This window comes from Arthrobacter sp. Soil763 (assembly GCF_001428365.1).
Taxonomy (GTDB): domain Bacteria; phylum Actinomycetota; class Actinomycetes; order Actinomycetales; family Micrococcaceae; genus Arthrobacter.
In genome coordinates this window covers 334,009-446,231 of the sequence record NZ_LMSH01000002.1, presented here as the reverse complement: position 1 = coordinate 446,231, position 112,223 = coordinate 334,009, and the positions used below count along the sequence as shown (strand labels likewise).

General features: G+C 69.4%; 106 protein-coding genes (2 of these 106 only partly in view). 39 read left to right on the top strand and 67 right to left on the bottom strand.

What is annotated here, in order from left to right; translation table 11 throughout:
• Positions 1 to 233, top strand: the 3' portion of a protein-coding gene (gene rarD / locus ASG71_RS05660; protein WP_414826660.1) for an EamA family transporter RarD. Its footprint begins 763 nt before the window's first position; 233 of the gene's 996 nt are visible here — the last part of the coding sequence; its start codon lies off the left edge, out of view; it ends in the stop codon at positions 231 to 233.
• Between the two features lie 84 nt (positions 234 to 317).
• Here the strand turns inward: rarD and ASG71_RS05655 are convergent, their stop codons facing one another.
• A complete protein-coding gene (locus tag ASG71_RS05655; RefSeq protein WP_056737714.1) occupies positions 318 to 1,190 on the bottom strand; it encodes a universal stress protein in 873 nt (290 codons plus the stop codon).
• A 190-nt stretch (positions 1,191 to 1,380) separates the two neighbouring features.
• Between ASG71_RS05655 and ASG71_RS05650 the strand changes: the two genes are divergently transcribed.
• On the top strand, positions 1,381 to 2,238 hold the full coding sequence (locus ASG71_RS05650) for a hypothetical protein (RefSeq protein WP_157366237.1): 858 nt from the start codon (positions 1,381 to 1,383) through the stop codon (positions 2,236 to 2,238).
• A gap of 104 nt (positions 2,239 to 2,342) precedes the next feature.
• Here the strand turns inward: ASG71_RS05650 and gabT are convergent, their stop codons facing one another.
• Both gabT and ASG71_RS05640 read right to left on the bottom strand, forming a co-directional pair.
• Positions 2,343 to 3,707, bottom strand: coding sequence for a 4-aminobutyrate--2-oxoglutarate transaminase (gene gabT / locus ASG71_RS05645; RefSeq protein WP_056737712.1), 1,365 nt, complete (start codon positions 3,705 to 3,707; stop codon positions 2,343 to 2,345).
• A 75-nt stretch (positions 3,708 to 3,782) separates the two neighbouring features.
• Entirely contained in the window at positions 3,783 to 5,213 is a 1,431-nt protein-coding gene (locus ASG71_RS05640) for a gamma-aminobutyraldehyde dehydrogenase (RefSeq protein ID WP_056738557.1), read from the bottom strand.
• 159 nt (positions 5,214 to 5,372) lie between these two features.
• On the opposite strand from ASG71_RS05640, the gene ASG71_RS05635 reads away from it, so the two are divergent.
• Positions 5,373 to 6,815, top strand: a complete 1,443-nt coding sequence (locus ASG71_RS05635; RefSeq protein ID WP_056737711.1) for a PucR family transcriptional regulator — start codon at positions 5,373 to 5,375, stop codon at positions 6,813 to 6,815.
• Positions 6,816 to 6,903: 88 nt separating this feature from the next.
• Here ASG71_RS05635 and ASG71_RS05630 read toward each other — a convergent pair whose 3' ends face one another.
• Positions 6,904 to 7,440, bottom strand: a complete 537-nt coding sequence (locus ASG71_RS05630; RefSeq protein ID WP_056737710.1) for a hypothetical protein — start codon at positions 7,438 to 7,440, stop codon at positions 6,904 to 6,906.
• Positions 7,441 to 7,592: 152 nt separating this feature from the next.
• On the opposite strand from ASG71_RS05630, the gene ASG71_RS05625 reads away from it, so the two are divergent.
• On the top strand, positions 7,593 to 8,450 hold the full coding sequence (locus tag ASG71_RS05625; protein ID WP_056737709.1) for a DUF1206 domain-containing protein: 858 nt from the start codon (positions 7,593 to 7,595) through the stop codon (positions 8,448 to 8,450).
• A 29-nt stretch (positions 8,451 to 8,479) separates the two neighbouring features.
• Here ASG71_RS05625 and ASG71_RS05620 read toward each other — a convergent pair whose 3' ends face one another.
• From ASG71_RS05620 to ASG71_RS05585, 8 genes are all read right to left on the bottom strand, one after another.
• Positions 8,480 to 9,469 (bottom strand): DNA topoisomerase IB, encoded by a 990-nt coding sequence (locus tag ASG71_RS05620; RefSeq protein WP_056737708.1) that lies wholly within the window; start codon positions 9,467 to 9,469, stop codon positions 8,480 to 8,482.
• Positions 9,470 to 9,615: 146 nt separating this feature from the next.
• The gene (locus ASG71_RS05615; protein ID WP_056737707.1) at positions 9,616 to 11,070 is read right to left on the bottom strand and encodes an FAD-dependent oxidoreductase; all 1,455 of its coding nucleotides are present in this window, start codon (positions 11,068 to 11,070) and stop codon (positions 9,616 to 9,618) included.
• A gap of 112 nt (positions 11,071 to 11,182) precedes the next feature.
• Entirely contained in the window at positions 11,183 to 12,442 is a 1,260-nt protein-coding gene (cobA, locus tag ASG71_RS05610) for a uroporphyrinogen-III C-methyltransferase (RefSeq protein WP_056737706.1), read from the bottom strand.
• A 110-nt stretch (positions 12,443 to 12,552) separates the two neighbouring features.
• Positions 12,553 to 12,849: a putative quinol monooxygenase gene (locus ASG71_RS05605; RefSeq protein ID WP_056737705.1), complete on the bottom strand. Its 297-nt coding sequence runs from the start codon at positions 12,847 to 12,849 to the stop codon at positions 12,553 to 12,555.
• 131 nt (positions 12,850 to 12,980) lie between these two features.
• On the bottom strand, positions 12,981 to 13,919 hold the full coding sequence (locus ASG71_RS05600) for an ABC transporter permease (RefSeq protein ID WP_056737704.1): 939 nt from the start codon (positions 13,917 to 13,919) through the stop codon (positions 12,981 to 12,983).
• Entirely contained in the window at positions 13,909 to 14,634 is a 726-nt protein-coding gene (locus tag ASG71_RS05595) for an ABC transporter ATP-binding protein (protein ID WP_056737703.1), read from the bottom strand. Before ASG71_RS05595 ends, ASG71_RS05600 begins: the two co-directional genes overlap by 11 nt.
• Positions 14,635 to 14,678: 44 nt before the next feature.
• The gene (locus tag ASG71_RS05590; protein ID WP_056737702.1) at positions 14,679 to 15,842 is read right to left on the bottom strand and encodes an ABC transporter substrate-binding protein; all 1,164 of its coding nucleotides are present in this window, start codon (positions 15,840 to 15,842) and stop codon (positions 14,679 to 14,681) included.
• 227 nt (positions 15,843 to 16,069) lie between these two features.
• Positions 16,070 to 17,236, bottom strand: coding sequence for an RtcB family protein (locus ASG71_RS05585; RefSeq protein ID WP_056737701.1), 1,167 nt, complete (start codon positions 17,234 to 17,236; stop codon positions 16,070 to 16,072).
• A gap of 143 nt (positions 17,237 to 17,379) precedes the next feature.
• Here ASG71_RS05585 and ASG71_RS05580 point away from each other — a divergent pair, with 143 nt between their 5' ends.
• Positions 17,380 to 17,706, top strand: coding sequence for a GYD domain-containing protein (locus ASG71_RS05580; RefSeq protein ID WP_056737700.1), 327 nt, complete (start codon positions 17,380 to 17,382; stop codon positions 17,704 to 17,706).
• Here the strand turns inward: ASG71_RS05580 and ASG71_RS05575 are convergent.
• The 5 genes from ASG71_RS05575 to ASG71_RS05555 all read right to left on the bottom strand — a co-directional run bounded on the left by ASG71_RS05575 (position 17,703) and on the right by ASG71_RS05555 (position 23,530).
• Positions 17,703 to 19,133: a sulfate adenylyltransferase subunit 1 gene (locus tag ASG71_RS05575; protein WP_056737699.1), complete on the bottom strand. Its 1,431-nt coding sequence runs from the start codon at positions 19,131 to 19,133 to the stop codon at positions 17,703 to 17,705. The two genes, ASG71_RS05580 and ASG71_RS05575, sit on opposite strands and share 4 nt — an antisense overlap.
• Complete coding sequence (gene cysD / locus ASG71_RS05570) at positions 19,133 to 20,059, bottom strand: sulfate adenylyltransferase subunit CysD (protein WP_056738555.1); 927 nt, start codon at positions 20,057 to 20,059, stop codon at positions 19,133 to 19,135. Before cysD ends, ASG71_RS05575 begins: the two co-directional genes overlap by 1 nt.
• A 161-nt stretch (positions 20,060 to 20,220) precedes the next feature.
• Positions 20,221 to 20,919, bottom strand: coding sequence for a phosphoadenylyl-sulfate reductase (locus ASG71_RS05565; RefSeq protein WP_056738553.1), 699 nt, complete (start codon positions 20,917 to 20,919; stop codon positions 20,221 to 20,223).
• 62 nt (positions 20,920 to 20,981) lie between these two features.
• Positions 20,982 to 22,718, bottom strand: a complete 1,737-nt coding sequence (locus tag ASG71_RS05560; protein ID WP_056737698.1) for a nitrite/sulfite reductase — start codon at positions 22,716 to 22,718, stop codon at positions 20,982 to 20,984.
• A 74-nt stretch (positions 22,719 to 22,792) separates the two neighbouring features.
• A complete protein-coding gene (locus ASG71_RS05555) occupies positions 22,793 to 23,530 on the bottom strand; it encodes a sirohydrochlorin chelatase (RefSeq protein WP_056737697.1) in 738 nt (245 codons plus the stop codon).
• A gap of 61 nt (positions 23,531 to 23,591) precedes the next feature.
• Here ASG71_RS05555 and ASG71_RS05550 point away from each other — a divergent pair, with 61 nt between their 5' ends.
• Together ASG71_RS05550 and ASG71_RS05545 are read left to right on the top strand one after the other, a co-directional pair.
• A complete protein-coding gene (locus ASG71_RS05550) occupies positions 23,592 to 24,263 on the top strand; it encodes a trimeric intracellular cation channel family protein (RefSeq protein WP_056737696.1) in 672 nt (223 codons plus the stop codon).
• 14 nt (positions 24,264 to 24,277) lie between these two features.
• Entirely contained in the window at positions 24,278 to 24,706 is a 429-nt protein-coding gene (locus ASG71_RS05545) for a hypothetical protein (RefSeq protein ID WP_056737695.1), read from the top strand.
• Positions 24,707 to 24,838: 132 nt separating this feature from the next.
• On the opposite strand, the gene ASG71_RS05540 is transcribed toward ASG71_RS05545, so the two are convergent.
• The 4 genes from ASG71_RS05540 to ASG71_RS05525 form a co-directional block, all read right to left on the bottom strand.
• Complete coding sequence (locus tag ASG71_RS05540) at positions 24,839 to 25,660, bottom strand: endonuclease domain-containing protein (RefSeq protein WP_157366234.1); 822 nt, start codon at positions 25,658 to 25,660, stop codon at positions 24,839 to 24,841.
• A gap of 419 nt (positions 25,661 to 26,079) precedes the next feature.
• Positions 26,080 to 27,180 (bottom strand): polyprenyl synthetase family protein, encoded by a 1,101-nt coding sequence (locus ASG71_RS05535; protein WP_056737694.1) that lies wholly within the window; start codon positions 27,178 to 27,180, stop codon positions 26,080 to 26,082.
• Positions 27,177 to 28,535 carry a geranylgeranyl reductase family protein gene (locus ASG71_RS05530; protein WP_056737693.1) on the bottom strand — a complete coding sequence of 453 codons (1,359 nt, stop codon included), beginning with the start codon at positions 28,533 to 28,535 and terminating at the stop codon, positions 27,177 to 27,179. The genes ASG71_RS05535 and ASG71_RS05530 overlap by 4 nt, the downstream gene beginning before the upstream one ends.
• A gap of 12 nt (positions 28,536 to 28,547) precedes the next feature.
• Positions 28,548 to 29,339 (bottom strand): demethylmenaquinone methyltransferase, encoded by a 792-nt coding sequence (locus ASG71_RS05525; protein WP_082574902.1) that lies wholly within the window; start codon positions 29,337 to 29,339, stop codon positions 28,548 to 28,550.
• Positions 29,340 to 29,425: 86 nt separating this feature from the next.
• Between ASG71_RS05525 and ASG71_RS05520 the strand changes: the two genes are divergently transcribed.
• From ASG71_RS05520 to ASG71_RS05505, 4 genes are all read left to right on the top strand, one after another.
• The gene (locus tag ASG71_RS05520) at positions 29,426 to 30,769 is read left to right on the top strand and encodes an isochorismate synthase MenF (protein WP_056737691.1); all 1,344 of its coding nucleotides are present in this window, start codon (positions 29,426 to 29,428) and stop codon (positions 30,767 to 30,769) included.
• 238 nt (positions 30,770 to 31,007) lie between these two features.
• The gene (locus ASG71_RS05515; protein WP_056737690.1) at positions 31,008 to 31,814 is read left to right on the top strand and encodes an ABC transporter substrate-binding protein; all 807 of its coding nucleotides are present in this window, start codon (positions 31,008 to 31,010) and stop codon (positions 31,812 to 31,814) included.
• A gap of 104 nt (positions 31,815 to 31,918) precedes the next feature.
• Positions 31,919 to 32,710: an amino acid ABC transporter permease gene (locus tag ASG71_RS05510; protein ID WP_056737689.1), complete on the top strand. Its 792-nt coding sequence runs from the start codon at positions 31,919 to 31,921 to the stop codon at positions 32,708 to 32,710.
• An 8-nt stretch (positions 32,711 to 32,718) separates the two neighbouring features.
• Positions 32,719 to 33,516 carry an amino acid ABC transporter ATP-binding protein gene (locus tag ASG71_RS05505; protein WP_056737688.1) on the top strand — a complete coding sequence of 266 codons (798 nt, stop codon included), beginning with the start codon at positions 32,719 to 32,721 and terminating at the stop codon, positions 33,514 to 33,516.
• Positions 33,517 to 33,631: 115 nt separating this feature from the next.
• Here ASG71_RS05505 and ASG71_RS05500 read toward each other — a convergent pair whose 3' ends face one another.
• From ASG71_RS05500 to ASG71_RS05480, 5 genes are all read right to left on the bottom strand, one after another.
• Complete coding sequence (locus tag ASG71_RS05500) at positions 33,632 to 34,600, bottom strand: type IV toxin-antitoxin system AbiEi family antitoxin domain-containing protein (RefSeq protein WP_056737687.1); 969 nt, start codon at positions 34,598 to 34,600, stop codon at positions 33,632 to 33,634.
• Positions 34,601 to 34,804: 204 nt separating this feature from the next.
• Positions 34,805 to 36,541 carry a 2-succinyl-5-enolpyruvyl-6-hydroxy-3-cyclohexene-1-carboxylic-acid synthase gene (menD, locus tag ASG71_RS05495; RefSeq protein ID WP_056738550.1) on the bottom strand — a complete coding sequence of 579 codons (1,737 nt, stop codon included), beginning with the start codon at positions 36,539 to 36,541 and terminating at the stop codon, positions 34,805 to 34,807.
• A 47-nt stretch (positions 36,542 to 36,588) separates the two neighbouring features.
• Positions 36,589 to 38,337, bottom strand: coding sequence for an arginine--tRNA ligase (argS, locus tag ASG71_RS05490; protein ID WP_082574900.1), 1,749 nt, complete (start codon positions 38,335 to 38,337; stop codon positions 36,589 to 36,591).
• A 210-nt stretch (positions 38,338 to 38,547) separates the two neighbouring features.
• Positions 38,548 to 40,638: a PhoX family protein gene (locus ASG71_RS05485; RefSeq protein ID WP_056737685.1), complete on the bottom strand. Its 2,091-nt coding sequence runs from the start codon at positions 40,636 to 40,638 to the stop codon at positions 38,548 to 38,550.
• A 160-nt stretch (positions 40,639 to 40,798) separates the two neighbouring features.
• Positions 40,799 to 41,890: an o-succinylbenzoate synthase gene (locus ASG71_RS05480; RefSeq protein ID WP_082574898.1), complete on the bottom strand. Its 1,092-nt coding sequence runs from the start codon at positions 41,888 to 41,890 to the stop codon at positions 40,799 to 40,801.
• A gap of 69 nt (positions 41,891 to 41,959) precedes the next feature.
• On the opposite strand from ASG71_RS05480, the gene ASG71_RS05475 reads away from it, so the two are divergent.
• Entirely contained in the window at positions 41,960 to 42,922 is a 963-nt protein-coding gene (locus ASG71_RS05475) for a phosphatase PAP2 family protein (RefSeq protein ID WP_082574896.1), read from the top strand.
• On the opposite strand, the gene ASG71_RS05470 is transcribed toward ASG71_RS05475, so the two are convergent.
• Complete coding sequence (locus ASG71_RS05470; RefSeq protein WP_056737683.1) at positions 42,919 to 43,533, bottom strand: TetR/AcrR family transcriptional regulator; 615 nt, start codon at positions 43,531 to 43,533, stop codon at positions 42,919 to 42,921. The two genes, ASG71_RS05475 and ASG71_RS05470, sit on opposite strands and share 4 nt — an antisense overlap.
• A gap of 80 nt (positions 43,534 to 43,613) precedes the next feature.
• Between ASG71_RS05470 and ASG71_RS05465 the strand changes: the two genes are divergently transcribed.
• On the top strand, positions 43,614 to 44,717 hold the full coding sequence (locus ASG71_RS05465; RefSeq protein ID WP_056737682.1) for a flavin-containing monooxygenase: 1,104 nt from the start codon (positions 43,614 to 43,616) through the stop codon (positions 44,715 to 44,717).
• Positions 44,718 to 44,728: 11 nt separating this feature from the next.
• On the opposite strand, the gene ASG71_RS05460 is transcribed toward ASG71_RS05465, so the two are convergent.
• From ASG71_RS05460 to pdhA, 7 genes are all read right to left on the bottom strand, one after another.
• Positions 44,729 to 45,943 carry an MFS transporter gene (locus ASG71_RS05460; RefSeq protein WP_056737681.1) on the bottom strand — a complete coding sequence of 405 codons (1,215 nt, stop codon included), beginning with the start codon at positions 45,941 to 45,943 and terminating at the stop codon, positions 44,729 to 44,731.
• A 41-nt stretch (positions 45,944 to 45,984) separates the two neighbouring features.
• Positions 45,985 to 46,719: a GAF and ANTAR domain-containing protein gene (locus ASG71_RS05455; RefSeq protein ID WP_056737680.1), complete on the bottom strand. Its 735-nt coding sequence runs from the start codon at positions 46,717 to 46,719 to the stop codon at positions 45,985 to 45,987.
• Positions 46,720 to 46,735: 16 nt separating this feature from the next.
• Complete coding sequence (locus ASG71_RS05450; protein WP_235563938.1) at positions 46,736 to 48,043, bottom strand: MinD/ParA family protein; 1,308 nt, start codon at positions 48,041 to 48,043, stop codon at positions 46,736 to 46,738.
• A 313-nt stretch (positions 48,044 to 48,356) separates the two neighbouring features.
• Positions 48,357 to 49,172 (bottom strand): MBL fold metallo-hydrolase, encoded by an 816-nt coding sequence (locus ASG71_RS05445; protein ID WP_056737678.1) that lies wholly within the window; start codon positions 49,170 to 49,172, stop codon positions 48,357 to 48,359.
• A gap of 73 nt (positions 49,173 to 49,245) precedes the next feature.
• Positions 49,246 to 50,826, bottom strand: a complete 1,581-nt coding sequence (locus tag ASG71_RS05440; RefSeq protein ID WP_056737677.1) for a dihydrolipoamide acetyltransferase family protein — start codon at positions 50,824 to 50,826, stop codon at positions 49,246 to 49,248.
• 2 nt (positions 50,827 to 50,828) lie between these two features.
• Entirely contained in the window at positions 50,829 to 51,941 is a 1,113-nt protein-coding gene (locus ASG71_RS05435) for an alpha-ketoacid dehydrogenase subunit beta (RefSeq protein ID WP_056737676.1), read from the bottom strand.
• Entirely contained in the window at positions 51,938 to 53,188 is a 1,251-nt protein-coding gene (pdhA, locus tag ASG71_RS05430; protein ID WP_056737675.1) for a pyruvate dehydrogenase (acetyl-transferring) E1 component subunit alpha, read from the bottom strand. Before pdhA ends, ASG71_RS05435 begins: the two co-directional genes overlap by 4 nt.
• Positions 53,189 to 53,347: 159 nt before the next feature.
• Here pdhA and ASG71_RS05425 point away from each other — a divergent pair, with 159 nt between their 5' ends.
• Entirely contained in the window at positions 53,348 to 53,809 is a 462-nt protein-coding gene (locus ASG71_RS05425; protein ID WP_056737674.1) for an Lrp/AsnC family transcriptional regulator, read from the top strand.
• Positions 53,810 to 53,920: 111 nt separating this feature from the next.
• Here the strand turns inward: ASG71_RS05425 and galU are convergent, their stop codons facing one another.
• From galU to paaA, 7 genes are all read right to left on the bottom strand, one after another.
• Complete coding sequence (gene galU / locus ASG71_RS05420; protein WP_056737673.1) at positions 53,921 to 54,811, bottom strand: UTP--glucose-1-phosphate uridylyltransferase GalU; 891 nt, start codon at positions 54,809 to 54,811, stop codon at positions 53,921 to 53,923.
• Between the two features lie 75 nt (positions 54,812 to 54,886).
• Entirely contained in the window at positions 54,887 to 55,666 is a 780-nt protein-coding gene (locus ASG71_RS05415; RefSeq protein WP_056737672.1) for an enoyl-CoA hydratase/isomerase family protein, read from the bottom strand.
• 25 nt (positions 55,667 to 55,691) lie between these two features.
• Positions 55,692 to 56,918: a 1,2-phenylacetyl-CoA epoxidase subunit PaaE gene (gene paaE, locus ASG71_RS05410; protein ID WP_056737671.1), complete on the bottom strand. Its 1,227-nt coding sequence runs from the start codon at positions 56,916 to 56,918 to the stop codon at positions 55,692 to 55,694.
• A 15-nt stretch (positions 56,919 to 56,933) separates the two neighbouring features.
• On the bottom strand, positions 56,934 to 57,500 hold the full coding sequence (gene paaD / locus ASG71_RS05405) for a 1,2-phenylacetyl-CoA epoxidase subunit PaaD (protein ID WP_056738546.1): 567 nt from the start codon (positions 57,498 to 57,500) through the stop codon (positions 56,934 to 56,936).
• An 11-nt stretch (positions 57,501 to 57,511) separates the two neighbouring features.
• Positions 57,512 to 58,450, bottom strand: a complete 939-nt coding sequence (paaC, locus tag ASG71_RS05400) for a 1,2-phenylacetyl-CoA epoxidase subunit PaaC (RefSeq protein ID WP_056737670.1) — start codon at positions 58,448 to 58,450, stop codon at positions 57,512 to 57,514.
• The gene (paaB, locus tag ASG71_RS05395; protein WP_091251167.1) at positions 58,447 to 58,752 is read right to left on the bottom strand and encodes a 1,2-phenylacetyl-CoA epoxidase subunit PaaB; all 306 of its coding nucleotides are present in this window, start codon (positions 58,750 to 58,752) and stop codon (positions 58,447 to 58,449) included. Before paaB ends, paaC begins: the two co-directional genes overlap by 4 nt.
• Complete coding sequence (gene paaA / locus ASG71_RS05390; protein WP_056737669.1) at positions 58,749 to 59,780, bottom strand: 1,2-phenylacetyl-CoA epoxidase subunit PaaA; 1,032 nt, start codon at positions 59,778 to 59,780, stop codon at positions 58,749 to 58,751. The genes paaB and paaA overlap by 4 nt, the downstream gene beginning before the upstream one ends.
• A 237-nt stretch (positions 59,781 to 60,017) precedes the next feature.
• Between paaA and ASG71_RS05385 the strand changes: the two genes are divergently transcribed.
• Both ASG71_RS05385 and ASG71_RS05380 read left to right on the top strand, forming a co-directional pair.
• A complete protein-coding gene (locus tag ASG71_RS05385) occupies positions 60,018 to 61,082 on the top strand; it encodes an LCP family protein (RefSeq protein ID WP_082574892.1) in 1,065 nt (354 codons plus the stop codon).
• A 29-nt stretch (positions 61,083 to 61,111) separates the two neighbouring features.
• The gene (locus ASG71_RS05380) at positions 61,112 to 63,328 is read left to right on the top strand and encodes a S9 family peptidase (RefSeq protein WP_056737668.1); all 2,217 of its coding nucleotides are present in this window, start codon (positions 61,112 to 61,114) and stop codon (positions 63,326 to 63,328) included.
• A gap of 408 nt (positions 63,329 to 63,736) precedes the next feature.
• On the opposite strand, the gene ASG71_RS05375 is transcribed toward ASG71_RS05380, so the two are convergent.
• The 3 genes from ASG71_RS05375 to pta form a co-directional block, all read right to left on the bottom strand.
• Positions 63,737 to 64,297, bottom strand: coding sequence for a GNAT family N-acetyltransferase (locus ASG71_RS05375; RefSeq protein ID WP_056737667.1), 561 nt, complete (start codon positions 64,295 to 64,297; stop codon positions 63,737 to 63,739).
• A 126-nt stretch (positions 64,298 to 64,423) separates the two neighbouring features.
• A complete protein-coding gene (locus ASG71_RS05370) occupies positions 64,424 to 65,593 on the bottom strand; it encodes an acetate kinase (protein WP_056737666.1) in 1,170 nt (389 codons plus the stop codon).
• Between the two features lie 9 nt (positions 65,594 to 65,602).
• Complete coding sequence (gene pta, locus ASG71_RS05365; protein WP_082574890.1) at positions 65,603 to 67,765, bottom strand: phosphate acetyltransferase; 2,163 nt, start codon at positions 67,763 to 67,765, stop codon at positions 65,603 to 65,605.
• 91 nt (positions 67,766 to 67,856) lie between these two features.
• Between pta and ASG71_RS05360 the strand changes: the two genes are divergently transcribed.
• The 4 genes from ASG71_RS05360 to ASG71_RS05345 all read left to right on the top strand — a co-directional run bounded on the left by ASG71_RS05360 (position 67,857) and on the right by ASG71_RS05345 (position 70,873).
• Positions 67,857 to 68,363 (top strand): hotdog fold thioesterase, encoded by a 507-nt coding sequence (locus ASG71_RS05360; RefSeq protein ID WP_056737665.1) that lies wholly within the window; start codon positions 67,857 to 67,859, stop codon positions 68,361 to 68,363.
• Between the two features lie 13 nt (positions 68,364 to 68,376).
• Positions 68,377 to 69,726, top strand: a complete 1,350-nt coding sequence (gene paaK, locus ASG71_RS05355; protein WP_056737664.1) for a phenylacetate--CoA ligase PaaK — start codon at positions 68,377 to 68,379, stop codon at positions 69,724 to 69,726.
• A gap of 89 nt (positions 69,727 to 69,815) precedes the next feature.
• A complete protein-coding gene (locus ASG71_RS05350) occupies positions 69,816 to 70,427 on the top strand; it encodes a TetR/AcrR family transcriptional regulator (RefSeq protein WP_056737663.1) in 612 nt (203 codons plus the stop codon).
• 140 nt (positions 70,428 to 70,567) lie between these two features.
• On the top strand, positions 70,568 to 70,873 hold the full coding sequence (locus ASG71_RS05345; RefSeq protein WP_056737662.1) for a hypothetical protein: 306 nt from the start codon (positions 70,568 to 70,570) through the stop codon (positions 70,871 to 70,873).
• A gap of 93 nt (positions 70,874 to 70,966) precedes the next feature.
• On the opposite strand, the gene ASG71_RS05340 is transcribed toward ASG71_RS05345, so the two are convergent.
• Positions 70,967 to 71,374 (bottom strand): VOC family protein, encoded by a 408-nt coding sequence (locus ASG71_RS05340; RefSeq protein ID WP_056737661.1) that lies wholly within the window; start codon positions 71,372 to 71,374, stop codon positions 70,967 to 70,969.
• A 164-nt stretch (positions 71,375 to 71,538) separates the two neighbouring features.
• The gene (gene paaZ, locus ASG71_RS05335; RefSeq protein WP_056737660.1) at positions 71,539 to 73,650 is read right to left on the bottom strand and encodes a phenylacetic acid degradation bifunctional protein PaaZ; all 2,112 of its coding nucleotides are present in this window, start codon (positions 73,648 to 73,650) and stop codon (positions 71,539 to 71,541) included.
• A gap of 159 nt (positions 73,651 to 73,809) precedes the next feature.
• On the opposite strand from paaZ, the gene ASG71_RS05330 reads away from it, so the two are divergent.
• Positions 73,810 to 74,226, top strand: coding sequence for a PaaI family thioesterase (locus ASG71_RS05330; RefSeq protein WP_056737659.1), 417 nt, complete (start codon positions 73,810 to 73,812; stop codon positions 74,224 to 74,226).
• 111 nt (positions 74,227 to 74,337) lie between these two features.
• Complete coding sequence (locus tag ASG71_RS05325; protein ID WP_056737658.1) at positions 74,338 to 75,003, top strand: DUF4397 domain-containing protein; 666 nt, start codon at positions 74,338 to 74,340, stop codon at positions 75,001 to 75,003.
• 29 nt (positions 75,004 to 75,032) lie between these two features.
• Here the strand turns inward: ASG71_RS05325 and ASG71_RS05320 are convergent, their stop codons facing one another.
• From ASG71_RS05320 to ASG71_RS05300, 5 genes are read right to left on the bottom strand one after another with little or no spacing between them, the layout of a single operon-like run.
• Complete coding sequence (locus ASG71_RS05320; RefSeq protein ID WP_056737657.1) at positions 75,033 to 76,085, bottom strand: LacI family DNA-binding transcriptional regulator; 1,053 nt, start codon at positions 76,083 to 76,085, stop codon at positions 75,033 to 75,035.
• Positions 76,085 to 77,584 (bottom strand): glycoside hydrolase family 1 protein, encoded by a 1,500-nt coding sequence (locus tag ASG71_RS05315; protein ID WP_056737656.1) that lies wholly within the window; start codon positions 77,582 to 77,584, stop codon positions 76,085 to 76,087. The genes ASG71_RS05320 and ASG71_RS05315 overlap by 1 nt, the downstream gene beginning before the upstream one ends.
• Positions 77,581 to 78,516: a carbohydrate ABC transporter permease gene (locus ASG71_RS05310; RefSeq protein ID WP_056737655.1), complete on the bottom strand. Its 936-nt coding sequence runs from the start codon at positions 78,514 to 78,516 to the stop codon at positions 77,581 to 77,583. The genes ASG71_RS05315 and ASG71_RS05310 overlap by 4 nt, the downstream gene beginning before the upstream one ends.
• Positions 78,513 to 79,502 carry a carbohydrate ABC transporter permease gene (locus tag ASG71_RS05305; protein ID WP_056737654.1) on the bottom strand — a complete coding sequence of 330 codons (990 nt, stop codon included), beginning with the start codon at positions 79,500 to 79,502 and terminating at the stop codon, positions 78,513 to 78,515. Before ASG71_RS05305 ends, ASG71_RS05310 begins: the two co-directional genes overlap by 4 nt.
• Positions 79,503 to 79,505: 3 nt before the next feature.
• Complete coding sequence (locus ASG71_RS05300) at positions 79,506 to 80,798, bottom strand: extracellular solute-binding protein (protein WP_056737653.1); 1,293 nt, start codon at positions 80,796 to 80,798, stop codon at positions 79,506 to 79,508.
• Between the two features lie 317 nt (positions 80,799 to 81,115).
• Between ASG71_RS05300 and ASG71_RS05295 the strand changes: the two genes are divergently transcribed.
• Positions 81,116 to 83,038, top strand: a complete 1,923-nt coding sequence (locus ASG71_RS05295; RefSeq protein WP_056737652.1) for a hypothetical protein — start codon at positions 81,116 to 81,118, stop codon at positions 83,036 to 83,038.
• 152 nt (positions 83,039 to 83,190) lie between these two features.
• On the opposite strand, the gene ASG71_RS05290 is transcribed toward ASG71_RS05295, so the two are convergent.
• The 3 genes from ASG71_RS05290 to ASG71_RS05280 are packed head-to-tail and all read right to left on the bottom strand — an operon-like array spanning position 83,191 to position 86,740.
• Positions 83,191 to 85,323: a S1 family peptidase gene (locus tag ASG71_RS05290; protein ID WP_056737651.1), complete on the bottom strand. Its 2,133-nt coding sequence runs from the start codon at positions 85,321 to 85,323 to the stop codon at positions 83,191 to 83,193.
• Between the two features lie 9 nt (positions 85,324 to 85,332).
• A complete protein-coding gene (locus ASG71_RS05285) occupies positions 85,333 to 86,070 on the bottom strand; it encodes a tyrosine-protein phosphatase (protein WP_056737650.1) in 738 nt (245 codons plus the stop codon).
• A gap of 46 nt (positions 86,071 to 86,116) precedes the next feature.
• Entirely contained in the window at positions 86,117 to 86,740 is a 624-nt protein-coding gene (locus ASG71_RS05280; RefSeq protein ID WP_235563937.1) for a GNAT family N-acetyltransferase, read from the bottom strand.
• A gap of 82 nt (positions 86,741 to 86,822) precedes the next feature.
• On the opposite strand from ASG71_RS05280, the gene ASG71_RS05275 reads away from it, so the two are divergent.
• Positions 86,823 to 87,263, top strand: coding sequence for an SRPBCC family protein (locus ASG71_RS05275; protein ID WP_056737649.1), 441 nt, complete (start codon positions 86,823 to 86,825; stop codon positions 87,261 to 87,263).
• A 47-nt stretch (positions 87,264 to 87,310) separates the two neighbouring features.
• Here the strand turns inward: ASG71_RS05275 and ASG71_RS05270 are convergent, their stop codons facing one another.
• From ASG71_RS05270 to ASG71_RS05255, 4 genes are all read right to left on the bottom strand, one after another.
• Positions 87,311 to 88,183, bottom strand: a complete 873-nt coding sequence (locus ASG71_RS05270) for a 3-hydroxyacyl-CoA dehydrogenase family protein (RefSeq protein WP_056737648.1) — start codon at positions 88,181 to 88,183, stop codon at positions 87,311 to 87,313.
• A 2-nt stretch (positions 88,184 to 88,185) separates the two neighbouring features.
• Complete coding sequence (locus tag ASG71_RS05265) at positions 88,186 to 88,926, bottom strand: enoyl-CoA hydratase/isomerase family protein (RefSeq protein WP_056738538.1); 741 nt, start codon at positions 88,924 to 88,926, stop codon at positions 88,186 to 88,188.
• Between the two features lie 71 nt (positions 88,927 to 88,997).
• Positions 88,998 to 90,209: a thiolase family protein gene (locus tag ASG71_RS05260; RefSeq protein ID WP_056737647.1), complete on the bottom strand. Its 1,212-nt coding sequence runs from the start codon at positions 90,207 to 90,209 to the stop codon at positions 88,998 to 89,000.
• A gap of 122 nt (positions 90,210 to 90,331) precedes the next feature.
• Positions 90,332 to 90,994: a pentapeptide repeat-containing protein gene (locus ASG71_RS05255; RefSeq protein ID WP_056737646.1), complete on the bottom strand. Its 663-nt coding sequence runs from the start codon at positions 90,992 to 90,994 to the stop codon at positions 90,332 to 90,334.
• Positions 90,995 to 91,133: 139 nt separating this feature from the next.
• On the opposite strand from ASG71_RS05255, the gene ASG71_RS05250 reads away from it, so the two are divergent.
• Both ASG71_RS05250 and ASG71_RS05245 read left to right on the top strand, forming a co-directional pair.
• Positions 91,134 to 91,310 (top strand): CsbD family protein, encoded by a 177-nt coding sequence (locus ASG71_RS05250; protein WP_056737645.1) that lies wholly within the window; start codon positions 91,134 to 91,136, stop codon positions 91,308 to 91,310.
• A gap of 124 nt (positions 91,311 to 91,434) precedes the next feature.
• A complete protein-coding gene (locus ASG71_RS05245; RefSeq protein ID WP_056737644.1) occupies positions 91,435 to 92,205 on the top strand; it encodes a dienelactone hydrolase family protein in 771 nt (256 codons plus the stop codon).
• Between the two features lie 114 nt (positions 92,206 to 92,319).
• Here the strand turns inward: ASG71_RS05245 and ASG71_RS05240 are convergent, their stop codons facing one another.
• Positions 92,320 to 93,780, bottom strand: a complete 1,461-nt coding sequence (locus tag ASG71_RS05240) for an amino acid permease (RefSeq protein ID WP_056737643.1) — start codon at positions 93,778 to 93,780, stop codon at positions 92,320 to 92,322.
• Between the two features lie 395 nt (positions 93,781 to 94,175).
• On the opposite strand from ASG71_RS05240, the gene ASG71_RS05235 reads away from it, so the two are divergent.
• From ASG71_RS05235 to ASG71_RS05205, 7 genes are all read left to right on the top strand, one after another.
• A complete protein-coding gene (locus ASG71_RS05235; protein ID WP_157366232.1) occupies positions 94,176 to 94,610 on the top strand; it encodes a hypothetical protein in 435 nt (144 codons plus the stop codon).
• Positions 94,607 to 96,493, top strand: coding sequence for a hypothetical protein (locus tag ASG71_RS05230; RefSeq protein WP_056737641.1), 1,887 nt, complete (start codon positions 94,607 to 94,609; stop codon positions 96,491 to 96,493). Before ASG71_RS05235 ends, ASG71_RS05230 begins: the two co-directional genes overlap by 4 nt.
• Before the next feature lie 139 nt (positions 96,494 to 96,632).
• Positions 96,633 to 97,382, top strand: a complete 750-nt coding sequence (locus ASG71_RS05225) for a CPBP family intramembrane glutamic endopeptidase (protein WP_056737640.1) — start codon at positions 96,633 to 96,635, stop codon at positions 97,380 to 97,382.
• A gap of 71 nt (positions 97,383 to 97,453) precedes the next feature.
• Positions 97,454 to 97,894: a VOC family protein gene (locus tag ASG71_RS05220; RefSeq protein WP_056737639.1), complete on the top strand. Its 441-nt coding sequence runs from the start codon at positions 97,454 to 97,456 to the stop codon at positions 97,892 to 97,894.
• Positions 97,895 to 97,915: 21 nt separating this feature from the next.
• Positions 97,916 to 98,869 carry a 1,4-dihydroxy-2-naphthoyl-CoA synthase gene (locus ASG71_RS05215; protein WP_056737638.1) on the top strand — a complete coding sequence of 318 codons (954 nt, stop codon included), beginning with the start codon at positions 97,916 to 97,918 and terminating at the stop codon, positions 98,867 to 98,869.
• A gap of 7 nt (positions 98,870 to 98,876) precedes the next feature.
• Entirely contained in the window at positions 98,877 to 100,040 is a 1,164-nt protein-coding gene (locus tag ASG71_RS05210) for an AMP-binding protein (protein ID WP_056737637.1), read from the top strand.
• 52 nt (positions 100,041 to 100,092) lie between these two features.
• Positions 100,093 to 100,974 (top strand): 1,4-dihydroxy-2-naphthoate polyprenyltransferase, encoded by an 882-nt coding sequence (locus ASG71_RS05205; RefSeq protein ID WP_056737636.1) that lies wholly within the window; start codon positions 100,093 to 100,095, stop codon positions 100,972 to 100,974.
• A gap of 53 nt (positions 100,975 to 101,027) precedes the next feature.
• On the opposite strand, the gene ASG71_RS05200 is transcribed toward ASG71_RS05205, so the two are convergent.
• Positions 101,028 to 101,339 (bottom strand): DUF4229 domain-containing protein, encoded by a 312-nt coding sequence (locus ASG71_RS05200; RefSeq protein ID WP_056737635.1) that lies wholly within the window; start codon positions 101,337 to 101,339, stop codon positions 101,028 to 101,030.
• A gap of 129 nt (positions 101,340 to 101,468) precedes the next feature.
• On the opposite strand from ASG71_RS05200, the gene ASG71_RS05195 reads away from it, so the two are divergent.
• Both ASG71_RS05195 and ASG71_RS05190 read left to right on the top strand, forming a co-directional pair.
• Complete coding sequence (locus ASG71_RS05195; protein WP_056737634.1) at positions 101,469 to 101,894, top strand: PLD nuclease N-terminal domain-containing protein; 426 nt, start codon at positions 101,469 to 101,471, stop codon at positions 101,892 to 101,894.
• Between the two features lie 345 nt (positions 101,895 to 102,239).
• Positions 102,240 to 103,220 carry a hypothetical protein gene (locus ASG71_RS05190; RefSeq protein WP_056737633.1) on the top strand — a complete coding sequence of 327 codons (981 nt, stop codon included), beginning with the start codon at positions 102,240 to 102,242 and terminating at the stop codon, positions 103,218 to 103,220.
• A gap of 47 nt (positions 103,221 to 103,267) precedes the next feature.
• Here the strand turns inward: ASG71_RS05190 and ccsB are convergent, their stop codons facing one another.
• The 5 genes from ccsB to ASG71_RS05165 are packed head-to-tail and all read right to left on the bottom strand — an operon-like array spanning position 103,268 to position 108,241.
• Entirely contained in the window at positions 103,268 to 104,359 is a 1,092-nt protein-coding gene (ccsB, locus tag ASG71_RS05185; RefSeq protein ID WP_056737632.1) for a c-type cytochrome biogenesis protein CcsB, read from the bottom strand.
• On the bottom strand, positions 104,359 to 106,191 hold the full coding sequence (locus tag ASG71_RS05180; protein WP_056737631.1) for a cytochrome c biogenesis protein ResB: 1,833 nt from the start codon (positions 106,189 to 106,191) through the stop codon (positions 104,359 to 104,361). The genes ccsB and ASG71_RS05180 overlap by 1 nt, the downstream gene beginning before the upstream one ends.
• The gene (locus ASG71_RS05175) at positions 106,191 to 106,946 is read right to left on the bottom strand and encodes a cytochrome c biogenesis CcdA family protein (protein WP_056737630.1); all 756 of its coding nucleotides are present in this window, start codon (positions 106,944 to 106,946) and stop codon (positions 106,191 to 106,193) included. Before ASG71_RS05175 ends, ASG71_RS05180 begins: the two co-directional genes overlap by 1 nt.
• 15 nt (positions 106,947 to 106,961) lie before the next feature.
• Complete coding sequence (locus tag ASG71_RS05170; RefSeq protein ID WP_056737629.1) at positions 106,962 to 107,573, bottom strand: TlpA family protein disulfide reductase; 612 nt, start codon at positions 107,571 to 107,573, stop codon at positions 106,962 to 106,964.
• A 2-nt stretch (positions 107,574 to 107,575) separates the two neighbouring features.
• Positions 107,576 to 108,241: a histidine phosphatase family protein gene (locus ASG71_RS05165; RefSeq protein ID WP_056737628.1), complete on the bottom strand. Its 666-nt coding sequence runs from the start codon at positions 108,239 to 108,241 to the stop codon at positions 107,576 to 107,578.
• 213 nt (positions 108,242 to 108,454) lie between these two features.
• Between ASG71_RS05165 and ASG71_RS05160 the strand changes: the two genes are divergently transcribed.
• The 3 genes from ASG71_RS05160 (at position 108,455) to ASG71_RS05150 (ending at position 110,811) form a co-directional block, all read left to right on the top strand.
• Positions 108,455 to 109,003, top strand: a complete 549-nt coding sequence (locus tag ASG71_RS05160) for a YceI family protein (RefSeq protein ID WP_056737627.1) — start codon at positions 108,455 to 108,457, stop codon at positions 109,001 to 109,003.
• Between the two features lie 243 nt (positions 109,004 to 109,246).
• Positions 109,247 to 109,783 (top strand): hypothetical protein, encoded by a 537-nt coding sequence (locus tag ASG71_RS05155; protein ID WP_235563936.1) that lies wholly within the window; start codon positions 109,247 to 109,249, stop codon positions 109,781 to 109,783.
• A 167-nt stretch (positions 109,784 to 109,950) separates the two neighbouring features.
• Positions 109,951 to 110,811 (top strand): hypothetical protein, encoded by an 861-nt coding sequence (locus tag ASG71_RS05150; protein ID WP_056737626.1) that lies wholly within the window; start codon positions 109,951 to 109,953, stop codon positions 110,809 to 110,811.
• Between the two features lie 42 nt (positions 110,812 to 110,853).
• On the opposite strand, the gene ASG71_RS05145 is transcribed toward ASG71_RS05150, so the two are convergent.
• Positions 110,854 to 111,549, bottom strand: a complete 696-nt coding sequence (locus tag ASG71_RS05145; protein ID WP_056737625.1) for a redox-sensing transcriptional repressor Rex — start codon at positions 111,547 to 111,549, stop codon at positions 110,854 to 110,856.
• A 93-nt stretch (positions 111,550 to 111,642) separates the two neighbouring features.
• Positions 111,643 to 111,915, bottom strand: coding sequence for a glutaredoxin family protein (locus ASG71_RS05140; RefSeq protein ID WP_056737624.1), 273 nt, complete (start codon positions 111,913 to 111,915; stop codon positions 111,643 to 111,645).
• Positions 111,916 to 112,078: 163 nt separating this feature from the next.
• On the opposite strand from ASG71_RS05140, the gene ASG71_RS05135 reads away from it, so the two are divergent.
• Positions 112,079 to 112,223: the beginning of an HAD family hydrolase gene (locus ASG71_RS05135; RefSeq protein ID WP_056737623.1), read on the top strand. 674 nt of this gene lie beyond the right edge of the window; only the first 145 of its 819 coding nucleotides appear in the window; the start codon lies at positions 112,079 to 112,081; the stop codon falls past the right edge of the window.

The following is a 112,223-nucleotide window of genomic DNA, read 5'->3' as shown; positions in this document are numbered from 1 at the left end:
TCTTCGGCGCGTCCGCGCGGCGGCTACCCATGACGACGATCGGGCTGCTGCAGTACTTCGCCCCGGTGCTGCAGTTCATCGTGGCCCTCGTGGTGTTCAGGGAGGCGATGACCCCGGAGCGCTGGATCGGCTTCGGCGTCGTGTGGCTTGCGCTGCTGCTGCTGACGGCGGACATGCTGCGGACCGCGCGCCGGAACGCCGTCACCCGCCGACTGGCCCGCACCGCCGCCTGACCAACGCGCGAACGGACACTTGAGGCCCCGTTTCAACCTCGAAACAGGGCCTCAAGTGTACGTTCGCGCTTCCGGCGGGGCGGGTTAGTCCTCGGGGCTGCTGTCGACCCGGACGTAGTCGCGGGGCACCACGACCATGGGCACCGGCAGGGCGCGGAGCACCTTGTTCGCGGTGCTGCCCAGGAAGAGCTTGTTCTTCTCCGCCAGGCGGGACGAGCCGACGATCAGGATCTCCCGGTCATCCCACTCGAGGTCGTCGATCGCTTCCTCGATGCTGCGGCCGTGGGCCACTTCGACGCTGACGTGGTGCCCGGCCGGCAGCCGACCGGCCGCCGCCTTGAGCACGGTATTGGCGTGGACGTGCGCGGCGTTGACGTTCTCGCCGCCGTCGCCCTCGGCGTCGAGCTCCACCAGCGAGACCAGGCGCAGCGGCACCCCGCGGCGTTCGGCGGACTCGATGGCGACGTCGATCGCGGCGTCCGCGCCGGTGCGCTGGCCGACGGCGAGGGTCAGGCGGGTGACGGCTTCGGTGTTGCGGTAGCCGCGCGGCGCCAGCGCCACCGGCACCGGGGAGGCATGCAGCAGGGCGTTGGCCACACTGCCCACGGTGTACCGCTTGAACAACCCCGCGCGAGCCGCGCCCACCACGATCAGGCCCGCGCGGTATTCCTTTGCGGCGTCGATAAGTCCGGCGGCGAAGGAATCGGCCTGGCGGACATGGAACCGGGCCTCCAGGCCCTCCGGCACCAGGGCCATGCCCTTCCGTTCCGCCGTCAGCACGGACTGCTCGGCCACGCTGACCCGGTTGCCCTGCGGGTTCAGCGCCACATAGGGGGTATTGCGGTCCACGACATGGACCAGGTCCAGGTGGGCGCCCTGGGCGCGTGCCATGGCGGACGCGAGGGCGACGGCGTCGGCTCCGCGGTCGTTGGGTGTGTAGCCAACTACGTATCGCATGTAAGAACCCCTTATGGGTCTGGGGCAGATTCCAGCGTGGCTCCGGGGTCCCGGGCGACGACGGCCGGTCTGCGTTCCTGCAGTGTAGGAACGACTCTAACCCAGCGCCACGCCGAATTGTCGGTGACTTTTGGCCCTGCGGCGCGTCACCGCACGCGGCCTACGCTGAAGGGGTGGAGGGGAGCTCACGATGGCTGTGATCAGGAACCGCAGGTTCACGGCAGGCACTGCAGGGCTGGGAATGGCGGTGCTGCTGCTCGCAACGGCCGGCTGCACCCCCTCGCCGCCCCCGCCGTCGGCCACCGCCACCGGCAGCGCAACGACGGCGCCCACCGGATCCGGCAGCGCGACGGCGACCGCGACGGGGTCAGCCACGGAATCGGCGACAGGGTCGGCTTCCGCCTCGCCCGGCACGACGACGGCGTCCCCCACCGGGACCGGTACGCTGCCGCCGGACTCGGATGAGACCGCCGCCCCGCAGAACGGCGACCGGGTAATCTCCTCCAAGATCACCCACGACTGGGCCGTCCCGTCCACGACGCCGTTTACCACCAAGCACCAGAACCCGGTGCCGCTGGCCCCGCCGCCGGCAGAACCGCTGCCGACGCTCTATTCGATCGGCGCCGGGCAGCACCCGACGGATACCCCGCCGTACGACCAGCTGAGTTTCCGGTTCAACGGGGCCTTCCCCAGCTACGACATCTCGTTCGTCCCTGAACTCCTCGCCGACGGCAGCGGCCTGCCCATCCCGATGCCCGGCACAGGAGCGATTTTGAAGGTCGCGTTCCACGGCGCCCAGGCGCATACCTCCGACGGTAAAGCCAGCACCATCAAGACCAGCCCGCCGCAGGCCATCGGCTACCGGGCGCTGACCAGTTACGCACCGGCCGGCGACTTCGAGGGCGTGGTCAGCTACGGGCTCGGCGTCGGCCGGCCGGGCACGGCGGCCCCGCAGACGAAGGTGCGGGTCTATGAAGTCGAGAAAATCGAACAGGGCCGGCACCTGTATGTTGTCGCCATCCAGCTCGACGCCAGTTCCTGGAAGTAGCCGCTCCGGCCCTCCGGTAGCAGCAACGCGCACGGGCCGCGGACCGGTTGGTCCGCGGCCCGTGCGCGTCGTGGCTGGCCGCCGGCACCGGGCCGGCGGGGGTCCTAGGCGTTGGCGCGGATGGCCGCGGCCAGGACCTCGAGGCCGTCCAGCAGCAGCTCGTCGCTGATGACCAGCGGCGGCAGCAGCCGGATGACGTTGCCGTAGGTGCCGCAGGTGAGGATGATGACACCCTCCTTGAGGCAGGCGGCGGCGACGGCCTTGGTCAGTTCCGGGTTCGGTTCCTTCGAACCCTGCTGGACCAGTTCGACCGCGAGCATGGCGCCGCGGCCGCGGATGTCACCGACGACGGAGCCCTCGCCAAGCTCGGCGGCGAGCTCGCGCAGCCTGCCGGTGGCGAGTTCCTCGATGTGGCGGGCGCGGGCGTTCAGGTCGTACTGCTCCATGGAACCGATGGAGGCCAGCGCCGCGGCGCAGGCCACCGGGTTGCCGCCGTAGGTGCCGCCGAGGCCGCCGGGGTGGACGGCGTCGAGCAGGTCGGCGCGGCCGGTGATGGCGGACAGCGGCATGCCGCCGGCGATGCCCTTGGCCATGGTGACGATGTCCGGGACGACGCCCTCGTGGTTCACGGCGAACCATTCACCGGTGCGGCAGAAGCCGGACTGGACCTCGTCGGCGATGAAGACGATGCCCTTCTCCTTGGCCCAGGCGGCCAACGCGGGCAGGAAGCCCTCGGCCGGGACGATGAAGCCACCCTCGCCCTGGATGGGCTCGATGATGATCGCGGCCACGGACTCGCCGCCGATCTGCTTCTCGATCATGGTGATGGCGCGCCTGGCGGCCTCGGCACCGGTGATCTCCGGGTTCTCTTCCCGGTACGGGTAGCTCATCGGCATCCGGTAGACCTCGGGGGCGAACGGGCCGAAGTTGGTCTTGTACGGCATGGCCTTGGCGGTCAGCGCCATGGTCAGGTTGGTCCGGCCGTGGTAGGCGTGGTCGAAGGCGACGACGGCGTCCCGGCCGGTGGCGAGGCGGGCCACCTTGACGGCGTTCTCCACGGCTTCGGCGCCGGAGTTGAACAGCACCGTGCGCTTCTCGTGGTCGCCCGGGGTGAGCCGGTTCAGCTGCTCGGCGACGGCGACGTAGCCCTCGTAGGGGGTAACCATGAAGCAGGTGTGGGTGAAGTGCTCCACGGCCTCCTTCACGGCGCCGACGACGGCGGGGTCCGAGGCGCCGACGCTCGTCACGGCGATGCCGGAGCCGAGGTCGATGAAGGAGTTGCCGTCGACGTCCTGGATGATGCCGCCGTCGGCGTCGGCGACGTAGACCGGGACGCTGGAGGCAACGCCCGACGCGACGACGGCCTTGCGGCGCTCGGTCAGGGCGACGGACTTGGGGCCGGGGAAGTCGGCCTGGACGCGGCGCTTCTGCTCCAGACGGTAGGAGATGTCGTTTGCGGTGGTGGTCACGGGAAAGCCTTTCTAAGTGGAGAGTGGGCGGCGCGGACCGGCCGGGGGCCGGGCCCGGCGGCGCCGGGTGGAGCCTTAGGCGTCGAGCGCGCTCATGACGTGCTTGATGCGGGTGTAGTCCTCGACGCCGTACATCGAGAGGTCCTTGCCGTAGCCGGACTGTTTGAAGCCGCCGTGCGGCATCTCGGCGGTGAGCAGGATGTGGGTGTTGATCCAGACCGCGCCGAAGTCCAGGTCGCGGCTGACCCGCATGGCGGTGCCGTGGTCCGTGGTCCAGACGCTGGAGGCCAGGGCGTAGTCGACGTCGTTGGCCAGCTCGATCGCCTCGGCCTCGCTGCTGAACTTCTGCACCGTGATGACCGGGCCGAACGTTTCCTTCTGCACGATGTCATCGGTCTGCTTGGCTCCGGTGACGATCGTGGGCTCGAAGAAGAAGCCCTTGTCCCCCGCCCGGTGGCCGCCGGTCTCGATCTTGCAGTTCGCCGGCAGGTGCTCGACGACCGAGGTGACGGCGTTGAAGTGGTTGACGTTGTTCAGCGGACCGAAGTAGTTGTCTTCGTCGTTCTGCGAACCGGTGCGCAGGGTCTTGGTGTGCTCGACCATGGCGGCGACGACGTCGTCGTGCACCGAGTCCTCGACCAGGACGCGGGTAATGGCCGTGCAGTCCTGGCCGGCGTTGAAGAACGCGAACTCCGCGATGGCCGCGGCGCTCTTCTTGATGTCCGCGTCCTTGAACACGATCGCGGGGGCCTTGCCGCCGAGTTCCAGGTGGGCGCGCTTCAGGCCCTTGGCGGCGCCGGAGGCGACGGCGATGCCGGCCCGGACGGAGCCGGTGATGGATACCAGGCCCGGGACCTTGTGCTCGACCATCATGGCGCCGGTCTCGCCGGTGCCCAGGACCACGTTGAGCACGCCGGCGGGGAGGATCTCCCCGGCGAGGCGGGCCAGGACCAGGGTGGATTCGGGGGTGGTGTCGGAGGGCTTGAGCACCACGGTGTTGCCGGCCGCCAGGGCGGGACCAATCTTCCAGATGGCCATCAGGAACGGGTAGTTCCACGGCGCGACCTGGGCGACGACGCCGATCGGTTCGCGGCGCACGAAGGAGGTGTGGCCCTCCAGGTATTCACCGGCCGACTTGCCTTCCAGCAGGCGGGCGGCGCCGGCGAAGAAGCGCAGCTGGTCCGCGCCGGCGGCGACTTCCTCCGCGGCGATCAGGGAGCGGACCTGGCCGGTGTTGCGGTGCTGGGCCTCGACGAGTTCGTCGCTGTTGGCCTCCACGGCGTCGGCGAGCTTGAGCAGCAGCAGCTGCCGCTGGCCCGGGGTGACGTGCTTCCAGCTGGCGAAGGCGTTCTTCGCGGCGGTCATCGCGGCGTCGACGTCGGCCTGCACCGAGACCGGGGACTTGGCCACCACGTCGCCGTTGGTGGGGTTCACGATGTCCAGCGTTGCGGTGCCGGCGGGGGTGACGAACTCTCCGTTGATGAAGTTCTGCAAGGTTTGAACCACGGTGTACAACCTCTTTCGTGCTGGCGGGGAAGGGCGGGCAGGACGGGACCTGCGACTGCTCCGAGCCTATGCCAGGGGGCCAAGGCAGGGAATAGGCAGCTGCACACCCTCGACGCAAGGCTTTAGTGCGCTTGACCAGCCCGCGGTTATCCTGATTCCATGGCAATTTCCCTCGCGGCCCTGCTGGGGGTTCCGTCCCTCAAGCTCTCCAAGGCGGGCCTCGCCGAGACCACCTGGCACCAGGACATCCATTGGGTGGCGGTGACCGAGCAGGAGGATCCGCAGCGCTTCCTGAACGGCGGGGAACTGGTCCTCACCACCGGGATGAGGCTCAGGAGCGCCCCCGAGCAGCGCCGCTTCGTCCGCCAGGTCCAGCGCGCCGGCGCGGTGGGGATCGGTTTCGGGGTCGGGCTCACTCATGAGTCGGTCCCGCCTGCCCTGGTCGCCGAGGCCAACCGCTGGGGCCTTCCGGTGGTCGAAGTTCCTTACGAAACACCGTTTATTGCGATCGGCAAGCTCGTGGCGGACGCCCAGTCCGCGGACCACTACGCCAAGCTGGAACGGCTGATCGCGGGGCACCAGATCCTGGCCCGCGCCCTGCTGACCGGCGGCGGCCTGACCGAACTGCTCAAGCACCTGGGATCGATGCTGCGCACCGACATCGTGCTGACGCAGTTCACCGCGCAGCTGTACAACAGCGCGGCCGGGAACCCCTCTCCCACCCCGGACGGCTGGAGCTCCTTTCCCATCCCGACCGGCCGCCGCGACGCCTGCACGCTCTGGGTGCGGCATCCGTTCGAGGACTCCGGGATCGTCGGCTACGCGCAGAACCTGATCAGCGTCGAGCTCAACAACATGGTCAAACAGCGCCAGTCGCAGCGGGCCCTGGCCGGGCAGGTCCTGGAGGACGTCATCCACGGGACCCTCGAGCCCACCGAGGCCGCCCGGCGGCTGGCTGGCATCGGCGTCAACAGCACGCGCAAGAACGTGGTGTTGCTGGCGGAATCGGCGGCCCACACCAAACAGCTGGGAAGCTCCTCGCTGCCGCAGCCGCTGGCCGCGGCGGTGACCGCCGTCGTCGGCAAGGACCTGGTGGCGGTGGTGCACGACGACGGAAGCGGCGCGGGCGCGCTGGCGCGCAGCCTCAGCGACCATCTGGCCGAAGCGGGGATCCACGCCACGATCGGCATCGGCGGGGCCTACACGAAGCCGAACGGGCTGCGCTGGAGCTATTTCGAGGCCCGCGACGCGGCCAGCCACGGCCTGCCCGTCAATGAGCCGGAGCGGCTGAGCCTGACCTCGCTGCTGCTGGCCAGCGAGGACGTGCCGCTGGCGGACATGGCGAACGAGTCGCTGAACCCGCTGCGGGACTTCGACGCCGCCCACGGTTCCGAGCTGATGACGACGCTGGAGAGCTACCTGTCCAACAACGGCTCGGTCGCCGCGGTCGCCGAGGAGCTCACCCTGCACCGCAACACGGTCCGCTACCGGCTGGCCCAGATCACCGAGCTCACCGGGTACGACCCGGCCCAGACGGCGGACCGGGTCCAGCTCTGGCTGGCGCTGGCGGTCCAGCGGCTCAGCGCCCGGCACCCGCGCTGAGCTGAGCCCGGAAAGACCGCGGGCCCGCCCGGCGCCCCTTGGAGGGGACGGCCGGACGGGCCCGGGCGGACGCTGCCGCGGACGGCTGCTAGCGGGACAGGCCCTTGAACACGTTTTTCGGCCGCTGCATTTCGCCGTGCTTGGCGCCCAGGACGATCACCCAGCCGGCGAAGACGGGGATGGCCCACTGCAGGATCTTCAGCTGCTGCTGGGCCGAGCGGAGCTCCTCGGAGGCGCCGGGCTTGGGCTCGGTGGCGCCCTTGGCACCCTCGGCCGCGAGCTTGTCCACCTTCGCGCCCTGGAGGCCGGCGTAGAGGCTCACGCCGGCACCGGCCGCGGTGACGATCGACTTGTAGATGCTCAGCCGGGTGACGCCGTCCTGCTTGGCCATCCGGCCCTTGTTTTCCCACATGATGGCGAGGCCGGAGAGGAAATGCGCGCCGAAGGCGGCCGTCTGGTACGGGGCCCACTTCTTCCAGCCCAGGCTGGAGAGCCGGGTCCGCTCGGCGGGGTCCTTGGCCTCCGCCGTCGCCCCGTTCAGCCCGATGGCGCCCATCAGCGAGCCGCCGAACCACGCGCCGGCGGTCAGGTCGTGGATGGATCGGGCAACAAGATTACCTGCCATGGTGAGCTTCCTATCGTGTGAATCGAATCCGGAACGTGCCCGGCCCCGCCGTCGGGACCGCACTCCGCATATAGTAAGCACACTTACCAAAGAGTTGGTAGTCCGGCCGTGACGGCCCGTCGGCGTGCCCCGCCGCGCGTAAGCTCGTAGCAATGGAAGAAGCAAGCAGGGAACCGCGCGGCGAGGCTACGTTGGACGCCGCCCTCGGGGAGGCCGCGGATGCCGCCGAGGCCGCGTCCAACAGCAGGACCCTCGACGTCGTCGCCCGCTGGGGCTTTGCGGTAATGGCCCTGCTGCACATCGTGATCGGGGCGATCGCCGTCGCCCTGGTCCTGGGCGCCCCCGGCCAGGCGGAACCCACGGGGGCGATCGAACAGCTGGCCGCGAACCCGTGGGGGCCCGCGGTGATGTGGACCTGTTTCGTCGGCTGCGCCGGCCTGGCCCTGTGGCAGCTGAGCGAGGCGACCCTGCGGGCCCGGCACCTGCCGCGCGGCGAACGGCTGGGCAAGCTGGTTTCCTCCGGTTTCCTGGCCATCGCCTACGGCAGCATCGGGTTCACGTTCGCGAGCTTCGCCGTCGGCGTCCGGAGCGATTCGGGCCAATCCACGGCCGCGTTCAGCGAGGCGCTGTTGAACCGCCCGCTGGGAGCCCCGCTGCTGATCGGGATCGGCCTGACGGTCAGCGGCATCGGCGTGTACTTCGTGGTGAAGGGCCTGGGCAAGAAGTTCAAGGAGGAGCTGCGCCGCTTCGAGGGGACCCACCGCGGCCACCTGGTCAGCGGCCTGGGCGTGGCCGGGCACGTCGCCAAGGGCCTGGCGCTGGTGCTGACCGGGCTGCTGTTTGTCGTGGCCGCGGCCACCAACGATCCCGGCTCCTCGACCGGGCTGGACGGCAGCCTCAAGGCGCTGCAGCACCACCCCTTCGGACCGTACCTGCTCGTGGCCATCGGAGCCGGGTTCATCGCCTATGGCGCCTTTGCCCTGATCCGCGCCCGGTTCGGGCGGATGTAGGAGTCCTTGTTGCCGGACCCTCCCGGCCGTCAGCGCAGCGGGACGACGGCGCCCTCCTGGTAGAGCAGCGCACGGATCTCCGATTCGGCCGAGTCCAGCCGCTTCGGGTCGATGGTCTCCCCCGCCTCGTAGTGGTCCAGCAGGCGCGGATCAACGTAGCTCTTCCGGGCAATCGACGGCGTGTTGCCGAGCACCGCGGCGGCGTCCACCATCGCCCGGCTGACGGCGCGCTTGCGGGCGCTGACCTTGGCCTGCGGCCCGGTTTCGGCCAGGCTGACGGCGGCGGCGACAGTGCCCCGCAGGGTGCGGAAATCCTTCGCGGTGAAGTCGCCGCCGGTGCGCTCCTTGACGTACTCGTTAATCTCGGCGCTGGTCACGGGGTGCCAGCGCCGGCCGTTTTTGTAGGCGAGCAGCCGGGCGTTGGCGCCGCGCCGTTTGAGCGAGCGGACGACGTCGGCGAGGTCGGCGTCGTCGATCCGGGACTCCCAGTTCTTGCCGCTCTTGGCGGGGAAACTGAGGCGGAGCTCGTCCTTGCACACCTTCACATGCGCGCAGAGCAGGGTGGCCAGGCCGTGGCTGCCGTTTTCGTTGGTGTAGCGCTCGGATCCGACGCGCAGCGATCCGCTGTCGAGCATCCGGAACGCGGCCGCGAGCACACGCTCCCGCGTCAGCCCCTCCGAGCGCAGGTCGCGGGTGACCAGCCGGCGGGCGGCGGGCAGGGTCTCGCCGAGTTGCAGGGAGCGGTCGAACTTGAGCCGGTCTTTCCGCTCCCGCCAGCTGGGGTGGTAGATGTACTGGCGCCGTCCGACGGCGTCGAGCCCGGTCGCCTGGATGTGCCCGTTCTCGTAGGGCGCGATCCAGACGTCGGTCCAGGCCGGCGGTATCCCGATGCTTTCCAGCCGGTCCCGGACCGGGCCGGGCGGAAGGGTCGACCCGTCCAGGTCCCGGTAGCTGAAGCCGGTGCCGGCGGGTACCCGGCGGTAGCCCCGGCCCGAGGCGTTGCTGCGGCGGAGCCTCATTGGGCGGGTCCTCGGTGCGTGTCCATGACGGTAAGCCTACTGACTACCCGGGGGAAATGTCCCCATGACCGACCAACGCGCGGCCACCTCTCCCCCACCCCCTTCGGGACGGGGCGGGGTGACCGCGCATTGTCAGTAATGCGGGGTTAGACCTCCGCTGCGACGCCGCCGCGGGAGATCTCGACCATGTCCTCGCGCGGGACCACCTTGATGCGCTCGCGCTGCACACTGCCGGCTTCGGCACTGGCCTTCTGACCCAGGGAGCGTTCGTGCGCGTCCAGGGCGAGCCAGCCTTCCCAGGAGGTGTACTGCACCCCGCGGTCCTCCAGCAGCCCGATGATCGCCTCCGGCGCGGGCGCCGCGGCCTGCGGCAGATTGCCGCGGTCTTCCAGCAGGTAGGTCACGGTTTCCAGGGCGTCGCCCTTGGTGTGGCCGATCAGGCCGACGGGGCCGCGCTTGATCCAGCCGGTGGCGTAGATGCCGGGCACGTGGGCGCCGGACGCGTCCAGGACGCGGCCGCCGTCGTTCGGGACGATTCCCCGGCTGTGGTCGAACTCGACCTCGGGCAGCGCCGAACCGAAGTAGCCGATGGCGCGGTAGACGGCCTGGACCGGGTAGTCGAGGACCTCGCCGGTCCCGCGGGCGTTGCCCGTGCCGTCGAGTTCGGTGCGCTCGAACTTGATCCCGGCCACCTTGCCCGGGTTCGCGGCGTCGTCGTACACCTCGACCGGGCTGTGCAGGAAGTGCAGGTGCAGCCGGCGGGAGGCCGTGAGTTCGGAAAGGTCCTCGGGCTGTTCGGCGATCCAGTTGGTGAGGGTGCCCACCATGGTCTTGGTCTGGTTGTTGCTCTGGATCTGGCGGTCGGATTCGGCGTCGAACTCAAAGTCCTCGGGGTAGAGGATGATGTCCACGTCCTTGGAGTGGGACAGTTCGCGCAGCTCCAGCGGGGTGAACTTCACCTGTGCGGGGCCTCGGCGGCCGAAGACGTGCACGTCGGTGACCGGGGAGTCCTTCAGGGCCCGGTAGACGTTGTCCGGGATTTCGGAGACCAGCAAGTCGTCGGCGTGCTTGGAGAGCATGCGGGCCACGTCCAGGGCCACGTTGCCGTTGCCGATCACGGCGATCTCCTTGGCCTCCAGCGGCCAGTCGCGGGACACGTCCGGGTGCCCGTCGTACCAGGAGACGAAGTCGGCGCCGCCGTAGGAGCCCTCGAGTTCGATGCCGGGGATGTTGAGGTCCGCGTCCTTGATGGCGCCGGTGGCGAAGATGACGGCGTCGTAGTGGGTCCGGAGGTCTTCGAGGGTGAGGTCCGTGCCGTAGTCGACGTTGCCGAAGAAGCGGATGTCGCCGCGGTCCAGCACCTTGTGCAGGGCGTTGACGATGCCCTTGATGCGCGGGTGGTCCGGGGCGACGCCGTAGCGGATCAGGCCGTAGGGTGCCGGGTAGCGGTCGAAGAGGTCGATGCTGACGGTGAGCTCGCCGCTTTTGACGGCCTCGCTCTTGGTCAGGATGTCCGCGGCGTAGACGCCGGCCGGGCCGGAGCCGACGACGGCGACGCGCAGCGGACGGGCGGCGGTTCCTACGGTGGTGTTCGTTGACACGGCTGTGTTCCTTATTCTTCTGGATCCGTTGCTCCAACAACGCCCTCGTGGGGTTTGAAAACGGCGGTACGGAGCAGTCGGCGGGCTTGCGGGGTCGTGGGGCGGGCTGAAACTAACGGGCGGGGACGCGGGGGGCGTTCGGAGACGTCGTGCCGTAGTCCGCGGTCTTGAAGTGCGGCGGCGCGAACGGGCTGACGCGGACCACGTCACCGATCACGATCACGGCAGGGTTCGCGACGCCGGCGGCCTCGGCTTGGTCCGCGATGGTCCCGAGCGTTCCGATGGTCACCCGCTGGTTGGGCAGGTATCCATTCTCTACGATGCCAACAGGCGTCCCGGCTGGCAAACCGGCACGGCCCAGCGACGCCGCGGAACCGCGGAGCTGGCCGACGCCCATGAGCAGGATCACGGTGTGGTCGGCCCGGGCGGGAACTTCGGAGAGTTCCTCATGCCCGGTGACGACGCTGAAGCCCTTGGCCAGGCCGCGGTGCGTGACCGGGATGCCGGCGGCGGCGGGGACGGAGATCGCCGATGTCACTCCGGGCACGACTTCAACCTCGACGCCGTGCTGGCGGCAATACTCGGCTTCTTCACCGCCGCGGCCCAGGACGTACGGGTCGCCGCCTTTGAGCCGGACCACGCGGTGCCCGGCCAGGGCCTCGTTGACGAGGATCCGGTTGATCCCGGACTGCGGGACCGGGTGGTGGCCGGGGGTCTTGCCGACCTCGATCACGCGGACATCCGGGGCGAGTTCACCGAGCAGTTCACGCGGGCCGAGCCGGTCCGCGACGACGACGTCCGCCTGGCCCAGGAGCCGCCGGCCGCGGACGGTGATGAGCCCGGCGTCGCCCGGTCCGCCGCCGACGAGGGCGACGCTGCCTGCGCCGGATGGGCGACGACGCCGGAGCGGAAGGTCACCGGCGTGCAGGGCGGTGGCGACGGCGTCGCGCAGGGCCATCGCCCGCCGCGGGTCTCCCCCGGCGTTGACGGCGATCTTGACGTCGTCGACGACGGCCACGGCCGGTGTCCAGGCGGCGGAGGCACCGTGGTCCGAGGCGTTGACGCACCACACGCGCTGCGCCTCGGCGTCGGCGGCGACCTGCGCGTCCACCGCGGCGTCGCCGGTGGCGGTCTGGACGAACCAGGTCCCGTCGACGTCGGCGCTGCGGTACGGGCGGGGCTGCCAGTCCAGCAGCCCGGCACCGGCGAGTTCCTCAAGGGCCGGGCAGCCGAGCGGGGCCACGACGGTGACCTGGGCGCCGGCGTCGAGCAGCCCCCTGGCCCGGCGGGCGGCGACCGGTCCGCCGCCGACCACCAGTACGGGCCGGCCGAGCAGGCGCAGTGCTGCGGGGTAGATGTCCTGAATTGCCATGCATCGACGATAGGGCCGCTCCCGGAGGCTGCCCAGCGGCCGGGAAACACCCGTTCACGCAGGGTAACGGGAGGTAACCTCGCCCGTCGGACCGGGCCTGGCCCGTCGGCCTACTTCACCGCGATGAGCTCGATCTGCCTGATGTCCGGGTCCTTGGACAGCAGGGTAGGGCCGTGCTGCGCGAGCGCGGCGGGGATGGCGCCCGTGAGGTGCGCCTGCCGGTCTTCCTCGGTGTCGAAGGTGTCAAAGATGCCGAAGGTGTAATCGTTGACCCGGAAGGCGTACCAGGTGCGTGTCCCGGATTCCTTGAGCACCGCCGCGCGGGCGCCGTTCAGGAAGTCCCAGACCTCCTGTTCCTTCCCCAGTTTTGCCTCGACCAGTGCCAGTACTCCGTATTTTGGCGCCACGGCGTCCTCCTCAGAAGCGGGCTGCGGGGCGGTTTACCGGCCCCTAGCCGTGAGTGTATTTACCGGGCGTGGGCGTAACAAGGGTCCATCGGCGGCCGGCGGAGTGCCTGGCAGCGCTCACCACGCGGGATTCAGCGGGTGCTGCCGGTGAGGAGTCCGCGGCGGCGCAGCAGGCGCTTTTCGACCGGCCCGAAGACCAGCAGTTCGATCAGGATCCCAACGCCAAGGATCAGCAGGATGGCGGCCATGACGATGGTCATGTCGGAGAGCACCCGGCCCTGGTCCAGCATCGAGCCCAGGCCGAAGCCGATGGTGCCGCCGACGGCAATGATCTCCGCTGCCATGAGCGAGCGCCAGGAGAACGCCCACCCCTGCTTGAGGCCGCCGAGATAGCCCGGAAGCGCCGCCGGCAGGATGATCTGCAGGGCCAACTGGAGGCGGGAGGCGCCCAGGACTTTCCCGACCCTGCGGTACTGCGGCGGGATCTGGTCCACGCCTGAGACCAGGCCGTTGATGATCGACGGGATGGCGCCCATGAACACCACGAAGTACACCGTGGCGTCGGTGATCCCGAACCACAGGATGGCGGCCGGCACCCAGGCCACGGACGGCAGGACCTGAAGGCCGGAGATCAGCGGTCCGAGGGCGCGCCGCAAGGGCCGCACCTGCGCCAGCAGGAGCCCCACCGGCGTCGCGATGACCACACTGATCAGGAAGCCCAGGACGCCGCGCTGCACCGAGGTCCAGACCGCTTCCTGCAGCGTGCCCTCGCCCCAGAGGACCCCGATCTGGCCGGCGACGTCCAGCGGGCCGGGCACCACGTCGCGCCGCTTGAGGCCAAGGGAAACGTAGAACTGCCAGACGAGCACCAGCACCGCGAGCGCGGCGACCGGCAGCAGGATCCTGCTCCAGTCGATGCCGGTCCTGCGGCTGGCGTCGGACTGCAGGGAATCGAGCCCTGCCTCAAGCTCGCGCAGGTCATCCTGCCCGCCGGAGGACCGGGTCAGGGCGGCCGTGACCTTGCGGGTGCGGGCCGGGGCCTCCGCCACGGAGGGCTGGTTATTTGGCATGGCGCCGGATTTCCTCTCGCAGCCGGGCGGTGATCTCGCCGGTGAGCTGGCCGGCCAGGCCGGCGTCGGTTCGGTGTTCCTCGCTGACGCGCCATTCGCGCACCACGCGGCCGGGCCGGGAGGACAGCAGCAGCACGCGCTGGCCCAGCCGGACGGCTTCCCGGACGTTGTGCGTGACAAAGACGATCGTGCGGCCGGTTTCCTTCCAGATCCGTTCCAGCTCATCGTGGAGCAGGTCGCGGGTGATCGCGTCGAGCGCCGCGAACGGCTCATCCATGAGGAGCAGCTGCCGGTCCTGGGCCAGCGAACGGGCCAGGGACACCCGCTGCCGCATGCCGCCGGAGAGTTCGTGGGGCCGTTTGTCGCCGGCGCCGGCCAGGTGCACCAGGTCCAGCAACTCCCCCGCCCGGGCCCTGCGCCCGGTCTTCCCGACGCCTCGGAGCTTCAGCGCCAGCTCGATGTTTTCCCGGGCGGTCAGCCACGGGAACAGCGCCGCGTCCTGGAACATGAACGCTGCCCCGTCGCTTGGCACTTCGAGGGCGCCCGACGTCGGCGCCTCCAGTCCCGCCATGATGTTGAGTAGGGTGGACTTGCCGCAGCCGGACGCACCGAGCAGGGCGACGAACTCGCCCTGCCCGATGGTGGCGTTGACGTCGTCCAGTACCGGGGCACCGTCGCCGAAGCGTTTGCCCAGGTGTTCCAGTACGACTGGCATGGTCTGGTCCTAACTGTAGTGGCGGTTGGCCGGAGGCGGCGGAGCTAGTCCTTGCCGAGCCCACCGGCGGAGATCTTCCTGCCGGCGGACCCCTCGGCCAGGACGCGGTTCAGCGCCGTGAGGTCGAAGATGCCGTTGATGTCCGCCGCCTTGGTGGTTCCGGCGTCGACGCCGTCCTGGAGCAGTTTCCGGTAGGTCCCGGCGAGCGGGTCGGTGGTGAAGACAATGTGCTTCAGGGACCGGTCGACGACGTCGGCCGGCAGCGCCTTGCCGGACGCGGCCTTGAGTGCGTCGTTGAGGACGCCGGCTTTCTCGGCGGCGGGTGCGGCGTTGAGCCAGTCAACCGATTCGACATGGCCCCTGAGTAGCGCCTGGACGGTGGCCGGGTGGTTGGCCGCGAACGTCTTGTTGACGATCAGGACGGTGGTGACGAACTCGCCCTTGTCCCACAGATTTTTCTCATCCACCAGGACCTTCGCCCCGGCCTGGAGCACCAGGCGTGACGCCCACGGCTCCGGCAGCCAGGCGCCGTCGAGCTTGCCGTCCTGGAACAGTTTGAGGGTCTGGGCGTTCTCGGTCGGGTTGATCGTGACGTCGCCACTGCCGTCCGTGGACGTCTTGAACCCCTGGTGGCCGAGCCAGGCACGCAGGGCTACGTCCTGGGTGCCGCCGAGCTGCGGCGACGCCAGGGTCTTGCCCGGGAGGTCCGCGGCCGAGGTGATCCCGGGCTTGACCACCAGCTGCGCACCGCCGGCGGTGGCGCCGGCGATGATGCTGATGGATTCGCCTTTGCTCTTCACGTAGGAGTTGATCGCCGGGTTGGGTCCGATGTAGGCCGCGTCGATGGCGCCGGCGTTGAGCGCCTCGACCGCGGCGGGGCCGGCGTTGAAGACCTGGGTGCTGAGCCTGGTCCGGCCCAGTTCCCCGGCGATGAACCCCTTGCTTACCCCGATCAGGGCCGGGCCGTGGGTGATGTTCCCGAAGTAGCCAAGCCGGAGTTCCGTTGCCGGGGCGGCGCCGGCGGCCGGCGCCGCCCCGGCGTCGCTGCTGCGGGACACGGTCGAGGCGACGGCGGCCCCGGCTCCGATCAGCAGGGCGAGACCGACGGCGACCCCGACTTCGAGCGTGCGCTTGCGTTTGGGCCTGGCCGATGCGCCGGCGACGATCCGGGTGGTGCCGGGGGTGGGGCTATTGGGCGTTGATGACATGGAATGGATCCCTCTGTGCGGGTGCGGGTGGGCCGGGCGGATGGTCAGCGCCGGCGACATCGCCCCTGGCGGGCCCCGCGGGAGGGCCTGTTGAACCGTTCCGGAGTAGTCATGGCTTCACCCTAGGGAGCGCCGGAAGGCGCGTTCAATGGTGTGGAAACGGGGGGTCATGCAGGTTCATGCTGCGTCACATCCGGGTCCGGAGCCAGGGCCGGTCACGGGGCCGGTCAGTCACCTTTGACGTTGACCAATTGCCGGAGCTTGTGCCGCACCCGGACCAGTTCGGCCGAGTCACGCATGATGACGTCGATCGGTTTGTAGGCGGCCGGGATTTCGTCGATGAACGCCTCCCGGGGCCGGAATTCAATGCCCTGCATGGCCGCCTTCAGCTGGGTGAGCGAGAAGGTCTTCCGGGCCGCGGTGCGGGAGTACTCCCGTCCGGCGCCGTGCGGGGAGGAGTTCAGGGAGGCCCGGTTCCCGAGGCCGGTGACGACGTAGGAGGCGGTGCCCATGGAACCGGGTATCAGGCCCGGGTCGCCGGCCTGGGCCCTGATGGCCCCCTTGCGCGAAACCCACACGGCTTTGCCGTAATGCGTCTCCCGGGCCGTGAAGTTGTGGTGGCAGTTGATCCGTTCCAGCTCCCGGACCGGGCCGCCGACCCACTTTTCGAACTGCTGGATGAGCCGGTCCATCATTTCCTCGCGGTTGAGCAGCGCGAAGTGCTGTGCCCACCGCAACTCCCGGATGTAGCGCTGGAACTCGGGGGTGCCTTCCTCCAGGTAGGCCAGGTCGCGGTCCGGCAGGGCGGTGTTCCGGCGCAGCGCCAGGTCCCGGGCCTCCGCGATGTGGCGCTGCGCGATCTTGTTGCCGACCCCGCGGGAGCCCGAGTGCAGGAACAGCCAGACGGCGGAGTTTTCGTCGGCGCACACTTCGATGAAGTGGTTGCCCGAGCCCAGCGAGCCCAGTTGCAGTTCCCAGTTCGCCGCGTACCGGGCGGGGTCGAAGCCGGCCGCCGCCGCCATCCTCCGCAGCTCGACGAGCCGGGGGCGGGCCGTCGCCGTGACGCTGCGGTTGAAGTGCCCGGCCGACAGCGGAACGGCGCGCTCGATGGCCACCCGCAGCCGCGCCAGGTCCTTGGGCAGGTCCTGCTGCGTGTACTGGGTGCGGACGGCGATCATTCCGCAGCCGATGTCGACGCCGACGGCGGCCGGGATGATCGCGCCCACGGTGGGGATGACCGACCCCACGGTGGCGCCTTTGCCCAGGTGGGCGTCCGGCATCAGCGCCAGGTGGGGGTAGATGAACGGCAGCGTGGCCGTGGCCAGCGCCTGCCTGCGCGTCTCCTCGTCGAGGATGGACGCCCAGCTAAGGAGCCTGCTGTTGATGGCTTCCACGGATCTCTCCTCCCACGACGATGATCGTCGGGCCGGGGGCGGGCGGCAAGGTGCGGGGTGCGCCCGCCCGGCACGGTCATTGCTGGGCGCCGCCCCGACTGCCATTCTTATCGGACCGGCACCATGCACGGAAGGACGGGACCATGCCCCTTTATCTGTCCACATTCAGCTACACGCCCGAGACGTGGGCGAGGCTGGCGAACCACCCCGAAGACCGCAGCGAAGCCGCCCGCAGCTACATCGAATCGGTGGGCGGGAAGCTGCACGGCTTCTGGTACGCCTTCGGCTCCCACGACGGCTACAACCTGTGGGAAGCGCCCGACAATGTCTCGATGGCCGCGGTGGCGCTGGCCATCAGCGGAGGCGGCGCGCTCAGCTCCTTCGAGACCACGGTCCTGCTGAGCGTCGAGGAGACCATGGAGGCGCTGCGCAAGGCCGCCGAGATCAAGTACCGGCCGCCGGGCGCCTAGATCGAGTAGCGCTCGTCCTCGTGGTCGCCCGGATGGTCCCGGACCAGCCCGGCGGCCAGCGTATTGCCGTCCTGCGGGTCGATCACCAGGAATGCCCCGGTCCGGCGGTGGTGCCGGTAGTTCTCCAGCGGCAGCGGCGCCGCGAGCCGGAGCTGGGCTTCGCCGATGTCGTTCAGCTCCAGGGCCGAGGCGGCCGCGAGCCGGAAGCTCGCCAGGTCCAGTTTGCCGGTCACGTTCCTGACCAGGGCCTGGACGGTCCGGCTGCCGTGCTTGACCAGCACCTTGGCGCCTTCGCGCAGCGGCTTCGGGGACAGCCAGCACAGCGAGGCGTACAGGTCCGCGGTTGGCTCGGCCACCGTGCCTGCGGCCGCGATCGTATCTCCGCGAGCGACGTCGACCTCGTCCGCCAGCCGCAACGCCACCGACCGCGGGGCGGCGGCCTTCTCCAGCGCGGCACCGGCGAAGTCAATGGCCGCGACCGTGGTGGTGCGCGGGGCCTGGCCGGGCGTCAGGACCGAGACCCGGTCCCCCACCCGGACGGCTCCCTCGGTGATCTGGCCGGCGTAGGCGCGGTAGTCACGGAAGGCCTCCGGGTCGAGTCCGGCGGCGACGGCATCGGGAGCCAGCGCCCCCTGCGGGCGGAGGACCAGCTGCACCGGGAAGCGGAAGCTTTCCAGGTGGCTTTCGAGTTCGTCGGCTGCCGGCAGTGTCTCCAGGATCTCGAGCAGGGCCGGGCCGGTGTACCAGGGGGTACGTACCGAGCGCTCCACGACGTTGTCGCCGTCGAGCGCGGACACCGGCACCACCAGCAGCTCGGCGGTGTCCCCGGTCCCCAGGCCCAGGTCGCGCCCCAGCTGCTGCACGTCGGCCTCAATGCCGCGGAAGACGTCCTCGCTGAACTCCACGAGGTCGATCTTGTTCACCGCGACGACCACGTGCGCGACGCGCAGCAGCTGCAGCACGGACAGGTGCCGGCGGGTCTGCTCCAGGACCCCTTTGCGGGCGTCGATCAGGACGACGACGGCGTCCGCGGTGGACGCGCCGGTCACCGTGTTCTTCGTGTACTGCACATGCCCGGGGCAGTCGGCGAGGATGAAGCTGCGGCGGTCTGTGGCGAAGTAGCGGTAGGCGACGTCGATGGTGATGCCCTGCTCCCGCTCGGCGCGCAGGCCGTCGGTCAGCAGGGCCAGGTCGATCCGCTGGGCCCCGCCGGCGCCGTCGGCCGCGTCCGCCCCGCCGAAACCGCGGTCCGCGGAGGTGCGGGCGACGGCCTCGAGCTGGTCGGCCAGGATGGCCTTGGAATCGTGCAGGAGCCGGCCCACCAGGGTGGACTTGCCGTCGTCGACCGAACCGGCGGTGGCGAACCGGAACAGGGTGGCGGGCAGGGCTGTCTCCTGCCCCGCCGGGAGAGCTGCGGTGGTGGTCATTAGAAGTATCCGTCCTTCTTGCGGTCTTCCATGGCGGCCTCGGAGATGCGGTCGTCGGCCCGGGTGGCGCCACGTTCGGTCAGGGTGGAGGCGGCGACTTCAACCACGACGTCGGCGACCGTGAACGCCTGCGATTCCACGGCCCCGGTGCAGGACATGTCCCCTACGGTGCGGTACCGGACGGTCTTGGTGATGACGTCCTCTCCCTCGCGCGGCGGGGAGACCTCCCCCACGGCGCGCCACATGCCGTCGCGGGCGAAGACCTCGCGTTCGTGGGCGTAGTACAGGCCCGGCAGCTCGATGTTCTCGCGCTCGATGTAGCGCCAGATGTCCAGTTCGGTCCAGTTGCTGATTGGGAACGCCCGGACGTGCTGGCCGACGGTGTGCCGGCCGTTGTAGAGGTTCCACAGCTCGGGGCGCTGGTTCCGCGGGTCCCACTGGCCGAACTCGTCGCGCAGGCTCAGGATCCGTTCCTTGGCCCGGGCCTTGTCCTCGTCGCGGCGCCCGCCGCCGAAGACGGCGTCGAACTTGTTGCGTCCGATCGCGTCCAGCAAAGGAACCGTCTGCAATGGGTTGCGGGTACCGTCCGCGCGCTCGGCCAGCTCACCGGAATCGATGAACTCCTGCACACTGCCGACGACGAGCCGGAGCCCCAGCCGCTCCACGGTCCGGTCCCGGAATTCGATGACCTCCGGGAAGTTGTGCCCGGTATCCACATGCAGCACCGGGAACGGCACCTTCCCCGGCCAGAACGCCTTGGTGGCCAGGTGAAGCATCACCACCGAGTCCTTGCCGCCGGAAAACAGCAGCGCCGGCCGCTCAAACTCGGCAACAACCTCGCGGATGATATGAATCGCCTCGGACTCCAAAGTGTCCAGGGATGAGAGGCGGGCCGGGGCTGGAACGCCGATTGCCGCCCCGCTCAGGCGACCCGACCGCAGAGCCGCAGCGGCAGATGCCGCCCCGGGAGTGGCATCGGGCCTTCCGGAGCCGCGCGCATCGTCCGAAGGACGGATGCCGCGCGGCGAAGGGGCGGGGGCGGCATCTGCCGCGGAGGCGGAGCCAGCCACGGAAGTCAGGAAGTTGCTCATACGTGTAGCCCGCATTCTGTCTTGTCGGTTCCTGCCCAGCGTCCGGCGCGGGGGTCATCGCCCGGCGCCACCTTTTGCGTGCAGGGCTGGCAGCCGATGGACGGGTAGCCCTGGGAAAGGAGCGGGTTGACGGGCAGGAGGTTGTCTTCGGAGTGCCGGACCAGCCGGTCGAAGGTCCAGGCGGCCACGGGGTTGACCTTGACCAGGCCGTTGGCCTCGTCCCAGGTGACCAGCGGGGTGGTGGTGCGGGTCGGGGCCTCGTCGCGGCGGACCCCGGTGAACCAGAGCTCGTAGCCGGCGAGGGTGCGGCGCAGCGGCGCGACCTTGCGCAGCGCGCAGCACCGCGCGGCGTCACGGGCAAAGAGGTCCCGGCCCAGCAGCCGGTCCTGCTGCTCCACGGTGCTCTCCGGCAGCACGTCGACGACGTTCACGCGCAGGTTCGCAGCCACCTCGTCGCGTGTGGCGTAGGTTTCCGGGAAGTGGTACCCGGTGTCCAGGAACAGCACGTCGACGCCGGGGAGCTGGTCCGCGACGAGCGCCGGCAGGACGGCGTCGGCCATGGAACAGGCGACGGCGACGGCGGGCAGTTCGAAGTTCCGCGCCACCCAGGCGATCACCTCTCGGGCCGGGGCGTCCCAGCCGAGCTCGGCCGCGCCGGCGGCGGCGAGAGCCTTGAGCTCCTCGTCGCTCCGCAGGGAGGGGCCACGACCGCCGGGGTCCCCGGCCGAGCTTGCGAGGTCGGGGAGCGGTTGGGGATTCACTGCAGGTCCCCTTCCTCGGCGGCGAAGGCCCATTCGGCGAAGCTCTGGCCCTCGGCGCGGTCCGCCACGAATTTCCGGACCACGCGCTCGACGTAGTCGGGAAGTTCCCCGGCGGTGACCTTGAGGCCGCGGACGGTGCGGCCCAGGCCGGCCTCCTCGCGGCTGTCGGAGGCGAGCCCGCCGCCGAGGTGGACCTGGAACCCCGGGGTGGGGCCGCCGTCGGGCGTGGGCAGCATCATGCCCTTGAGGCCGATGTCCGCGGTCTGGATCCTAGCGCAGGAATTGGGGCAGCCGTTGATGTGCAGGGAGAGGGCCTGCGGGAGCTGCTTGGTCTCGACGAGGTCGGCGAGGCGGCGTTCCAGCTCGGCGACGACGGTGGCGGCCGTGACCTTGGTTTCGACGATCGCGAGTTTGCAGAACTCGATGCCGGTGCAGGCGATGGTGCCGCGGCGGAAGACTGAGGGCCGGGCGGAGAGGCCCAGCGCGTCGAGCTCGGCCACGAGGGGCTCGACCTCGGCCTGGGGCACGTCGAGGACGACGAGCTTCTGGTGCGGCGTGGTGCGCAGCCGCCGGGAGCCCCGGGCCTCGAGGGTGTCCGCGAGCTTGACCAGCTGGCTGCCGGAGAGCCGGCCCGCGAGGGGTGTGGCGCCGATGAAGAACTTGCCGTCCTTCTGCTCGTGCACGCCGATGTGGTCGCCCGGGGTGGCCGGTTTGGGCGCGGCCGGGCCGTCGGCGAGCGCGTAGCCGAGGTATTCGTCCTCGAGGACCTGGCGGAACTTCACCGGCCCCCAGTCGGCCAGCAGGAATTTCAGCCGCGCCTTGGTGCGCATCCGCCGGTAGCCGTAGTCGCGGAAGATGCTGGTGACGCCCAGCCAGACGTCGGCGGCCTGTTCGGGCCGGACGAAGGCGCCCAGCCGCTTGGCCAGCATCGGGTTTGTGGACAGCGCGCCGCCCACCCACAGGTCGTAGCCGGCGCCGAGCTCGGGGTGGACGACGCCGACCAGGGCGAAGTCGTTGATCTCGTGCACCACGTCCTGGCTGGGGTGGCCGGTGATGGCGGTCTTGTATTTGCGCGGCAGGTTGGCAAGCTCAGGGTCGCCGATGAAGCGCTCGGACAGTTCCCGGATCAGGGGCGTGGGGTCGATGATCTCGTCCTTGGCGATGCCGGCCACCGGGGAGCCCAGGATGACGCGGGGCACGTCCCCGCAGGCCTCGGTGGTCGAGAGGCCGACGGCTTCGAGGCGGCGCCAGATCTCCGGCACGTCCTCGACCCGGATCCAGTGCAGCTGGATGTTCTGCCGGTCCGTGAGGTCCGCCGAGCCGCGGGCAAAGTCCTCGGAGATCCGGCCGATGACGCGCAGCTGCTCGGTGGTGAGGGCGCCGCCGTCGATCCTGACCCGGAGCATGAAGTACTTGTCTTCGAGTTCGTGGGGTTCCAGGGTGGCGGTCTTGCCGCCGTCGATGCCGGGCTTGCGCTGCGTGTACAGGCCCCACCAGCGGAAGCGGCCGTGCAGGTCGGTCCCGTCGATCGAGTCGAAGCCGTGCTTGGCGTAGACCGACTCGATACGCTCGCGGACGTTCAGCCCGCTGTCTTCCTGTTTCCAGGTTTCGTTGGCGTTCAGCGGGGCGGTACCGTCGACTTTCCACTGCCCGTGCGGCTTGGCGGCGGGGCGGGCGGGGCGGGAAGCGGCAGCCTGGTCCGGGGTCGCTCCGGCTAGAGCTGTATCAGTCATGAATCGACTGTAGGGGCGGCCGGGAAAGCCCCACAAAGGGTCAGAAACGCGGGGTCACCTTGGGCAACACTTCGTCATGAACGGTTGTCGGCGACCGCCGCGTCGTACCTCTCCAGCGCCAGTTCGGCGAGCACCGGGGAGGGAAGCAGCGGTGCGGTGACCAGGTCCGCCCCGGCCTTGGCGAGCTGGTCGTGGAAGAACCCCGGGGCCAGCAAATACGACGCGATGACCACGCGGCCGCCCAGGTCCACGGCCCCCGCGGACCGCCCGGCGCCGGCTCCCCCGGCCGCTTCTTCCCGCAGCATGGCGACGGCTTCGGGCACGGAGGGCCGGGCGGAAGCGCCGTAGGCGGCCACGATCCGGTTGGAGCGGAGCGTGCCCAGCCGGGCCGCGACTTCCTCGACATTCCCGGCGGCGGCGGCGTCGGAGGACCCCGCCGCGGCGACGATCACGGCGTCGTTGTCCGTGACCCCGGCCTCGCGCAAGCGCTGGTCCAGCAGCTCCGCGAGCCGCGGATCAGGGCCCAGCGGCGCCGCGGCCAGGGTGCCGGGGCGGCCCTGAACGGCCCGGGCAATGTCCACCTTGACGTGGTACCCAAGGCTGAGCAGCAACGGCACGACGACGGCGTCCGCGTCCGCCGGCAGCCCGGCGACGACGTCGGGCAGTCCGGGGTCCTGGACGTCGACGTACGCCTCCCGGACGGCCAGCCCGGGGCGCAGCGCGGAGATCGAGGCCCGCAGGGCATTGACTTCCGCGGCCCCCTCTGCGCTGGAGGTGCCGTGGGCGCAGGCGATCAGGATGGGGGTCTTCATAGCCGTTAGCGTAACCTTGGAGCCGCCCCATCCGCCCCTCACCAACCGTCCGGGACGCCCCATGACTTTCTCCTTTAGCCTCGTCCTGGTCTGGCTGGACCTGGCCGGTGTCTTCTTCTTCGCCGTGTCCGGTTCGCTGCTCGCGGCCCGCAAACAGTTCGACATTGTCGGTTCGCTGCTGCTGGCCTCGGTGGTCAGCCTGGGCGGCGGCGTCATCCGCGACCTCATCATCAACGCGGGACCGCCGGCGGCCTTCACCAACCCCGCCTACCTCGCGCCGCCGCTGCTGGCCACGGTGCTGGTGTATTTCCTCTTCCCCAGCGTCCGGCGCTTCACCTCGCTGCTGGTCCTGTTCGACGCGGGCGGCCTGGCCCTGTTCTGCATTACGGGCAGCCTGAAGGCCCTGGCCGCCGGGATGCATCCGGTCGCAGCGGTGCTGCTGGGCGTGACGACGGCGGTCGGCGGCGGGCTGCTGCGCGACATCACCGCGAACGAGGTGCCGCAGCTTTTCGATCCCGGCGACATCTACGCCCTGCCGGCCTTCGCCGGGGCGGCCCTGACCGTGGCGCTGTCCGTCACCGGGACGTTCAGCGCGTTCACCGCCAGTGCCGTGGCGGCCGTGGTTTTCGCCTTCCGCGTCACGGCCTGGCGGCGGCAGTGGCACGTGCCGCTGGCGGTCCGCGGACGGCACCGTCCGGGCATGGACGGCGCCCAAAGCGGGCCCGCGGATTAGCTAGGATAAGAACCATGACTGACATGTTCCTCGAGAAGTTCCGTGCGCTTGTTCCGAAGTATCTCGAGGACGAATGGCAGGAAGAGGACGGGCTGCCCGCCGAGGAACTCGACGCGGCCCTTTCCGAGCACCAGTTCCAGATCCCCCTGGTCCTCCGCGAGTTCTACCTGGCCCTCGGCGGCTGCGAGGACCTGATGGAGGCGTACCACTACTTCTGGGACCCCGAAGAACTCGAAGTAGACGATGAAGGCTTCTTGATGTTCCTCGAGGACGAGGAGGAACAGTTCACCTGGGGCTTCCGCGTCAGCGACCTCAGCGTTCCGGACCCGATCGTGTACCGCCGCAACAACGCCCGCGGCCAGTGGAAGAGCGAGGAAGGCACCTTCTCCGAGTTCGTCTTCGACATGTTCGACTGGGCCTTCAACGAGGACGACGAGGACTAACCCTCCCGGCCCCGGGTGCCCGGCTGTGCGGTTGCCTGGCTGCGGAGTCTCCCCACCTTTGAGACGGCCTGCCGGCGTGTCGCGCGAAACCGCCGGTGCATTCCGTCCGTTGCCGCTCAGAGGTGGGGAGATTCAGCGGACTACCCTGCCCCGCAGCACCTGCCACACCTCCGCGACGATTTTCTCTGGGTGGAAAACGACGTCCTGGTAGCCATACCTCAACACGGCGTACCCCGTCAGGGTGCTGGCGTTGTTCCGCCGCCGGTCCTTCTTCACCTGCGCCGGCTCCAAATGCGTGCCGCCGTCGATCTCCACGATGAGGAACCCTTCCAGCAGGAAGTCCACGATCCCGATACCGGGCAGGTCCACCTGGGTCTGCGTGAATATCCCCTCGCTCCGGAACAAGATCCTGGCGACCACCTCGATCGCGGAGCCGGCCGAACCGTCCACCAGGTCCAGCGCCGCCCGGGCTGAGCCGTTGCGGTTGCCGGGAAGTCGCTGCCGAAGGTAGTCGAGCGTGGTGCGCCCCTGCAGCAGCGCGCTTTCCACCATGACGGCGGCTTCCACGGGCGGCCGGCACCGGAGGGCGTGCAGCAGCGTATCCGTCAGCCCGGCCACGGGCTTCGGGAATTCCGGCGGGACCAGGCTCCCCCGGTGGATGATCACGCCCGAGGCCGCACCGTGGCGGCACAGGAGGTGCGGGCGCTCCGGTTCGTGGAGTCTCCAGAGCCTGTGGTGGCTTGCCGCCGAGAGGCAGGTCAGCACCCCGTTGTTCAGAACGGCGGCCACCAGGGCCGGGGCCGCACCCGGCAGCGCCACCACACCGTGCCGCAGCCGCACGAGCTCCCCCGCGCCGAGCATGTTGCGGATCTCCCGCTCCCGGAATCCCGCCTGAAGCAACGTTCCGGTCCGCGCGACGGAGCCGGCAAATTTCATGTACGTCGTGACATCCACGCCTCCAGTGGACCTGTCCGGACCTACCGCTGGGCGGCCCTCCGGGTCCTATGTGGACAAGCCGGGTTGGATTCTCCCCAGGGTCGGAGACGTCCGACGGCGCGTCGGCCCGACTCGCCGGTCGGTCGAGGCCGGGAGCGTGCAGAGGTGGAGAAAGTCCGACACCTACCGAACGCGAAGCTCGTGACAGTCAATTTACAGATCAACTAGACAACATGACAGAACTGTCATAAGCTTATTCATGGGTTCACCAAATGCCTCCGGTGAATCTGATGCGAACGGAGAAATGGCCCCGGTTCCTTACAACGGACGACTCGTTACGTTGTAAGGAACCGGGGCCATTCCCGTTTAAGCAGCCCTGCCCGGGCAGCCCGGTCAGCCCTGACCGGGCGGGCCACAAACGGCAGCCCGCGGACGCTCTAGCTGCTGCGGTCGACCACGGCGTGGGCGAAGCTGGTCAGCGAATCCTTGACCACGCCCTCGGGCAGAGGGGCCAGCGCCGCGATCGCCTCATCGGCCCAGGACCGCGCAACGGTCCAGGACTCGGCGGTCACCGGGTGCTCGCGCAGCCCGGCGACAGCGGCCGCGAGTGCTTCGTCGGAGCTGAGGTCGCCGTCGATCAGCTGCAGCAGCTCGGTGGCGGATCCGTCACCGTCGGCCACGGCCTTGCGCAGCAGCAACACCGGCAGGGTGGGAACGCCCTCGCGCAGGTCGGTGCCGGGAGACTTGCCGGACTTGACCTTGACGCCGGTGACATCAATGACGTCGTCGGCCAGCTGGAACGCGACGCCGACCTTCTCGCCGTACTCGACCAGCAGCGGCTCGTACGCCGGATCGGCGTTGGCGAAGATCGCGCCGAGCTGACCGGAAGCTGCCACCAGGGAGCCGGTCTTGTCCGCGATGACAGAGAGGTAATGCGCGACCGGGTCCTCGTCCGGCCGCGGACCCACGGTCTCGTGCAGCTGGCCCAGGCACAGCCGCTCGAAGGTGCGGGCCTGGATGCCGAGGGCGCGGGAGCCGAGTTCGGAGACCAGGATCGACGCCCGGGCAAAGATCAGGTCACCGGTCAGCACGGCCACCGAGTTGCCCCAGACCTCGTGCGCGGTGGGCGCACCGCGGCGGAAGGGGGCGGAGTCCATGACGTCGTCGTGGTACAGCGTGGCCAGGTGGGTGAGTTCGACGACGACGGCGGCCTGCACCACCGCCGGCAGGGAGGCGTCACCCAGGTGGGCGCAGAGCAGGGTCAGCAGGGGCCGGATGCGCTTGCCGCCGGCCTCCACCAGGTGGCGGGACGTGGCGTCGGCCAGCGGGTCGGAGTTGGCGATCGCCTCACGCAGCTTCTTCTCCACCCGGGCGAGGTTCGTGGTGATGGCCGGGCCCAGCTCGGGGTCCCCGGCGATTGCCGCGAAGCCTGCCGGCAGCTGGAGCCCGGTGGCGATGGCGGTGGTGTTCAGGTCGGGCTCGGTGCCCGGCAGGCCGTGTCCGGCGTGCGTCCAGCTTTGGTCTGCAGAGTTGGTCACGGGTTAACCCTAACTTTTTGTTGCGGAATCCGCGGATTTGAGTCCGGAGCAGGCCGGGTGTTGGAGGTGGCCGGAACGAGGGCCTCCAGGATACGGATCGTCCGGTCCTCGAGCCCCTTGGCGGAAGGATCGGTCAGGTTGGCCAGCAGCCGGACGACGAACTTCATCAGCAGCGGCAGGGGCATGCCGGTCCGGAGCGCCAGCTTCATGACCGCGGGCTTCCCGATCACGGCGGCAAACGCCCGGCCCAGGGTGAAGTGCGAACCCCACTGGTCCCGCACGTAGTCGGCATAGCCGGCAAGGCGTGCGTCGGTGTCGGCGCTGCTCCAGCCAGCCGCGGCGGTCCGGGCCGCGGCGTCGATGATGAACTCAGCCGCGAACCGGGCGGACTCCATCGCATAGGAGATGCCTTCGCCGTTGAACGGGGAGACCATGCCGCCGGCGTCGCCTAGCAGCAGCACGCCCGGCGCGTAGTGCGGGGTCCGGTTGAAGCCCATCGGCAGGGCGGCGCCGCGGATCTCCCCCACCTGGTTTTCCGGCGTGAAGCCCCATTCGGCCGGCATCCCGGCGGTCCAGTCGCGCAGGACCTCCTTGTAGTCGAGCTTGCCGAACTCCTTGGAGGAGTTCAGGATGCCCAGGCCCACGTTCGAGGTGCCGTCGCCGACGCCGAACACCCAGCCGTAACCGGGCAGGAGGTCCCCGCCGCGGGCGCCGGGGCGGGCCGAGGAGCGAAGCTCCAGCCAGCCTTCCATCCAGTCGTCGTCGTGCCGCGGGCTGGTGAAGTAGGTGCGCACCGCCACCCCCAGCGGGCGGTCGTCGCGCTTCTGCAGGCCGAGCGAGACGGCGGTGCGGCTTGAGTTGCCGTCGGCGGCGAGGACGACGTCGGCGGCGAAGTCCAGGGTCTGCCCGGTCTTCCGGCCGTTGTCATCCAGGACGGCGGCGCGGACGCCGGTGACCCGGCCGTCGTCGGAGCGCAGCGCCTCGGTGACGCTGTGGCGTTCCAGGATGACGGCGCCGGCGGACTCCGCGTGCCGGGCGAGTTCCTCGTCAAAGCCCAGCCGGGTGCGGATCAGGCCGTACTGCGGGAAGTCGGAGACCTCGGGCCAGGGCAGTTCGATGGTGCGGCCGCCCGCGATGAGCCGCAGGCCCTTGTTCCGCCGCCAGCCCTCGGATTCGGGGTGCGGCAGGCCGAGCTTCTGGATCTCGCGGACCGCGCGCGGGGTCAGGCCGTCGCCGCAGACCTTTTCGCGCGGGAAACTGGTCTTTTCCAGCACCGTGACCTCGACGCCGGCCCGGGCAAGGTAAAACGCGGCGGTGGACCCGGCAGGACCGGCTCCGACGATCAGAACTTTCACGGCTGCGGTCGGCTAACGCTGGGGCCGGGTGATGTTGCGCCGCAGCTTGGCCACGGGGCCGGTGTGGCTGGCGAGGGCCTTGGCGCCCGCCGCCGGACCGGCGCCGGGGCCGTCCGGCTTCCGGGCGCGGTGGACCGCGACGATGCCGCCGCTGAGGTTGCGGTACGTGACGTCCTCCCAGCCGGCTTCCTGCAGCCAGGCGGCCAGGTGGTCCTGGTCCGGCCAGGCGCGGATGGACTCGGCCAGGTAGACGTAGGCGTCGGGGTTCGAGGAGACCTTGACGGCGATGGCGGGCAGCGCGCGCATCAGGTACTCGGTGTACATGGTGCGCCACAGCGGCACGACCGGCTGGGAGAACTCGGCAATGACCAGCCGGCCGCCGGGCTTGGTCACCCGGAGCATCTCGGCAAGGGCCTTCTTGGGCTCGTTGACGTTGCGCAGGCCGAAGGAAATCGTGCTGGCATCGAAGGTGTTGTCCGCGAACGGCAGGCGGGTGGCGTCCCCGGCGATGAAGTTGATGTCCGGGCGGCGGCGCTTGCCGACCTTGAGCATGCCCAGGGAGAAGTCGCAGGCGACCACGTCGATGCCGGCGTCGGCGTAGGGTTCGCTGGAGGTGCCGGTCCCCGCGGCCAGGTCCAGCACGCGCTGGCCGGCCTTCACATCCATGGCCTCGACCACGATCCGCCGCCAGCGGCGGGTCTGCCCCATGGACAGGACATCGTTCACGACGTCGTATTTGGGGGCGACGTCGTCAAACATCGTCGCTACTTCGTCCGGACGCTTATCCAAGGATGCTCGGTTCACCCCGTCATTGTCTCAAAACTTCGACCCACCCCCTAACCGCCTTCCGGCCGGGGCGCGGCGCGCGGCGGGAGTAGTGTTAGCTCATCATGACGAGCGCGCTCCATACCAGAATTATCAGGACCCTGACAGTCCCCCTTGATGCAGAGTCATTCCCCGGGGGGCTGCCGTCGTTTCTGGTCCGCGACGACGTCCTCTGCTGGACCCGGCGCGAGGCCGGCCTGGTCGGCTTCGGCGAGGTCGCCCGGTTCACCGCCACCGGCCCGGACCGGTTCCTGGAAGCCGACATCTGGTGGCGCCACCTGGTCCTCGAGGCCGAGGTCACGGACGCCGTCGACTGCCCCGGCACCGGGCCGGTGGCCTTCGGTTCCTTTGCCTTCTCCAAGACCTCCGCGCACGAATCCCGGCTGATCGTCCCCGAAATCGTGGTGGGTCTGCGGGACGGCAGGGCGTGGCTGACGCAACTGACGTTCGACGGCGTCGAGCTCACCGACGCCGGTGCGCGTGCCGCCCTGCGGCGCTGGGTGGAGGCCCCCGGCACGGCGGCCGCCCCGCCCCCGGGCGGGACCGCCGTCCGCCCCGCGGTCGAGGCCAAGCTCAGCACCGGCTCGCTCAGCGAGGCGGAATGGATGGCCGCCGTCGCCGAGGGGGTCGCCGAAATCCGCACGGGCGCGCTGGAGAAGCTGGTGCTGGCGCGCGACGTCGTCGCCACCGTGCCCGACGGCGTCACCGCGGCCGGGATCCTGCGGGAACTCGCGGTGCGCTACCGCGAGTGCTGGACCTACGGCGTCGACGGCCTGGTCGGCTCCACGCCCGAGATGCTGATCCAGGTGGAGGGCAGGACGGCGCAGGCCCGGGTCCTGGCCGGAACCCTGGACCGCCGGGACGCCGAGGGCATGGACGGGCCGCCGCTGGAGTTCGCCGAGCGCGTGCTGGCCGGATCCGAGAAGCAGCGGCACGAGCACGACATCGCCATCGCCTCGCTGACCACCCAGCTGGCCCCGTTTTCGGAGGCCATGAACGCCCACAGCGAACCGTTCATCCTGGAACTGCCCAACGTCTGGCACCTCGCCTCCGACGTCAAGGCCGAACTGGCCGAGGTGGAGGGCCACGTCCCCACCTGTCTGGCGCTGATCAACGCCCTGCACCCCACGGCCGCGGTGTGCGGCACGCCCACGACCGTGGCGGGCGCGCTGATCCGCAAGCTCGAGCACCTGGACCGCGGCCCGTACGCCGGCCCGGTGGGCTGGCTCGACGCCGCCGGCAACGGCGAATGGGGCATCGCGCTGCGCGGGGCGGTCATCGAGGGACCGGACACGGTCCGGCTCTACGCCGGCTGCGGCGTCGTGGAGGGCTCCGTGCCCGAGGCCGAACTCGCCGAGACCTGGGCCAAGTTCCGCCCCATGCTGGAATCCCTTGGCATCAGTTCCTGACGGCGGCACGGCGGTGCGCGGGGCGCGGCCGTCCCGGCTGGCCGCTCGATCCGCCGGGCGCACGCACCGGAGGCGCGGAATCCGGGATCACAGACACGCTCGCCGGAGAAGGGCTTGTACTATGGGCGGGATTAGTTATCCAATAGTGAATCTTAGTTTTCTGTGATGCACATCTCTTATTCGGCGATAGACTATAAGCCGTTTTAGTCATGCATGCCCCTGCAACAAAAGGTAAATAATGCTGATCTCCCGTTCCTTCCTGGCCGGTTCCGCGGCCAAGGCGGCCGCCATCGCAGCGGTCGGCGCCCTCGCCCTGACCGGCTGCAGCTCTTCCGGCGGATCGACCACCACCGACTCCGGCGTGAAGCTGATCGAGTCCGGCAAGCTCACGGTCTGCTCCGACATCCCCTACGAGCCGTTTGAGTTCGTCAAGGACGGCAAGAACGTCGGCTTCGACATGGACCTGGCTGCCGAGGTCGCCAAGGACCTCAAGGTCGAGCCCAACGTCCTGACCGTGGCGTTCGAAGGCATCCAGTCCGGCCAGGCGCTCAACACCAACCAGTGCGACGTCGCGATCTCCGGTATCTCCATCACCGACGCCCGCAAGACGGTCATGGACTTCTCCACCCCGTACCTGGACGACGACCTGTCGCTGCTCGTGACCAAGGCGTCCGGGCTGAAGAACCTGGCCGACCTCAAGGGCAAGAAGGTCGGCGTCCAGCAGGGCACCACCGGCGAAGAGTACGCCAAGTCCAAGGGCCTGGAAACGATCCAGTACGAGAACACCGGCCTCCTGATCCAGGCGATCAAGACCGGCGGTGTCGACGCCGCGATCAACAACCAGTCCGTGCTGGGCTTCGCAGCCAAGGGCGATGACTCCCTGGTGTTCGCCGAGACCTACAAGACCGGCGAGAAGCTCGGCATCGCGGTCAAGAAGGACAACAAGGCGATGACCGAATCCGTCGACAAGACGCTCAAGCGCCTGTCTGACGACGGCACCATGGCAAAGCTCAAGACCACCTGGTTCGGCGAAGCCGCCAAGTAACCTGCCCGCCCGGACCGACCACAGCAGGGCGGTTCCGGCTCAGCCACCGGCCTCGGCCGCGACCTGACCCGGAACCGCCCCGCAACATGTAAAAGGCAAATCACATGGCAATGACTGTTCGCCAACGGGCCCGCGTGAGCCGGTCCGTTCAGTACGGACTGCTGGCGCTCGCCGTCGTCCTGTTTATTCTTTTCGCCGACTGGGCCTCCATCGGCAAGGCATTCTTCAACTGGGATTCGGCGGTCAAGCAGTTCCCGGAGATCATCACCCTGGCGCTGAAGAACACCCTGATCTACACCGCGCTGAGCTTCGTGGTGGGCCTGTCCGGCGGCCTGCTGCTGGCGCTGATGAAGCTGTCCTCGGTGGCGGTGTGGCGCTGGATCGCCACCCTCTACATCGAGTTCTTCCGCGGCGTCCCGGCGCTGCTGGTGTTCATTGCCTTCGGCTTCGGCATCCCGACCGCCTTCGGCGTCCGGTTCGACATTTACGTCACGGTGATGCTGGCGCTGGGCATGGTGGCCGCGGCCTACATCGCCGAAACCCTCCGCGCCGGCCTGCAGGCGGTCCCCAAGGGCCAACTGGAGGCCGCCCGGTCGCTGGGCATGCCGCATTGGCGGGCCATGGTCTCGATCGTGATCCCGCAGGCCTTCAAGATCGTGCTGCCGCCGCTGACCAACGAGGTCATCCTGCTGACCAAGGATTCCTCCCTGGTCTACCTGCTGGGCCTGGCCGCGTCGCAGTACGAGCTCACCAAGTTCGGCCGCGACGGCATCACCCAGCCCAACGCCGGCCTGACCCCGCTCGTGATTGCCGGCGCCTGCTACCTGATCATCACCGTTCCGCTCGGCATTCTGGCCCGCCGCTTTGAATCCCGAACCGCCAAGACGAAGGGCTAGGAGTCACCATGGCTGAATCAACGTCATCGGCTGCCGCGAAGCAGATCCAGGCCGCCGGTGTCTCCATCAAGGAGCTCCGCAAGTCCTACGGCTCCAACGAGGTCCTCAAGGGCATCGACCTGGAGGTCGCCCCCGGCGAAGTGGTCTGCCTGATCGGACCGTCCGGCTCCGGCAAGTCCACCCTGCTGCGCTGCGTGAACCTGCTTGAGCAGCCCAACGTGGGCACCATCCACGTCGGTGGTTTTGAGTCGACGGACCCGGACGTGGACATCGACAAGATGCGCCGCAAGGTCGGCATGGTGTTCCAGCAGTTCAACCTCTTCCCGCACCTGAGCGCACTGCAGAACTGCACCATCGCGCAGACCAAGGTGCTCAAGCGCAGCCAGGCCGACGCCGCGGAAGTGGCCCGGAAGAACCTCGCGCGGGTGGGTCTGGACCACCTCGCTGACCGCTTCCCGGACCAGCTCTCCGGCGGCCAGCAGCAGCGCGTGGCGATCGCCCGGGCGCTGAGCATGGACCCCGAACTGATGCTCTTCGACGAGCCGACGTCGGCCCTGGACCCTGAGACGGTGGGCGATGTGCTCGCCGTCATGCGGAACCTGGCCAAGGAAGGCATGACCATGCTGGTGGTGACCCACGAGATGGGCTTCGCCCGCGAGGTGGCCGACCGGGTGGTCTTCATGGACGGCGGCGTGGTCGTCGAAGAGGGCGCGGCCGAACAGGTCATCGGCGCCCCGACGCAGCCCCGCACCCAGGAATTCCTGCGCCGGGTCCTCGACCCGACGCACATCGACATCGCGGAGTAATCCCGCACCGCTTTCCTTTTTTGCGGCGGGACTCCGCTTGCGACGCGCAAATGCCCCTGCGCTGCCGAATTCCGGCAGCGCAGGGGCATTTGCGCGTCGAGAAGTGGTTCGCGTGTCATCCCCGCCGGACTTCTCCAGCAGAGCGGGCACGACGCCGGGGCACCCCGGCCGCCGCAAGCTTCCGCTCCAGCCGGCTCGGCTCTATCAGATCCGACCATACCCAGCGGACCACACCATATCCCTGCGCCCGGATCCGGTCTTCCCGCATCTTTTCATCGATGACGGCCTGTGCCGGCGTTCGGCCCTTGAGGTATTCGGGCTTGAGGTACTTCTCGACGCCATCGAACTCACCTGCAATCCGCACATCGTCCCAGTAGTAGTCCGTGTAGCCCACGAGTCCCGCCTCATCACGAACCTCGTATTGGAGGTCCGGGGCCTGAAGCCCGGCCACACGCATGAGCGCCCGCCCGAAGGACTCCCCCGCCGATCCAGAGCTCGGATCAGCGAACTCCACCACCGTCCTGATCCGCCGTGCCGCCGCCGCCGAGTAGTTCCCCTCGATCCCGGCCAGAAGCTGCTCTTTGGTCAGGGATGACAGCCGCTGCTCGGCGTCGGGTTTCAGGACGTAGTCGAGGGGAACTACCGCCTCGGCAAAGGGCGTGAAGGCGGCAAGATCCAGCACGGTGCGAACCCTGCTAGTCACCAACAGCCCGTCGCGTTCGACATATTCCAGCCCGTCCTGCGGCGAGTAGTGCCGCCGCACGCCCGCCCGTGAGCGGCCGCCGTCGTTCTGCAGCGTCAGGGCATGGACGGGCTGCCGGATCCCGATGGTCGGTATCTTCCATACCGAAGCCGCGGAGTGCCGGGCAAAAATCGTCGGGGCAACGAATGTCTCCGCGGCTGCACTGACCCTAAGGCGGTACTGATCCCAGGGTTTCAGGGCCCGCCACACGCCGCCGTCGACATAGACGCCCTGGCGCACCCGCACCAGCGCCCCGGACCGGCAGCGCCGTGCCAGCTCCTTGGGCGAAAGCCCGTGCTCGATGTGTTCGCGGGCCAAAATCAACCTTGGCAACTCAGTCATGGGCTGACGCTCCCAGACCGGCCGGAGATCACACCACTAAGGGTCACAGCCATGTGGAAAATCCGACCCGCTGGCGGTTTCACGCTGCGCCAATGTCTGGGCGCTACAGGTAATCAGGCGTCGAAAGGGCGTTGGCGCGTCGCCCGCCGATGAGCGCCGCGCCAGGCAGTAACTGCGTCACCCTGCGGGCGGCGGCCCGGGCGGCTATCCGCCGAGGACCCCGGCCACGGCGGCGGCGACCGCGGTGCGGATGCGTCCGTGCAGTGCCCGGAGGTCCCGCCGGTCGGCGCGGACCTCGATGATGCTGCGGCCCGTCACGGGTTCCGCCAGCGCCGCCGCCAGCTCCGCCGTCGTGCCCACCGCGCGGTGCGCGACGCCGTACGCGGCGGCGAGGGCGGAAAGGTCCACGGAGTGCGGGGTGCCGAAGAGTCGTTCGACGGCGGTGCCGTAGCGGCCGGACTGCTCGACGGCGCCGTGCTCCAGGAGCCCGAAAATGGCCCCGCCGGCGTCGTTGAGGACCACGATCCGCAGCGGCGGCTCGGTCTCCCCCGCGCCCAGCAGCAGGCCGCCGGCGTCGTGCAGGAACGTCACATCGCCCAGCAGCACGGTGGTTTCCTGCCGGCCGCCGACGGCGATGCCGGTCGCGGTGGCGAGGGTGCCGTCGATCCCGGCCAGGCCGCGGTTGGCGAAGACGGTGGCCTGGGGTTCCTGCGGCGGCGCCCCGGCCAGGTCGACGTCGCGGATCCCGTTGGAGGAGCCCAGTACCAGCTGCCCGCGGGCGTGTTCCCAGACCAGGGCTCCGACGGCGGGGCCGGTGGCGGGCGTGCCGGCCCCGGCCCCGGCGTTGGGACCGGCGAGCACCTGGTCCAGGGCGTGCTGCGCGGCGGCGCCGGCCAGCAGCCAGGCGTCGAGCCAGGCGGCGGGGCCGCGGCCGGCGAAGTCGGCGAGGTCCGCGAGGGTTTCCAGGGGCAGCTCGGTCCGGCGGCCGGCCTCGTACCAGGCGACGGGCACGGGCTGGTAGAGCGCGGACGGGACATCGGCCCGCGCCAGCAGGGCGGACACCGGCCGGGACAGCGTGGGGCGGCCGAACAGCACGACGCGCTCGACCGGCTGGCCGGATTCCGGGCCGAAATGCTCCAGCAGCAGCCGGTACGGGCCCACCGCGTTGGGGCCGAACCGGGCGTTGGAGGAGGGCTCGGCGAGCAGCGGAAGGCCGTGGGCCCGGGCGAACGCCTCGGCGACCGGACCGGCGTCGTGTCCGGCCAGGACCACGGTGCGCCGCTCGGGCAGCGCCGCGGAGGCCGCCGGGAAATCGAGCGCCAGCGGGTGCCGCGGGGCGCGGTGGATCCGGCGTCCGACCTCCTCGCCGCCGCCCAGGCGGTCGCCGTCGGCTGGGACCAGCGGATCACGGAAGGCGAGGTTCAGCTGCACCGGGCCGGGCGGGATATCCTCGAACGCGCCGGTGGCGGCGCTCAGCGCGGTCTCGACTGCCCGCAGCGGGTTGTCCCCGGCGGCGACGTCGGCCGCGAACCGGACGTGGTCGCCGAAGAGATCCGGCTGCACGGTGGTCTGGTTGGCGCCGGTGCCGCGGAGCTCCTCCGGCCGGTCCGCGGACAGGACCACCAGCGGCACGGCGGCGTGGTTGGCTTCCATCACGGCTGGCAGCAGGTTGCCGACGGCGGTACCCGAGGTGGTCAGCACGGCTGCGGGGGCGCCGGTCGCCAGGGCCAGGCCCAGGGCGGTGAAGCCGGCGTCGCGTTCGTCGATCCGGACCAGCAGCTCCACCCGGCCGGCGGCGTCGGCCTCGGCCAGGGCGTAGGCCATCGGTGCCGAGCGGGAGCCGGGGGCGACAACGACCGAGCGCACCCCGGCGGCCAGCAGCGCCGCGACGGCCACCCGCGCGGCCTCCACCGCGCCCAGCGCACCGCCCGCGGCGGGCACGCCCGGCTCCCCGCCGCCGTCGGAACCGGCAGGCTCCCCGGCCGGAGTCACATGTTCTCCGGCGTCTCGATGCCGAGCAGGTCCAGGCCGGCGGACAGCCGGCGCAGGACCAGGCCGCAGAGCGCCAGCCGGGAGTCGCGGACGGTGTCCCCGGCCTTGAGGACCGGGCACTGGTCGTAGAAGGAGGTGAACAGCTGGGCGAGTTCGAACAGGTAGGCGCAGAGCCGGTGCGGTTCGAGCTGTTCGCCGACCTTCCGCAGCGTGGCGTCGTAGTCGAGCAGGTGCAGGGCCAGGGCGCGTTCGGCCGGTTCGACGACGGCGATCCTCGCCGCAGGTGCGGCGTCGGCACCGGTGTGGCGTTCGAGTTCCCCGGCCTTGCGCAGGATGGAGCGGATCCGGGCGGCCGCGTACTGGACGTACGGGCCGGTGTTGCCGCTGAGGGCGAGCATGCGGTCGAAGTCGAAGACGTACTCGGTGTCGTGTCCGGTGGAGAGGTCGGCGTACTTGACTGCGCCGATGCCCACCTGCCGGGCCGTGACCGCCCGCTCGTCGTCGCTGAGTTCGGGCCGGCTGGCGTCGATGACCGCCCGGGCCCGGTCCACGGCCTCCTGCAGCAGCGCCATCAGCTTGACCGGGTTGCCGGCGCGGGACTTGAGGATTTTGCCGTCCTCGCCGAGGACGTTGCCGATCTGGACGTGGGTGGCCTCGACCGTGTCCGGCAGCCAGCCGGCGTCCCGGGCCGTCGCCATGACCATCCGCAGGTGCACGTTCTGCGGCGCGCCCACGACGTAGAGCACCCGGTCCGCTTCCAGTTCCCGGACCCGGTACCGGATCGTGGCCAGGTCGGTGGTGCCGTAGCCGTAGCCGCCGTCGGACTTTCGGATGATTAGCGGCAGTGGGTCGCCGTCGCGGCCGGTGAAGCCGGCCGGGAAGGTGCAGAGCGCGCCCTCGCTGACCCGGGCGATGCCGCGTTCCTCGAGTTCCTGGCACAGCTGTGCCAGATGCGCGTCGTAGGAGCTCTCGCCGGCGATATGGTCGTCGGTCAGGCTGATGCCGAGCATTGAGTAGATGGCGTTGAAGTAGCGCTTGGACTGGGCCACGAGCCGCTGCCAGACCGCGAAGGTTTCCGGGTCCCCGCTCTGCAGGGCCACCACCCGGAGCCGGGCGCGGGTGGCGAAGCCGTCAGATTCGTCGCCTGCGGCCGCGGCGGAGGCGTCGAATTTCGCGCGGGCGGCCTGGTAGAAGGCGCTCGGGTCATCGACCAGCAGGGCGGCCTCCGGCGAGTCCTCCCCCACCTCGAGCCAGTGTTCGATCAGCATGCCGAACGGGGTGCCCCAGTCGCCGATGTGGTTCTGCCGGATGACGGTGTGGCCGAGCGATTCGAGGACGCGCACGATGCTGTCGCCGACCACCGTGGTGCGCAGGTGGCCGACGTGCATTTCCTTGGCGACGTTCGGGGAGGAATAGTCGACGACGACGCGGTGCAGCGGCGCGGGCTGCGCGCCCGCGGCGGGCTGCGGAGCGTTGAGCAGCTCCTCGATCCAGGTGCCGTCGAAGGTGAGGTTGATGAAGCCGGGGCCGGAGATCTCGACCAGGCTGCAGACGCCGTCGAGGTCCAGGGCCTCCACGATCCTGGCCGCGGCGTCGCGCGGCGGCAGGCCGACCCTCTTGGCCAGCGCCATGGCGGCGTTGATCTGGATGTCGGCGAACTGCGACGGCCTGATCACCGGGTCCGTCTGGCGGTATTCCTCGCCGAACGCGGAGGCAATAGCTGCCTGGACTCTGGGGACAACCAATTCGGCCGGATTATTCACACTGTTCAAATTATCAGTTCCCCCCACCCCCGACGCTCCCTCACCTCCGGCGCCCCCAACGCAGACGCTCCCTCACCTCTGGCCGCTTAAACGCAAACGCTCCCTCACCTCTGGACCTGTAAGAACCAGAAGTGAGGGAGCGTCCCCCGGAAACCCGCCCGACGTGAGGGAGCGCCGGGAGGGGCGAGGAGGTTAGTCGTCGGTGCGGAAGACCTGGACCACGGAGGGGCGCGGAAGCCGGGCCTGGCCCGGCTTCGGGGTGGCTCCGGCGGCGACGTAGTCCGGGAAGTAGGAGTTCTGTGCCTCGAAGCTGCCGTCTTCCCCCGGGTGCTGCACGGAGACGAAGACGTGCCGTTCCTCGTCGTGGACGATCGGTCCGCAGGTCTCGGCGTCGCGGGGGACGGCCAGGAACTGCTCCACGCGGCCGCGTTCGGGGCCGGCCAGGGTGACCTTGAAGAGCCCGTCGGCGTAGCCGGTGCTGGAGGGTGCGCCGTCGGTGGAGATCCACAGGTTGCCCACCGAGTCGAAGGCCAGGTTGTCCGGGCAGGAGATCGGCGAGACCTGGTCGGCGGGGAAGCCGGCGAAGTACGCGGAGGTGTTCTTGGCCGGGTCGCCGCAGACCATCAGCAGGTTCCAGTTGAACACCGTGGAGGTCTGGTCGCCGCGCTCGGTGATTTCCACGATGTGCCCGTCGCGGTTGAGGCTGCGCGGGTTGACCTCGGTGGCGCCTTCCTTCCCGGCCTTGCCGCGGTCGGAGTTGTTGGTGCAGGCCACGTAGACCTTGCCGGTGTGCAGGCTCGGCTGTACGTCTTCGCAGCGGTCCATCTTGGTGGGGCCCACCTTGTCCGCCGCCAGCCGGGTGTAGACCAGCACTTCTTCCACGCTCATCCCGGCGACCTTGGACTTGCCGTCCACCACCAGCGGGAGCCATTCGCCGGCGCCGTCGAAGGCCCCGTCCGCGGGGAGCTTCCCGGAGCCGTCGATTTCCGCCGCCGGGGAGTCACCGGTGAACTTCGCCACGAAGAGGTCGCCCTCGGAGAGCAGCGTCATGTTGTGCCGGCGGTCGGCAGCGGTGGTGCCGGGACGGTACTTGTCCTTGGAGACGAACTTGTAGAGGTAGTCGAACTTTTCATCGTCGCCCATGTAGGCCACGACGTGCCCGGAGGCGGCGACGATGACGTTGGCGCCCTCGTGCTTGAAGCGGCCCATCGCGGAGTGCTTCTTCGGCGTCGACGTCGGATCCTGCGGGTCCACCTCGACGATCCAGCCGAAGCGGTTGCTCTCGTTGGCGTAGCCGGGGTTGCGGGTGTCGAAGCGGGGGTCATCGAGCTCCCACTGGCGGGCGGTGGGCTTGCTGGTGAGGCCGTAGCGCTTGTCTTCTGCGGACGTTCCGGCGGCGACGAAATAGCCGTTGAAGTTTTCTTCACCCGAGAGGATGGTGCCCCACGGCGTAGTGCCGCCGGAGCAGTTGCCCAGGGTGCCCTTGATGGTGCGGCCGGCGGGGTCGGCGATGGTGCTGACCAGGGCGGACCCGGCGGCGGGGCCGGTCAGTTCGTAGCTGGTGTCGGTCAGGAAGCGGCGGTTCAGTCCGGCGCCCTTGACGTAGCGCCACGGCTGGTTCTTGTTGCGGCGTTCGAGTTCGACGACGGTCAGTCCGTGGGCGGCGCGGCCGATCGAGCGCGCTTCGGCGGCGTCGAAGCCGGCCGGAAGCATGATGCCCTCGTTCGTGTACTCGTGGTTGGTGAAGAGCACGGCCCGGCGGCCCTTGGCGTCCAGCGGCAGGATGTCCGTGTAGTCGTTGTTGTAGCCGAACTGGCGTGCCTGTGCAGCCGCGCTCTGGCGGTCGGCGTCGAACGCCGGCGAGTCGTTGAACAGCGGGTCACCCCAGCGGATGATCGGCTGCCAGCTGTAGCCGGCCGGCACGGTGAAGGCGTCGACGGCGGCGTCGACCGGCGCGATCGCGGTGAAGCGCAGCTTGGACTTCTCAAAGCCCTGCTTCGCTGCGGCGGCCAGCCCGGGTCCCCCGGCCGCGGCAGGCTCCGCGGAGGTGACGGCGTTGCCGAAGACGACGGCGAGCGCACCGGCCGCGCCGAAGCCCAGCGCCGTGCGGCGGGACATCGTGGCGGAGGCGATGTCGCGGAAGTAGTCGTTCGAGCTGCTGTTGCAGACCTCGCCGGAGCAGGCGTTGTCGCACTTGAGGGCACAGGTCACGGGGCTGCGCTTGCCCTTGGTGTGGCCCAGCATGGGCAGCAGGGAAAACTTGCGTCCGGAGGAGACAGGCATGGGTGGGACCTTCCAAAACTTTAGGGATGCGTCCCGGCCAGCCTGCCAGCGGCGGACAACGCGGAGCGGTCCAGAAGGTGACGACAGGGTGAACGCTCTCACATTCCGCTGAACCCGTCCGCCGCTCCGCCAGCGCCGTTTCCGGCGTTCGACGGGGCCGCTACGGAGCGGTCGGGGAGGCCAGGACGGCGTGCACCCGCCGTAGCCGGTCCAGCCACCAGTCCCTGCGTTCGGGCGGCGCGGCGAACGCGTCCAGCAGCCCGGGATCGGCACGCACGTCGCGGAGCCGGATGGCGCCGTCGTCGGGGACCAGGGGGTCCCGGGTGACGTCGGCGGCGAGCAGCGACACCGTGCCGAGGCCGCAGGCGTAGGGCAGCTCCGGCAGGGCCGCCGCCAGGGCGAGGCCGGCGCGGATCCCGACCGAGGTGTCCAGGGCGGAACTGACGACGGCGGGCAGTCCGGCCTGCGCCACGATCTCGAGCGCGCGCCGCACGCCGCCCAGGGGCGCCACCTTGACGACCACCAGGTCCGCCGCGCCGGCGCGGGCTACCTTGAGCGGGTCGTCCTCCTTGCGCACGCTCTCGTCCGCGGCGATCAGCACCGGAACACCGCCGGCCCGGAGCCGCCGCCGCACCTCGGCGAGGCCGGCGATGTCCGGGACCGGTTGTTCGGCGTATTCGAGGCCGACGGCGGCGAGCCGGGTCAGGGCCTCGACCGCACCGTCGACGTCCCAGCCGCCGTTCGCGTCGACCCGGATGGCGGCGTCCGGCAGCGCGGCCCGCACGGCGTCCACCCGCGCCGCGTCGTCGTCGAGCGTCTGGCCGGCCTCGGCGACCTTGACCTTCACGGCGTCCACCCGGCCGAAGCGGGCCAGGACCTCCGGTACGCGCTCCGCGGGCACCGCCGGGACGGTCGCGTTCACCGGGATGCTGTCCCGCAGGGGTTCGGGGAAGCCCTGCCAGCCGGCTTCGAGGGCGGCCGAGAGCCAGCGGGCGGCCTCGGCATCGCCGTACTCGGGAAAGGGGCAGAACTCGGCCCAGCCCCGCGGTCCGGGCAGGAGCAGGGCCTCCCGCCGGGTAATCCCGCGGAACTTCACGCGCATCGGCAGGCTGACCACCCGGGCGGTATCCAGCAACTCCTCCACGCCGACGTGTCCGGGGCCGGCGCCCGGCGAACCGGGGCCGGTGCTTTGGCGTGCTTGCGGGGCGGGACGGGCGCCGGTGGCGGCGGGGCGGTCGGCGCTGGTGGGCATGGCTGTACTCTACCCGCGGCCGTCCTGCCTCCAGCCAGCGCGCAGGGTTCTGTGGGACCCTGTTAAGCGATGAATTTTCGGCACCAGCGCAACAGCGGACCCGTGGAAGCGGACGGCAGGGAGTCCCAAGGACCGGGCCGTGCCGCCGGTTTCCTGTTCCTCCTCGCCACCCTGGGCTGCGCGGCCGCCCTGGCGGCCACCTACTACTTCTTTGTGCGCACCACCACCGGGCAGTTCATCGACGAATCCGCGCTGGTCGAGGCGGTGGAGATCCACGGCGCGGCCGGGAAGGCAAGCAACCGGCTGCTGGACTGGCTCCCCGCGCTCTCGGTGCTGATCGCCTCCGTGGTGGTCGTGTTCGTGACCGCGGCGCGGCGCCGCTGGGCCGCTGCCGGTATCGCCGTCGCGGCCGCCGCGGGGGCCAACGTCGCCACCCAGCTCCTGAAGGCCCTGGCGCCCGAGCGGCCGTTCCGCGGCATCGAGACCCTGGACTTCAACTCCCTGCCGTCCGGACACACCACTCTGGCCGCATCCGCCGCCGCAGCGGTCTTCCTGATGGTCTCCCCGCGCTGGCGGCCGCTGGCGGGGTTCCTGGGCGGCAGCTTCGCCGTCGCCACCGGCGTTTCCACCCTGATCAACCAGTGGCACCGGCCCGCGGACGTCGTGGCCGCCTTCCTGGTGGTGGGGGCGTTCACGATTCCCGCGGGGTGGCTGGTGATGCGCACCGGGCGGCGCTGGAATGCCTGGGCGGGGTACAACACGCACTGGGCGTCGGCCCGGCTGTGGGTGGCCGTTCCGGTGCTGGCGGGACTGGCCTCCGCCGCCGTCGCGGTTTACTCGCTGCTGAGGATCGCCCCGGGACCGGGCCAGGAGGGCAGCACGACCAACTACTTCTGGGCCGGTACCTCCCTCATCGTGATCACCGGCTACCTCGCCACCGTCGCCGGGGTCTGGTTGTTTGGCCTGGCCGCGCGGCGCACGCCCGCGTATACGGACGCCCGCGTAGACGGACGCAGGCCGACGCCGGACTAGGCTAGCGCCGCCGCCAGCGCCCTGGCGACCCATTCCCGGTAGGCCGGAACCGGCCAGCCGGCGTCGTGCACCATGGCCCGGTACACCTGCGGGTGCCCCAGAGACCAGATAGCGGCCGCCGCTTCGGCGTCGGACATGCCCGACCGCAGGCCCCCGCGCTCCCGGGCAGCCGCGGCGGCCTCCCCGTAGCGGCGGAGCCGCTGCTGCCCGCGGTCCCTTTCCAGTCGCGCGGCGGCCTCGTCCAGCGCCGCGGCCCGGGCGATGACGGCGTTAATGCCGGCGGTCCGCGGATGGACCTCCACGAACCAGTCCGCCAGCACGGCCACCAGGGCCGGGAGGTCGGCGGCCTGCCGCGTGCGTTCGCGCATCAGGTCAAGCACGCCGGCCTGCGTCCCCGGCCCGGCGGCCGCCCTGTCCAGCACGGCGGAGAGCAGCGCGGCCTTGTTGCCCACCGAGTTGTAGACGGTCTGGACGGTGACTCCGCTCCCGGCGGCGATCGCGTCCATGGTGGTCTGGACGTACCCGTCGGCTGCGAACAGGCGGCCGGCCGTGTCCACGATGACGTCCCGCGTGCCGGCCGCCTGGATGGCCCGCCGTGTCACTTTCTGCATGGAATTAGACTATCGCTCTAGTCACTAGAACGGTATTCTAGTGGTAAGCGAAAAGGTGCCCCAGCAAGGAGGCGGCGGCCATGAATGCGGAACCCACCAGGGACAGCGGCCCATTTGATGCCGTGGTGATCGGAGCCGGCCAGGCCGGCCTGGCCACGGGCTACCACCTGGCCCGGGAGAAACTGCGGTTCCAGATCCTGGAGGAGGGTCCGCGGCCGGGGGCCGCCTGGCGCAGCCGGTGGGACTCCCTGCGGCTCTTCACCCCCGCCCAGCACGACGGCCTGCCGGGCCTGGCCTTTCCGGCGGCGCGGAACACCTACCCGGGCAAAGACGAGTTCGCCGACTATCTGGAACGCTATGCGGCCCGGTTTGAGCTGCCGGTACGGACCGGGGTGCGGGTCGACGGCGTCTCCCCGGCCGGCGCCGGCTTCACCGTCGACACCGCCCAGGGCAGCGTCTGGACGCGCAGCGTCGTCGTGGCGACCGGGTCGAACCCCCTCCCCAGGGTCCCTGCCGCCTCCGCGGGGCTGGACCCGGCCATTCGGCAACTCCACAGCTCCCAGTACCGCGGCCCGGGCGACGTCCCGGCCGGGGATGTCCTGGTGGTGGGCGCCGGTACCTCGGGGGCCGAAATCGCCCTTGAGCTCTCGGCCGGCCACCGGGTACTGCTGGCGGGACGGCCCACCCCCCACGTTCCGGACCCCCTCCTGCGCTACGCCGGCGGCGCGTACTGGCAGCTCATCCACTCGGTGTTGACGCTCCGCACGCCGCCCGGCCGCAGGGTGGCCGCAAGCTTCCACCAGCGCGGCGCGCCCCTGATCAGGATTTCACCGAAGGACCTGGCCCGGGCCGGGGTGGTGTCCGTGCCGCGTTTCTTCGGCACGCGGGACGGGCAGCCCGTGTTCGACGGCGGAGACACCGCCGCGGTGCGGTCGGTCATCTGGGCCACCGGCTACCGGCCGGACTTCGGCTGGGTCCACGGCCTCCGGGTCGGCCCGTCCGGCTGGCCGGACACGGACCGCGGCGCCGTCCCCGGCCGGCCGGGGCTGTACTTCGTCGGCCTGCCCTTCCAGTACGCCCTGACCTCCGGCCTGGTCGGCGGCGTCGGACGGGATGCCGCCCATGTGGCCGCACTTGTGGCGCAGCGGTCACCGGCCCCCGGGAAGGTGGGCGCGGTTCAGTAGGTGGGCGCGGTTCAGTAGTTGCGCCGGTGCCTGAGCCGGGGAATGGTGACGGCAAAGACGGCCGCGGCCGCGAAGCCGAGCACGCCGGTGGCGGCCACCCCGGCCCCCAGGGACACCAGGGCCGTGATGCCGGAGAGCAGCACGGGGCCGCCGGTGGCGCCGGCGTCGGCCATGAACCGCCAGATGCCCAGGAACTGGCCGCGCCCGCGGTCCGGGGAGAAATCGGCGCCCAGCGTCATGTTCAGGCCCGAACTGATGCCGTTGCCGAACCCGATCAGGAGCGATGCGAGCAGCAGCCCGACGAACCCGGCGCTGAGCGGTATCAGCAGCATCGCGACGCCCATGATGAGGGTGGAGGGCACCGCAACCCATTGCCGGCCCTTGCGGTCCATGAGCTTCCCGGCCGGGTAGAAGACCAGCATGTCGATGGCGCCGGAGATGCCGTAAATCAGCGACGCGTGGGTGGCGTCCAGGCCCAGGTGGTCCGCCCACAGCGGGATGACCACCTGCCGGGAAGCCCGCAGCGCGCTGAGCAGCAGGACCCCGAGGCCGACGCTGAGGAACACCCCGGCGTGGGAGACCGCAACGCTGCGCAGCGTGGGCGGCGCAGCGGGGGTTCCCTCCGCGGGGGCGTCGGGGGCGACAAGGTCGGGAATGGTCAGGGACAGGGCCGCCGCGGCCGCCATCGCCACCACGCCGACCCAGTAGGCGGCGGTGATGCCGCCGAACTGCATGGCCGCCGCGCCAACGAACGGCCCGATGAAGATGCCGATCCGGTTGACCCCGCCCAGGGTCGACAGGGCCCGGGCGCGAAGAATGACCGTCACGGCCTCGGTGAGGTACTTCTGCCGGGCCAGGCTGAAGACGCTCACCGCCATGCCGACCACCACCATCGCCGCGGCCAGCAGCCAAAGTCCCTGCGGCACCAGCGGAGCCAGGGCGGCGGCGGCGAGGGCGACGGCGCTGGCCGCCGCCGCACCGACGATCGCCCAGCGCTCGCCGAACTTCAGGGTCAGGAGGGACGCCGGCAGGTTGAAGAACCAGGAGCCGAGCCCGATCAGCGTCACGATCAGCGCCGCCACGGCCACGGTGGCGCCGAGGTCCCGGGCGGAGAGGGCTACCACGGGGAGGATCGCGCCTTCCCCGATGCTGAACAGCAGCGCCGGGCCGAAGGCGGGGACGGCAATGCTGCGAAGGCTGAACGGGGCGGTGTCGGTGCTGGTCATCGCCTTCATCCTAGGCCCGCGGCAGCCCGCCGCCCGGCGGCTCAGCCGTCGAAGTGGGTGTGGATTTCCTCACCGGTGACGTTCTTGAGCACGTCCGCGGCGACGTCGCGCAGTTTCTGGTTACGGTTGCTGGAGACCCGGGTGAGGATGGCCATCGCCTCTTCCTGCGAGCAGCGGTTCTGCGCCATCACCACGCCGCAGGCCAGGTCAATCGAGGTGCGGTGTTCCATGGCCGCCTGGAGGTCCTCCGCGCGGGTCTGTGCGGTGCCGATCCGGACCGCGAGGCGCAGCGCCTGGCCGGCGAGGTCGGCGAAGCCGGACGCCTCGGCGACGATGTCCGCGGTGAAGATCCCGGTGGAGTCCGCGAAGAAGTTCAGGGCCGCGGAGGAGTCGGCATCGATTTCCAAGGGAACGCCGAGGGTGCTGCGGCAGCCGTGGGCGGCCAGTTGCTGCTGGTATTCGGGCCAGCGCGGGTCCGTATCGACGTCGGCCAGCAGCACGATGCCCTTGGTCCGCAGAGCCTCGATGCACGGCCCGTCGCCCAGGCTCTGCTCGATCCGGTCGAGCATGACGGCGTTCCCGCTGCTGCCGGCCACGGTCATGTTTTTCTTCCGGCGCCGGAGCGTCACGCCGCACTCGACCGCGGTCCCCGCGGAGTGGCTCAGGGTGGAGGCGGCGAACTCCGCGAGACGGTCCAGGAAATCCTCAACGCTGTCGGCCCCGACAATCAGGTCCTGCAACTGGACTGCGGCGTCGTTCCCGGCGTACTTGCTCATAGCCTAAATGTAGCGGCTAAACGTACCCGTCGACGATTGCGGCGGCGATCTCCCGGTACGCGCGGCGGGTCTCGGGCCGGAGCGCGTCCAGGGTGACCAGGTCGCCGTCGGCGACGCCGCGGTCATGCGGAACCGCGATCAGCTGGCGGCAGATGCCGGCCAGGTGGTCCTCGATGGCGTCCTTGTCCACCCGCGAGGAGACTTCGTCCTTGTCGGTGATGACGACGACGGCGTTCCGCGCGAGGTCCTCGTACCCGTGGCTGGCCAGCCAGTGCAGGGTGCTCCGGGCCCGCTTCGCGCCGCTGACGGCGTAGCCCGCGGCGATGATCAGGTTGTCGGCGGACTGCAGGATGCCGCTCATGGCGTTGTGGGTGACGCCGGTGCCGCAGTCCGTCAGCGCCACGGAATAGTACCCGGCGATCAGCTTGCGGATGCGCAGGTATTCCTCCGCGGTGAGCGAATCGGAAACTTCCGGGTCCTGCTCGCCGGCGATCAGGTGCAGCCTGCCGGCATGGTGCATGTAGCGGGCCAGGGCGGTGAGTGAGTCGATGGACTCGACATTCCGCAGCAGGTCGCTGATGGTCCGGGGGGCCTGCTGCTGGTAGATGCCTTCACCGAGGGCCCGCTCGACCAGGTCTCCGGAGTCGGGGTTGGCGTCGATGGCGCACGGCGGGTCGCCGCGGTACTCGGCGAGGGTCAGGCCGACGCCGACCGTGGTGGACGTCTTGCCGATGCCGCCCTTGAGGCTAAGCACAGCGGTGTTGTAGCTGCCCTGTAACTGGCGGGAGATGCGGCGCGCAAGTTCGTCTTCCTCGCGTTGCCGGGCGCTCGGACCCAGATTCAGGCTGCCGCCGGTCAGCTTGTAGAGGGCGCCGCGCAGGCCGCCGACCGGGCGCGGTTTCTGTTCGCGGACGAAGAGGCCCGGGGAGCTGATGAAGTCCGGCATCGGCGCCTCGGCCAGGGCGGCGGCCCGGCTCGCGGAGCGGGTGGCGCGGGTGGGCTGCGGGGGCACGGAGCCTGACGCGGGGTCCGCGGCGGGTCCTTCTTCCGGCACGTCCCGGACGGGTGTTGCCGGAGCCGATGCCTGCTCCGGCTCGTCGTCGTGGATTCGGCTGTCCTGCGCCGGCGGCGTCACCGGGGCGGCGGCCGACGCAGGCGGTGCGGCCGGCTGCTGTGGCGCCAGCATCCGGCTGATCACCGGGGTGGCGCCGGTGGCGAGGCGTTCGTCCGCTGCCTCGGCGGCCTGGGCCCAGGAGCTGCTGCGGGTCGATGCGGGACGGGCGGGGGTTTCCGCGGTAGTGCTGCGGGGGTTGACGACCGGCATGGTTCCTGTCCGGGCAGCCGCGTTACCGCCGTCGGCGCGACGCAGGTCGCGGCGGCGGCGGAGTTCAGGCTGTCCTGAGTTTTCAGCAGTGGCAGCTGAGTTGTCTTCCACCGATTCGGGCATTGTCTGGTTTCCCCCCAGGACTCACAGCGGAGCACGCTGCGGCGCTTGTTGAAATTTCTTTCCAGAAGCAAGTCTAGGCGCAGTAAGGAGCAACCTTATCTTTGGCCACTTCCGGCACAGCCGCCCGGGCGCCGTGCGCTGTCGGTTTTCCTGCCGGTTTTCCCGGCGCCCGCGTCCGCCGCCGTCCGGCTTAGTGATGGGCGCGCGTCTCCATTAGGCGCTTGATGAACCACCGCGACTGTTCCGGGCCGTACGGCAGGATCGGGACCGCCTTGGTGGCGTCGTTGGGTGTCTCCCGGGTGGCCTGGGTGGCCTGCCGGACAGCGGTGCTCATGGTGTTGGCCATGGTCTTGACGAACTGGTCGCTGCAGGGTTCGCCGTGGCCGGGGACCAGGAATTCGTACCGGTGCCGGAGGGCGGAGATGTGGCGCAGGGCGTCGGCCCATTCTTCCGGGAAGGAATCCTCGAAGGACGGGTGTGATCCCTGTTCCACGAGGTCACCGGCGAAGAGGGTGGTGGCGGTCCCCACCAGCAGGTCGCCGTCGGTGTGCCCGCGGCCCAGGTAGAACAGCGTCACGTTCAGGCCGCCGAGATCCACCAGCACCGGCTGGTCCTTCACGATTGCGTTGGGGACCACAAGTTCCACGCACTCGCCCTCCCCCGCAGCCATCTCCGGCTCCGCGGCGGCCACGGCCGCCCGCTGGGCGTCGCCGTTTTCTTCGATTTCGGCGGCGCAGTTTTCGTGCCCCCAGAACTCGGTGACGCCGTCGTCCGCGAAGACAGCGTTGCCGAAGAAGTGGTCGTAGTGGGCGTGGGTGTTGACCACCACCAGGGGCAGCTCGGTCTTTTCCCGCACCGCGGCGAGGATCTCGCGGCCCTGCCGGGGGCCGCCTCCAGTGTCGATCACCATGGCACGTTCGGCGCCCACGACTAGTCCGGTATTGAGCAGGGATCCTTGCGTCGTCAGCACGTAGTTGTCCTGGCCGACCTCGAGCCATCGTGACATGAAATCTCCGTAGTCCGGCCTGCCGCCGGCGTGGTTGGTGCGATGTTCTGGCCTCGATGATACCCGGCGAGGCCTAGAGATCGGCCAGCACGGACCCCGGGTTCTCGATCGCATCGGCGACGTAGCGCAGGAAACCGCCCGCGGTGCCGCCGTCGCAGACACGGTGGTCGAAGGTGAGCGTGAGCTCGGTGACCTTGCGGACCGCGAGCTCCCCGTTGACCACCCACGGCTTGTCGATGATCCGGCCGACGCCGAGGATGCCCACCTCGGGGTGGTTGATGATCGCGGCGGAGCCGTCCACGCCGAAGACGCCGTAGTTGTTCAGCGTGAAGGTCCCGCTGCCCAGCTCGGCGGGGGTTGCCTTGCCGTCGCGGACGACGGCGGTGAGCCGCCGGATCTCGGCGTCCAGTTCCCGGGCGCTGAGCTTGTCGGCGTTGCGCACCGAAGGGACCATCAGGCCGCGGTCGGTCTGCGCCGCGAAGCCGAGGTTGACGCCGTCGAACGCGACGATTTCCTGGCTTGTTCCGCCAGCAGGGTCCTCGGTGGTGACGATCCGGGTGTTGAGCTCCGGGAACTTCTTCAGCCCCGCGGTGACGAAGCGGGCAATGAAGGCCAGCAGGCCCGGGGTGGCCGGGTCAGTTTTCTTCAGCGCGGCGCGAAGCTCCACCAGGGCCGTGGCGTCCACGTCAACCCAGACGGTCGCTTCGGGAATCTCGGACCGGCTGCGGCTCATGTTCGCCGCGACGGCCTTGCGCACGCCCCGGACCGGGGTGCGCCCGGCAATCCCGAGCCCGGTCCGGGCGTCGGTGTCTCCGGTGGCGGCGCTTGCCGCCCCCGTCGCTTCGACAGACCGCGCGGCCGGGCGCTCCTCCGTCGCAGCAGGCTTGATCGCGGCTTCAACGTCGCGCCTCATGATCAGCCCGCTCGTCCCGGACCCCTGGAGTTCCCCCAAATCAACTCCATGGTCCCTGGCCATCCGCCGCACCAGCGGCGAGATCACAGCCCCCAGCTTCCCCGGCACCCGGGTCCGCATCAGCACCAGGTCATCGGCAGCCTTCTCAGCCCCAGACACCTGCGCCTCAGATTCAGCCACGACAGCCCGCTTCGGAGCCCGCGTCCGCCGGGCAACCCCGTGCCCGCCCGGCGTCCCATACCCAATCAGCACATTCCCGGACCCAGCCTTCTCCTCCTCGCGGTACGCCTCGGCAGCAGCAGCGGCCGGCGAGGAGGAAGCAGCAGGTGAGTCAGCAACAGCGGAAGGTGAGTCAGAAGCAGACCCCGCCGACGCAGGCAATGCCGCCCCGGGAGTGGCATCGGGCCTGTCGGAGCCGGCAGCATCGTCCGCAGGACGGATGCTGTCCGGCGAAGGGGCGGGGGCGGCATTGCCTGTGGCGGCGCCCGCCGCGACACCGACGGGAGTCACGGAAATCAGCGGCTTACCGACGTCGAGCGTCTGGCCGGGCTCGCCGTGCAGGACGGCAACGGTGCCTGCGTACGGGGAGGGGACCTCGACCATGGACTTGGCGGTCTCCACCTCAGCGATCGGCTGGTCGACGCGGATCTCGTCGCCCACGGCCACGAGCCAGTTGATAAGTTCGGCTTCGGTCAGCCCCTCGCCGAGGTCCGGCAGGAGGAATACTTTCGGTTCGCTCATGGTCAGTCTTCCCACTGGAGGTCGTCAACGGCGTCGAGGATGCGGTCCACGCCGGGCAGGTAGTAGTGCTCGAGTTTGGGCGCCGGGTACGGCACGTCGAAGCCGGTTACGCGGCGGATCGGGGCCGCGAGGTGATGGAAGCAGCGTTCCTGGACGCGGGCGACGATTTCCGAGGCAACGGAGGCGAAGCCGTGGGCTTCGGCGATGACGACCGCGCGGCCGGTCTTGCGCACCGAGGCGCAGACCGTCTCGTCGTCGAACGGCACGATCGAGCGGACGTCAACCACCTCGAGCGAGCGCCCTTCCTCGGCCGCCGCGGCGGCGGCAGCGAGCGCCGTCGGAACGGACGGCCCGTAGGCGATCAGCGTGGCGTCGGTGCCGGCCCGAGCGACGGCGGCGCGGCCCTCCGAGGAGGTGCCGCGTGCGGCGTTGGCGGCGTGCTCGTCCCGCAGCGCACCCAGATCCACCAGGTCCTTGGACCAGTAGAGCTTCTTGGGCTCCATGAAGACCACCGGGTCGTCCGAGTCGATGGCCTCGCGGAGCATCCGGTAACCGTCGGCGACGGTGGCCGGGGTGAAGACCTTGAGGCCGGCCGTGTGGGCGTAGTAGGCCTCGGAGGAGTCGCAGTGGTGCTCCACTCCGCCGATGCCGCCGGCGTAGGGGACGCGGATGACCATGGGCAGCTTGACCGCGCCCTTGGTGCGGTTGTGCATCTTGGCGACGTGGCTGAAGATCTGTTCGAACGCCGGGTAGGCGAAGGCGTCGAACTGCATCTCGATCACCGGGCGCATGCCGTTCATGGCCATGCCCACCGCCATGCCCACGATCCCGGACTCGGCCAGCGGGGTATCGAAGCAGCGGCTGGGTCCGAAGGTCTTGGTGAGGCCGTCGGTGATGCGGAAGACTCCGCCGAGCATGCCGACATCCTCGCCGAAGACCAGGACGGAGTCCTCCGCGTGCATCGCGTCGGCCATGGCGGTGTTCAGCGCCTTCGCCAGGGTGACGGGCTGCGGCCCGGTGGCCGCGGCGTCGACGGCTGCCTTCTCGGCGGCGCGGGCCGTGGCGGCGCTGACGTTGCCGTTCGCTTCGGAAGAGGTGGTGACGGTGGGGCTCATCGGGTTGGCTCCTCGGAAGTCGTGGCGGCAGCGTCGCGGGCCAGCTCGTCGGCGAGCAGGGCGGCCTGTTCCTTCAGCTGCGGGTTGGGGGCGGAGAAGACGTACTTGAAGAGGTCCTGCGGGTCGACGGGGACGTCCTCGCCCAGGCCCTCGCGCAGTTGGGCCGCCACGGCCTCGGCCTTCGCCGAGATCCGGGAGGCGCCGTCGTCGTCGAGCAGTCCGCGGTCGGTCAGGTACGCCTTCATCCGGCTGAGCGGGTCCTTGGCCACCCACTCGGCCACTTCGCTGTCCTGGCGGTAGCGGGTCGCGTCGTCCGCGTTGGTGTGGGCCTGCATGCGGTAGGTGTGCGCCTCGACCAGCAGCGGGCCGGAGCCGGAGCGGGCCAGCTGCACGGCCCGGCCCAGCACGGCGAGGAGCGCGACGACGTCGTTGCCGTCCACGCGTTCGCCGGCCATGCCGTAGCCGACAGCCTTGTGGGCGAGCGAGGGCGCGACCGACTGGTGGGCCAGCGGCACGGAGATGGCGTACTGGTTGTTCTGCACGAAGAAGATCACCGGGAGGTGGAAGACGGCGGCGAAGTTGAGCGCCTCGTGGAAGTCCCCCTCGCTGGTGGCCCCGTCACCGCACATGGCCAGCACGACGGTGTCCTCACCGCGGAGTTTGGCGGCGTGGGCGACGCCGACGGCGTGCAGCAGCTGGGTGGTCAGCGGAGTGCACTGGATGCCGACTTTGTGTTCGGACGGGTCGTAGCCGCCGTGCCAGTCGCCGCGGAACAGCGTCATGGCCTGGACCGGGTCGACGCCGCGGGCCATCACGGCCACGGAGTCGCGGTAGGTGGGGAACATCCAGTCGCCGTCGGACAGACAGAGCGCCGCCGCGACCTGGCAGGCCTCCTGGCCGTGGCTGGAGGGGTAGACGGCCATCCGGCCCTGCCGGACCAGCGCCGAGTTCTGGTCGTTGACCCGGCGGCCGACGACGAGCTGCTCGTAGGCGGCCAGCAGCTCGGCATCGCCGGGCAGGCCGTATTCGTGGCCCGGCTGGGCGCCCTGTTCGGTGTCCGGGTTCAGCGCCCCGTCCGGACCGACGATCTGGATCGGGTGCCGGGCCGGCAGCATGTAGTCCTCGACGGTGATGCCGAACTTACGCACAGCCTCGCTGGCGGCGTCGGCTGCCCCGGCAGTACTGTCCGCCGCACCGGCGGCCGCCGGTCCGGGCTGCTGCGCAGTGTGGTCTGCGGAGATCGTCATTGGTCCGTCCTTCTATAGCCACTATTCGTCCCCAGTATGGTCCCGGGCGCCGTTTCGTATCCAGCCCAGCCGTAAATCGTGGAGATGTCATGGTGATTGTCGTATTCTGAAAGACAAATCGTAAATGTGAGCTGGATTACCGGCGGGGGTTGTAGACGAATGGCTGAGACCGGAGCGGACCAGGCGGTGCCCCTGGATGACGTGGACCGCAATATCATTGCGGAGCTGACCCGGGACGGGCGGATGTCGGTGACGCAGGTGGCGGAGAACGTGCACATTTCCCGCGCCCACGCGTACACCCGGATCGCGCGGCTGACCGGGGAGGGCGTGCTCACCAAGTTCACCGCTTTGGTGGATCCGATAAAGGCAGGGCTCAAATCCTCCGCCTACGTGACCCTCAAGGTGCGCCAGCATTCCTGGCGCGAACTGCGCGAGCTGCTCAGGGCGATTCCCGAGGTCCACCACATCGCGCTGGTGGGCGGCGACTTCGACGTCATCCTGCTGGTCCGAGCCGTGGATAACGTGGACCTGCGCCGGGTGATATTCGACCAGCTCCAGTCAATGCCGGGGGTGCTGGATACGCAGACGTTCCTGGTGTTCGAGGACCTGGACACCCGCTAGCCCTGAGGCAGGCGCGAACGGACACTTCAGGCCCTCCCGGGCGGCTCCCAAGGGCGCCAAGTGTACGTTCGCGCTTCCTCCAGGGGCGCGAAGTGTACGTTCGCGCAGGGGCTAGTTGATGAAACCCTTGAGCCAGATCTTCAGTTCCTCGCCGAACTCCACCCGTTCCGAGGCGATGGTGATGACGGCTTTCAGGTAGCTGAGCTTGTCTCCGGTGTCGTAGCGGCGGCCCTTGAAGACCACACCGTAGACGCCGGAGCCCTCGCCCTCACCCGCGGCCAGGGTCTGCAGGGCGTCCGTCAGCTGGATTTCGCCGCCGCGGCCGGGCGGGGTGTCCTCCAGCACTTCGAACACGGACGGGTGCAGCACGTACCGGCCGATCACGGCCAGGTTCGACGGCGCCTCGCCGGCGGCCGGCTTCTCCACCAGGCTGTTGACCCGGACGTAGGTCTCCCCCGCGACGGGCGTGACGTCCGCGCACCCGTACGCGCTGATCTGGGCGGGATCGACCTCAATGAGGGCAATGACGGAACCGCCGGTCCTCCGCTGCACCTCCATCATGGTGGTCAGCAGGTCTTCGGCCTCGTCGATCAGGTCATCGCCCAGGAGTACAGCGAAGGGTTCGTCGCCGACGTGCTGGCTGGCTCGGAGAACCGCGTGCCCCAGTCCCTTGGGCTCGCCCTGGCGCACGTAGTGGAGCGGGCCGAGTTCGGAGGCCTCCCGGACCATGGCGAGCCGGTCCCGGTCCCCCTTGAGCTCCAGCGTGCGCTCCAGCCCGGGTTCCCGGTCGAAGTGGTCTTCCAGGGCCCGCTTGCCGCGCCCGGTGATCATCAGGATGTCCTCCAGGCCCGCCCTGACGGCCTCTTCGACAACGTATTGGATTGCCGGCCGGTCCACGACGGGGAGCATTTCCTTCGGCATCGCCTTGGTCGCGGGCAGGAAGCGGGTGCCCAGTCCGGCAGCAGGTATGACGGCCTTCGTAACAGCCTTCCCCAAAGTCATAACCGAACCTTACAATCCGGTCACGCAAATGAGAATGGGCCGGGGCATCGTCCTCGATGCCCCGGCCCGGGAAGCCTAGCCGCGGAAAACCGGCGTGCGCTTTTCCTGGAAGGCGCGGAATCCTTCCGCGTAATCCTCGGACTTGCAGAGGCGGGCCTGCTCGGCGTTTTCCTCCTCCATGGACTCCCAGAGGCCCAGCCGCTGGTCGCGGATGTGGGCCACCAGTTCCTTGCTGGCGTTGAAGGCCCCGGTCGCACCGGTGGCCACCTTGGCGACGATGCCGCGGGTGGCCGCCTGCAGGTCGTCGGCCGGCATGGCACGGCTGAACAGCCCCTGGGCGACGGCCTCCGTGCCGCTCATCAGTTCCGCGGTGTAGATCAGGTCCAGGGTGCGGTGCATGCCGAGCCGTTCGGTGAAGTACCAGTGTCCGCCCGAGTCCAGCGTGGCCCCCAGCTTGGCAAAGGGCGAACCGAACTTCGCGTTGTCCGCCACGTAGACCACGTCGGTCGCCAGCAGCAGGCCGAGGCCCACGCCCAGGCACGCGCCCTGCGCCGCGGCGAACGTCGGCGCCGGGAAGGCGCTCATCTTCCGCAGCAGCGGCTGGACCAGGCCGCCCAGGTAGGCCTGGGCGTCGTCGCTTTCCGGGGTAACCCCGGCGATGTCCCGGCCGGCGCAGAAGGCACGGCCCTCGCCGCGCAGGAGCAGGGCCCGCACCTCACCGCGGGCGGCGGCGGCAGCGGCGTCGTCGTACGCCTGGTCCAGGTCCTTCAGCGCCTGCTCGTCCAGGGAGTTGAGCTTCTCCGGGGCGTTGAGGACAACCTCGGCGATGCCGTCGGCGATGGTCAGCGAAATCATGCGTTTCCTTGGGATTGGCGGGACTTTAGACGTCGAAGTCGACGGCGACTTCCGCCGTCGTGGGGTGCGACTGGCAGGTCAGGACGTAGCCCTTGTCGAGTTCGTCCTGCTCCAGGGCGTAGTTCTCGTCCATCGTGACGGAACCGGCGACCACCTTGGCGCGGCAGGTGCCGCAGACGCCGCCGGCGCAGGCGAACGGAACGTCCGGGCGCACCCGCAGGGCTGCGTTGAGGATGGATTCGCGGGCATGCGTCGGGCTGGCGACCTCGCCCTGCAGGCCGTCGAGCTTGAAGGTGATCTTGTACGTCGCCTGGGATTCGTCCGCGACGACCGGGCGGCCGATGTTGCCTTCGGGGCGGTCGGGCTTGCCGGAGGTGAACAGCTCGAAGCGGACATGCTCGGGCTCGACGCCGCGGGCCGCGAGGGTGTCCCGGCAGAGCTGGACCAGTTCGAAGGGCCCGCAGAGGAACCACTCGTCGACGTCGTCGCTGTGGATGGCGGTGCCCAGCAGCGACTGCAGCTTCTCGGCGTCGATCCGGCCGCTGAGCAGCGGGGCGATGCGCTGTTCGCGGGAGAGCACATGGTGCAGGGCCAGCCGCGACGGGTACTTGTCCTTGAGGTCCGCGAGTTCCTCGAGGAACATCACGTCCATGGCGGCCTTGTTGGCGTAGATCAGGTCGAACCGGGTTTCCGGGTGGGCGGCCAGCAGGGTGCGGGCGATCGCGATCACCGGGGTGATCCCGGACCCGGCGGCGATGGCCACGAAGTTGCCGGACTGGCCCGCGAGCTGCTCCGGGTTGTTCATGGAGGTCATGACATTCTGTTCCACGGCGGACCCGTCACGGCTGTGCTTGGAGACGAAGGCGCCCATGGGGCTCATGACGTCGAGCACGTCGCCGGCCTTGAGTTCGGCGTTGGCCCAGGTGGAGAACAGTCCGCCCAGATCCTTCTTGATCGCGACCCGGATTTCGCTGCTGCCGTCCTCGAAGCTGCGCGGCTCCGCGCAGATGGAGTAGCTACGGCGCACCTCGCGGGGCTCGCCGTCGGCGTCCGGCAGGGTGGTCCGGAGCGCGACGTACTGGCCGGGGAGGTAGTCGAACTGGCCGGCCAGCTCCGGCGGGACGCCGAAGGTGACTTCGATCGCGTCGTCGGTCAGCCGGCGGACCTCTGCGACGGTGAGTGCGTGGAAGGACGCACGACGGCGGCCGGTCGCCGCGGCCTCTTCGGCGGCAGTCTGGCGGACAACAGTCATGGGGGCACCTGTTCCTTACAAAACTTTGAAGTAGTCGAACGGTTCCTTGCAGTCCTGGCAGACGTAGAGCGCCTTGCAGGACGTGGAGCCGAAGCGGGTGAGTTCCTTGGTGTTCAAGGACGAACACTGCGGACATTTGACGGCAAGGGAGAGCCGGACCGGACCGGAGTGCCCCCCGGCTGCCGAGCGGCCCGAGGGCGGCGCGATCCCGTACTGCTGGAGCTTGGCCTTGCCGGCCTCGCTCATCCAGTCCGTGGTCCAGGCCGGGGACAGCACCAGTTCGACGTTGACACTGGGATAGCCCGCGCCGCGGAAGACGGCCGTGAGGTCCTCGCGAATGGCATCCATTGCGGGGCAGCCTGAGTACGTGGGCGTGATGGTGACCTGGACGGCGGGCACCATGCCGCCGTCGTCGTACAACCGCACCGCGCGCAGGATGCCCAGGTCCTCAATGGTGAGGACCGGGATTTCCGGATCGCAGACCGTGGCGGCGAGCTCCCAGGCCTTCCGGTCCGCAGTCTTCTGCCCCGCCGTCTTCCCCACGGGCGCCGGGGAGGCAGCCGTGGGGTTGGTGACGTACATGTCGTGCATGGCTACCAGCTCGCTCCGGGGAACTCGCGGGCCAGGACCTGCATTTCCGCGAGCACGTAGCCCAGGTGTTCGGAGTGCAGACCGCGGCGTCCGCCGCCGGGGGCGGGCTGGACCTGCGGGACCTCGAGCTCGGCCTCGGCCAGGACTTCGCCGGTCAGCCGGTCGAAATCGGCCCGCAGGCTGGAGGGCTGCACGGCGACGCCGGCGGCGCTGAGCCGCCCGGTCAGTTCGTCGTCGCGGAACAGCTCCTCGACGTAGGGCCAGATGACCTGGAAACCGTGGATCATCCTGGCGCGGGATTCGTCCGTGCCGTGCGCCAGGCGCAGCACCCACTGGGCGCTGTGGTCACGGTGGTAGTCGACCTCCTTGACGGCCTTGGCCGCGATTCCGGCCAGCGTGGCATCGGTGGAATCGGCCAGCCGGCGGTAGAGCTCGAACTGGTAGTAGCTCACGACGAACTGCCGGGCGATGGTGACTGCGAAGTCGCCGTTGGGCTGCTCGAAGAGGGACACGGAGCGGAACTCGTGCTCGCGGCGGAAGTAGGCCAGGTCATCCTCGCTGCGCCCGTCGAGGCCGCCCGCGTAGCTCAGGAAGGAGCGTGCGTGTCCCAGCTGGTCCAGGGCGATGTTGCCCAGGGCGATGTCCTCCTCCAGCTCGGGGGCGCGGGAGATCCAGTGCCCCAGGCGCTGGGCCAGGATCAGGGCGTCATCGCCGAGGCGGAGCGCCAGCTCGGCGGCGTCCTCGCTGGGCTTGGCGGTGCCCCGGCTGACGGCCAGGGCGATGTCCTCCGGGCGGAGGGCGTTGCCGGGGGTGATGCGGGTGGCGCTGGCCGTGGCCTCGCCGGTGCCGCTGGCTCCCTGGACGCCGACGGTGAGGTCGCCGTGGCCGGCTGCTTCTTCCGCGGGCGCGGCAGTATCCGTGGTGGTTTCCGGGGTGCTCACAGGTGCTTCACGCCCTCGCTCTTGGTGTAGTACGTCGCGTGCCGGTAGTCCTTGCCCTGCGGCGACTCAAAGAATGCGCCCTTGGCGTCCGGGTCGGACGAGGCGATGGCGTCGGCCGGGACCACCCAGATGGACACACCCTCGTTGCGGCGGGTGTAGAGGTCACGGGCGTTGCGCAGGGCCATGGCGGCGTCCGGCGCGTGCAGGGAACCGGCGTGGACGTGGGAGAGGCCGCGGCTGGAGCGGACGAAGACTTCCCAGATGGGCCAGACGTTGCCTGCGTGCGGTTCGGGGGTGGTCATGCTGCGGTTTCCTTCTCTGCTTGCTTCCGGGCCTGCTTTTTCGCGTAGGCGGCAGCGGCTTCGCGCACCCAGGCGCCGTTCTGGTGGGCTTCGCGGCGCCGTTCCAGGCGCTGGGCGTTGCACTGGCCGCGCCCGGCGATGACCTCGTGGAATTCCTCCCAGTCGAGCGGGCCATGCTCCCACTTCTTGGTTTCCTCGTTGAAGCGGATGTCCTTGTCCGGCAGCGTCAGGCCCAGGACCTTGACCTGTTCCATCATCATGCCGACGAAGCGGTTGCGGAGCTCGTCGTTGCTGAAGCGCTTGATGTTCCAGGCCATGGACTGCTTGGAGTTGGGGGAATCGTCGTCCGGCGGGCCGAACATCATCAGGGCCGGCGCGTACCAGCGGTTCACGGCGTCCTGGGCCATCTGCTTCTGCTCCGGGGTGCCGTGGGAGAGTTCCAGCAGGATCTCGAAGCCCTGGCGCTGGTGGAAGGATTCTTCCTTGCAGACGCGGACCATGGCCCGGCCGTAGGGGCCGAAGGAGGCGCGGCAGAGCGGGACCTGGTTAGCGATGGCGGCGCCGTCGACCATCCAGCCGATGGCCCCCATGTCCGCCCAGGTCCGGGCGGGGTAATTGAAGATGGAGGAGTACTTGGCCTTGCCGGACATCAGGTCCTGCATCATCGCGTCACGCGGCTGGCCGAGGGTCTCGGCCGCGGAGTAGAGGTACAGGCCGTGGCCCGCCTCGTCCTGGACCTTGGCCATCAGGATCGCCTTGCGCTTGAGGCTCGGGGCGCGGGAGATCCAGTTGGCTTCCGGCTGCATCCCGATGATCTCCGAGTGCGCGTGCTGGGAGATCTGCCGCAGCAGGGTCTTGCGGTAGGCCGGCGGCATCCAGTCGCGGGGTTCGATGCGGGAATCCTCCGCCATCACCTTGTCGAAATATGCCTGGCCCTCGGCATCACGGCGGGCCGCGTCCTCGGGGCTCATCTCGTGCCGCGCCGGCGATGGCTCGGCGGGCACTGACTGCAGGGTCTGCGATGCCATGGTTGCTCCTATGCATTTCCGATAAATAATTACCGACCGTTCGTTCAGGATATGCAAAAGGCCCGAAGCGAGTCAAGCACTACGGCGCGCCCGCGGCTCCCACGCGGCTCCTGGTGCGACTCCGGCCCGGCCGGACGGACGATCGCCGGCCCGGGGCCCCGGCCGCGCGGGAACCCGTGGCCAGATCGTTGCCGTGTGCGCCCACCCGGCCCGGACCGGCGGTGATATGGTCCGCTCATGGCCACCCCCGAAGCACCGGAACCGACCCCAGGGACGCCGACTGGCCCGAAGCGGCCCGGACGGCATCGCAAGATCCTGTTCCTGGTGCTGGGCCTGCTGCTGACCGCCGGCCTGGCCGCCGCCGTCGTCCTGCTCGCACCGCGAACGGAGAACCCCGCCCCGGCCCAATCCCCGGCACCGTCTGCCGTAGCGACGCCGACGCCGAAGCCGAAACCGCCGCCCCCGCCGGAGCCGCCGCCCACGGCGCTGAACATCCTCCTGGTCGGCAGCGACAGCCGGGTGAACCAGCGGGCTGCGGCCGCCGCGGGCAAGCCGTCCAACCAACTGGCGGACAGCATCGTGTTCCTGCACATCCCCGCCAACCGGAAGCAGGCCTACGGCATCTCCCTGATGCGTGACCTGTGGGTGGATATCCCCGGCCACGGCCAGGCCAAGATCAATTCAAGCCTGCTGATGGGCGGTCTCCCCCTCGTGACGCGGACCGTCGAGTCCCTGCTGGGCCAGCGCATCAATCACACCGTCATGGTCGATTTCCAGACTTTCGCCGCCCTGACCGACGCAGTCGGCGGCGTCGACGTCAACGTGAAGGTGCCCTTTGAGTCGACTATTGACCCGGGGGTCAGGTTTGCGGCCGGAGTGAACCGCCTCAACGGCGCCCGGGCCCTGGACTTCGTCCGCGAACGAAAGGCGTTCGTCGACGGCGACTACCAGCGCGTCCGCAATCAGCAGACCTTCCTCAAGGCGGTGCTGACCAAGGTCGTCAAGCAGGGTGTGACCGACCGCGCCACCGCCCGCAAGCTCGCGACCACCGCACTGCCGCACATCACGGTGACCCCGGGCCTGACCCTGGACGCCCTGGCACGGCTGGCGTTCAGCTTCCACACCACCCCGGCCAACGGCGCCGTGCTTTTCACGCTGCCGACGGCGGGGATCGGAACCAGTACGGACGGGCAATCGATCGTGCTCGAGGATCCCGCCGCCACCGCAGAGATCAAGGCTGCCCTCCGGGCGAACAAGCTCAGCAACTACGTGGCCGCCCACAAACTGCAAAACGGCAACTGACCGGCGTCCCGGTTGGGTAGATTGGGTCCATGACGCAGACCCCCGTGCAGCCCTCCCCGCAGCCTCCCGTCGCCAAGAAGGTTCCCGCCCCCCGCACGCACCACGGTGACGTGTTCGAGGACAACTACGAGTGGCTGCGGGACAAGGAAAACCCGGAGGTTGTGGACCTGCTGAAGGCCGAAAACGCCTACCAGGAGGCCGTCACCGCGCACCAGGAACCGCTGCGCGAGGCCATCTTCCAGGAGATCAAGGGCCGCACCCAGGAGACCGACCTCTCCGTGCCCAACCGCAAGGACGGCTGGTGGTACTACAGCCGTTCGGTCGAGGGCAAGGAATACGGCATCCAGTGCCGGGTCCGCGCCCAGGACACCGGCGACCGGGTCGCGGACTGGACGCCGCCCGCCGTCGAAGCCGGCGTCGACCTTCCCGGCGAGGAAGTGCTCCTCGACGGCAACGTCGAGGCCGAGGGCAAGCCGTTCTTCGCCGTCGGCGGCTCCGCGGTGACCGTCGACGGGACCCTGTACGCCTACGCCGTGGACAACGCGGGCGACGAGCGGTTCACCCTGCGGATCAAGGATTTGCGGACCGGCGAACTGCTGCCGGACGTGATCGAGAACGTCTTCTACGGCATCTCCTTCTCCCCCGACGGCAGCCGCATCTTCTACACCGTGGTCGACGATTCCTGGCGCCCGTTCCAGGTCAAGTCCCACATGCTGGGCACCCCCGTGACCGCCGACGAAGTGATCTACCAGGAGGACGACGTCGCCATGTGGCTCGGCTTCGAGCTCTCCGCGGACCGCCGCCACCTGGTGCTGGGGATCGGCTGCTCCGAGTTCAGCGAGACCCGGCTGCTCCGCTTCGACGACCCCGGGGCCGGGCTCACGACGGTCATCTCCCGCGACGAGCGCATCCTCTACGAAGCCGAGCCGTTCCTGCTGGCCGGTCCGGACGGAGAGAAGACCGAGACCATCCTGCTGACCCACAACAAGGACGCCGTCAACTCGATGGTCTCCCTGGTGGACCCCGCCGAACTCGCCAAGCCGGTAGCCGAGCAGCACTGGCGCACCGTCGTCGCGCATTCCGACGACGTCCGGGTCAACGGCGCCGGTGTCACCGCCACGCACCTGGTCGTCTCCATCCGCAAGGACACGATCGAACGGGTGCAGGTGCTGCCGCTGGCCGGGCTGGGCACCCCGGCGCAGGGCGCGCCGGTGGAACCTGCCTTCGACGAAGAGCTGTGCACGGCCGGGGTTTCCGGATCGGACTACGAGGCACCGGTGATCCGGATGGGCTACACCTCCTACTTCACGCCGTCGCGGGTCTACGACTTTGTGCTGCCGACGGCGGAGCTGCCCGCCGGCGAACTGCTGCTGCGCAAGGAGAGCCCCGTGCTGGGCGGCTACTCCTCCGCCGACTACGTCGCCACCCGGGAGTGGGCCGAGGCCTCCGACGGAACCCGCATCCCGCTCTCGGTGCTCCGGCACGCCTCGGTGGCCCGGGATGCGACGGCGGCCGGCCTGGTCTACGGCTACGGGTCGTACGAGATGAGCATGGACCCCGGCTTCGGCATCCCGCGGCTGTCGCTGCTGGACCGCGGGATTGTCTTCGTGATCGCGCACATCCGCGGCGGCGGCGAACTGGGCCGGCACTGGTACGACGACGGCAAGAAGCTGCACAAGAAGAACACCTTCACGGACTTCATCGCCGCCACCGACTGGCTGGCCGGCTCCGGCTGGGTGGACCCGGCCCGGATCGCTGCCATGGGCGGCTCCGCCGGCGGCCTGCTGATGGGTGCCGTGGCCAACCTGGCGCCGGAAAAGTATGCGGCGATCGTCGCAGCCGTGCCCTTCGTGGACGCCCTGACCACCATCCTGGACCCGGAGCTTCCCCTGTCTGCGCTGGAGTGGGAGGAATGGGGCAACCCCATCACGGACCCGGAGGTGTACAGCTACATGAAGTCCTACACCCCGTACGAGAACGTCCGTGCGGCCGCCTACCCCAAGATCGCCGCGGTGACCTCGTTCAACGACACCCGGGTGCTCTACGTGGAGCCGGCGAAGTGGGTGCAGCGGCTGCGCGAGCTGACCACCGGCAGCGAGCCGATCGTGATGAAGATCGAGATGGAAGGCGGCCACGGCGGGGCGTCCGGGCGCTACGTGCAGTGGAAGGAACGCGCCTGGGACTACGCCTTCGTCGCCGATGCCCTCGACGCCACCGAGCTGCTTCCCGGCGCCGGGCTGAAGTAGGCCGGGCGGGTCACCCCGGCTGCCGGACCTGCCACTCGTCGGCCAGCCTCGCGTAGACCACCTCCCCCGGCGCCACGGACCAGTCCTCACCGGGTGAAGCCGTCGGGCGAAACGGCCGCCCCACGGACACAGCTCCCCGGCACCGTGGGCACAAGTCCGTTTGCCGAAGATGGCCGCTATGGAACTCCCTTAGCGGCCATCTTTGGCAATCCACCGAGCTGGGGCTCTCCGACGACGTGCCCGGCCTGCCGCATGGCGACGCTCCAGCCCAGTTACCTACTGCCGCACTCCAGGAGAGCGGGACTAACCCGCGGGGTTCCGGGCCCCGCGTGACACCAAAGCCGGCAACGGGCCGGAGTAACTGGGCGGGAACGTACGGCGCGGGACCGTTGCCCGTCCACAGTGCGCCTACCCCGGCTGCCGGGCCTGCCACTCGTCGGCCAGCGTCGCGTAGACCACCTCGGTCGCCCACTGGCCTTTGTAATGCCACTTGTCGATCTGGGTCGATTCCCTCCGCATACCGAGCCGCTCGCACACGGCCGCGGAGGCGGTGTTGAGCGCGTCGAGCTTGGCACTGATGCGGTGGAAGCCCAGCTCTCCGAAGCCCAGCGCCAGCACCGCCGCCGCAGCCTCCGCCGCGTAGCCCATCCCCCGGGCCTCGGGCGCCAGGCTCCAGCCGATTTCGGCCTGGCCGCGGCCCGGCAGCCACTTGAGGACCACCTCGCCAAGCAGCCCGGGCGCGTCCGCGTCCTCAATCGCCAGGCAGATCCAGTCGCCTTCCTGTTCGAAGACGAAGTTGGCGTATTTCCCCACGCTCTCCATCGACTGGGTGTAGCTCTTGGCCTCGCGGGGCAGGAACCGGGCGGTCTCCGGCAGCGAGTGGTAGGCGTGGAAGGCGTCCAGGTCCCCGGCCTCGAAGCGGCGCAGCACCAACCTCTGTGTGCGGAGGGGCAGGTTCAGTTCGGTCATGCCCCCAGCCTAGGACCCGTCACCCCGCGGGCTGCTCCCCGCCGGCCCACTCCCCTCGCAGGTTCGGTCAGGGAACCCTTGCCGGCGTGGGCCCGGGAGTGCCGTTCGGCGCAGCCACAAGGACAGTTACGGGGCAGCCGATGAGTCGGCGACGACGGCGGCCGTCGCCTCCGCGATCGCGCGCTCCTCGTCCGTGGGGACCACCAGCACCGGCAGTGCGGATTCCGGCGCCGAGATGATCCGGGGCTCCGTGGACCGGGCGCGGTTCAGGCCGCCGTCGAGCTCCACGCCGAGGGCTCCCAGCCGTTCGGCGACAAGGCTGCGGAACTGGTGCGAGTTCTCCCCGATCCCGGCCGTGAAGACCAGCGTCTTCGCCCCGCCGACCGCCACGTGGTAGCCGCCGATGTATTTCGCGAGCCGGTAGGAGGCCACCGCCAGGGCCATCGCGGACCGGGCGTCACCGGACTCGGCCGCCTCGACGACCGAGCGCATGTCGTTGTTTCCGGCCAGGCCTTTGAGCCCGGACCGGCGGTTGAGCATCGAGTCGATGTCCTCTGCGGACCAGCCGGCACGGCCCAGGAACACCAGGATGGACGGGTCAAGGTCCCCCGAGCGGGTCCCCATCACGAGGCCCTCCAGCGGGGTGAAGCCCATCGAGGTGTCGATCGACTTGCCGCCGCGGATGGCCGTGACGGAGGCGCCGTTGCCCAGGTGCGCGATGACGGCGTCGAACTCCTCCACCGGCACATCCAGGAGCGCGGCGGACCGGTGCGCCACGTACTCGTGGGAGGTGCCGTGGAAGCCGTAGCGCCGGATGCCGTGGTTGGTGTACAGCTCGTCCGGGACGGCGTAGCGCCAGGCGTGCTCGGGAAGCGTGCGGTGGAAGGCGGTGTCGAATACGGCCACCTGCGGCAGCTGCGGCCACTTCTTCGCGATCGCCCGGATGCCCAGCACGTTGGCCGGGTTGTGCAGCGGCGCCAGCGGGTTCAGGCGCTCGATCGCGCGGGTGATCTCGTTGTTGATCAGCACCGGTTCGGCGAACCGCTCGCCGCCGTGCACCACGCGGTGCCCGACGGCGTCCAGGGGCCGGTCTCCCAGCGCCTCGTGGATCGCACCGTCGACCTGTTCGAGGGCTTCCGCGTGGTCGCGGGGGCCCTCGATCTGGCCGTCGCCCTCGCCGCCGTTGCCCATGCCGATCCGTTCCACCAGCCCTTCGGCCAGGACGCTGCCCGCCTCCACGTCGCGGACCTGGTACTTCAGCGAGGACGAGCCGGAGTTGATGACGAGCACGAGCAAGGAGGCCTCCTAGGCTTCGAGGGACTGGACGGGCTGCGCTGTGGGTGCGGCGGCTGGTTCTGGGGTCCCGGCGCCAGGTTCGGCTGGGGTCCCGGCGCCGGGTTCGCCGGACTGGGCCTGGATCGCGGTAATGGCTACCGTGTTCAGGATGTCGTCGACCGTGCAGCCGCGGGACAGGTCGTTGACCGGTTTGCGCAGCCCCTGCAGCACGGGCCCGACGGCGACCGCGCCGGAGGACTGCTGCACCGCCTTGTAGGTGTTGTTGCCGGTGTTCAGGTCCGGGAAGATGAACACCGTCGCCTGGCCGGCCACCGAGGAGCCGGGCATCTTCGAGGCGGCGATGGCCGCGTCGACGGCGGCGTCGTACTGGATGGGTCCCTCGACGGCGAGGTCGGGGCGGCGGGCACGGACCAGTTCGGTCGCCTGCCGGACCGCGTCCACGGCCTCGCCGGCGCCGGAGCCACCGGTCGAGTAAGAGAGCATCGCCACCCGCGGTTCGACGCCGAACTGGGCTGCGGTTTCCGCCGAGGCGAGGGCGATGTCCGCGAGCTGTTCGACGTTGGGCTCGGGGTTGACGGCGCAGTCGCCGTAGACCAGCACCCGGTCCGGCATCAGCATCAGGAACACGGAGGAGACGATCTTCACGCCCTCGCGGGTCTTCACGAACTCCAGGGCCGGGCGGATGGTGTGCGCCGTGGTGTGGGCGGCGCCGGAGACCATGCCGTCCACCACGCCGAGCTGGACCATCATGGTGCCGAAGTAGCTCTCGTCCTGCATCACCTCCAGCGCCTTCGCCAGGTCCACGCCTTTGTGCGCCCGCAGTTCGGCGTACTTCTGCGCGAAGTCCCGGCGCAGCTCCGAGGTGGCGGGGTCCACGATGTTAATCCCGGCCAGGTCGATTCCCTGCGTCGCGGCGAGCTCCCGGACGTCGGCCTCGCGGCCCAGCACGGTCAGTTCGCACACGTCGCGGCGGTGCAGGATTTCCGCGGCACGCAGGATCCGCACGTCCGTGCCCTCGGGCAGGACAATGTGGCGGCGCTGGGCGCGGGCCCGTTCGATGAGGTCATGCAGGAAGCGCAGCGGCGTCATCCGTTCCGGCCGGGGCAGGTGCAGGCGCTCCAGCAGTTCCGCTTCGTCCACCCGCTTGGCCCACAGGCCCAGCGCGGAGGCCACCTTCCGGCGGTGGCCGGACCAGATCTCGCTGCGCACCTCGGAGACCCGTTTGGCCGTGACGTAGGTGTCGTCCGGGGCGGCGAAGATCGGGAACGGCGCCTGGGCCAGCAGCGAGTAGATCGTCGGGTCCGGGGCCAGCCCGCCGGAGAGGATCAGCGCCGACGGCACAGGGAATTCCGGCGAGAACGAGGAGGCCAGGCAGGCCACCAGCACGTCGGCGCGGTCTCCGGGGACGATCACCAGGGCGCCGTCGTCGAGCACGTGCAGGAAGTTGGCCACGTTCATGGCCGCCACCTTGACCGAGTGCACGTCACGCTCCAGGTCGGGCAGCCCGGCCACCTGGCCGATGCCCAGCGCGGCCGCCACCTCACCGGTGGTGGGCCGGGCGATGTCCTCCAGCTCCGGGAAGACATAGACGGGCCGGCCGGAGGCGCCCGGCCGGACGGCCGCGGCGATCGCCTCCAGGTCCTCGGGGTCGGCACGGTTGACCATGATCGCGAGCAGGGCGCACCGCTCGGCCAGGAGTTCCTTGCGCGCCACCTCCACGGCGTCCGCGGTCTCGGCCACCGTCCGGCCCTTCGCCCCGACGACGGCGACCATCGGTGCGGCGAGGTTGTTGGCGAGCCGGGCGTTGAGGTCGAATTCGACGGCGGCGTCCTGGCCGGTCAGGTCCGTGCCCTCGATGATCACCACGTCGCAGTGCCGGGACATTTCCGCGAAAATCTCGACGCAGCGTGCGTCGATTTCCTCGCGCTTGCCTTCCGCGAGCAGGCCCCGCACCTCGGCGAAGGTCAGGCCGCTGCGGCAGCGGTCGTCGTCGAGCCCGAAGCGGGATTTCATCAGCGAGACCATGGGGTCCGCGTCCGTGCGCCCGTGGACGACGGGCTTGAAGAAGCCGATGCGGTCCGCGTGCCGGTGCAGGGTGTCCGCCAGGCCCAGGGCAATGAGGGACTTACCGGATCCCGGCGTCGTCGCGCTTACATAGATTCCTTTGGCCATGTGTCCCAGCATACTTACGCCCCTTGACAGCGGGCACCAGAATGGGATTACCTAATGAACATTCGGTAAATAAAGCTGGAGGCAATGACGCATGGCTGAACTGACGATTTCCGGTGAGACCCACCCCATCCTGAAAGACGATTACGCCTCCGAGTGGATGGGGATCGAGGTCCTGGCGCTTGAGGACGGCCACGCCACCATCCGGATGCCGCTCCGCCGCGAGATGCTCAACGGCTTCGGTATGGCCCACGGGGGCATGATCTTCGCCTTCGGTGACACGGCCTTCGCCCTCGCCTGCAACCCCGCCTCACCGGCCCCGGGCGAGGTCGACAGCATCACCGTCGCGTCCGGCGTCGACATCAATTTCGTGAAGCCTGCCTTCCGGGGACAGATCCTCACCGCCGTCGCCAACCGCCGCGCGAGCGCCGGCCGCAGCGGCATCTATGACATTCAGATCTACGCCGCAGACCCCGGCGCCGCGCCCGGTACGGACACGTCCGCCGGCACGGTCCCGGGCGAACTGCCCGCCGACAGCTCCACCCAGGGCGAACTCATCGCCGAGTTCCGCGGCCGCAGCCGCACCATCTCCAAGAAATAGAAGTAGGACCCAGATGACCACCCCCACCGCTGAATCTGCCCTCGCCACCGGCGACGCCGTCCTGGACCGCGAAGAAACCATTTCCCGCGACGAGCTCGAAGCCCTCCAGCTGTCCCGCCTGCAGCACACCGTGGCCTACGCCTACGACCGGGTCCCGCTCTACAAGCGGAAGTTCGACGAGGCCGGCGTCCACCCCACCGACCTGCGCGAGCTCTCCGACCTGGGGAAGTTCCCGTTCACCACCAAGGAAGACCTCCGGCTGGAATACCCGTTCGGGATGTTCGCGGTCCCGCAGAAGGAGATCGCCCGGATCCACGCCAGCTCCGGCACCACCGGCCGCGCCACCGTCGTCGGCTACACCAAGCAGGACCTCGCCGACTGGGCCAAGCTCGTGGCCCGTTCGCTGCGTGCCTCCGGCGTCCGGCCCGGCATGAAGGTGCACAACGCCTACGGCTACGGCCTGTTCACCGGCGGCCTGGGCGCCCACGCGGGCGCCGAAGCCCTGGGCTGCACGGTCATCCCGATCTCCGGTGGCCAGACCGAACGCCAGATCCAGCTCATCCAGGACTTCGAACCGGATGCCATCCTGGCCACCCCGACCTACCTGCTGACCATCGCCGACGCCATGATCAAGCAGGGCATCGACCCGGCCTCCACCTCGCTGAAGTACGCTGTGCTCGGGGCCGAGCCGTGGACCGAGGAAATGCGCCACGAGCTCGAGGTCACCATGAACATCAAGGCCTGCGATATCTACGGCCTTTCCGAGGTCATGGGCCCCGGCGTCGCCGGCGAGGCCGTGGAGACCCAGGACGGCAGCCACATCTGGGAGGACCACTTCCGGCCTGAGATCATTGACGCCTTCAATCCGGCCGTGGGTGTGGATTCGGTCCTGGGCGATGGCGAGCACGGCGAACTGGTCTTCACCTCGCTCACCAAGGAAGCCCTGCCGATCATCCGGTACCGCACCAAGGACCTGACCCGGCTGCTGCCCGGCACCGCCCGCCCGGCGCACCGCCGCATGGGCCGCATCACCGGGCGCAGCGATGACATGATCATCCTGCGCGGCGTCAACCTCTTCCCCTCCCAGATCGAGGAAATCGCGCTGCGCATCCCGGAGCTCAGCCCGCATTTCCAGCTGGAACTGACCCGGCCCGAGGGCCAGCGGATGGACCAGCTGACGGTCCGGATCGAACGCCGCGACGCCGTCTCGATCGAGAGCAGCGCGACGGCCGCGAAGGTGCTGCAGCAGCAGATCAAGATCCACGTGGGGTCGTCCTGCACGGTCGACGTCGTTGATCCGGGTTCGCTGGAACGCTCCAACGGCAAGCTCCGCCGCATCTACGACCTGCGCCCCAAGGCCTAAGGCGCCGGTACCCGGCGGCCGGTCCCTTCGGGGTCCGGCCGCCGGCCACGCCGCCGGGCCGACCGACCGTTCATGAGAAACTAGCGAGTATGCCCAGCACAGCAACCACCACCAAGCGCGGCCGCCCCGGCTATGATCAGCAGTCGGTGCTGCTGATCGCCGTCGACGTCTTTAACCGCCACGGCTACGACGCCACCTCGATGGGCATCCTGGCCGAGAACCTGGGCATTTCCAAGTCCGCGATCTACCACCACGTGCCCTCCAAGGGCGATCTCCTGAAGCTCGCCCTGGACCACGCGCTGGGTGGCCTCGAAGCCATCCTGGACCGCCCCGAAGCGCAGCACGGCTCGGCCGAAGCGCGGCTGGAATTCGTGGTCCGCGAGACCATCTCCGTCCTGGTGGAGCGGCTGCCGTTTGTCACCCTGCTGCTGCGGTTGCGCGGCAACACCGAGATCGAACGCGACGCCCTTGAACGCCGCCGCACCTTCGACCACAAGGTGGCGGCCCTGATTTCCGCGGCCCGCGACGAGGGCTCGCTGCGCCAGGACATCGACCCGCGCACCGTCGCCCGCCTGCTGTTCGGCACGATCAACTCGATCGTCGAGTGGTACAAGCCGGGCGGTTCGCTCTCCCCGGCCAAGCTGGCCGACGACGTCATCACCATGGCATTCCACGGCCTGCACGTCCCCACCCGGGGCTGAGCCAGTAGCCAGCCGGTCCTTAGCGGTGCGCTGGGTGCCCGGCCCTATTGACGACTCCGCCCGGATACTAAGCGTGCTTGGTATTTCCGCCGACCGCGGTTTACGGTGGTAGAAAGCCATCATCGGAGGAAGGAAGAACCATGAGCCACCCCAAGGAAGATCCCGCCGCAGGATTCATCGTTCCGGACCCGTCGAAGATCCGGGAAGACATTCCCGGCGATGCAGGCGACGAAGCAAACGCCATCCGCTTCAGCGAGGAGCAGGCGCTGATCGAGGAACAGGCGCACGGCATCCGCCCCGACACCTACAGCGTCCCCGCCGGCGGCCCCACCATGGACGAGGCGCGCGGCAACATGGACCTCTCCGACCGCAGCGAGTCCGGCCGCGGCACCGGGCCCGAGGATGACAGTAGCGACGACGGCCTGCACGGCGGCGCCGAGTCCTGACAGGCTGCGCGGGGTCCGGCGGGCGTGGGTCGCCCGCCGGACCCTGGCGCGTCCCCGACTGAGCGAAGCGGCAGCAGGCGACCGGCTCCACGCCTACAGCTGGTAGTCGGCCGCCGTCGTGATGTTCTCGTGGACGCAGAGGATGTTGTGCTCGGTGTCCATGAACCAGGCGCACTTCTCCGAGTCCGTGGTGCAGATGTGGTTTTCGGTCTTGAGGTCCGGAAGGTCATAGTCCTGGAACGTGACACCCCGGGCTTCCATTTCCTGGACCGTGCGTTCGATGCCGCTGACCTCAAAACTCAGGGTGGTGTGCTCTGAGTGCTTTCCGTCCTTGACCGGCATCAACTGGAGCAACGGGCCGCCCTCCGAGCCGAATATTTCGCTTCCGTCGTCTGCCACGCCGCGGTGCGGGAGCCCCAGGGTGTCCGCATAGAAATGCCGGGCACGCGCTGCATCATCGACTGGCAGGACTGTTGTGGCTTTGTTGAGTACTAGGGACATGTCGCCACCTCCTACGAGCACGATTTTACGCCGCAGCGGGGTGGAAAGCGGGGTGGAAAGCGCCCGCCCGGCCCCGGTTGCCCTATCACTTATGGTTGCCATTCCAGGGCTTTGGCAGCCATAAGTGATAGGGCAACGGGCGGGGTGGAACGGAGGAGAGGGCGCTACTTCTCCACGAGGGTCAGAACGTCGTAGGTGGCCACGATTTCGTCGTTCTGGTTGGTCAGCACTGCGTCCCAGGCCACCTCGCCGTACTCGTCGGTCTCGCGCGGGGTGATCTTCTTGGCCGTCAGCGTGACCCGGATGGAGTCGCCGGCCGCGACCGGCGTGATGAAGCGCAGGTTCTCGAGGCCGTAGTTCGCCAGCACCGGGCCCGGCGCGGGCTCCACGAACAGTCCGGCGCCCCAGGCCAGCAGCAGGTAGCCGTGTGCCACGATGCCCGGGAAGAACGGGTTGGCTTCCGCCGCCTCCTGGTTGGTGTGGGCGTAGAACGTGTCACCGGTGGAGTTGGCGAATTTCGTGATTTCGTCGAGGGTGACCTCGCGCAGCTCCGAGCGGATGGCGTCGCCGATGTGCAGCGTGGCCAGGGACTTGCGGAACGGGTGCTGTCCCTCGGTCTCAAGCGTGAAGTTGCGGTCCGCGCCAGTGTGCCAGATGCCGGTGACGGCGGTCAGCATGTTGGGCGAGCCCTGGATGGCGGTGCGCTGCATGTGGTGCATGACCGAGCGGATGCCGCCCAGTTCCTCGCCGCCGCCGGCCCGGCCGGGACCGCCGTGGACCAGGTGCGGCACCGGGGAGCCGTGCCCGGTGGAGCTGCGGGCGTCCTCGCGGTTGAGCATTAGGACGCGGCCGTGGTGCGCCGCGATGCCGGTGACCAGTTCACGGGCCACCTCGGGGTCGTTGGTGCAGACCGAGGCGACCAGGGAGCCGCCGCCGCGGGCGGCGAGGCGGACGGCGTCGGCGACGTCGGTGTACCCGATCAGGGACGAAACGGGTCCGAAGGCTTCGAGCGAGTGGACCGTCTCGGCCTCGGGGTCGGCCCAGCTCAACAGCACGGGCGACATGAACGCCCCGCCGTCGACGACGCCGACGGTCCCGTCCGCGCTGGTGACCTTCGGCGAATCGAGGCTGCCGTAGGCGAGTTCGCCGCCGGCGTCGAGCATGGTCTGCACGGCGGCGCGGACGTCGGCGAGCTGCTCGAGCGAGGCGAGGGCGCCCATGGTGACGCCCTCGGCGCGGGGGTCGCCCAGCACGACGCGTTCGGTGATCCGCTCCCCCACGGCGGCGGCGACGTCGGACACGAGCTCCTGCGGCACGATTGCGCGGCGGATCGAGGTGCACTTCTGCCCGGCCTTGGCGGTCATTTCGGTGACGAGGGACTTGACGAACGCGTCGAATTCGGGGGATCCCTTGACCGCGTCCGGGCCCAGGATCGCGGCGTTCAGCGAGTCGGTTTCGGAGGTGAAGCGGACGCCGCCCTTGACCACGTTGGGGTGGGACTTGAGCGTGTCGGCGGTGGAGGCGGAGCCGGTGAAGGCAACGAGGTCGCGGTAGTCAAGGTGGTCCAGCAGGGTGCGGGCCGGGCCCGAGACCAGCTGCAGGGAACCCTCGGGCAGGATGCCGGACTCGTCGATCGCATTGACCACGGCCGCGGCGACGAAGCCGGTCGGAGTGGCCGGCTTGACGATCGTCGGGACGCCGGCGATGAAGGCCGGGGCGAGTTTCTCGAGCATGCCCCAGACCGGGAAGTTGAAGGCGTTGATCTGCACGGCGACGCCGGGAATCCGGGTGTAGATGTGCTCACCGGCGAAGGAGCCGTCCCGGGACAGGATCTCCATCGGGCCGTCCACCACCACCTGGGCGTTGGGCAGTTCGCGGCGGCCCTTGGAGCCGAAGGTGAACAGCACACCGATGCCGCCGTCGATGTCGATCATGGAGTCGACCTTGGTGGCGCCTGTCTGGGCGGAGAGCGCGTAGAACTCGTCCCGGCGGCCGTTCAGGTACTGGGCGAGTTCCTTGAGCTTGAGCGCCCGCTGGTGGAAGGTCAGCTTGCCCAGTCCGGCCTGCCCGGTGGTGCGGCCGTAGTCGACGACGGAGACCAGGTCCAGGCCCTCGGTGCTGACCCGGGCGAGTAGTTCGCCGGTGCTGGCGTCCCGGACGGGCGCGGCGCCCCCTGCCGAGGCGGCGTCGGGGGTCCACCACGAGTTCCGGATAAAACTGGGGACGATTTCGACGGTGTCGACAGTGGGTTCCGGAGCTGTTGCAGTGGTGGTCATCGTTGACGGGTCCTTCCAACACGGGGCAAGATCGACGCGGCCAGCACATTACTGACCGTCCGTTCGGTAATATGTCTACAGTACATGAACCTGCCCGCCCGCACACTAGTAACGGCAGGACCAACCGGCCGGCATCGGGCCGATTTCCGAGGAGGCGCTATGACCACCGATCCGCGCGGTACCGAGCTGTGGAAGATCACCCTGGGTGAGCTCGACGAAAAAATGGGCGTAAAGATTGTCGAGGAATCCGTCGAACGGGTCGTCGCGACCATGCCGGTGGAGGGCAACCGCCAGTCCTTCGGGCTGCTGCACGGCGGCGCCTCGCTGGCCGTGGGTGAAGCCGTCGGTTCCTGGGCGGCGGTGATCCACGCAAGCACCCTGGGCAAGACGGCGGTGGGGGTGGACGTTTCCGCCACGCACCACAAGTCGGCCCGGGAGGGGACCATCACCATCACGGCGACCCCGATCCACCTGGGCGGCACGTTGACCACCCACGAGGTGCTGATCGCCAACGAGGCCGCCGAAAGGCTGTGCACGCTGCGCATCACCAACCTGCTGCTGGAGCGCAAAAAATAAGGGAAACGCGGTCACAGGGCCGGCCGCTGCATCCGCGGCGGGCCTCCGGCCGGTATTAACGGTGTCAGCACATCACCGCCCGAATCCGGGCAACTCAATGAGGAGTTTGAAATGCGCAAAACCGTTTATGCCGCCGGCGCCCTGTCCCTGGCGGCCGCACTGGCCTTCGCAGCCCCGGCCCAGGCCGGCGGGAAGCACGACGGCGGCAGGCACCACGGCGAGGACGCCGTCCTCTCTGTGCTCCACGGCGTCCCCGGCCTCACCGTGGACGTCTGGGTCAACGGCAAGCTGACCCTGGACGACTTCAAGCCCGGCAAGCTCGCCGGCCCGCTGAAGCTCGAGGGCGGAAGCTACGAGATTGCCGTCACGGCCGCCAACGCCAAGAGCGCCGACGACGCCGTGATCGGGCCCGTCGAGGTGAAACTCCGGGAGGGCCGGAATTACACCGCCGTCGCCCATCTGGACGAGGACGGCGATCCCACCGCCACCCTGTTCCGGAATGACACCTCGCCCAGCCCGCGGGGCCAGGGCAAGCTCACGGTCCGGCACGTGGCGGCAGCGCCCGCCGTCGACGTCCTTGCCGGCAAGACCCCGGTCATAGAGGATCTGGAGAATCCGGAGCAGGAGGTACTCACGCTGAAGGCCGGGAAGGTCTCCGCCGCGGTAGCCGCCGCCGGCACCACCAAACCCCTGATCCTCGCGAAGGGCACCCTCGGCGTCGCCGTCCAGGTGGTCGACTCGGGCAAGTGGCGGGACCACGGCCGGCACGGCCGCTAACGGGCCCTTAAGGCCGCCAGGGCCGGCTCCTAGGCTGCCTTGGTGCTCGCCCTGACCACCAGGCGCGCCGGGTAAATGAGCGGTTCGCGGCTGGTGCCCGGGTCTTCGATATCCGCGAGCAGCAGGCGGCCGGCCTCGGCGGCCATGTCCACGGTCGGCTGGTTGATGGTCGTCAACGGCAGCTCTCCGGGCGCGGCCAGGTGGTCGTCAAACCCGACGACGGCGACGTCCCCCGGGACTGCCAGGCCCGCGGCCTGCAGCGCGATAATGGCGCCGCGGGCCATCAGGTCGGAGGCGGCGAACAGGCCGTCGACGCTGCGGTCCTCGGCCAGCAACTGCTCGGCGGCCTCGGTTCCGCCGGCGGGGGTGAAGTCGCCCTGGACCACCGGCCCGGGCTGCAGTCCGGCTTCCTTGAGGCCGGCCTGCCAGCCCGSGAGCCGGTCGGCGGCCGCGGTCATGTCCAGCGGACCGGTGATCGTCGCCAACCGGGTACGCCCGGCCGCGGCCAGGTGCAGCGCGGCCAGGCGTCCGCCCTCAAAGCTGTCGACGTCGACGTAGTGGATTCCGAGCCCGGTGTCCCAGGGCCGGCCAATGAAGACCGTGGGCAGGCCCGACGACGCGAGGTCTTCGGTCCAGCCGTCCGCCTTGTGGTGCGAGACGATGATCGCTCCGTCGACGTGGCCGCCGCGCAGGTAGCGCAGCGTCCGGGAGGGGTCGCCGCCCACGCGGGACATCAGGAGGACCAGCTGCATTTCGGTTTCGCGCAGCGCCTCGGTTACCCCGGTGATGACGGCGGCGAAGAACGGGTCCATCATGACCCGGGCGTCGGGCTCATTGATGACCAGGGCGATCGAGGAGGTCCGACGGGTCACCAGGCTGCGGGCGGCCCGGTTGGGGGTGTAGCCGAGGGAGATGACCGCCGCGTCCACCGCGGCCTGGGCTTCCGGACTGACCCTGGATCCGCCGTTGATCGCCCGCGAGGCGGTGGAGCGGGACACTCCGGCCGCCGTCGCGAGGTCTTCAAGGGTGGGGGTGGGTTTGGCCGGTCCGGCCCGGAGACCCCGGTGGATCTGTGCGCTCATTACCTTGAGAATACGACATCCCCGGTGTCCGCACTGACCATCCCGTGCTGCTGCGGCGGCAGGCCGTTGGCCGCCGCCACGGTCGCGTACCAGAGCCCGCTCGCCTTGGGGATGCGTTCCAGGGTCTCGTAGTCGACCCGGACCAGGCCGAAGCGCTGGTGGTAGCCGTAGGCCCACTCGAAGTTATCCAGCAGCGACCAGGCGAGGTACCCGCGCACGTCCGCGCCGTCGGCGATCGCGTCGTGGACGGCGCGCAGGTGGACGTCGAAGAACGCCAGCCGGTCCTGGTCATCGACGAAGCCGTCCGCGTCCGGAGTGTCCGGGTACGCGGCGCCGTTTTCGGTCATGTACAGCGGAATGCCGGCCGGCCCGGTGTATTCGCGCTGCAGCCGGGTCAGTAAGCGGGAAAGGCCCTCGGGCTGCACCTCCCAGCCCATCCCGGTGACCGGCAGCCCGCGCGCGACCGAGTGCACGCCTTCCGCGGAGACGAACGGCGTGGCCTCCTGCCTGCCTGCTGATTCCGGCGCGGCCTGGGCGGTGGTGGTGACGGTTTCCGTCTGCTGCCGGGCGTCTTTTGCCGCCGCTTTGGTCAGGGCTTCGCCCTGGTAGTAGTTCACACCGAGCAGGTCCAACGGCGTCGAGATGATGGCCAGGTCGCCGTCGTGCACGACGGCGTCGAAGCCCAGGCCGGCGATGTCGTCCAGCACGTCGGAGGGGTACTCGCCGCGGAAGATCGGGTCGAGGAAGATCCGGTTGTGCAGGCCGTCGATCCGGCGGGCCGCGTCCCGGTCCTCGGCGGCGGCCGGGTCGGCCGGGTCGGCGACGGTGAGGTTCAGGGTGATGCCGAGGCTGGCCTCCGGGTCGCGGCGGCGCAGGGCCGCGGCGGCGAGTCCGTGCCCGAGCAGAAGATGGTGTGCGGCGGCGAGGGCGGCCGCCGGTTCCTGCCGGCCCGGGGCGTGGACGCCCGCGGCGTAACCGAGGAACGCCGAGCACCACGGTTCGTTGAGGGTGGTCCAGATGCGGACCCGGTCGCCCAGGGCCTCATGCATGAGCTCCGCGTAGGCCGCGAAAAGTTCGGCCGTTTCGCGGTTGGCCCAGCCGCCTTCATCCTCCAGTGCCTGAGGCAGGTCCCAGTGGTACAGCGTCAGCCAGGGCGTGATGCCCGCGGCGAGGAGCTCGTCCACCAGCCGGGAGTAGAAGGCGATGCCCTCGGGGTTGGGCGTCCTGCCGTCCGGCATGCAGCGCGCCCACGAGGTCGAGAAGCGGTAGGCCTTGAGGTTCAGCGCCTTCATCAGCTCCACGTCCTGGCCGGAGCGGTGGTAGTGGTCGCAGGCCACGTCGCCGTTGTGGGCGTCCGCGACGGCGCCCGGGACCCGGGCGAAGGTGTCCCAGATAGAGTCCTGCCGGCCGCCTTCATGGGCAGCGCCTTCGATCTGATAAGCCGCGGTGGCCGCGCCCCACAGAAAACCGTCGGGGAAAGTGGTTGGGGTGGTGCTCATCCTTTGACTGCTCCTTGCATGATTCCTGAAACGAGTTGGCGCCCTGCCGCGATGAAGAGCAGCAGCAGCGGGATGGTGGCCAGGACAGCCCCGGCCAGCACCACCGAATAGTCCACGAAGTGGGCCGCCTGCAGCAGCTGCAGCGCCACCGGAAGCGTCGGATTTGAGGGGTCCAGCACAATGAAAGGCCAGAAGAAGTTGGTCCACGTGGCAACAAAGGTGAACAGCGCCAGCATGGCCGCCGCCGGCCGGGCCGCCGGGAATCCCACGTACCAGAAGGCCTGGATCATCGACGCCCCGTCCATCCGGACGGCCTCGATGAGCTCGTCCGGCAGGGCATCGCGCAGGTACTGGGTCATCCAGAACACGCCGAAAGCCGTGACGGCCCCGGGAATGATGACGGCCCAGAGGGATCCGGTCCAGCCGAGCTTCGCCATCACAATGAACAACGGCACCACACCGAGCTGGGTGGGCACCGCCATCGTGGCGATCACGAAGACGAGCAGGCCCTTGCTGCCGCGGAAGCGGAGCTTGGCGAAGGCGAAACCGGCGAGGGTTGAGAACGCCACCACGGAGCCTGCCGTCACGGTGGACACCAGCAGGCTGTTGCCCATGGCTTTCCAGAACGGGATGCTGTCGAAGACCTTCGCGGCGTTGGCCAGGAAGTTTCCGCCCGGCAGGAGCGGGATACCGCGGCTCAGCGCCGTGCTGTCGTGGCTGCCCACCAGGAAGGACCAGTAGAGCGGGAACAGGGACGCCAGCAGGACCGCGCCCAGTGCACCGTAGGTCAGGGGCCCGGGACGCCGGACCCCGCCGGTTCCCCTGCCGCGCCCGTGCGTGGGCCGGCGCCGGGCCGGCCGGTTGAGCCGCTTGGCGGCCGCCGCGGCGGCGCCCTCTCCCGCGGTTTGCCGGATCATGGGGATGGAGCTCATTTGCGGCCTCCCTGGTCTGCGATGCGCCGGGTGAGTAGGAAGTTCAGGAGGGCGATCAGCACGATCATCAGGAACAGCAGCCATGCCACGGCTGATGCCCTGCCGAAGTTGCGCTGTCCCCAGCCCAGTTCCCAGATGTACATGGTGAGTGTCTGCCACTGCCGGTCCGCGCCACCGAGCCCGGACTGGTCGAACACCCGCGGCTCGTCGAAGATCTGCAGTCCGCCGATCGTGGACGTGATGGCCACGAAAATCACGGTGGGACGCAGCATCGGGACCGTCACGGACAGGAACTGGCGGACGCGGCTGGCGCCGTCGATGGTGGCAGCTTCGAAGACGTCGCGCGGGATGGCCTGCATTGCGGCGAGGAAGATCAGTGCGTTGTAGCCGATCCAGCGGAAGTTCACCATGGTGGCGATCGCCAGGTGGCTGGCCAGCTGATCGGAATGCCAGCGGACCGGGTCAAGGCCGGCAAGGGCCAACAGCTCGTTGACGAGACCGAACTGGTCCGCGAACAGGTTGTTGAAAATCAGCCCTACGGCCACGGGAGCGACGACGAAGGGCACCAGCACGCCCATCCGCCAGAACGTCTTCGCCCGCAGGTTCGCGTCCAGCACCGCTGCGATCAGCAGCGCCAGCACGACCTGCGGCACGGACGAGAGCAGGAAGATGCTCAGCGTGTTTCCCACCGCGTTCCAGAAATACGGCTGCCCCAGGACAAAGCCGAAGTTGTCCAGTCCGATGAACCTGCCCTGGCCGCCGATCAGGTTCCAGTTGTGCAGGGAAACCCAGCCGGTGTAGAGCAGTGGAAACAGGCCCGTGACGGCGAACAGCAGGAAGAACGGCGAAATGTACAGGTAGGGCGAGAGCTTGATGTCCCACCGTGAGAGCCGCTGTGAAACGGCGATCCGCCGGACACTCCTGTTGCTGTGTTGCTCCTCGTCGGCCGATTGGCCCTGGGGCCTGACCCGGTCCGTTACCGTCATGACTTACAGGGACTTCACGGCGGTGAGGAACTTCGCCCAGGAGGACTCGGCGTCGTCCTTCTTGTCCACGTCCACGCGGGTGAGGGCCTGCTGCATGGCGTCGTTGATGGCGAAGAACTTCGGTCCCTTGAACGGGGTGGCGCCCACGGCCTTGGCCCGTTCGGCGAAGATCTTTCCGGTGGGGGCGTTGTTGAAGAACTTGTTCGTCTGGCCCAGCAGTGCCTCGCTGTCGAGCGCCTCGACCTGGCTTGGGAACGTGCCCTTGGCCTTGAACGCCTTGATCTGCTGTTCGGGGGCGGTCAGCCAGGCGGCGAGCTTTTTGGCTTCGGCCTGGTGCTTGCCCTGTGCCGGCACGGTCAGGTACGAACCGCCCCAGTTTCCGCCGCCGCCCGGGAAGACGTTGGCGACGTCCCAGCCCTTGACGCCGGTGGCATTGCCCTCGATCACGCCCAGCATCCAGCCCGGGCAGAGGGTGGTGGCGAACTTCTGGGACTGGAAACCGGCGACCCAGTCGTTGCTCCACTGGCCTAGGTGCGCCGACAGGTTGTCCTTCGTCGAGGCGTTGAGGACCTTGGTGTAGGTCTCCTTCACCGCAGGGTTTTCGGCGGCGATGACGGTGCCGTCTTCGTTCTCGTAGGCCTTCTCCAGCTGGTTGCTCATGCCCTGGTAGATGGCCCCGGCGGAATCGAACCAGGCAGCCCCGGTCTTTGCGGCAACGAACTTCTTGCCGGCGTCGAAGTAGCTGTCCCAGGTGGTGCCGAGCATCGCGGCGACGGATTCGCGGTCCGTGGGCATCCCCGCGGCTTTGAGCAGCGAGGAGTTGTAGCAGACAGCCTCGGGACCGGAGTCGGTGCCGTAGCCGATCAGGTGGCCGTCCTGGGTGGTTGCCGCCTCGGTCTTCCAGTCCAGCCAGCGGCCCTCGACGGCGGGATCCTTGAGGTCCACGAACTGGTCGGGGTACTGCTTGAGCTCGGACAGCCAGTCCACCTCAATGGCCTCGATGTCCGACCAGCCGGATCCTGCCGCCAGCCGGGTGGTGAGGTTGTCGCGCGCCTCGTTAGTGGTGGCGGCCTTCTTGTGCTGGATCTTGACGTTCGGGTTGAGCGATTCGTACTCCTTGAGCAGGCTCTCGTACCCGAACTCGTTGAAGGTGGCGAGGGTGAGGGTCACGGGCTCCTTTCCGGTCTCGCCGGTGGGCGCCGCGGCTTTGGGGGCGTCTGCTCCGCAGGCGCTCAGGGCAAGGGTGAGGCAGGCAGCCGACGCCGACAGGGCGGCAAGCTTGCTGGGGAATTTCACGCAGGGACTCCTTTGTCGGGATGGGGCACGAAGGTGCGGGGCGAGGCGCCCAGATTGGGAGCGCTCCCAAAGCTGCATGGGAGCGCTCTCACGAGCATGGTGTCGCACATCACAAGCGCTTGTCAAGGCGGGTTCCCCGCCCGGCCGGGTACCCTTGCCCGCCCCGGAGTGCGGTGTTAGGCTTCCCGGCGGGAGCGCTCCCACACTTCCGCTTTTACGGCGCCGGGCGCCCCATTTCCCTTCATTCCCCTTCTTCCCTTTACCCTCCCCCTCCCCCCGCCATGCAACATCCGCACCTCCAGAGAGCAGGACAAGCGATGCCGCTAGCCCACCTCCACCGCCGCCGCGCGGACCATCCGACGCCGTTCCGGGCGCCAACGCACCACCAGGGACGGCTGCTGGCCGGCGCGGTGGCCGTGGCGCTCGGCGTGCTGGGCGCCGTCGCCGCCCCCGCTGCCAACGCCGCGCCCGCTGCGGCTCCGTCGGCGATGATCCCGGCCAAGACCGCCCCCTCACCGGCCCCCGATTTCGGCCCCAACGTGCGCATCTTCGATCCCGGCATGTCCGTGGCCGACATCCAGGCCGAGGTGGACGCTATTGCGGCGCGGCAGGTCGACGACGAGATGGGCACCAACCGCTACTCGCTGCTGTTCAAGCCCGGCACGTACGGCAGCGCGGAAACACCCCTGATCATCCAGGTGGGCTATTCGACCGAGGTGGCGGGCCTGGGCGCCTCGCCCACAGACGTGACGATCAACGGCCACGTGGACGCCTACAACCGGTGCCTGAGCGCGGATAACTGCATTGCCCTGAACAACTTCTGGCGCTCCGTCTCCAACCTCACCATCAATGTCACCGGGCTTGACGGGTGCCGCAGCTCGGCCAACTTCTGGGCCGCGTCGCAGGCTTCACCGATGCGGCGGGTCAACGTCACCGGCGGCAACCTTTCCTTGATGGACTACTGCACCGCCGGCCCGCAGTACGCCAGCGGCGGGTTCATTTCCGACTCCAAAACCGGCACCGTCATCAACGGCTCGCAGCAGCAGTACCTGGTCCGAGACAGCAGCATCGGCAGCTGGTCCAACGGGGTCTGGAACCAGGTCTTCTCCGGGGTGAACGGCGCCCCCGCCCAGTCGTTCCCGGACCCGCCGTACACCACCCTGGCGAGCACCCCGGTCAGCCGCGAAAAGCCCTACCTGACCCTGGATGCGGCCGGCGGGTACGCCGTGTTCGTTCCCGCGGTGCGCAAGGAGTCCGCCGGAACCACCTGGGAGAACGGTCCGACGGCGGGCCGCAGCATTCCGCTGTCCGACTTCTTCGTCGCCCGGCCCTCCGATTCGGTGCAGGCCATCAATGCCCAACTGGCCCGCGGCAAGAACCTGCTGCTGACCCCGGGCGTCTACGACATCGACCGCAGCATCGACGTCAAGCGCGCCAACACGGTCGTCCTCGGGCTCGGCATGGCCACGCTCACCGCCGTGGATGGTGCCGTGCCGGTGACGGTCGCGGACGTCCCCGGCGTCGACATCGCCGCCGTCACCGTGGACGCCGGCGAGACGAACTCACCGGCGCTGATGCGCGTCGGCACCCAGCGGGCCGCGAAGGGCAGCGCCCGGGCCCACAACGGCTGGAGCGACCCCGCCAACCCCACCACGCTCCACGATGTGTTCTTCCGGATCGGCGGCCCGCACGTCGGCAAGGCCACCGTGAGCCTTGAGGTGAACAGCGACGACGTCCTCCTCGATCACATCTGGGCCTGGCGGGCCGACCACGGCAACGGCGTCGGCTGGACCACCAACACCGGGCAGAACGGCGTCATCATCAACGGCGACGACGTCACCGCTACCGGTCTGTTCGTCGAGCACTACCAGCAGTACAACGTGATCTGGAACGGCGAACGGGGCAGGACCGTTTTCTTCCAGAACGAACTGCCCTACGACGCCCCGGACCAGGCCGCCTGGCAGCACGACGGCGTCCTGGGCTGGGCCGGCTACAAGGTGGCCGATTCGGTCAAGACCCACGAGCTGTGGGGCGGCGGGAGCTACGTCTACAACAACGTGAATCCCTCCATCCACGCCACCCGCGGGTTTGAAGTACCGGTCACACCCGGCGTCAAGCTGCACAGCCTGCTGACCGTGAACCTGGGCGCAGGGACGCTGGACCACGTCATCAATGACACCGGGGCGCCGGTCTCAACCGACGCCGTAGGCAAGCCCAGCTACGTCGCCGACTTCGGCTGATTCTCCGGCCGACAGGCGCCCTTGGGGCCCGTCCGCCGGACCCCTGAGACAAAGAGAAAGGCCGGCTGCTGTCAGCAGCCGGCCTTTCTCATGCATTCGTCTCGTCTCCCGCAGGTGCCAATCTTCGCGCCGGACGGTGCCGGCCGGGTCAGCTAGCGGACACCGCGGCGGCGGTTGAGGTGGGCGCCGACGAGGACGCCGGCGCCCAGCAGTACCGCGCCGCCGGCGAGGCCTGCCAGCGGCAGGAATGACCCGGCCGCCGTACCGGGCTGCTGCCCCGCGGACGGGGTCCGGCCGGCGTCGGCGGGGTTTGAGGCCTCCGTGGAGCCCCGGACGGGTGCGGCGGCCGCGGCCGGAGCGGTGGGCGCCGGGGGTGCGGCGGGTGCAGCCGGGGGTGCGGCGGGCGCCTGGCCCGCCGGCATGACCGGCACGGCCGGCGCAACAGAGTCGGGGCGCGGCGCCGGGGCCAGGGCGGGCGCGCCAGCTGCGGGACGGGCAGCCGGTGCGGGCAGTTCCGCGGCGGCGGCCCCGGCCCCCGCTTCGACCCGGAGGGTGAAGTCCAGCGCGCCGGACCTGCTGTGGCCGTTGACCGTTTCGGCGCTGTAGCGGAATGCGCCCGCCCTCGCCGGGGCGGCGAAGGACCAGTTTCCGTCCGCGTCCACCGGTACCTCCACCGGCTCGCCCTTGTCGCGCACCAGGCGCACCTTGGAACCGGCGGCGACGGCCGAGGCGGGAGCGGCGGCGACATGTCCCCGGACCAGGTTGCCCGGGGCTGCGGCGGCTGCCGCGCCTTTGGCGGCGAGGCTGGGTTTGTTCAGGAAGACCTGCAGTTCGACGCCGCCGGGGATGCTGCGGAGGGCGTCCTGGAGGGTGGTGGCGATGGCGAAGTTCCGCGCGGCGCGGGCGGGTTCGCCTGCTGAATGCGTGCCCACGGCGTAGTTTCCGCTGATCCAGGGCCCGCCGGAGTCGCCGCCGCTGGACTGCACGTTGTAGGAGAGGAACCCCTTGAAGGCCCGGAGGGTGCACGGTTCCAGGGGCACTCCCCCGGCGTCGGTGCAGGCGGTCCCGGGCGTGGGGCTGCCGGCTGCGACGTAGATGCCGGTCTCGGCCACCTCGCCGCAGGACCAGCCCTCGGTGCGGCCGGAGCGGCAAACGGACTGCCCCTGGTAGGGCGCGGCAGTGCCGATGATCTTCACCGAGGTCCGGCCCGGGGCTGCGGGGCTGTCCCATCGGGTTGCTGACGGCTGCATCGTCAGGCCTGTCCTCAGGCCCTTAATCACGGCGATGTCCGTGCCAACGTTGCCGGGGCTGTCCTCGGAGCCGGTGATGGGAGAGTTTCCCGGGCCGCCGAACTGGCTGAAACCGAACGTGCCCAGCAGGTCCGGCACTGTCGGCCGGGCGGTGGTCGCCCCGCCGGCCGGCGCCGCGGTGCCGGGCTCGACGTCGGCGCGGACTGCCCGTCCGTCTTCCGCGCAGTGGCCCGCCGTCAGGACCAGCGGGAGCCCGGCGGCGTCAAAGCCGCCAAAGCCCGCGGAGCAGATGGCCATATTGTCGATCACGAAGCCCTGGCCGCCGAAGTAGTCATCTTCGGTCCTGATCGGCGCGCCTTTTTCCAGGGCGACGTTGGCGTAGCGGGCGACGAAGTCCGCCGGCGAGACCTTGCCGGGAAGTTGCTGCGCGGTTGCCGCGGCGTTGCCGGCGCTGTCCGCCGTCGAGTCCTCAGGGCTGTTGATCCCGCCGGTGCGGATGATGAAGTGGCCGTCGACGAAGGCCACCGCCTGGAGTCCCTCGGGCCCGACGTCGCGGACGTAGGCTTCGAAGAGTTGGTCGGCGCTCCCTGCGACGAGCCCCGCTGTCCCCCCGTCAGCAACGGCGGAAACGGGCGTGGGAGCCTGCAGGGTGAATTCGTCCGGGCCGGCCTGGTTGAGTTCGGCGATCCGGGCCTGGAGGTCGGCACCGGCGCCTTCGACGACGGTTTTCCCGTCCTTCAGCCGGATCCCGACGTAGCCGGGGAGCTCGCGCAGGCCCGGAACGGCGTCGGCGGCCCGCTTGGCCTGGGCGCCCGCGGCGTTGAACTGCTCCAGGGTCATGCCAAGGTCGCGGCGGATCGCGTCGGCCAGGCCGGCGTCGCTGATGCCCGTTTCAGCGGGAGCCGCTGTGGCGGTGGTGGCAGCGGGATCTGCGGTGTCCTGGGCCAGGGCAGGGACCGCCAGCGAGGATCCCGCGATCGCGACGGCGGCCGCGGCGAGGGCGCGCAGCACCGGCCGGTAGGTGGGAGTCTTCACCCGGTTACTCTAACGTCCGAGCCTGCTCCGGATGGCTGCCAGCTCCTGGACCGTTACGCCATTGTGCCCCAGGAACTCGGCGGTTCCGAGTTGGCGGAGGAAGCGCAGGAGGCTCTCCTGGCGCTGCTCGACCAGCGGCGCGAGCTGCGTTTCGGGGAGGTACCGCTCATGCGGGTGCGGGATCCCGGAGAGCCGGTGGTGTTCGTTGATCCCCCGCATGGCGTGCCCGTAGGCCAGCGCGATCGCGTCCTCGCCGGCGCCCGCAAGGTCCTGCAGCATGGCTGCGATCATCCCGCTGCGGTCGCGCCCGGCCGAGCAGTGGATCACCACGCTTCCGCGGGCGGCAGCCAGCGCCTTGAAGACCCGGGCGAGCCTGCCGGGGAAGAGCCTGGCGTTGTCCGGATAGCAGGCTGGGTCGTTCAGGTACGGGACGCAGAGTCTACGGAACTCGGCGTTGGCCGGGTCCTCGGTGGGGGCGTGGACGACGTCGAACCCGGCCAGGATCCCGTCCCGCACCACCGGGTCGGTGTCGCGGCGGCGGATCTCCTCGGGATTGCGCAGGTCGATGACGGTCCGGATGCCGTCGTCGTGGGCCTGCTGCCAGCCAACTTCGGTGAGCCATTCCCGGCGTCCCATCCGGTACACCGACCCGGCGATGCGCCACGCATTGACGGCGCCGTCCCAGCTCACGGCCTCGACCGGCGCGGACGCGGCCCGGCTGGGCCGGCCTGTGGCGGGAATCGTCATTTGGCCAGCTAAGCACACGCCCCGGCGGGGTGCCACCGGTGTGGTATTACGCCGGCCGCGGCCTGGCCAGCCTGGCCTCGAGGCCGTTGCGGACCATCGGCCACTCCTGGGCGAGGATGGAGAACACCACGGTGTCGCGCAGGGCGCCGTCGCTGCTGCGCGTGTGGCTGCGGAGCACACCGTCCTGTTTGGCGCCCAGCCGGGCGATCGCCTCCCGGGATTGGTGGTTGAGCCAGTGCGTCCGGAATTCGACGGCGGGGCAGCCGAGCGTTTCAAAGGCGTGGCGCAGCAAGAGCAGCTTCGAATCCGGGTTACTGCCGCTGCCGTGGGCGGAGGCCGCGTTCCAGGTGGAGCCGATCTCCACCCGCGGTGTCGCCGCATCGATGTTCATGTAGGAAGTCATCCCGATGATCCGGCCCGGGCCGCCCGTGGCCCGGTCGAGCAGCCGCGTGGTGAACGGCAGCATGCTTCCGCTCTCCTGCAGGGCGAGGCGGCGGTCGATCTCGGCGGCCATCTGGTCCGGGGCGGGGACGGACGTGTACCAGAGCTGCCACAGTTCGCCGTCGCGGACGGCCTCGACCAGTCCGTCGTGGTGGTCGTGGCTGAGCGGTTCAAGGCGAACGTAGGTGCCGGCCAGGGTCACCGGAACGATCGGGGCAGGAGCAGTCACCGCCCCATCGTAGGGCACGGACCCGTCGGCGCAGCGGGGAACCGGACGGGTCGGCCGAAGCGGGTCTGGGTAGGCTGGGCCCATGATCACAGTTCGCGGCACCATCCAGTCCGATCTTGACCCCGCCCGGGCCTTCGCCTATCTCTCCGCTTTTGAGCACACCCCGGAGTGGGATCCCGGGACGCCGGTGGTGAAGAAGCTCTCCGACGGGCCGGTCGCCGTCGGGCACCGGTACCACGCCGAGGCTGAATTCCGCGGCAAACGGCAGGCGCTGACCTACGAAGTAGTGGAGTTGACGGCGGACCGGATCACGCTGCGCGGCGAGAACTCCTCGGTGATCTCGGTGGACACGATCCAGGTGGCACCGGCCGGGACCGGTTCGAAGGTGGATTACACCGCCGAGTTCACGCTCAAGGGGTGGCGCAAGATCGCCGAGCCCCTGGCCCGGCCGGCCTTCAACTCGCTGGCCGGCCCCGCCATGGACGGGATGAAGCGGACGCTCGACTCGCTCGCCCGGTCCTAGCCGGCCTCAGTTCCCCGGCGCCGGCCCGCGGCCCCGGCCCGGGGCCGCTAGGCGGTCCAGTCGAAGAATCCCTTGCCGGTCTTGCGGCCCAGCTCGCCGCGGGCCACCTTGTCGCGCAGGATCTGCGGCGGGGCGAAGCGCTCGCCCAGGGTGGAGGCCAGGTACTCGGCGATGCCCAGCCGCACGTCAAGGCCGACGATGTCGGTGGTGCGCAGCGGCCCGGTGGGGTGCTTGTAGCCCAGCACCATGGCGTTGTCGATGTCTTCGGCGGAGGCCACCCCCTCCTCGACCATCCGCATCGCTTCGAGGGCGATCGCGACGCCCAGCCGCGATGAGGCAAAGCCCGGTGCGTCGTTGACGACGACGGCGGTCTTGCCGAGCGCTTCGACCCAGCCCCGCGCGGAGGCGGCAAGCGTTTCAGAGGTCTGCTCGCCGAGAACCACCTCGATCAGGGTCGACGCCGGGACCGGGTTGAAGAAGTGCAGTCCCAGGAAGTTCTGCGGGCGCTCCAGCTCCCGGGCCAGTCCGTTGACCGAAAGCGAGGAGGTGTTGGAGGCCAGGTAGGCGTCTGCACCGAGCCGTTCCTCAATGCCGCGCAGCGAGGCCACCTTCAGGTCCCAGTCCTCGGGCACGGCTTCGAGCACGAGCTCGCGGTCCTTGAAGTCGTCGTAGTCGACGGAGACCGCGAGGCGGGAGACCATCTCGTCAAGGTTGCCGTCGACGGCGCCGCGCTCGATGCTCTTGGCGGCCGCCGACTCGACCCGTTCGCGGGCGGCTTCGGCGGATTCCTCGTCGCGTTCGACGACCAGCACGTGTGCGCCGTTGATCAGGAAGGCGTGGGCGATGCCGGCACCCATCCGGCCGCCGCCGAGGACGCCGACGGAGACGGGCAGGTTCGCGGGCAGTACGGAATTGCTCATGATCAGTTCTTCTTCCGGTCGGGTGCCTGGTCGGTCGTGGCGGCTTTCCGGGACTTCTTGTCCAGGAAGGCCTGCATGCGGTCGAACTTCGCCTGCGACTCAAAGAGGATGCCCTGGGCAAGCTGGTCGATCAGGGGGTGCGCTTCCGCGGGGGCGTGGAACACCGACTTGGTGATCCGCACCGCGAGGGGGTCCTGCTGGGCGATCCGGTCCGCCAGCGCGTGCGCGCCGTCCAGCAGCTGCGCGGGTTCGTGGATCTCGGTGATGAGCCCGACGGCAAGCGCGCGGTCGGCGCGGAGCACGGCCCCGGCGAGCAGGATGTCCTTGGCCACCGGCTCCCCCACCAGCTCCTTGAGCCGCCAGCTGGCTCCGGCGGCGGCGAGGATCCCAAGGCCGGTCTCGGGGTTGCCGATCCGGACCCCGGGGGTGCCGATCCGGAAGTCCGCCGCGTAGGCCAGCTCCGCGCCGCCGCCGAGGCAGAAGCCGTCGAGGGCCGCGATGACCGGCATCGGCAGTTTGGCGATCCGGACGAAAATAGTGGAATTAATGCCCTGCAGCGCATCGTCGCGGCGCCGATCGCGCAGCTGGGCGATGTCGGCGCCGGAAGCGAAGACGCCGTCAGCCCCGGCGATGATCAGCACCTTGGGTGTCTGCTCGAGGTACGCGCAGACCGTGTGCAGCTCGTCGACCATCTGCTGGTCGATCGCGTTGCGGACCTCCGGCCGGTTCAGCCGCACCACCATCCGGTCCGGACGTTCCTCGACAAGGAGCGTGCCGAAGCCTGCGGCGTCCAGGGTGCCCTGCCCGGCCGCCACTAGACGCGCTCCAGCAGCATGGCCGTGCCCTGGCCGACGCCGATGCACATGGTGGCGAGGCCGATCTTGGCGTCCTCACGCTCCATCCGGCCCAGCAGGGTGATCGCGATCCGGGAGCCCGAGGACCCGAGCGGGTGCCCCAGGGAGATCGCGCCGCCGTCGCGGTTGACGATCTCCGGGTCGAGCCCGAGCCGGCGCATGCTGGCCAGCGACTGGGTGGCGAAGGCTTCGTTGAGTTCGACGGCGCCGAGGTCCTCGGCGCTGAGTCCGGTCCGGGCGAGCACCTTCTGGGTGGCCGGGACCGGGCCGATGCCCATGATTTCGGGTTCGCAGCCAGCGGAGGCGCCGTCGATGATGCGCGCCCGGGGGGTGAGGCCCAGCTTCTGGATCGCGGCTTCGGAGGCGACGATGATGGCGGAGGCGCCGTCGTTGAGGGTGGAGGAGTTGCCGGCGGTGACAACCGAACCGCCCGCGACGACGGGGCGCAGCCCGGCGAGGACGTCCATGGTGGTGCCGGCCCGGGGTCCTTCGTCGGTGTCGACGACAGTCTCGCTCTTGCGGGTCTTGACGGTCACGGGAACGATCTCGTCGGCGAAGCGGCCGGCGGCGATCGCGTCCAGCGCACGTTCGTGTGACCGGACCGCGAAGGCGTCGGCATCCTCACGGGTGATCCCGTCGACCCGGGCGACCTCCTCGGCTGTTTCCGGCATGGAGTAGGTCATCTTGCCGTCCCGGGAGAGCTCGCCCTTCTGGAACAGCGGGTTGGCGAAGCGCCAGCCGATCGACGTGTCGAAGATCTGGCCCGGCTTGGCGAAGGCGGTCTGCGGTTTCTCCTGCACCCAGGGCGCGCGGCTCATGGATTCGACGCCGCCGGCAATGACGATGTCAGCTGCGCCGGACTTGATCATCTGGCTGGCCATGATGATGGCGCTCAGGCCGGAGGCGCAGAGCCGGTTGACGGTGATGCCGGGGATGTGGAGCGGAAGTCCGGCCAGGATGGTGGCCATCCTGGCGACGTTGCGGTTTTCCTCCCCGGCGCCGTTGGCGTTGCCGAGGATGACCTCGTCGATGGCGTCCGGGTCCACCCCGGCGCGGGCGACGGCTTCGCGGACGACCAGCGCCGCGAGGTCGTCGGGCCGGACCGCGGAAAGGGCGCCGCCGTAGCGCCCCACGGGAGTGCGGGCACCGCCAACAAGAAAAGCCTCGACCATGAGAACATCCTTCACCAAGGGAGCAGGGCCGGCAGAGATAAATTACCGACCGTTCGTTCTATAAAGATTACACGGCGGGCCAAGAGGGTCAACCGCGGGGCCCAGCATGACGCGGCCGCGCGTCAGGCGACGGTGATGCCCAGCTGCGCGGCGAGCAGCGGGGCCAGCAAGGCCAGCTGGTCCTCGTCGACGACGGCGCCGGCGAGGCTGCCGAGGCCGCTGATGGAACGGAACTCCGTGCCGCGCAGGTCGAAGTCCTGCAGCCGGGCGCCGCTGACGTCCAGACTGCCGATGGTGCAGTTCTTCAGCGCCACCCGGGTGGCGGCGCAGGAGCCGAGGTCCAGTTCGTTGATGATGCAGTCGCTGATCTGGACATCCAGCAGCCTGGCGCCGCGGAGATTGAGGAAGTCCAGCTTGCCGCCGTCGATCCGCACGGACTGCCAGGAACTGTCCTGCAGCTCCGCGGAACCCCAGCGCGCGTTCCGGATTTCGACGTCGCGGAGCTCCGCCCGGGCAGCGGTGAGCACCGGCGCGTAGACCTCGGCCAGGATGCAGTCCCGGAAACCCGCACCGCGCAGCTGGGTTCCATTGAAGGAGGCGCCGTCGAACTCGCAGTCGGCGAAGGTGATGCCGGTCAGTTCCAGGCCGTCCGCGTCCGCGCGGTGGAAACGGACGCCGTCGTACCGTCCTCCGCGCCGGAAGTCCGGGGCACCGCCCTCCTCCAGTCCCGCAGGCCGGACCGGCGTCAGGCGCGGCGGGGCGATCTTGGCTTTCCGGGCATTCATGCCCTCGAGCCTAGCCCGGAGAGCCGGGCCTGAGGGCCGCGAAAAAGATCGACCCCGAAAGGACTTGAATTAGTAAGCATGCTTCGTGTTATGGTGAAACTGCGTTGAATTTCAACCGGAAACGAAAGGTGGACACACCATGGGTATCGGAGACAAGATTCAGAACGAGGCGGAAAACCTTGGCGGCAAGGCCAAGGAAGCTGCCGGAAACGCCACCGACAATGACCGCCTGAAGGCCGAGGGCCAGAAGGACCAGGTCGTGGCCGACGCGAAGAAGGTCGGCGAAGACGTCAAGGACACGTTCAAGCGCGACTAGTCCTTAGATTCGACGGCGTCGGACTTTCCTTTGGGGGATGTCCGGCGCCGTTTTTTCGTGCCCGGGTGCGAGACTGTCCGGACATGACCTCAGCGTGACCCGGCAGTACGACAGATGAGCGAAGATGGCCAGGAATGCCGCCGACGGGACACAATCCCCGGACCCGGATCTGCACAACGTCGACCTTACCGCGGCCAGCATCGCCGCCGGCGGATCGCCCCGGCTGCTCGGCTACCTGGCGGAGCCCGACGGCGAGGGGCCCTTCCCCGCGGTCCTGATGATCCACGAAGCCTTCGGCCTGGATGACATCACGGTCCGGCACGCGGAGCGGATGGCGGCCGCCGGCTACCTGACCTTGGCCGTGGACCTGTTTAGCGACGGCGGGACCCGGCGTTGCCTCGTCTCGACCATGCGTTCCCTGTCCGCCGGGCAGGGCCGGGCGTTCACCGACCTCGCGACGGCCCGGCAGTGGCTCCTGGACTCGGGCCGCACCACGGGAAAGATCGGCGTCATCGGCTTCTGCATGGGCGGCGGCTTCGCCCTCCTGTTGGCCAATGACGGCTTCGACGCGGCAGCGGTGAACTACGGCAGGCTGCCGAAGGACCCGGAGACCGCGCTGGCAGGTGCCTGCCCGATCGTCGCGAACTACGGGGCGAAGGACCGCAGCCTGCGCGGGACGCCGGCCCGGCTGACGTCCGTCCTTGAGGGCCTCGGCGTCGAACACGACGTCAAGGAATTCGAGACCGCGGGACATTCGTTCCTGAACGACGCCGAGCCCGGGCCGCGCGCGTTGCGTCCGCTGTTTCGGGTCATGGGCGTCGGCCCGGACCCGAAGTCGGCGCCGGAAGCCTGGCGCCGGATCGAGGACCATTTCGCCCGGCATTTGAAAAACTAAACCCCCGCTCGGGGCAGACGCGCGAACGTACACTTGAGGCCCCGAATCGCTGCGGATCCGGGGCCTCAAGTGTACGTTCGCGCCTGGCGAGGGGCGCGAAGTGTACGTTCGCGCTTAGCTGTAGAGCTCGCTCTTGGGCTCGTTGTGCTTGACCTTCTGCCAGCCGAGCCAGAGCACCACTGCGAAGAACGGGATGGTCGCCAGCGTCCAGAGGCCCAGGTGGAAGACTTCGCCGGACTTGCTGGTCATGGTGTCGAAACCAATCAGCACGGTGATGGCCAGCAGAGCCACGAGGCCGGCCCAGCTGGTCCACGGCGAACCGGGCATCGGCAGCGAGGAGGCGTTGCCCTTGATCTTGCGCAGCGCGATCTGGCTGGCGAAAATCGAGCCCCAGGTGAAGATCACGCCGATGGAGGCGGTGTTCAGCGCCAGGTCGAAGGCGTGCGAGCCGCCCAGCCAGATGTTCAGCAGGATACCCACGAGGTACACGGAGCCGATCGCGATGATCGCGGCGTAGGGCACGTGGTTCTTGGACATCCGGGTCAGCCACTGCGGGGCGTGCCCGTTGTTGGCCATGGTGCGGAAGATCCGGCCGATCGAGTACAGGCCCGAGTTGCAGGAGGACAGCGCCGCGGTGATGACGATCATGTTCATCACGTCGCCCATCCAGGGCAGGCCCATCTGGCCGAAGACGGTGACGAACGGGGAGGTGCCGGCCTTGTACTGGTCCGAGGGCAGCAGCATGGCCAGGAGGGTCACGGAGCCGACGTAGAAGACGACGATGCGGATCACGACGGCGCGGATCGCCTTCGGGACCTCCTTGGCCGGGTCCTCCATTTCGCCGGCGGTGATGCCGACCAGTTCGATGGCGTTGTAGGCGAAGATCACGGCGTTGAGCACGAGGATCATCACCAGCGCGCCCTTGGGGAACATGCCGCCGTCGGCCGCGAAGAGGTTGCTCACGGAGGCGTGGCCGTCGCCGACCTTGGCGTTGGTGACCACCATGAAGGTGCCGACCGCGAGGAAGATCAGGATGGCCGCGACCTTGAGCACGGAGGCCCAGAATTCAAACTCGCCGAACGCCTTGACGCTGAGCAGGTTGACGCCGACGAGGAGCAGCAGCGCCGCGATCGCCGTCAGTTCCACCGGCACGTTGGGGAAGAAGAACTGGAAGTAGAGCCCGATCGCGATCAGCTCGGCGATGCCGGTCATGGCCCAGTTGATGAAGTACATCCAGCCGGACAGGTAGGCGCCCTTCCGGCCGAACATCTCGCCCGCGTAGCTGACGAACGACCCGGAGGTTTGGCGGTACATGATGAGTTCGCCCAGGGCCCGCATCAGCAGGTAGGCGATGACGCCGGCGATGGCGTAGGAGAAAATCAGCGCGGGTCCGGTGGAGGCCAGGCGCCCGCCGGCACCCATGAAGAGGCCGACGCCGATCGCGCCGCCCATGGCGATCATTGTGACCTGGCGGCCGCTCAGGGACTTCTTGTAGCCCTCGGCACTGAGGGTGGAGTCGACGACGGCGGGTTGCGCCGGCGCGCTCTTAGCTTCGGTGGACGTACTTTGTGACACAACTGTTCCTTGTGGGTCGGTGTTTTCCGGGACGGTCAGGGCGGATCCGGGCCCCTCGGGGCCGGTCCGGCGCGGTCCCCGGTTCGCCGCGGCGGGCAGGGGAAAAGGCCGGAACTTCGAACGGATCGCAGCGTCGCGCGGCTTGTCCATACTACTAGCTTTCGGGACCGGGCCGTGACGCGGGCTACATCGAGCTCCCCCTCCGCGGACCCGCAATCCGCAGTAAAAACCACGTTTTTACGCAAAAGCGCTGGTCAAGGGTCTATTGTCGGCCGCCGATCCACTACTCTGAGCACACCGCCGGGAAGCGCCCGGCGGTGACGCCTGCTATCGCATTGCAGGCCATGGCAGCGACGCCATGAGTCAGGGGGGAGACTATGAAACACGGAGCCTTAGTGCCGGCAGTATTGCTGCTGGCACTCGCAGGATGTTCGAGCGGCGGCCCCGCCCCGAACCAGCAAACCGGGACCCAGAGCACCGCGGCGTCGGGCCCGGCCACATCCCAGGCACCGTCGGCCCCGGCCAGCTCCGAGCCCGCCGACGTCTCCACCTCGCTGAATGACCCCGGTGCGCTGCAACAGCATTCCTGCACCGCGGCCGCCGACGGAACGTGGTCCTTTACGGGAACCCTGGTCAACAGCACCGGCAAGGACAAAGTATTCACCGTGGCGGTCGCCGTCACCGTGGGCCCGGCGGTGGCCGGGCACACCCTCATCACCAAGACCGTCGCGGCAGGCCAGTCGGCCGACATCGCGGCACCCAAATTCGCCAAGACCAAAGACGCCGGCGGAACGTGTGACCCGGTAGTTTCCGTAGAGGATGCCCCATGAAAAAGTTCCTGACTGCCGCGGCCGTCGTTTTCGGCCTCGCGGCCGGCCCGCTGGCCGTCGCGCCCGCCTTCGCTGAGGACGCACCGGCCACGACCGCCGGCCCGGCAGCGACGGCAGACCCGAGCGGGGAACCGACGTCCCCCGCTGCCGACCCGACACCGACGCCGGACCCGACCCAGACGTCCGCCCAGGACCCGACCCAGACCCCCACCCAGGACCTGACCCCGACGTCGGACCCGACTCCCACCCCGGACCCGACACCGACGGGCGAGCCGGAACCGGCCGCGTTCGCCGTGCCGGGAGCCATCGGGGCCAAGTGGGCCGCGTTGGAAGGTGCCGCGGGTGACCTCGGCGCGCCGACCGCCGAGCAGGCCTGCGCGGATGGCCTCTGCAGCCAGGAATTCGAGGGCGGCGCCATTTTCTGGACGTCGGCTACGGGAGCCCACGCGGTGCTGCAGACCGCCGGCCGGACCGGACCGGCGTGGTACGCCAAGGGCGGCCTTGCCGCCGTCGGCTACCCGCTCACGGACGAGGCCGAACTGGCTGGCGGAACGATCCAGAAGTTCTCCACCGGGCGGGTCCTGGCCTGGTCCGGGGCAAAGCTGCTGGAGTTCTCCACCCGCAGCGGCATCGGCAGCCGCTGGCTGGCCGCCGGCGGCGAAACCGTCCTGGGCCTTCCCGTCACCGCCGAAGGCTGCGGCCTCAAGGCCTCCGGCTGCTACCAGCAGTTCGCACGGGGCACGGTCTACTGGGCTCCCGGGGTCGGCGGCCACGTGGTCTGGGGCGGCATCCGCGGCCAGTGGGAGGCCACCGGGGCGCAGAACGGCGTGCTGGGATACCCCACCGGCGAGGAGTCCTGCGGCCTGCCGGGCAACGGGTGCGTCCAGCAATTCCAGGGCGGCCGCATTTACTGGTCCGGCCCGACGGGTGCGCACGTAATCCGTGGCGGCATCGGAAGCCGCTGGACCGCAGCCGGGGCGACCCGGAGCATGCTCGGCTTCCCGCTCACCAATGAGCAGTGTGGCCAGGCCGCGCAGGGTTGCGTCCAGCGCTTCCAGGGCGGCAGCGTCTACTGGTCCTCCGCCACCGGCGCCTGGTTGGCCGGCCGCGGGATCGTCAGCAAATACCTCGCCGCCGGCGGCCCCGGCGGCTCGCTGGGGTATCCGATCAGCAACGAGCGCTGCTCCGGCGGTTCATGCGCCCAGTCGTACCAGCGCGGCGACATTACGTGGTCCGGTTCGGCCGGGGCCCGGGTCTACCCGATGTCCGAGTGCCACAAGCTGAACAACGGGCAGTCCAAGTACTCCACCTACGGCGCGAACCGGGTGCTGATCACCTGGACCGGAGGCTACGGACAGTCCCACGCCACCAACATGTATTGCAAGAGCGTCGCCGGAACGTACGTGCAGGACTGGCGGACCGACGGCTATGTCGGCGCCTCGGGGTTCAAGCCGCCGGGAGTGCCGTCCGGTCCCACCCGGAACCTGTTCTCACCGACCGGCTCGTTCTCCGTGACGGAGGCGTTCGGCCTGGGCAACCCGGGCACCAAGCTGCCCTACCGGACGCTCAACCCCCGCTCCCGCTGGGGCGGCAACCCCTGGACGCCGACGTACAACAAGTACCACGAGTCCTCCTCGTGGGTGGGCTATGACGAGAACATGTGGTGGTTCGCCAGCCTTGGCTACTACCGCCAGGGCGTTGTCATCAACTACAACCGGCCGAACATTGTGCAGGACGCTGGCTTCGCCATCTTCCTGCACATGAAGAAGATCCCGACGGCGGGCTGCATCTCGCTCGACGACTGGGCCGTGGTGGATTACCTGCGCAAGTCCACCCCGGGCGACCGCATCCTGATGGGAACCTACGGCTCGCTTTTCCGCTGACCCGGGAGCTCACACCACGCACGGCTGACGCCCGGCGCCCCTTCGGCCCGGGCGTCAGCCGGTTCCGGGCAACGGCGCCTCTCGGCAGCTGCCCCGCTCCCCGAAAGCGCGGCCGCCGTGAGCGGACTAGGCTGGTGGGATGGGCACCGCTGTTCGACAACTCCCCGCGCCCCGGCCGGAGCTGTACACCTTTTCGCGGCTTGACCTCGTCGCCGCCGGCATCTACACCGCGGTGGCCGCGTTCTTCGCCACCGGTGCGGGGCTCCTGGCCCCGGTCCTGCTCCAGCTCTCGCCCAATCCCGCGGTGGCCGCCTACGCCGTCAACCTGGCCTTCTACGGGGCGACCGGCCTGCTCGCCCTCACGGCGGCCCGCCACGTCGTGCGCCGGGATCTGTTGGTGCTGGCCACCCGCCCCTGGTTCACCCTGGCGATGGTGCCGCTGGCGGTCGTAGCCTCGATGATCCTCACTGCCGTCCTGGTCGCCCTGACCGGGCCGCCGCAGACCTCCGCCAACCAGGCCGGACTGCAGGCCCTGATGCAACAGGTCCCGGCGTGGCTGATGGTGCCCCTGGTGGTCTTTGTGGGTCCCTTCGTAGAGGAGTACATCTTCCGGCACCTGCTGATTGGCAAGCTGGGCCGCCGGCTGAACATCTGGCTGTGCTGCGTCCTCTCCGTGGTGCTGTTCGCGGCGCTGCACATCGTGGGGCAGGAGGCGCTGACCCTGCCGGTCCTGATGCCTTATCTGGCCATCGGCGCCACCCTGGTCTTCGTCTACGTCTGGACCGGCCGGAACCTGATGTTCTCCTACTTCGTGCACGCGGCCAAGAACCTGCTGGCCGTCCTGTTCATCTACGCGGTGCCGCCGGAACTCCTCGACCGGCTGCAGTAGCCCCGCAGGTGCGGCCCGCCGGTTCCGGCCGGGATCTGGCGTGGCGGGCGCCGCCGTCGTAGGTTCATCCCATGACACTGAACATCCAGATCGCCGTCGACTGCATCGACCCGCACGCCCTCGCCGACTGGTGGGCCGAAACGCTGGACTGGGCCGTCGAGCCGCAGGACGAGGACTTCATCCGTTCCATGATCGAGCAGGGCTACGCGACGGACGCCGAAACCATCCGGCACCGCGGGAAGCTCGTCTGGCGCACCGGCGCCGCGATCCGTCCTCCCGAGGACCTGGGCGCCAAACCGGCTACCCGGAGGATCCTGTTCCAGACCGCCCCGGAGCCGAAGACCGTCAAGAACCGGGTCCACTGGGACGTGAACCTGGCCGGTGCGGACAAGGATGAGGCCCGGGCTGCGCTGGAGGCGCGCGGCGCGACGTACCTCTGGACCGCCGATGAGGGCCCGCATTCCTGGCACACCATGGCTGACCCGGAGGGCAACGAGTTCTGCATCAGCTAAGCCGATTACTAGACTCGGTCTGTGAGCAACGAAATCCCCGCCAAGGTATCCGACGTCTTTGACCCCACCCGCTGGCGCACCGTGTCCGGCTTCGACGACTTCCAGGACATGACCTACCACCGGCAGGTGGAGCGCTCCGACGACGGCACCGTGGTCCGGGACCTGCCCACCGTCCGGATCGCCTTCAACCGGCCCGAGGTGCGCAACGCCTTCCGGCCCGGCACCGTGGACGAGCTCTACCGGGCCATGGACCACGCCCGGATGACCCCTGACGTCGCCACGGTGCTGCTGACCGGCAACGGCCCCTCGCCCAAGGACGGCGGCCACTCGTTCTGCTCCGGCGGCGACCAGCGGATCCGCGGCCGGGACGGGTACCGCTATGCGGACGGGGAAACCCAGGAGACGATCGACCCCGCCCGCGCCGGCCGGCTGCACATTCTCGAAGTCCAGCGGCTGATGCGGACCATGCCCAAGGTGGTCATCGCCGTCGTGAACGGCTGGGCCGCGGGTGGCGGACATTCGCTGCACGTCGTCTCCGACCTGACCATCGCGTCCCGGCAGCACGGCAAGTTCAAGCAGACCGACGCCACGGTGGGCAGTTTCGACGCCGGCTACGGCTCGGCGCTGCTGGCCCGCCAGATCGGGCAAAAGGCCGCCCGCGAAATCTTCTTCCTGGCCCGCGAATATTCCGCCGAGGACATGGTCCGGATGGGCGCGGTGAACGAGGCCGTCGACCACGAACGGCTCGAGGAGGTGGCGCTGGAATACGCGGCGGACATCGCCCGGCAGTCCCCGCAGGCCATCCGGATGCTGAAGTTCGCCTTCAACCTCGCCGACGACGGCCTGGCCGGCCAGCAGGTGTTCGCCGGCGAAGCGACCCGCCTGGCCTACATGACCGACGAGGCGGTGGAGGGCAAGGAAGCCTTCCTGGAAAAACGGGACCCGGACTGGTCCCGGTTCCCGTACTACTTCTAGGCCCGCCGTGACTGCCGCCCCGCTCAGCCTCAACCCCGCCCTGGCCGCCCTCGCCGCCGCCCTCCGCGGGGAGGGGCCCGCCGTCGAATTGTCCGCCGGCCCCGACGGCTCCCCCGCCGTGGCGTTCGTGGACACCCCCGGCTTCGAGGATGCCGCCGTCGTGGTCCGGACCTCCGGTTCCACCGGGGCGCCCAAGGCCACGGTCCTCACAGCGGACGCCCTCGCCGCTTCTTCCATGGCGACCGCGATGGCTCTCAAGGGCGAAGGCCAGTGGCTGCTGGCGCTGCCGGTGCAGTTCGTGGCCGGAGTGCAGGTGCTGGTGCGTTCCCTCTTCGCCGGCACGCGGCCCTGGGCCATGGACCTCTCCGGCGGGTTCACCCCGGAGGCCTTCACCGCCGCGGCGCAGGAACTGACCGACCGGATCCGTTTCACCTCCTTGGTCCCCACCCAGTTGCAGCGCCTGCTCGAGTCCCCCGCGGCGCCGACCCTGGCCGCACTCCGGCGCTTCGACGCGGTGCTGCTGGGCGGCGCCCCGGCGTCCGCGGAACTGCTCGCGGCAGCCCGGAACGCGGGCGTGAAGGTCGTGACCACCTACGGTTCGGCCGAGACCTGCGGCGGCTGCGTCTACGACGGCGTCCCGCTGGACGGCGTCGAGGTCAGGATCGGTCCGGACGGCAGGATCCTGCTCGGCGGCGCCACGGTTGCCGCGGGGTACCTCGGCGAGCCCGGGCTGACGGAGGCTGCGTTTTCCGAGGACGGCGGGACGCGCTGGTACCGCACCAACGACCTGGGCGCGCTGTCCGCGGACGGTGTCCTCACCGTGCACGGCCGCGCCGACGACGTCGTCATCACCGGCGGCGTGAAGGTCTCCGCCGCGCACGTCCAGGGGGAGCTGGAACGGCTCGACGGCGTTCGGGCGGCTTTCGTCGCCGGGGTCCCGTCCGCCGAATGGGGCCAGGCGCTGGCGGCCTGGGTGGTGCTGACGGACGACTCCCCCGCCGCGGCCGCCGCCTTTAGCGGCCGGCTCGCCGCCGGGAACGCCGGCGGGCTGTCCGGCGCCCTGGTTCCGAAAACCGTACTCACGGCGGCGGACCTGCTGATGCTGCCGAACGGCAAACCCGACCGGATTGGCATGACCGTTCGGCTGGATGCCCGTCATCAGGGAAAATAGAACAGCTAGACCCGAGTTCCCAGAGTTTCACCGACCCAACGAGGTACTGACCGTGGCCACAGCCGCACAATGGATCCAAGGCGCCCGTCTGCGCACCCTGCCGGCCGCGATCGCGCCCGTCCTGATCGGCACCGCGGCCGCCTACGAGATGGGTGCGTTCCGACCCGTCAACGCCGTTCTGGCGGCCCTCGTGGCGCTGCTGCTGCAGGTCGGGGTGAACTTCGCCAACGATTACTCGGACGGCATCCGCGGCACGGACGCGGACCGCGTGGGGCCGCTGCGGCTGGTCGGCTCCGGCGTGGCGAAGCCGGAGCACGTCAAGCGGGCGGCCTTCGCTGCGTTCGGCCTGGCGATGGTCTTCGGGCTCGCCCTGGTCCTCATCACCCAGGCCTGGTGGCTGATCCTGGTCGGGGTGGGCTGTGTCCTGGCTGCCTGGGGTTACACCGGCGGCAAGAACCCCTACGGCTACCTGGGCCTGGGCGACCTGTTCGTGTTCGTGTTCTTCGGGCTGGTGGCCACCCTGGGCACCACCTACACGCAGGCCGGGCAGCTGAGCCTGGCATCGGTCGTGGGCGCGATCGGGACGGGCCTGATTGCCTGCGCCCTGCTCATGGCCAACAACGTGCGCGATATCCCGACGGACCGGGCCGCCGGAAAGAAGACGCTCGCCGTCCGGCTGGGTGACAAGCACGCCCGCGAAAGCTACGTGCTGATGCTGGCCGTGGCGATCTTGCTGGTGATCGTGCTGGCACCCGGACGGCCCTGGATGCTGATCGTGCTGCTGCTGATCCCCGCCATCCTGATGCCGTCCTGGCTGATGATCGCGGGCCGGCGCCGCAAGAGCCTGATTCCGGTGCTGAAGCAGACCGGGCTGATCAACCTCGGCTATGCGGTGTTGTTCTCGCTCGCCCTGGTGCTGAGCCGGGGCTTCTAGCGGCCCTGAGCCGGGAGGCGTCCGCCTAGGAGTCCTTGGGCAGGGCGGCCCGGCTAGGAGTCCTTGGGCCGGGCGTCGGTGCGGACCGTCACGTCCGGGTGTTCGTCCACCAGGCGGTCCTCGGCGTCGGCGTCGGCAACTTCACCGGCGCTGCGAAGCGGCTTGGCCTGGCCGGAGAACCGCTGGTGGAGCGAGGCCGCGGCTTCGTCGCGCTGTTTCTGGAAAAACAGGAAGCTGATGGCGAAGGCCATCATGCCGGCGCAGAGGGCGGCCAGCAGCCAGCCCAGCTGCAGGTAAATGAAGAGGGCGAACAGCGGCGCGAACAGCGCCAGACGGATCAGGGAGTATTTCAGGAAGGCCACCATCCCAGTTTAGCCGTCCCTCGCCGGGCAGGCCCGGCCAGGCGGCGCCCAGGCCAGCGCCCCCTGCCTGCTTGCGCGGGAGAAGGACAACGGCCAGACCCCGGAAGTTCCCGCGGAGGCTAAACTGAAGCTATGCTCCGTGTCGTGGTCCCCATCGTCGTACTGGTCGTCTTTGTCTACGGACTGATCGACTTGATCCGCACCGATGCGCGCCAGGTCAAGGGCATTTCCAAGCCGGCCTGGATCGTCGTGCAGATCCTCCTTCCCGTGCTCGGAGCCGTCCTGTGGTTCCTCATCGGCCGCCCCCGCGGCGGCGACGCACCGGCCGCCTCGAACTACCGGCACCCCACGGCGCCGGACGACGATCCCGACTTCCTCCGGAACCTGGAGCTGCGCCGCCGCAACCAGGCCGAGGCCGACCGGATCAAGAAGCTCAAGGACGAACTGGAGGCCAGGGAGCGCCGCCTGGGCCATGACGGCGGGGACTCCCGGGGTCCGGGCTCGGGTGGAACCCACGGCAGCGGCGACCCCGCCCCTGGTACCGACGAGGTCAAGTAACCCCCGTCGCCCGACGCACCGGTTCCCTGCCGCCGTCATTCCGCGCCGGCGGATCGGATGCTCATCTACTCATCCCTTCACGCTGGCGGACAGGACCCTCTCTGATCGTCCCTTCGCGCTGGCGGACAGGATGCTCCTCTGAACGTCCCCGCGCTGGTTCGCACTGAGATTCGGCCATTTGCCACATAGGGCCGTTAACCCGGCCCCCGAGCAGCCGTTATTGGCAAACCGCCGCCAAGTTTGCTGCAGCCAGCGCTCCTGCTCGGCAGATTCAACTCTTCCCCGGGCCGGGGTTCTCCTGTGGATAACGCCCGAACCCGCTCCCAGCCGGCGCAGAATACATCCATGCGCCAACCCAGCGTGCTTCCACCGCAGCTTCGCCACAGGCCGTTCAGTACGGCGGAGGCCCGTGCGGCGGCGCTGAGCCGGGGCCGGACCCGGGCACGGGATCTTGCCAGCCCCTGCCATGGCGTGCGGATCGCCGCCGCCACCCCGGACACGCTCCTCGGACGTGTCCATGCCCTGGCTGCGGCCACCGACGCCGTCGTGAGCTATCTCTCCGCGGCGGAGCTGTGGGGATTCCCGCTGCCGTCGGGCCCGGCAGCCGCCTCCGTCGTCCATCTGACGAGGCAGCCCGGCCACCGCGCGGTGCGGCGCAGGAACGTCGTGGGGCACCAGCAGTTCCTTGCCCCGGAGGAGATTGTCACCGGCGCACACGTCCGCTGCACCTCCCCGCTGCGGACGTGGTTTGACCTTGCCAACATTCTCAGCCTCGACGACCTCGTGATTGCCGGAGACTTCCTGTTGCGGCGCCGGCACCCGCTGTGCACACAGAGCGAGCTTGATGCCTACCTACCAGGACGCAAAGGAAAGTCCGGCTACCGGAATGCCACGCGTGCCCGCACCCTTATGCGGCCCCGCACGGACTCGCCCAAAGAGACGGAACTGCGTCTGCTGTTGCTCCGCCACGGATTGCCGGAGCCCGGGATCAACGTTCCGATGTTCGACGAGGCTGGCGGCTGGATCCAGGACCCGGACATGTCCTACGAGCGGGAAAAGGTTGCGCTTCAGTACGACGGCGGCCACCATGCTGAACCCGGGCAGCGCCGCAGCGATATCTTCCGGGACGAGAGGGCACGGGATGCCGGATGGCGGGTCGTTGTGTTGACCCAGTGGGACCTGACCCCGTGCCGGCCGGGCATGGAGCCGACGGCGGTCAGCAGGGTGCGGGCGGCGCTGCTGGAGCGAGGCTGGGCACCGGCACCTGCTTCGGGGCCCAGGCGCCGCACCGCGCCACTCCGCCCATCTGACGCAAATGGCCGCTAAGCACGCTGGCTTAGCGGCCATTGCCGGCAAACGATGGGTGGCGCGGCCTACAGGCCGGAGTACGAGTGCAGGCCGTTGAAGAACTGGTTGACGATCGTGAAGTTGAAGACCACGCACAGGTAGCCCACGATCGAAAGCCAGGCCGCGCGGGTGCCGGTCCAGCCGCGGGTTGCCCGGGCGTGCAGGTAGCCGGCATAGACCACCCAGATCACGAAGGTCCAGACTTCCTTGGTGTCCCAGCCCCAGAACCGGCCCCAGGCCTTCTCGGCCCAGATCGCGCCGAACATCAGCGTGAAGGTCCAGCCGACGAAGGCGATCGCGTTGATCCGGTAGGACAGGTTCTCCAGGCTCAGGGCGTTGGGCACCAGGCGCATGAAGCCCAGATTGTCAGCCCCGCCGGCGGCGGTGGTCTTCTGCCGGTGCGACTGGACCAGCTGCAGCGCGGACATCGCGAAGGTCAGCGTAAACAGCGCCGAGGAAAGCACAGCGATGGAGACGTGGATGATCAGCCAGTAGCTCTGCAGGGCCGGCACCAGGTGCCCGACCGGCGTCCAGTACGCCACGGAGGCCGCGACCAGCATGACGATGGCCAGGCCGACCACGAAGGTGCCGAGGAAGCGCAGGTCGCGCCGGATCAGGACCAGCAGGAAGACCGCCACGGCGACGAAGGCGCCGGTGGTCAGGAACTCGTACATGTTGCCCCACGGCACGCGGCCCGCGCCGAGCGCACGGGTGATGACGCCGGCCGCGTGGATGGCGGCACCCAGCACGGTCAGGGCGACGGCGACCCGGGCGGGCGCGCGGCGTTCGCTGCCGTAGCGCATGCCGCCGTCGGCGGTCACCCCGGCACCGCTGGCGGCGGCGGAGGACGAGGGCCGTTCGGCACGCCCTGCCGGTCCACTGACGGCGCCTTCGGAGCGGTCGACGGCGGAGGATGCCCCGACGCCGGCGCCCACGGGGACGCGTGCCGGCTCGGCGCCGGAGAGCTGGGCGGCCTTGAGGTCCACGGCGCGCAGGGTCTTGCTGCTCTTGGCCAGGTCCCAGGCGAAGGCGATGAAGGCCACCGTGTAGGTCCCGGCGGCCAGCAGCATGAAGAGCTCGCTGTACTGCCCCATGGTTTCGTTGATCGAGAACGGCATTACTGTTCCTTCTTTGACTCGGGCGAGCCTGCTGTGGACTGGATGAAGTCTGGTGCGGCGGAATCCGCGGTGTCCGGGCCGGCGCCGGTCCGCGTACCGGCGTCCGCCCGGTCATTATCCTCCGGCGCGCTGGGAACCGGCTGGGAGCCCTCCACTTCCTCAAGCGGCCACGCAGCCGAAAGCAGGGCGCGGATCGCCGCTGCCTCGCCGGCCAGCCGGTGGTCCTCGCCGCGGGCCAGCAGCCCGTACTCGACCATGGTGCGGCCGTCCGGGTGGGTTCCGGTGCGGACCCAGGCGCGGCGGCGGTTCACGTACAGGGATGTCACCAGCCCGGCCACGGCGACCAGGGCGAAGAACAGGGCGTAGCCCTGGCCGGGGTTGTGGTGGATGTCGACGCCGACGTACCGCTTGACGCCGTCGAACGTGATGGTGCCCTTGCCGTCCGGCAGCGTGTGGGTGGTTCCCGGGGTGAGCACGATGCCCTTGGTGGGCAGGTTGCGCGCATTGAGCGGCGTCAACTTCTTGACGTCGAGCTCGAACACGTTCTGCGGGGCGCCGTCGTTGAGGCCGAGGTCGCCGTAGTACGAGTTGAGCGTCAGCTGCGGGTTGAACAGCTCCGGGTCCCCGCTGAAGGACACGCCTTCGGGGGTGATGAAGGCGGTGGGCAGGAAGAAGCCTGCGAAGGCGAGCTGGTCCGGCTTGGCGTCGGGAACCTTGATGACCACCGAGGAGTAGTAGTTGTCGCCCTGCAGCTTGGCCACGACCGGGCCCTGCATGGCGACGTTGCCGGCGCCGTCCCGCACCGTGACCACGGGGGCGTAGCCGTTGCCGGTGAGGTAGACGCTGGTGCCGCCGAGGCTGATCGGGTCGTTGACCTTGAGCGTCTGCTGCTGGGCGGGGGCGCCGGGGTTCTCCTTGGTGGTGACGTCGGCCTTGAAGTCGATCGGCTGGCCGAACTTGCCCTTGGATTCCCGGTCGAAGGTGATCTGGAATTTGTTGAGCTGGATGGAGTACGGCTCCAGCTGGCTGGACTGGAAGTTGGTGCCCGGCGTGAACTGGTCATAGCCCACGAGGGTGTTCACGAAGGTGTCGCCCTCCACCAGGATCCGTTGCCCGCTGTAGCCGAAGAGGCCGCCGGCGGCGACGGAGACCAGCACGCCGATCAGGGCGGTGTGGAAGACCAGGTTGCCGACTTCCTTGAACAGGCCCCGTTCCGCGCCGAGCGAGGGGCGCGCCCCGTCACGGTCCCGGACCTCGACCCGGTAGCCGCGCTTCTTCAGCAGCGCGGCGGCGTCGTCGATGGCGCGCGACGCCGGGATCCCGGCGTCGGCGGGGACCACCAGGGTGCCGTACTCGGGCAGCCGCGACAGCCGGGCGGGTGTGCGCGGCGGCTGGGAGCGCATGGCCCTGTAGTGCACGATCGCGCGCGGCACGACGCAGCCGATCAGTGAAATGAACAGCAGGATGTAGATCGCGGAGAACCATGCCGAGGAGTACACGTCATAGAGCTGGAGCGAGTCCAGGATCTTGCCGTAGTCGGGGTGGTCCTTGATGTACTGCGTGACCACCGCGGGGTTCGCGGGACGCTGCGGAAACAGCGACCCGGGAACGGCGGCGACGGCGAGCAGCAGCAGCAGGAACAGCGCGGTGCGCATGCTGGTCAGCTGGGTCCAGGCCCAGCGGAGCATGCCCAGTGGCCCGAGCGAGGGCAGGACGGCCTCGGCCTTGGCCGCCGCCACCGCTCCCTCCGCGGGGCCGGAACCTGGGCCGGGGCCGGTCCGGGGCGTGCCGGGGGTCGGGGTTGTCTTCTCTTCGTTCACTCGCTCGCTCATCAGATTGGCAGTTTCACATCGGTTTGGAACCAGTACTGCAGACCGGAGACCCAGGCACCCCAGACACCGCTGGCCATCAGGATGCCCAGCACGATCAGGATGCCGCCGCCAGTGCGCTGGATGGCCACCCGGTGTTTACGGAAGAAGGACAGCACGCCGACGCCGCGGCGCACGGCGAGTGCGATCAGCAGGAACGGAATGCCCAGGCCCAGGCTGTAGACGAACGCCAGGAGGGCGCCCTTGGCCGCCGACGATCCGCCGGAGAGGCTGAGCAGCTGGACGGCGGAATAGGTCGGGCCGATGCAGGGCGCCCAGCCCAGGCCGAAGGTCACGCCCAGCAGCGGCGCGCCCCACAGTCCGGCCGGGGGCTTCGCGTGGATCTTCGCGTCCCGTTGCAGCCAGGAGAAGCCTCCCAGAAAGACCACGCCCATCACGATCACCAGCGCACCGAGCAGCTGCGTGATCCAGGCGTTCTGCGTCCCGGTGATCAGGGTGCCGAGCTGGCCGAAGGCCCCGCCGAGGAGGACGAAGATCACCGAGAAGCCCAGGACGAACAGCCCGATACCGGCCAGCATGCGGCCGCGCTTCTGCTTCTGCAGGTCGACGCCGGTCAGGCCCGTGACGTAGCCGAGGTAGCCGGGTACCAGCGGCAGCACGCAGGGCGAGAGGAACGACACGAGGCCTGCCAGCAGGGCCACCGGGATGGCCAGCAGCAGCGAACCGCTGAGGATGGCTTCGGCGAAGGGGCTGTTCACGGGGTCACCTGGCCGCTACTCGGCCACGGCGGCGGCAATGAGGGACTTAAGGGTGCCCTTCTGGATTTCGCCGAGCACGCGCGAGGCAACGCGGCCCTGCTTGTCCAGCACCAGGGTGGTGGGCACCGCGCCGGGCGGGACCAGCCCGGAGACGGCCAGGAGCACCGCACCGTCCTTGTCGTTGAAGCTCGGGTAGGTCAGGTTGAACGTCTTGTCGAACGCGTCCGCCGTCGCCTTTTCATCGCGCAGGTTGACGCCGAAGAACTGCACGCCCTGGCTCTTGAATTCCTGGTGCAGCGCCTCCAGCGAGGGCGCCTCCACCCGGCACGGCGCGCAGGCCGCGAACCAGAAGTTGAGTACCGTGACCTTGCCCTGGAACTGCGACGCCGTAACCGTGGTCCCGTCGAAGAGCGTCCCCTTGAGCTCGACCGGCTTCTTCCGGTCGGCAGCGGCGAATTCGGTCACCGAGCCGTCGCCCGCGACGTAATTCTTGTTGTCCCCCGCCCTGGCCTGCTTGGCGAGGTCATCCTCCTGCGCGCAGCCGGCGAGTCCGAAGACGGCGGCCAGCGCCGCGCCTCCGGCGCCCAGGACGTTGCGGCGGGTGGGCCGTGGATTGCGGATGGACATGCTCAGGCCCCCGGAGTGTTCGACGCGCCGGGCAACAGGGCGGCGGCAGGCTCGCTGTAGTCCACGCGCAGCAGCGTTCCGGCGTCGTCAAACACCAGCGAGGTGACGGAGGTCAGGGTGCATTCACGCTTGCGCGGGTCGTGCCAGAGCGGCTTGCCTTCGGCGCTGAGCCGGGTGGCCCAGATCGGCAGCTGGTGGCTGACCAGAATCGCCTCCGCGCCGTCGCCGCCGAGTTCGATGGCCCGCGACCGTGCGTCCTGCACGGCGGCAGCCACCCGGCTGGCCTGCTGCTTGTACGGCTCACCCCAGGAGGGGCGCAGCGGGTTGCGCAGCATCGGCCAGTGCCGGGGCCGGAGCAGTTCGGCCTTGGAGACCTGAAGGCCCTCGAAGTAGTTTTCGGCCTCGATGATCCGTTCCTCGGTCTCGATCTCGAGGTTCAGGGCCCGCGAGATGGGCAGCGCCGTTTCCTGCGCCCGGGTCAGCGGGGAGGCGGCGAGGTGCACGATTTTCGCACCCTGCGCGGCGCGTTCGCTGAAGTGGTCGGCGAGCGTCAGGGCCATCTGCCGGCCGAGTTCGGAGAGGTGGAACTCCGGCAGCCTGCCGTACAGGACGCCCTCGGGGTTATGGACCTCGCCGTGGCGGAGCAAATGGACAGTGGCTTGGGGCATGTGTACCAGTTTCTCAAAGGGCAGGGGCAATGACGAAATCTTCTACGACAGGTAGAACTGAAAGTTTTTGAGAAATGTTCCCCGCGGGTGGAATAAAAGATGCAAACGCATGTTTATACTGGATGCAGCAGTTAGTTGAGACTTCAACAAATGAAGCGTCAACCTACGATCAGACGACAACAGCACGACCCACCCGACTCAAGGAGAACCACCATGGCACTTCCCACCAACGTCACCCCCGGCACCTGGACCCTGGACAACTCGCACAGCGAGATCGGCTTCACCGTCCGGCACGCCGGCATCAGCAAGGTCCGCGGCCAGTTCAAGGAGGCCGACGCCACCCTCAACCTCGCCGAGGACGTCGCCAGCTCCAAGGTCAACGCCACCATCAAGACCGCCAGCTTCGATTCCGGGGATGCCAACCGCGACGGCCACGTCCGCGGTGAGGACTTCTTCGACGTCGAGAAGTTCCCGGAAATCTCCTTCGTCTCCAGCGCCATCGTCCCCAAGGGCGATGCCTACGAACTCCAGGGCGACCTGACCATCAAGGGCGTCACCCGTCCGGTGGCACTGGAAACCGAACTCCACGGCGTGGCCGTCGACCCCTTCGGCAACACCCGCGCCGGCCTGACCGCCGAGACCACCATCAGCCGCAAGGACTTCGGCCTGACCTGGAACGCCGTCCTCGAAGCCGGCGGCGTGCTCGTCAGCGACAAGGTTGCGATCAACCTCGAACTGGCCTTCATCGCCCCCGCCGCCTAGTTCCCTCCGGAACCTGGCGGCCCGGTTAGCCGGCACCGGAAATCCCCGTGCCGGCTAACCTGGCCAAGCCACCCAGCACCCCGCACCTCCCACGGATCCGCCCCGGATCCGTCCCCGGAGGGGCGGGGTGCGCCGTTTAAATGGCAGCGGCTCCGGGCGGCCTTTCCCAGCAGACTCCCAGAGAGACCGCACCGCCGGGAAGGCTGCTGGAAACGCCCCGGGGCCGGGTCTAGAGTGAAATTCATGAGCAATCCCGGCGACGTTCCCGAGCCTGACCAACCTCGCCCCCGACCGGCCGGCGGCTTCCGGTTCAGGCTTCCCGACGACCGCCCGCGGACCTTCCGGGATGCGATGCCCGTGGGCGGCTACGCCGGGCTCTTCACCCTTCCCGCCATGCCGACAGAGCTGCGGATCTCGTACTACGTCTGGGTCATCGGCGGCCTGCTCGGAATCCTCGCCGCGGTGATCGGCCTCTTCGGCACCCTCGTCCTGTTTGCGGTCTCGCCTCCGGCCGGCATCCTGCTCCTGTTGCTGGTCCTGGTGGCGCTGGCGTTGGCCGGCGCCCAGCTGACCCTGGCCATGAAAATGAAGGAAGGCTGGGAGTGGGCACGGTTCGCCTTGACGGCAGTCACGGCAGCCAGCCTGCTGCTTGCCGTCCTGGGCACGGGCCTCGCCGGTGGTGGCAGCTGGCCCGGTTTCGCCATCAGCCTGGCCGCCACGATCCTGATGTGGCTGCCGAAGGCGCAGCAGTGGTTCGACGCCTTTAAAGGCAGGGCCTGACCGCGGGCGGAAGCCGAACGACGGGGCGGCACCCCCGCCGAGAATACCTCTAAGGAATGACCCACAGAGACGCGGCTGGGGGGTACGGTGGACTCAACCACGCTGGGGGCAGGGTCTTGACACTGGTCCCGGCAGTCCCAACCTTCGTCGACACGCAAAGGACCGCCATGAGTAACCCGCCAGTCGAGCCCTCCAACCCGGACGGACCCGAGTCGGGCAAGGCACCGCAGTACGGCCAGCAGGCGTCTGGCTACGGCCAGAACGCTCCGGAGTACGGCCAGAGCGCCCCCCACTATGGCCAGCAGGCCCCCGGCTACGGCCAGAACGCGCCCCAGTACGGTCAGCAGCCGCCGGCCTACGGGCAGAACGCGCCGCAGTACGGCCAGAACGCGCCCGGCTACGGCCAGCCGCAGTACGGCCAGCAGCCGCCGGCCTACGGGCAGGCCCCGGGCCAGTACGGCCAGAGCCCCTATGGACAGTCCCCCTACGGGCAGTCCCCGTACGGCGCCTACCCGTCGGAGCTGCCGACCGGAGGCGCCGGAACCCGGCCCGCGCAGCTTGACCTCGCCTTCTGGCTCATCCTTGGCGCCGGCATCCTCTCGCTGATCAGCAGCCTGGTGGTCGCCTTCACCGGAGCGGAGTACTTCGAGTCGGCCATGCAGGAAGCCGCCGCGCAGCAGGGACAGAGCCTCTCCTCCGAGGAACTCAGCGCCATGCAGGCCATCATCCCCATCAGCGGGATCATCGCCGGATTGATCTCCTTCGGGCTGTACGCGCTGGTTGCCTTCCCTGTCCGCAAGGGCAAGAACTGGGCCCGGATCCTGGGAACCGTTTTCGCCGCGCTGTCGCTGTTTGGCCTGTTCGGGGGCTCCTTCGCCTTCGGCGCGCTCACCGGCATCCTGCAGATCGTGGTGATCCTGATGGGCGTCGCCGGCATCGTGATTCTCTACCTGCCGACCGTTTCGCCGTACTTCAGCAAGCAGCAGCCGTTCTCCAACCCCTACGCGCAGGGCCCTTACGGGCGCTAACCGCAGGTCCGCGCCAAGGGCGCAGGAACCGCAGGACACCGGTCAGTCGGCGTCTTCCGGATCCTGCGCCCTTTGCGCGTGGTAGGCCAGAATCTGCAGCTCCGTGGCCATGTCCACCTTCCGCAGGTTGACCCCGGGAGGGACCTGCAGCATGACAGGGGCGAAACTCAGGATGCTGCGCACGCCCGCCCCGACCACCCGGTCACAGACGTCCTGGGCCACGGCCGCGGGCAGGGCCAGGACCACCATGTTCGCCCCGGTGCGGTGGAGCACGGACTCGAGATCGGCGGCGTCGCTCACTCGGAGCCAGCCGACCTCGGTCCCCACCACCATCTGGTCGGCGTCGAGGATGGCCACGATGTCGAAGCCGCGCGACTCGAAACCGCCGTACCGGGCCAGTGCTTTGCCGAGGTTGCCGGCACCGACGATCGCGACCTTCCAGTCGCGGGTGAGGCCCAGCGCGGCGGCAATGTGGCGGTTCAGATACTGGACGTCGTAGCCCACGCCGCGGGTCCCGTAGGACCCCACATAGGAGAGGTCCTTGCGCAGGGTGGAGGAGCTGACGCCCGAGGCTTCCGCCAGCGACTCGGAGGACACCCGGTCCACTCCCTCGGCCAGCAGGGTGGTCAGGGCGCGCAAATAGAGCGTCAGCCGGGCCACGGCCGCGGGCGGGATCTGCTTGGCGGCAGGTCCGGCTCCTCCGGGCAGGGCACCGGGTGGGGAATCCAGCGAAGTCACTATCTGCTCCATTGCGTCGCGTTGTGAGTCCACTCTAGAGCCCCCGCTGTTCGGGCCACAAAGCAACCCGCGGCGCTTCTTCGGGGGCAGGGCTCAGGCGGGCCGGTCCAGCGCACGCCGCAGGAGCCGGTCCAGCCGAGCCTCGTCGACGCGCCAAAAATCGCGCTGCACGCCGTCCACCAGCACCACCGGGATTTCTTCGGCGTACCGCTCGCGCAGGGCGGCGTCGTCGTCAATGGACCGCTCGGTCCAGCCCAGACCCAGCGCTGCCGTCACCCGGCCGACGGCGTCGCGCGCGTCGGCGCACAGGTGGCAGTTTGATTTGGTGATCAGGACGACGTCGGGGGCGTGGGCGGGTGTGGCCATGCCTCCACGGTAGCCCCGCGCCGGGCCCGGCGTCGACGCGGGACATTGCCGCGGGGCATTGCCGCCGGGCGGCTGCGGCCGCGGGCCCGCTCCGCTGCGCCGGTCCGCGGTGCGGCGGGGCCCGCCTGCGCGGAGAACCCCGCATATTGACTAGACTCGAGGCATGCCCGAGGAGAAGATCGTCGCTGTGGCCACGCGGCCCGTTGCGTCACCGCAGCCCGGTGAGGCCGCCTTCTTCGACGTCGACAACACCCTCATGCGGGGCGCCAGCCTCTTCCACGTGGCACGCAAGATGTACCAGCGCGGCG

Bases quoted from the DNA above. Each gene is read 5' to 3' on its own strand.
- ASG71_RS05655 (WP_056737714.1), bottom strand. From the start codon at position 1,190: ATGCGATACGTAGTTGGCTACACACCCAACGACCGCGGAGCCGACGCC.
- ASG71_RS05650 (WP_157366237.1), top strand. From the start codon at position 1,381: ATGGCTGTGATCAGGAACCGCAGGTTCACGGCAGGCACTGCAGGGCTG.
- ASG71_RS05635 (WP_056737711.1), top strand. From the start codon at position 5,373: ATGGCAATTTCCCTCGCGGCCCTGCTGGGGGTTCCGTCCCTCAAGCTC.
- ASG71_RS05630 (WP_056737710.1), bottom strand. From the start codon at position 7,440: ATGGCAGGTAATCTTGTTGCCCGATCCATCCACGACCTGACCGCCGGC.
- ASG71_RS05625 (WP_056737709.1), top strand. From the start codon at position 7,593: ATGGAAGAAGCAAGCAGGGAACCGCGCGGCGAGGCTACGTTGGACGCC.
- ASG71_RS05620 (WP_056737708.1), bottom strand. From the start codon at position 9,469: ATGAGGCTCCGCCGCAGCAACGCCTCGGGCCGGGGCTACCGCCGGGTA.
- cobA (WP_056737706.1), bottom strand. From the start codon at position 12,442: ATGGCAATTCAGGACATCTACCCCGCAGCACTGCGCCTGCTCGGCCGG.
- ASG71_RS05600 (WP_056737704.1), bottom strand. From the start codon at position 13,919: ATGCCAAATAACCAGCCCTCCGTGGCGGAGGCCCCGGCCCGCACCCGC.
- ASG71_RS05595 (WP_056737703.1), bottom strand. From the start codon at position 14,634: ATGCCAGTCGTACTGGAACACCTGGGCAAACGCTTCGGCGACGGTGCC.
- ASG71_RS05590 (WP_056737702.1), bottom strand. From the start codon at position 15,842: ATGTCATCAACGCCCAATAGCCCCACCCCCGGCACCACCCGGATCGTC.
- ASG71_RS05580 (WP_056737700.1), top strand. From the start codon at position 17,380: ATGCCCCTTTATCTGTCCACATTCAGCTACACGCCCGAGACGTGGGCG.
- ASG71_RS05575 (WP_056737699.1), bottom strand. From the start codon at position 19,133: ATGACCACCACCGCAGCTCTCCCGGCGGGGCAGGAGACAGCCCTGCCC.
- ASG71_RS05560 (WP_056737698.1), bottom strand. From the start codon at position 22,718: ATGACTGATACAGCTCTAGCCGGAGCGACCCCGGACCAGGCTGCCGCT.
- ASG71_RS05555 (WP_056737697.1), bottom strand. From the start codon at position 23,530: ATGAAGACCCCCATCCTGATCGCCTGCGCCCACGGCACCTCCAGCGCA.
- ASG71_RS05550 (WP_056737696.1), top strand. From the start codon at position 23,592: ATGACTTTCTCCTTTAGCCTCGTCCTGGTCTGGCTGGACCTGGCCGGT.
- ASG71_RS05545 (WP_056737695.1), top strand. From the start codon at position 24,278: ATGACTGACATGTTCCTCGAGAAGTTCCGTGCGCTTGTTCCGAAGTAT.
- ASG71_RS05520 (WP_056737691.1), top strand. From the start codon at position 29,426: ATGACGAGCGCGCTCCATACCAGAATTATCAGGACCCTGACAGTCCCC.
- ASG71_RS05515 (WP_056737690.1), top strand. From the start codon at position 31,008: ATGCTGATCTCCCGTTCCTTCCTGGCCGGTTCCGCGGCCAAGGCGGCC.
- ASG71_RS05510 (WP_056737689.1), top strand. From the start codon at position 31,919: ATGGCAATGACTGTTCGCCAACGGGCCCGCGTGAGCCGGTCCGTTCAG.
- ASG71_RS05505 (WP_056737688.1), top strand. From the start codon at position 32,719: ATGGCTGAATCAACGTCATCGGCTGCCGCGAAGCAGATCCAGGCCGCC.
- ASG71_RS05500 (WP_056737687.1), bottom strand. From the start codon at position 34,600: ATGACTGAGTTGCCAAGGTTGATTTTGGCCCGCGAACACATCGAGCAC.
- ASG71_RS05485 (WP_056737685.1), bottom strand. From the start codon at position 40,638: ATGCCTGTCTCCTCCGGACGCAAGTTTTCCCTGCTGCCCATGCTGGGC.
- ASG71_RS05480 (WP_082574898.1), bottom strand. From the start codon at position 41,890: ATGCCCACCAGCGCCGACCGCCCCGCCGCCACCGGCGCCCGTCCCGCC.
- ASG71_RS05475 (WP_082574896.1), top strand. From the start codon at position 41,960: ATGAATTTTCGGCACCAGCGCAACAGCGGACCCGTGGAAGCGGACGGC.
- ASG71_RS05470 (WP_056737683.1), bottom strand. From the start codon at position 43,533: ATGCAGAAAGTGACACGGCGGGCCATCCAGGCGGCCGGCACGCGGGAC.
- ASG71_RS05465 (WP_056737682.1), top strand. From the start codon at position 43,614: ATGAATGCGGAACCCACCAGGGACAGCGGCCCATTTGATGCCGTGGTG.
- ASG71_RS05460 (WP_056737681.1), bottom strand. From the start codon at position 45,943: ATGACCAGCACCGACACCGCCCCGTTCAGCCTTCGCAGCATTGCCGTC.
- ASG71_RS05455 (WP_056737680.1), bottom strand. From the start codon at position 46,719: ATGAGCAAGTACGCCGGGAACGACGCCGCAGTCCAGTTGCAGGACCTG.
- ASG71_RS05450 (WP_235563938.1), bottom strand. From the start codon at position 48,043: ATGCCGGTCGTCAACCCCCGCAGCACTACCGCGGAAACCCCCGCCCGT.
- ASG71_RS05445 (WP_056737678.1), bottom strand. From the start codon at position 49,172: ATGTCACGATGGCTCGAGGTCGGCCAGGACAACTACGTGCTGACGACG.
- ASG71_RS05440 (WP_056737677.1), bottom strand. From the start codon at position 50,826: ATGAGCGAACCGAAAGTATTCCTCCTGCCGGACCTCGGCGAGGGGCTG.
- ASG71_RS05435 (WP_056737676.1), bottom strand. From the start codon at position 51,941: ATGAGCCCCACCGTCACCACCTCTTCCGAAGCGAACGGCAACGTCAGC.
- pdhA (WP_056737675.1), bottom strand. From the start codon at position 53,188: ATGACGATCTCCGCAGACCACACTGCGCAGCAGCCCGGACCGGCGGCC.
- ASG71_RS05425 (WP_056737674.1), top strand. From the start codon at position 53,348: ATGGCTGAGACCGGAGCGGACCAGGCGGTGCCCCTGGATGACGTGGAC.
- galU (WP_056737673.1), bottom strand. From the start codon at position 54,811: ATGACTTTGGGGAAGGCTGTTACGAAGGCCGTCATACCTGCTGCCGGA.
- ASG71_RS05415 (WP_056737672.1), bottom strand. From the start codon at position 55,666: ATGATTTCGCTGACCATCGCCGACGGCATCGCCGAGGTTGTCCTCAAC.
- paaE (WP_056737671.1), bottom strand. From the start codon at position 56,918: ATGACTGTTGTCCGCCAGACTGCCGCCGAAGAGGCCGCGGCGACCGGC.
- paaD (WP_056738546.1), bottom strand. From the start codon at position 57,500: ATGTACGTCACCAACCCCACGGCTGCCTCCCCGGCGCCCGTGGGGAAG.
- paaB (WP_091251167.1), bottom strand. From the start codon at position 58,752: ATGACCACCCCCGAACCGCACGCAGGCAACGTCTGGCCCATCTGGGAA.
- paaA (WP_056737669.1), bottom strand. From the start codon at position 59,780: ATGGCATCGCAGACCCTGCAGTCAGTGCCCGCCGAGCCATCGCCGGCG.
- ASG71_RS05385 (WP_082574892.1), top strand. From the start codon at position 60,018: ATGGCCACCCCCGAAGCACCGGAACCGACCCCAGGGACGCCGACTGGC.
- ASG71_RS05380 (WP_056737668.1), top strand. From the start codon at position 61,112: ATGACGCAGACCCCCGTGCAGCCCTCCCCGCAGCCTCCCGTCGCCAAG.
- ASG71_RS05375 (WP_056737667.1), bottom strand. From the start codon at position 64,297: ATGACCGAACTGAACCTGCCCCTCCGCACACAGAGGTTGGTGCTGCGC.
- pta (WP_082574890.1), bottom strand. From the start codon at position 67,765: ATGGCCAAAGGAATCTATGTAAGCGCGACGACGCCGGGATCCGGTAAG.
- ASG71_RS05360 (WP_056737665.1), top strand. From the start codon at position 67,857: ATGGCTGAACTGACGATTTCCGGTGAGACCCACCCCATCCTGAAAGAC.
- paaK (WP_056737664.1), top strand. From the start codon at position 68,377: ATGACCACCCCCACCGCTGAATCTGCCCTCGCCACCGGCGACGCCGTC.
- ASG71_RS05350 (WP_056737663.1), top strand. From the start codon at position 69,816: ATGCCCAGCACAGCAACCACCACCAAGCGCGGCCGCCCCGGCTATGAT.
- ASG71_RS05345 (WP_056737662.1), top strand. From the start codon at position 70,568: ATGAGCCACCCCAAGGAAGATCCCGCCGCAGGATTCATCGTTCCGGAC.
- ASG71_RS05340 (WP_056737661.1), bottom strand. From the start codon at position 71,374: ATGTCCCTAGTACTCAACAAAGCCACAACAGTCCTGCCAGTCGATGAT.
- paaZ (WP_056737660.1), bottom strand. From the start codon at position 73,650: ATGACCACCACTGCAACAGCTCCGGAACCCACTGTCGACACCGTCGAA.
- ASG71_RS05330 (WP_056737659.1), top strand. From the start codon at position 73,810: ATGACCACCGATCCGCGCGGTACCGAGCTGTGGAAGATCACCCTGGGT.
- ASG71_RS05325 (WP_056737658.1), top strand. From the start codon at position 74,338: ATGCGCAAAACCGTTTATGCCGCCGGCGCCCTGTCCCTGGCGGCCGCA.
- ASG71_RS05315 (WP_056737656.1), bottom strand. From the start codon at position 77,584: ATGAGCACCACCCCAACCACTTTCCCCGACGGTTTTCTGTGGGGCGCG.
- ASG71_RS05310 (WP_056737655.1), bottom strand. From the start codon at position 78,516: ATGAGCTCCATCCCCATGATCCGGCAAACCGCGGGAGAGGGCGCCGCC.
- ASG71_RS05305 (WP_056737654.1), bottom strand. From the start codon at position 79,502: ATGACGGTAACGGACCGGGTCAGGCCCCAGGGCCAATCGGCCGACGAG.
- ASG71_RS05295 (WP_056737652.1), top strand. From the start codon at position 81,116: ATGCCGCTAGCCCACCTCCACCGCCGCCGCGCGGACCATCCGACGCCG.
- ASG71_RS05285 (WP_056737650.1), bottom strand. From the start codon at position 86,070: ATGACGATTCCCGCCACAGGCCGGCCCAGCCGGGCCGCGTCCGCGCCG.
- ASG71_RS05275 (WP_056737649.1), top strand. From the start codon at position 86,823: ATGATCACAGTTCGCGGCACCATCCAGTCCGATCTTGACCCCGCCCGG.
- ASG71_RS05270 (WP_056737648.1), bottom strand. From the start codon at position 88,183: ATGAGCAATTCCGTACTGCCCGCGAACCTGCCCGTCTCCGTCGGCGTC.
- ASG71_RS05265 (WP_056738538.1), bottom strand. From the start codon at position 88,926: ATGGTGGTGCGGCTGAACCGGCCGGAGGTCCGCAACGCGATCGACCAG.
- ASG71_RS05260 (WP_056737647.1), bottom strand. From the start codon at position 90,209: ATGGTCGAGGCTTTTCTTGTTGGCGGTGCCCGCACTCCCGTGGGGCGC.
- ASG71_RS05255 (WP_056737646.1), bottom strand. From the start codon at position 90,994: ATGAATGCCCGGAAAGCCAAGATCGCCCCGCCGCGCCTGACGCCGGTC.
- ASG71_RS05250 (WP_056737645.1), top strand. From the start codon at position 91,134: ATGGGTATCGGAGACAAGATTCAGAACGAGGCGGAAAACCTTGGCGGC.
- ASG71_RS05245 (WP_056737644.1), top strand. From the start codon at position 91,435: ATGGCCAGGAATGCCGCCGACGGGACACAATCCCCGGACCCGGATCTG.
- ASG71_RS05230 (WP_056737641.1), top strand. From the start codon at position 94,607: ATGAAAAAGTTCCTGACTGCCGCGGCCGTCGTTTTCGGCCTCGCGGCC.
- ASG71_RS05225 (WP_056737640.1), top strand. From the start codon at position 96,633: ATGGGCACCGCTGTTCGACAACTCCCCGCGCCCCGGCCGGAGCTGTAC.
- ASG71_RS05220 (WP_056737639.1), top strand. From the start codon at position 97,454: ATGACACTGAACATCCAGATCGCCGTCGACTGCATCGACCCGCACGCC.
- ASG71_RS05200 (WP_056737635.1), bottom strand. From the start codon at position 101,339: ATGGTGGCCTTCCTGAAATACTCCCTGATCCGTCTGGCGCTGTTCGCG.
- ASG71_RS05195 (WP_056737634.1), top strand. From the start codon at position 101,469: ATGCTCCGTGTCGTGGTCCCCATCGTCGTACTGGTCGTCTTTGTCTAC.
- ASG71_RS05190 (WP_056737633.1), top strand. From the start codon at position 102,240: ATGCGCCAACCCAGCGTGCTTCCACCGCAGCTTCGCCACAGGCCGTTC.
- ccsB (WP_056737632.1), bottom strand. From the start codon at position 104,359: ATGCCGTTCTCGATCAACGAAACCATGGGGCAGTACAGCGAGCTCTTC.
- ASG71_RS05180 (WP_056737631.1), bottom strand. From the start codon at position 106,191: ATGAGCGAGCGAGTGAACGAAGAGAAGACAACCCCGACCCCCGGCACG.
- ASG71_RS05170 (WP_056737629.1), bottom strand. From the start codon at position 107,573: ATGTCCATCCGCAATCCACGGCCCACCCGCCGCAACGTCCTGGGCGCC.
- ASG71_RS05165 (WP_056737628.1), bottom strand. From the start codon at position 108,241: ATGCCCCAAGCCACTGTCCATTTGCTCCGCCACGGCGAGGTCCATAAC.
- ASG71_RS05160 (WP_056737627.1), top strand. From the start codon at position 108,455: ATGGCACTTCCCACCAACGTCACCCCCGGCACCTGGACCCTGGACAAC.
- ASG71_RS05155 (WP_235563936.1), top strand. From the start codon at position 109,247: ATGAGCAATCCCGGCGACGTTCCCGAGCCTGACCAACCTCGCCCCCGA.
- ASG71_RS05150 (WP_056737626.1), top strand. From the start codon at position 109,951: ATGAGTAACCCGCCAGTCGAGCCCTCCAACCCGGACGGACCCGAGTCG.
- ASG71_RS05140 (WP_056737624.1), bottom strand. From the start codon at position 111,915: ATGGCCACACCCGCCCACGCCCCCGACGTCGTCCTGATCACCAAATCA.